This is a genomic window from Kitasatospora humi, assembly GCF_020907985.1.
GTDB lineage: Bacteria > Actinomycetota > Actinomycetes > Streptomycetales > Streptomycetaceae > Kitasatospora > Kitasatospora humi.
Genome location: NZ_JAJJPA010000007.1, coordinates 57,672 through 171,788, shown reverse-complemented (window position 1 = coordinate 171,788; position 114,117 = coordinate 57,672). Strand labels below are relative to the sequence as shown.

Genomic DNA, 114,117 nt, shown 5'->3' with positions numbered 1-114,117 from the left:
ACCCGAGCAGCATCGGACCGTCGATCAGCGTGAGCGGCTTGTCCTCGGCCCAGCGGTGCGAACCCGGGCCGAAGCCCGAAGTGGTCACCAGGATCCCGCGGTTGGCGCCGTTGCGGCGCATCGTCGCGTCCAAGTCCCGGACCGCCGCCGGCGGTACGGTGTGGCGGTAGCGCTTGACCTGGATGACGATCCGACCGCCGGTGACCGGGTCCGGATCCTCGGCCAGGACGTCAACGCCTTCATCGCCGCTGCGGGTCGTGGTCTGGGCCCGCAGTCCCCTGGCACGGAAGAGTTCCGCGATCAGGTGCTCGAACTCGATCGGATCCATCTCATGGAGGTCCGGGTCCTCGTCGCCGGCCCGGGCCGATCCGACCTCCTCGGCAGTGCGGAACGCGCGGACCGCCTCCCACTTGTCCGGCCGGCCGGCGAGTCGCCCGTCCAGTGCCTCCTTCAGGCAGCTGATCGCATCCACCCTGGCCAAGTCGACCTCCAGGAAGCGGCTGCGATCGGCCGTCACCGACACCATGGTGCGTCGCTCCCGCAGGCCGGTGGCGGGACTGAGGCTCTCCACGTACCCGTTGAAGACCACCGAGGCGACCGATTCCTGCCGGTCCGCCCGGAAGACCTCGGCGATCAGGCGCAACGCGCACTGGGCGAGCACCGATCGGTGGATGGAGCGGCGCTCGGTCGCGGTCCTCGCCACCTCGGTCTCGCGATCGCCGGCCTTCACGTAGCGCACCCGGGCGGCCGCCGGTACCACGTCGAAGCCGGGGAGCTGCCAGTCGATCACCAACTGCTGGGCGGCACCGTCCCAGGCAACCGTCCCGTCGTTGGGGAAGTCGTCCGGCCAGTCCGTCCGCCAGCGCAGTGCCGCCTCGAAGAACTCGGCCACCGCGCTGGGCGATCCGGCCTGCAAGCCGGCGGCCACCGCGGTTGCCCACTCGGCGCGCTGGGCGGCCTGGCGCTGCTCTTCAGCGGCCCAGGCATCGAACTCGGCACGGTAGCGGGCCAGTTGCCGCAGCCGCTGCTGCTCGGCCGCCTGCGCTGCCTGCCAGTCGTGCTGGTAGCGGGCGTTGGCGTCCGCGGCCTGGGCGTCATGGTGGCGCCGGGCGGTCGGGTTCAGGGCCTGCATGCCGACCAGCGGCGGCACCCGGTAACCGGCCGGGTCCGGCACGGGGATCGGGCGGGCGAGCTCACCCGGATCGAACGGAGGCAACTGGGCCGGCCGCCGCAGGGCGGCCAGCTGCAGCGGCCGGCCGGCCAGGCCGGTGCGCAACACGGCCTGCAGCTCCGCGACCCGCTGCTCCAGCCTGCCGGTCCGGGCGGCAGCGTCGGCCTCCCGTGCCTCCTGGTAGGCCCGCAGCGCCGCGCGGTCCTGCTGGGCGGCGGCGCGCTGTGCGGCCCGCTGGTCCCGCTCGTACTGGAGTTGAGCCGCCCGGGCGGCACGCTGCTGTGCCTCGTACTGCCGTTGCCGCTGTCGCTGCGCTTCAGCCAGCATCCCAACCAGCCCGGAGCTACGACGCCTTGCCACTCTCGGTCCTCTCCCACAACGACAGGTGGTCAGTCTGACACGGATGTGTCGTCCCGATGAATGGAAGAGGCCGCAGCGGCATGACGGTTGGCCGGCTGCCGGAGCGGGTGGCGCACAACTCCCCGGTCCTGCCCCTGCCGTCGCGCTCCCGCACCGCTCTCGAAGACGTCGCACAGCGGGACGGGCACGCCCGTCCGGGCCGTCAGGCCGTCGTCCCGGAGCCGCCGAACCGGCTGAGGGGCGGCCGCCATGGCGTCCGGCAGGCGGCTGAGCGAGGTGCCGGTGTCCCGGCGGACGGCCAACTCCCCCAGGGCCACCGGGTCCAGAGCGGGTGATGGTACCGGATCCGCCGAACCGGATGCCGTCAGCGTGGGCGGAGCATGGCGGTGAGCCTGGGCGAGTCCGGTGAGGGCTGCTGGCTGTTGACGGCCTGGTAGCCCCAGGACTCGTACAGGGCCCGGACCTTGCCGTCCCCAGCGAGCGGATTGACCATCAGGGTGACGCGACCTTCGGTGCGGTGGGCGAGCAGTTCGTCGTGGATGCGGCGGGCGGTACCAGTACCGCGCCAGGGGATGCGGACGCCGATCTCCTTGATGACCAGCACGGGGGTGTCGGTGAAGCCGTCGGGCAGCGGTTCGGCCATGCGCTTCCAGTAGCGGTCGTCGGCGTCGGCGGTGTTGCCGTAGGCGTAGCCGATCGGGACGTCGCCGTCGTAGCCGAGGACGAGTTCGAAGCCGGGCTCCTCGGAATGCCGGTCAAGGCGCTCGGCGAACGCCTCGACGCGGTAGTTGGCCAGGTGCAGCAGCGGCGCCCGAACGTCCGCGTAGACGTCCAGCAGTCCCTGGCGGGCGTCCGGGGTCAGCTCGGTGTGGTGGCGGAGTTCGATGGTCACGTGCTGATCCTCCAGGTCTCGTGTGAGTATTCGGCCCAGGTGCGGGCGGGGCCGCTTCCGGCAGCGCGGTCGGTGAGCTTGATACCGAACGCGGTCAGCATGCCGGTGACTCGGGGGTGTGTGGAGACCTCAGCGGGGACCGACATGGCCGTGGCGACCGCGGGCTCAAGGGCGCCTTGGCGGAGCTGGGCATGTGCGAGGCGGGCGGTGGTGATGGCGGAGGCGCGCTGCATGGCGCCCCGGCGAAGCGCCGTGCTGCGATGGGCGTGGGCTTCGGCTTCTTCCCAGCTGCCGGCAGACAGGTAGCCGGCCAGGGCCAGGGAGTCGAGTTCGGCCTGGTCGTAGAAGGCTGTTATCCACAGCGGACGGGAGGCGCTGGGGTCAGCTCGGTCGAGGGCCTCCTGCGCGTGCCCGAGGGAGCGTCGCACCGCATTGGTGTCTCCGGTCAGGCCGTGGATGGCCGCATGGCGGGCATGCCCCAGGGAGGCGAACAGCGGGTCGCGGCGGGCGATGGGCAGGTTGCGGGCCACGTCGTTGGCGGCGAGCGCGTCGCCGGGCCGACCGAGATGACGGTAAAGGCTGCCGGCGTGGGACCAGATCCGAAACTGGATGGAGGAGTCGCCAGACATCGCGGCCAGGGAGGCGGCCTTCTGGTGGTGTTGGAGAGCGGCCTCGAAGCGACGACCGTCGATGGCGGCCCACATCGCGCTCGACATGAAGGAGGCCGCGGTGGCGTACAGCTGGGCCCTGATCCGCTGGGTGGCGATGCCGCTCTCCTGGAGGGCGAGGGCTTCGTCGGCGAGCTGGCCGGCGCGGGATTCGATGCTGAGCCGGCCACCGTGGCGGTGGTCACTGGCGACGACCTCGGCGAAGCGGGTCTGCAACTGCCGGATATCGGTGATCCCGATCCGGCGCGGTCCGGCTGCCACGGTGCTGGTGAGCGCAGCCACCGCCGTACCTCCGGCAGCCGCTATGAAGTCGCGTCGCATCACGTCTTCCTCCGTTGTACTTCGGGTCCGCCTGGTAGGGACGAAGCCCAGTTCCTCGGGCGTGCAGTCGAATACTGCCGTGAGCGCGAGGCGACTCTTCGCTGGCGGCCAACGGGTCTGACCAGCAAGCCAGTTGTGCACCGTGCGCTCTGACACCGTGCCGAGCTTCCCCGTGAGGATCTTGACCTCGGCGTTCACTTCGCGAGCTAACTCTGCCTTCGTCATCCGACGTTCGGCCATCCGGAGGCGGAGAGCGACGTTGGCCACCATGCGATCAACGTAGCCGGGATGTGACGCGGCGTGCAGGGGATCGGGTAATGAGGCAGTCAAGTTTTCCGGTTGAGCGAGGACCAGAGCAGCTCCTACTTTGCCTCGCCGTCAGTTAGCTGACGGTCGTTCACTGGTTACGCGACGCCGTCCTCCTTCGGGAACGGCATCTGGCGCCAGGCCCATCCTGCGTTCCGGGCCTGGCGCCGACCAACCCTGAACCGCACTCCAACCAGGAGTTCCACCATGGCGTTCACTGCTGGCATTCCCTCGGGAGCCGTGACCGCGGCCACCAGCGGCACCGAGTCGGTCGGCCTGGACCTGCCTTACCGGGCCGAGTCCGTGTCGGCCGCCCGTCGACTCGTGCGCGTCCAGCTGGCCGCTTGGGGTCTGGATTACCTGGTCGAGGACGCCCAGGTAATCGTCTCGGAGCTGGCGACCAACGCGGCCAAGACCGGGTGCCGGATGCAGATGCGGGTCGAGATCGAGCGGCTCGCCGAGACGGCAGTCCAGATCCGTGTCACCGACGGCTGCCGCGTCCTGCCGGTCATGGTCAAGGCCGACGGGCAGGACGAGGGTGGCCGGGGCATCGCCCTGGTCCACCACCTCACCCATGGCCGTTGGGGCGCCGACCAGTTGCCGGACGGCAAGACCGTCCACGCTGAACTGGGAGCCGTAGCACGGATGCCCAGCACTGCGGCCCCGAACGTGACCTGTTCGGCGACGCCATGAAGGCCCTGGTGGTGTCCGTTGGTCTGCGCGGCTACCTGGTCAAGCACCAGCCACCCCAGTACCAGCCGCTCACCGCGGCCAGCGCGCCGGACACCAACCCGAGCACCGAATCCCTCTGACCGAGCGAGGAGCCAGCACGATGCAGACCCTGGCCCGCTACCGGCGCCGCATCGCCCGCCGCCCGAACACGGTGGTAGTGCAGCCCGACGGCTTCTGCAACCTCAAGTGCACCTACTGCTACCTGCCCGACCGCGGCCGGCGCACACAGATGCCGGTGACGGTCGCCGAGGCGGTGGCCCACTCGATCGCCGAGTTCGCCGACACCACGACCACCTCGCCCGTTGAGGTCCTGTGGCACGCGGGCGAGCCGCTGGCCGTCGGGCGACAGAAGCTGGCCGAGTTGCTGGCCCCCTTCGAGCCGCTGCGGCAGGCCGGCTTGGTCGAGCACTCGGTGCAGACCAACGCGGTACTGATCAACCCGGCCTGGTGCGACTTCCTGACCGAGTACGGGTTCCGGACCGGGGTGAGCATCGACGGCCCGGCCGCCCTCAACCGCCAGCGTGTCGACTGGGCCGGACGCCCTGCCTTCGACCGGATCATGAAGGGCATCGGCCAACTGCGAGAGCACGAGGTCCGGTTCTCCGCGATCGCGGTCGTCAACGTCGAGAGCATCAGCGACCCGGAGGGGCTGCTGGACTTCATGGCCGACCTGGGCTGCCACAGCGTCGGGCTGAACATGGAGGAGACCGAGGGCGTCAACACCGACCGGGCGGTCCCCAGCGTCGAACAAGCTCGCGAGTTCTGGCGCCGCACCCTCTCCTGGTCGAGGCGGCACCGCGAGCTGACCGTCCGTGAGGTCGATCGGCTCGGCGGCTACCTGCGAGCCGCCGGCACGACGGGCCTGGCCGTGTGGGACAACGCCCTGATCGACCCGATCCCCACCGTCTCCGCCACGGGGGACGTGGTCCTGCTCTCGCCCGAGCTCGCGGGCGTCAGCGACCCGGCATACAACGACTTCCGGGCCGGCAACGTCCTGGAGCTGACCATCGGCTCCATGCTGGACCGCGCGCACCACCTGCGGTACGTGCGCGAGTTCCTGAGCGGCCTGGACGAGTGCGAGGCCCGGTGCGAGTTCTTCGGCTTCTGCCGGGGAGCCCAGGCCGGCAATCGCTACTTCGAGAACGGGCGCCTGGACACCACCGAAACCAACTACTGCCGCGTGTCCAGGCAGGCCCTCGTCACCGCACTGTCCGATACCGTCCGAGAGGAGCAAGCAGCATGACCATCCTCGAACTGCTGGCCGCCACCGATTCCCCCGTGGTTGCCGACCTGACGTCCAGTCACCCGATCACGGTCGCCAAGTTCGACAACCGGCCGACCTGGGACAACGTCGGCTCGTCGTTCGACAACCGGCCGACCTGGGACAACAAGACCAGCAAGTAGCACCACCTGAGCACCCGGGCCCGCACCGCGCGGTGCGGGCCCGGCCCGACAGAGCGGAGCCCTACCCGTGGACAGCATCACCTTCGGCCGCGTCACCGTCATTCTGCCCACCCTGGACGAGCCCGGCCTCTACCTGTCCAACGTCACCTCGCTGGACTCCGCCCGGGGCATCGTCCAGGACTTCCAGTACGGCGACGCCGACCTGCGAGACCTGGATCTGGCCGACACCAGCCTCATCACCGGCCGCGTCAGCAGGCTGCGGGCCGACCGCGTCCAATTCGACAAGGTCCGCCTGGACTCCGTCGAGTTCGACACCTGCGACCTGGCCACCACCCGCATCGCCGACAGCAAGCTGTCCCGCGTCGTCTTCCGCAACTGCAAGATCATGGGTGCCAGCCTCACCGGCGTGGCCCTGGACAACGTGCTCTTCGAGAACTGCAAGCTCGACTACGCGAGCTTCGAGCAGGTCCGGGTCACCGGGCCGGTCGCCTTCTCCAAGTGCGTGCTCACCGAGGCGTCGTTCGCTGGCTGCGACCTGAGCGGGGTAGTCGTCGACGCGTGCACGCTGCGGCTGGCCGAGTTCAGTCGTGGCAAGTACCAGGGCTTGGACCTGCGTGGCAACGACCTGACCTCGCTACGGGGCGTCGCCCACCTCGCCAAGGTGGTCATCGACCGAGCCCAACAGTCCGAGCTCGCCGAAGCCATGATCGCCGAGCTGGACGTGACCTTCGGCGACACCCTGAACGAGCGCCGGTGACCCGAACCGGGAGGAGCCCGGATTGAACCTCGCCATTGCCCACACCGACCCAGCCGCCCTCATCGCCCAGTGCGAGACCACTGGGGTCCGCATCGCCGCCGGTGAGGCGGAGTACGAACCAGGGGCCGTCCTTCCGGCCGGCCCCTGGTGGCCACTGACCACCGACCTGGCCGCGCGGCTCAAGCCCACCGCTCAGACCACCGACGACACGCTAGTGGAGCTGGTCAAGCTCCCCGACGGCCCGGCGCCCGCGAGCCTGTCCGCCCTGGCCGATCCGCTCGGAGACCCGGACGCCGTCCACCTCGGCCAGGCCGCCAGCCCCGCCAAGGCCCTGACTACCACTCCCAACTACCAGGACGGTCGCCGCATCGGACTGCATGTCGACAACTGGGACCGCCTGGACTACGGGTCCAAGCACACCGGTCGACGGCGCCTGTGCTTCAACCTCGGCCCCGGCACCCGCTACCTCCTGCTCGCCGACCGCGACATCCGCACCATCTGCCGCGCCCTGTACCGCGACCCTGCCGGCCGCTACCCGCACACCGACGATCTGCGGGCCTACGTTGCCGGTCGGCAGCCGCTGCGGGTCTTCCGCATCCGGCTGGCCCCAGGTGAGGGCTACATCGCCCCTACTGAGCTGTTGCCCCACGATGGCTCGACCGAGGACCAACCCGAGCCGTCCACCGCAGTGTTCTGGCTCGGCCATTGGCCACGCGGCATCCTCCCCGCTGTGGTCTGATCTCCGGTGCATGGAGCCAGGTCGAAAGCGGGGGTCGTTGGCTCGTGGCTTTTTGGTGAGGCACCAAGCCAGCTGTGAGCGGACGTCACCCCGGTGACCAAGGACGGCGAGCCCACTTGGATGGGCTGCTGATGACCTTCTCAGCCTTGGGCCGCCAGGGCGTCCAGCAGGCGGGTGAGCGAGGTGCCCAGGCCCCAGCGGGTGGTCAGTTCCTCCAGGGCCATCGGGTCCAGCGGCTCGGTGGGGAGGGCGGGGTCGAAGGCGGGGAGCGGCACGTCCGTGGCGACCCGGACCACCTTCGGGGCGACGTCGAGGTAGGCGCCCGCTTCGATGAGGTTCTTGCGGCGGCCCGGCGTGAGCTTGGCCCGCGGGTCGGTGGCGGCGGCCCGGATGGCGGCCAAGTCGCCGAAGTCGGCGATGAGTTGGGCGGCCGTCTTCTCGCCGATGCCCTTCACGCCGGGCAGGCCGTCGCTCGGGTCGCCGCGCAGGGCGGCCAGGTCGGCGTACTGCGCACCGGTGACGCCGTACTTCTCGCGCAGCAGCTCATCGGTGGTGACCTGCGGGGAGCCGACGCCCTTGAGGGGGTAGAGCACCTGGACGCCACGGGCGTCGTCGACCAGCTGGAACAAGTCGCGGTCGCCGGTGACGATCTGGACCGGACCGGCGGCGCGGGTGGCCAGGGTGCCGATCACGTCGTCGGCCTCGTAACCGGGGACGCCGATGCGGGCGATGCCCAGGGCGTCCAGCACCTGCTCGATGACCGGCACCTGCGGGGCGAGGGTGTCCGGCACCTCCTCCTCACCCGGCTCGCCCTCGGGGGCCACCCGGTGGGTCTTGTAGCTGGGGATCAGGTCCACTCGCCACTGCGGGCGCCAGTCGGCGTCCATGCAGGCGACCAGCTGGTCGGGTCGGTGGTCATGGACCAGCCGGGCGATGAAGTCGAGCAGCCCCCGGACGGCGTTCACCGGGATGCCGTCCGGGGACTTCATGGACTCGGGCACACCGAAGTACGCCCGGAAGTAGAGGCTGGCGGAGTCGAGGAGCATCAGGCGCGGTGCGGTCACGCCCCGATTATCCCGCCCACCGCTGTCACTCGGGCAGCCGCACCGCCGCGCCGGTCACCCGCACCCGCGGGTCGCCGGAGCGCAGTTCGACCCGCAGCTCGCCGGGGCTGCCCATGTCCTCGCCCTGGTGGAGGGTGAGTTCGGCCTGCTCGGGCACCCGGCCCAGCTCCCGCAGGTAGGCACCGAAGGCGGCCGCTGCGGCGCCGGTGGCCGGGTCCTCGAAGACGCCGCCGACCGGGAACGGATTCCGCACGTGCCAGACGGTGGCCGAGGCGGACCAGACCAGCTGCAGGGTGATCAGCTGATGGGCCGTCATGAACGCGGTCAGCCGTTCGACGTCGTAGTCCAGCTCGGCCAGCCGCTCCCGGGTGGCGGCGGCGAGCACCAGGTGCCGGGCGCCGGCGTAAGCGATCCGGGGCGGCAGCGTGGCGTCCAGCTCGTCGGCCGACCACCGCAGGGCGGCCAGCGCCTCCGCCAGCTCGGCCGGGGCCAGCTCGGCGGTGTGCGGCTCGACGCTGGTCAGGGTGGCCCGCAGCACACCGTCCGGGCCCGCGGTGACCGTCACCGGCACGGTGCCCGCGTTGGTCTCGAAGACCAGCTCGCCCGGCCCGGACCGCTCGGCCACCGCGACCGCTGCGGCGATCGTCGCGTGCCCGCAGAACGGCACCTCCATGGCCGGGGCGAAGTACCGCACCCGGTAGCGCCGACTGCCCAGGTCGACCAGGAAGGCGGTCTCGGAGTAGCCGAGCTCGGCGGCGATCCCGAGCATCTGCTGATCCGTCAGCTCCTCGGCCTCGGGAACCACGCCGGCCTTGTTGCCGCCGGCCGGATCGGTGGTGAACGCGGCGTAGCGCAGGGTTTCGATCATGGTTGGTGAGCTTAGCCGCAGGGAGGACGGCCGCCCAGGGCTCCGTGCGGGGTGGGTGTTCGGCCGGTCGGTGGCCGGACGACCGGGGCGGCCGTCGGGCCTCAGTGGGGGTGGGGGCCGCTGCGGTGGACGGGGCCGTGGGAATCGGCGCAGTGGTCGGCGACGGCGCCGGAGGTCGCGCCGGCGTCGGTGATCTGGAGCAGTGCCTGGGCGTCGTCCTCGCCGATGTGGTCCACCTGGAGGGTGGCGTGGGTGATCGCGTACTCGTCGCGCAGGCGGCGCTGGAGGTCGCGGCGGACCGCGTGGCAGTCGCCGCCGGGGGCCACCAGGATGTGCGCCGACAGGGCGGGCTGGCCGGAGGTGATCTCCCAGACGTGCAGGTCGTGGATCTCCTCCACCTGCTCGTCCTCCACCAGCCGGTCGGCCAGCGCGTTCGGGTCCACCCCGGCGGGGGCGGCCTCCAGGAAGATCCGCGCGGAGTCCCGGACCAGCCCGATCCCGGCCCGCAGCATCAGCAGCACCACGATCAGCGAGGCGATCGCGTCGGCCCGGACGAAGGAGGTGGTCAGCACGATCAGACCGGCCACCGCGGTCGCGATGAACGCGTAGAGGTCGGTCAGCACGTGCTGGAACGCGCCCTCCACATTGAGCGAGCTGCGGTTGGCCTTGGACATGAACCAGGCGGCGAACAGGTTGACCACGATCCCGACCAGCGCCGTCCCCAGCACCAGCGCGCCGCGCACCGGCGGCGGGTTGACCAGCCGCTGGACGGACTCGAAGCCCAGCCAGAGCGAGAGCATCAGCAGGGCGACGCCGTTGGCCTGGGCGGAGAGGATCTCGGCGCGCTTGAGCCCGTAGGTGTAGCCGCCGCGGGCCGGCCGGGCGGCCAGCCGCATGGCGACCAGCGCCAGCACGATCGAGGCGGCGTCGGTGAGCATGTGCGCCGCGTCCGAGATCAGGGCCAGCGAGTGGGCGGCGAAGCCGATCAGCACCTCGGCGGCCATGAAGGCCACGATCAGGGCGAGCGCGCTGGTCAGCCAGCGGCGGTCGGCGTCGGCCGCGACGCCGTGCGAGTGCCCGTGGCCGCCGTGCCCGTGGCCGCCGTGTCCATGGCTGGGCCCGTGGTCGTCATGCCCATGGTCGTGCGCGGCATGGTCGTGGTCGAGGTGGCCGGCCATCGCGTCGTCTCCTGAAACGCCGGGGGTGGTCGAGGACGGGTGCCCTGCACGAAGTGAACCCCAGATCGGAGGGAGATCCAAAGGCTGCATTGGTGACCGTTGTCGTTCCGGGTTCGCCTGGGACGGACAGCGGCGCAGGGGGCGCCCGACAGGTGCTCTCACCGTAATCTCATACGAATCGAACGGATTGTGCCGCTCAGTTGATTTCGCGCTTATCCGTCGGCCCATACATTTTCTGGTGTGAGCGACGCGAAGATTCCTGCCGGGTGGTACCCGGACCCCAAGGACACCACCACCACACCCCGGCCCGAGCGCTGGTGGGACGGCACCGGCTGGACCACCACCACCCGCCCCGGCCCGGGCGCGCCCCACCCGGCCCAGGACCCGGACGGCGAGCCGACCACCGTGCTGGAGGGCACGGTGCCGGCGGACGACGGCACGGTGCGCTACCCCGAACCGCCGACCGGCTTCGCCGACGGCACGGACCACCCGGGCGCCGGCGCCGACCACCTGTCCGGCTACCCGGACGCCCCCAAGAAGCCCTCGCTGCTGAGCCGGATCGGCCGCAGGACACTGGTCGCGGCGGCCGTCGCCGGGGTGCTCGGACTGGCGATCGGCTCCGGGGCGACCTACCTCGCGGTGGGCCACCACAACCACGACCGCCGGCAGGCGGCCGCCCCCGCCCCGCAGAACACCTACCCGGGCCCGGGGCACCACCGCGGTCCGGGCAACGGCGGCGGAACCGGCGGTGGCCAGGGCAATGGCAACGGGAACGGCAACGGCAACGGCCAGGGCGGCGGTCGGGGGAACGGCAACGGCCCGGGCGGTGGCGGCATCCCCGGCCTCCCCGGCATTCCCGGCCTCGGCGGTGGCCTGCCCGGGCTGGGCGACGGCACCCAGGCGATCGACATGGCCGACGGCATCTCGCTGCCCATCCCCAGCGGCTGGCAGGGCGGCACCGCGAAGGACGGCACGGCCTCGCTGTACATCGGCCAGTACCAGTGCCCCGGCAGCAGCGCCAACAGCAGCACGTCCTGCACGCTCGGCGGGGTCAACACCGCCCAGGTCGACGGCACCGACCCCAAGGCCGCGGCGACGCAGGACATCCAGAAGGTCGCCGCGCAGTCCTACGGCCCGAACATCAAGGGCCACCAGGAGCTGAAGTCCGAGCCGGTCACCGTCGCCGGTCGCAGCGGCTACCTGATCCGCTGGCAGGTCGACGCCCAGCAGGGCAACAACGGCACCGTCCAGGACGTGGTCTTCCCGACCGCCGACGGCAAGCACCTGGTCGCCGTCCAGTTCGGCTTCGACATCGCCGACAAGGCCCCGGCGGTGTCGACCATGGACACCATCGTCAGCGGGATCAAGGACTTCAGCGGCTCCGGTGCCGGCTCCTTGGGCGGTGCCACCGGAGGCAGCAACACCTGATCGGCAGCGGCAGTCGACGCGCCATCAGGTGAACTGACGTCACGTCAACTGCAGCCATCGCCACCAGTGTTACAGGAAGGTCCGCCCCTCGCCCCGGTAGGTCGGCACCGTGGCCACCACCCGGTCGCCCTCCACCAGGTGCAGCTCGGCGAACCGCTCGCACAGCTCCCCGGCCTTCGCGTGCCGGAACCAGACCCGGTCGCCGATCAGCAGGTCGTCGGCGGCCGGGCCGAGCAGCGGCGTCTGCACCTCGCCGGCGCCTTCCTGGGGGTCGTAGCGCAGGCCGGCCGGCAGGTACGGCTCCGGCAGCCGGTCCCGGCCGGCCGCCCCCGAGGCCGGATAGCCGCCGCCCAGCACCGTGACCACCCCGACCCCCGGCCGGCGCACCACCGGCTGGGCGAACAGCGCGGCCGGCCGGCCCCGGAACGAGCGGTAGTTGTCGAACAGCCGCGGCACGTAGAGCCCGGAGCCCGCCGCGATCTCGGTGACCGCCGCCTCCGCCGCCGTCCGCTGCACGCTCCCGGTGCCACCGCCGTTGACGAACTCCAGCTCCGCCACCCGCCGCACCGCGCGCACCACCGCGGCCCGCCGGTCGGCCAGCTCGGCACCGGCCCTGGCCTGCATCAGCCGCACCAGCCGCGACCGCACCGGCCGGCCCGCGACCTGGTCGCCCACGCCCGCGATGTGGCCCTCGTAGGCCATCAGGCCCACCAGGGTGAAGCCCGGTCGGCGGTGCACCAGCTCGGCGAGCGCCGCGACCTGCTCGGGGGAGTGCAGCGGCGAGCGGCGGGCGCCCACCCGCAGCCGGCCGCCGAGCAGCCGCAGCGAGGTGTCCAGCTCCAGGCAGACCCGCACCCGCTCGCTGCCGGTCCGGGCCGCGTCGATCAGCTGCAGCTGCGCCGGGTCGTCCACCAACACGGTGATCCGGGCGGCCAGTTCGGGGTCACCGGTGAGCTCGGCGAAGCCGGCGCGGTCGGTGGAAGGGTAGGCCAGCAGCACATCGGTGACGCCGCCGCGGGCCAGCCAGATCGACTCCGGCAGCGTGAAGCTCATCACCCCGGCGAAGCCGTCCATCGCCAGCACCCGGTCCAGCAGCGCCCGGCAGCGCACCGACTTGCTGGCCACCCGGATCGGCTTGCCGCCGGCCCGGCGGACCAGGTCGGCGGCGTTGGCGTCGAAGGCGGCCAGGTCGACGATGGCCAGCGGCGCTTCCAGGTGCGCGGTGGCACGGTCGTAGCGCGCCCGGTCCGCCGCGGGCGAGGTCACCGGCGGAGCCGCCGGAGAAGTGGTCAACTGGGCCATGGGCGCAGGGTTTCACAGCCGGACGGCCGTGACCAGACCTCAGCCCACCACGGCCGCCCGGACGCACAGGACGTCGGGCAGGTGCGAGGCGAGCAGGTGCCAGCTGTCGCCCTCGTCGGCACTGGCGTACAACTCGCCGTTGCGGTTGCCGAAGTACACCCCGGCCGGGTCGGCGTCGTCGCAGCGCAGCGCGTCGCGCAGCACCACGCCGTAGTGGTCGTCGTCCGGCAGGCCCTGGGCGAGCGGGTGCCAGTCGCCCCCGCCGTCCTCGGTGCGGTAGATCCGGCAGCGCCTGCCCGGCGGCATCCGCATGAAGTCGGCCTCCAGTGGGGCCAGGTAGGCGGTGCCGGCCCGGCGCGGGTGGGCGGCGACGGCGAAGCCGAACACCGCCGGCAGACCGCTCTCCACGGGCCGCCAGGTGGCTCCCGCGTCGTCGCTGCGGAACACCCCGCCGTGGTTCTGCAGCAGCAGCTTGTCCGGGTCGGTCGGATCCGCGGCGATCTTGTGCACGCACTGCCCGAACTCCGGGTACTCCTCGGGCATGAAGCTCACCCTGATCCCGGTGTTGGACGGCGCCCAGCCGGCCCCGCCGTCGGTGGAGCGGTAGACGCCACCGGCGGAGACCGCCACGGTCAGCGCGTCCGGGTCCCGGGGGTCGGTCAGGATGGTGTGCAGGCCCTGCCCGCCGAAGCCGGCGCCCCACTGCTCGCGCTGCGGGTGCTGCCAGAGCGGCTCCACCAGGCTGAAGGTCTCGCCGTGGTCGGTGGAGCGGAACAGCGCGGCCGGCTCCGTCCCGGCGTAGACCACGCCCGGCGCCTCCGGGCCGGCCGGCTGCAGCTGCCAGAGCCGCACCAGCGAGGCGCCGGTGTGCTCGGGGAACTTCACCGCCGGCCGCTCCGGCTCGTTCCAGCTGGCGCCGAGGTCGTCGGAGCGCCACACCGACGGGCCCCAGTGGTTGCTGTCGGCGCCGACCAGCACCCTGGTCCGGCCGTCGCGCCGGTCGATGCCGATCGCGTAGATCGCGTTCATCGGGAAGTGCGGCCCGGTGAAGGCCCAGTCCCGGCGGCCGTAACTGCGGCCCAGGAAGAGGCCCTTCTGGGTGCCCACCGCGAGCAGTACCTCGGTCATGCCCACCACTGTGCTCCGACCGCCCGTGACCAGCGGCTAGGCTCGCCGGGTGGACAGTGGGAACGAGCTCAAGAACATCCCGGACCCGGGCTTCTCGGGGGACGCCGGCGGTGCCGACCCGGCGCTGGCCGCCGCCCTGGCCGCCTTCGCCGCCGACCCGGCCACCGAGCCGGCGCTGCTGGCCGTGCTGCGCGCGGCCCGGCTGATGGTGCCGATCGTGGCGCTGCTCGGCGAGGTCGAGGTGGACGAGCACGGGCACAAGCACGAGAAGACCAGCGACATGGCGGTGCCGGTGATCCAGGCGGCGGACGGCCGCCGGGCGCTGCCCGCCTTCACCTCGCTGGCCACCATGGCCGCCTGGCGCGCGGACGCCCGCCCGGCGCCGGTGGCGGCGCCGCAGGCCGCGCTGACCGCCTACTCGGAGCAGGCCGACACCCTGCTGATCGACCCGGCCGGCCCGGTGACCTACCTGCTCACCGGCGCCCGGCTGCGCGCCGTGGCCGAGAACCGCGACTGGTTGCCGCCGGTCGAGGACCCGGACGTGCGCACCGCGCTCACCGCGCTGCTGGCCGCCGAGCCGGACGTGCTGGGGGCCCAGCTGCGCCCGGGCAGCGAGACCGACGTGGTGCTGGCGCTGGCGCTGGCGGACGGGGCGCCGGTGGCGGAGGTGGCGCAGCGACTGGCCGGCGCGCTGGCGGCCGACCCGGTGCTGCGGGTCCGGCTGGCCCGCGGCCTCGACCTGGCGCTGCTCCCCCCGGCGGCCGCGGGGAGCGGGTTCTACCAGCGCGCCTGAACGAACCCCGGCGCGCCCGGTCCGGCCCCGGCGCCGCCGAGGTGCCCCGGACCCGCCAGGGCGGCCCCGGACCTCCAGGGCGCCCGTCAGGGCCTCAGGAGTAGACCGGCCCGGTGAACTTCTCGCCCGGCCCGGCGCCCGGGGCGTCCGGCACCAGCGAGGCCTCCCGGAACGCCAGCTGCAGCGAGCGCAGCCCGTCCCGCAGCGGTGCCGCGTGGAAGTTGCTGATCTCCGGCGCACCGGCGGTGACCAGCCCGGCCAGCGCGGTGATCAGCTTGCGGGCCTCGTCGAGGTCCTTGTCCTTGTCGCCGCCCTCGGCCAGCCCGCACTTCACGGCCGCCGCACTCATCAGGTGCACCGCGACGGTGGTGATCACCTCGACGGCCGGCACCTCCGCGATGTCGCGGGTCAGGTCGTCGAACTCGGGCTCGCTGCTCACACCAGGCTCATTCCATCAGGTTGTATCGGTACTCCTGGAGGGTACAAGGGCGCGCCGGCGACAATCCGCCCCGCCATCGTGTACAGTTCTTAGCGACCGGCCTGGCGCTTCACCGTGCCCGGCCAGCAAGTGGAGGCTCCACTCCGGCAGTCCGCGAGGGCAGCCCGACAGTCTCCCACCCGATCGACCTGGCGGTCGACGGGTCCGGTCCGCGACCGCGGCCAGTGATGGCCGAGTGTCGCCAGTGGTGTCCTGGTCGGATGCCCCGGTTGTGTGGAGCCCTGCTTGCTATCGAGCGGGGCTTTTTTCGTGCCGCGGTGCCACGCAGTACCGCAGCACGCATGAAGCTCCGCCCAGTGGTCGAAGTCCACTACGTGCGACCGCCCCTTGACGGCCGCATCGCAGAAGGTGCAACCGAGGAGGCCCCATCAGCACCGAGCCCCGCATCAACGACCGGATTCGCGTCCCCGAGGTGCGACTCGTCGGTCCCAGCGGCGAGCAGGTCGGCATCGTGCCGCTTGCCAAGGCGCTGGAGCTCGCGCAGGAGTACGACCTCGACCTGGTCGAGGTCGCGGCGACCGCCCGGCCGCCGGTGTGCAAGCTCATGGACTACGGCAAGTTCAAGTACGAGTCGGCCATGAAGGCCCGTGAGGCGCGCAAGAACCAGGCGCACACGGTCATCAAGGAGATGAAGCTCCGGCCGAAGATCGACCCGCACGACTATGACACCAAGAAGGGTCACGTCGTCCGGTTCCTCAAGCAGGGCGACAAGGTCAAGATCACGATCATGTTCCGCGGTCGTGAGCAGTCCCGCCCCGAGCTGGGCTTCCGACTGCTGCAGCGGCTCGCCAACGACGTCCAGGACCTGGGTTTCGTGGAGAGCTCGGCCAAGCAGGACGGCCGTAACATGATCATGGTTCTTGGCCCGCACAAGAAGAAGACCGAGGCGATGGCCGAGGCCCGTGCGGCGCAGGACGCCCGCAAGGCCGAGCGCCAGGGCCGCGCCAGCGGACCGGCCGCCACCTCCGAGGACGACGCCGCCGCTGCCGAGACCACCGAAGCGGACGCGACCCAGGACCAGGCGGAGGCCGGCGCTGACGCCGCCGCCGCCGAGCAGGCCGCCGAGGTCGCCCAGGACGCCTGAGCCCCCAGGGGCTCCGGCCGGTCTTGAGTGATCCGGCCACCGCGGTACCGGGGCTCCCGCCCCGGTGACCGGAGAACACCCAGCGCTTGGGCCCGTGTGCTTCGCCACACGGGCCCGGGCGGACCGACGAGGAGATACGGCGACATGCCGAAGCAGAAGACGCACAGTGGCGCGAGCAAGCGCTTCAAGATCACGGGCTCTGGCAAGGTGCTGCGCGAGCGCGCCGGCAAGCGCCACCTCCTGGAGCACAAGCCCTCCACGCTGACCCGCCGTCTGACCGGCACCGCCGAGATGGCTCCCGCGGACGCCAAGAAGATCAAGAAGCTTCTCGGCAAGTGATCGCCCGCCGCGGCCTGACGGCTGCGGAGTCCGGCAGATCCTTCCCGACCGACACGAAGACGGACCACGTGAAGTAGTCCGTGGTCCAACCCAAGGAGTAATGAAGTGGCACGCGTCAAGCGGGCAGTGAACGCCCACAAGAAGCGCCGGGTCATCCTGGAGCGCGCCAGCGGCTACCGTGGCCAGCGCTCGCGCCTGTACCGCAAGGCCAAGGAGCAGGTCACCCACTCGCTCGTTTACAACTACAACGACCGCAAGAAGCGCAAGGGCGACTTCCGTCAGCTCTGGATCCAGCGCATCAACGCGGCCGCTCGTGCCAACGGCATGACCTACAACCGCTTCGTGCAGGGCCTGAAGGCCGCCAGCATCGAGATCGACCGCAAGATGCTGGCCGAGCTGGCCGTCAACGACCCGAACGCGTTCGCCGCGCTCGTCGAGGCCGCCCAGAAGGCGCTGCCGACCGACGTGAACGCGCCGAAGGTCGCCGCCGACGCCGCCTGATCGTCGTCGTAGCTCAGCAGACCCGCAGGCTCCCCGGGAGCCTGCGGGTCTGCTCGTTGACGGGTCCGTCCCGTTCCGACCGGGTCCTGAAGAACCCGTTCCGACCGGGTCCTGAAGAAAGCGAACCATGGCCAGCACCGACACCCCCCTGCTCAGCTCGCTCCGCTCGCCCCGGGTGATCGCCGCCCGCAAGTTGGCCCGGCGGGCCGGCCGCGGCAAGGAGCGCCGCTTCCTCGCCGAGGGACCGCAGGCGGTGCGCGAGGCGGTGGCGTACGGAGCCGTCGTCGAGGTCTACGTCACCCTGGAGGCCGCCGAGCGGCACGCCGAGATCGTCGGGGCGGCCCGGGACGCCGGCCTGCCGGTGCTGACCGCCACCGACGAGGTGATCGCCGACATCTGCGACACGGTCACCCCGCAGGGCATGGTGGCGCTCTGCCGGTTCCTCGACACGCCGTTCGAGGAGGTGCTGCGCAGCCGGCCCAAGCTGGTCGCGGTGCTGGCCAACGTGCGCGACCCCGGCAACGCCGGCACCGTGCTGCGCACCGCCGACGCGGCCGGAGCCGACGCCGTGGTGCTCACCGACGCCTCAGTGGACCTCTACAACCCCAAGGCGGTGCGCGCCTCCGTCGGCAGCCTGTTCCACCTGCCGGTGGCCGTCGGGGTGCCGGTCGAGCAGGTGGTGGCCCGGTTGAAGGAGACCGGGGTGCGGGTGCTGGCCGCCGACGGCGCGGGGGAGCGCGACCTGGACCAGGAGCTGGACGAGGGCAGCCTGGGCGCCCCGACCGCCTGGATCTTCGGCAACGAGGCCTGGGGCCTGCCGGAGCAGACCCGCGCACTGGCCGACGAGGTGGTGCGCGTCCCCATCCACGGGCACGCCGAGAGCCTGAACCTCGCCACCGCCGCCGCCGTGTGCCTCTACGCCTCCGCTCGCGCACAGCGTTCGCCCGCAGGGTGTCGCGAGTCGGCCACCGAGCGCTAGGGTCGTGCCAGGCGGGGGCCCGGGCCCTCTCTGATGCATCAGGCCGCACGTCCGGCTCGATCCATGAGAGGGGGCCGCTATGTGCGCGAGTCGTGTGGGATCGGGAGGACGCCCATGAGCGGCGGCGAGGGTCGGCCCATGGCCGCCGGGGCAGCGGTGTCCGGCCCCGGACTCGAAGACCTGCGGCCGGACGACCTGCCGGACGGCCTGGTGATCGCCGACCGGGACGGCCGGGTGGTCTGCTTCAACGCCGCCGCGGCCCGCCTCACCGGCATCAGCCCGCGCGCCGCCCTCGGCCGCCCGCTGGAGGAGGCCCTGCCGCTGGAGGACCTGGACGGCCGCCGCTGGTGGCAACTGACCGATCCGTACGGCGGGTTGGCGATCCGCAGCCGGCAGCCGGAGCGCAACCTGCTGCTGCCCGGCTCCAACCGCGAGGTGCTGGTCTCGGCCCGGTACGTCCGCGACCACGCCCAGGGGCCGGTCCGCCGGCTGGTGGTCACGCTGCGCGGCACCGAGGCCCGGCAGCGCACCGAGCGGGCCCACGCCGAGTTGATCGCCACCGTGGCGCACGAGCTGCGCTCCCCGCTGACCAGCGTCAAGGGCTTCACGGCCACCCTGCTCAACAAGTGGGAGCGCTTCACCGACGGCCAGAAGCGGGTGATGCTGGAGACGGTGAACGCGGACGCCGACCGGGTCACCCGCCTGATCGCCGAGCTGCTGGACATCTCCCGGATCGACGCCGGGCGGCTGGAGGTCCGCAAGCAGGTGGTCGACCTGGCCGCGGCGGTGCGCCGGCAGGTGGCGGGCAAGGTGGCCGCCGGCTTCCCGGCCGAACGCTTCGACATCCGGCTCGGCGACGACCTGCCGCAGCAGTGGGCCGACCCGGACAAGGTCGACCAGGTGCTGGCCAACCTGCTGGAAAACGCGGTGCGGCACGGCGAGGGAACTGTCACCATCGAGGTGGCGCGGGCCAAGGAGATCGTGGAGCCGGCCAGTTGGGAGCACCCGGGCACGGCGCCGCGGGTCGTGGAGGGAACGGCGGTCACGGTGAGCGACGAGGGCGGTGGCATTCCGGAGGAGGCGATGCCGCGCGTCTTCACCCGCTTCTGGCGCGGTTCCAAGCGCGGCGGGACCGGCCTGGGGCTCTACATCGTCAAGGGCATCGTCGAGGCGCACGGCGGCACCATCCGGATCGACCGGGGGCCCGGCGGCGGTGCCCGGTTCCGATTCATCCTGCCCGCCGGGGTGCCCGAGTTCATGGTCTGACACCGACCGGTTCCGGGGCCCGGCGGGCCGTCCCAGCAAAGGGCAACCACCGGGCGCGACTACACTCGACCTGGTGTAACGCCACCAAGACGAGCAGGAGCACGGGAAAACATCGAGATGTCGGCACCCAACAAGTCCTACGACCCGGTGGAGGTCGAGGCATTGAAGCCCGAAGAGGTCGAGCGCGCCCGTGACGAGGCGATCGCCGCCTTCGCCGCCGCCGGCAGCCTGGAGGAGCTGAAGCAGGCCAAGGTCGCGCACACCGGCGACCGTTCCCCGCTCTCGCTCGCCAACCGCGAGATCGGCGCGCTGCCGCCGCACGCCAAGGCCGCCGCCGGCAAGCTGATCGGCCAGGCCCGCGGCGCGGTCAACAAGGCGCTGGCGCAGCGTCAGGCCGAGCTGGAGGCCGAGCGCGATGCCCGGGTGCTGGTCGAGGAGGCGGTGGACGTCACGCTGCCGTACGACCGGACGCCGCGCGGTGCCCGCCACCCGCTGACCACGCTGGCCGAGCGGATCGAGGACACCTTCGTCGCGATGGGCTACTCGATCGCCGAGGGCCCCGAGGTCGAGGCCGAGTGGCTCAACTTCGACGCGCTCAACCTCGGCCCGGACCACCCGGCCCGCTCCATGCAGGACACCTTCTTCGTGGCCGCCGCCGACGGCTCGGCCGACTCCGGCATGGTGCTGCGCACCCAGACCTCGCCGGTGCAGATCCGCACCATGCTGGCCAAGGAACCGCCGCTGTACGCGGTCTGCCCGGGCCGGGTCTACCGCACCGACGAGCTGGACGCCACCCACACCCCGGTGTTCCGCCAGGTCGAGGGCATCGCGGTGGACGAGGGCCTCACCTTCGCCGACCTCAAGGGCACCATCGAGCTGCTGGTCTCCAAGCTGATCGGCGACGAGCTGCCGCTGCGCTGGCGGCCCTCGTACTTCCCGTTCACCGAGCCGAGCGCCGAGGTCGACCTGCTCTGCTTCGTCTGCCGCGGCGCCAGCGTGGGCAACCCCGACCGTCCGTGCCGCACCTGCTCCTCCGAGGGCTGGATCGAGCTCGGCGGCTGCGGCGTGGTCAACCCGCGGGTGCTGGTGGCCTCCGGAGTCGACCCGGAGCGCTACAGCGGGTTCGCGTTCGGCCTGGGCCTGGAGCGGATCCTGATGAACCGTCACAACGTCGCCGACATGCGCGACATGGTCGAGGGTGACGTCCGTTTCACTCTCCCGTTCGGGGTGGAGATCTGATGCGCGTCCCGCTTTCCTGGCTGCGCGAGTACGTCGACCTGCCGGCGACGGTCACCGGTCGCGAGGTCGCGGAGAAGCTGATCCAGGCCGGCCTGGAGGTCGAGACCGTCGAGCAGCTCGGCGCCGACCTCAAGGGCCCGCTGGTGGTCGGCGAGGTGCTCTCGATCGAGGAGCTGACCGGCTTCAAGAAGCCGATCCGCTACTGCACGGTCAACGTCGGCGACGCCAACGGCACCGGCGCGCCGCAGGAGATCGTCTGCGGCGCGCGGAACTTCGCGGTCGGCGACAAGGTGGTCGTGGTGCTGCCCGGCGCCGTGCTGCCCGGCCCGTTCCCGATCTCGGCCCGGCAGACCTACGGCCGCACCTCGGCCGGCATGATCTGCTCGGCCCGCGAGCTCGGCATGGGCGACGACCACGACGGCATCATCGTGCTGCCGGCGCACTACGAGCCCGGCACCGACGCGATCGAGCTGCTGCAGCTGGTCGACGAGGTGCTGGACATCGCCGTCACCCCCGACCGCGGCTACTGCCTGTCGGTGCGCGGCGTGGCCCGCGAGACCGCCACCGCCTTCGGGCTGCCGCTGGCCGACCCGGCGCTGCTGGACACGCCGCCGGCCAACTCCTACGGCCACCTGGTCAAGGTCGCCGACCCGGCCGGCTGCGACCGCTTCGTGGCCCGCACCGTGACCGGCATCGACCCGGCCGCCCAGTCGCCGATCTGGCTGCAGCGCCGCCTGCAGAAGATGCACATCCGGCCGATCTCGCTGGCCGTCGACATCACCAACTACGTGATGCTGGAGATCGGTCAGCCGCTGCACGCCTACGACCGGGGCCGCGTCCAGGGCGCGATCACGGTCCGCCGCGCGGCCGCCGGCGAGACCCTGACCACGCTGGACGGGGTCAAGCGCGAGCTGTCCGAAGAGGACCTGCTGATCTGCGACGAGTCGGGGCCGATCGGCCTGGCCGGCGTGATGGGCGGGGCCTCGACCGAGATCCTCGACCCGGTGACCGACCCGGAGACCGGCCAGGTCACCGGCACCACCGAGGTGATCATCGAGGCGGCGCGCTTCGACCCGGTCGCCATCGCCCGCACCGCCAAGCGGCACAAGCTGCCCTCCGAGGCCTCCAAGCGCTTCGAGCGCGGGGTCGACCCGGAGGCGTCCCGGGCCGCCGCGCAGCGCGCCGTCGACCTGCTGGTGCTGATCGCCGGCGGCACCGCCGAGGCCGGGGTCACCGACATCGCCGCCCCGCACCCCGTGCGCACCATCACCATCGCGGCCGACCTGCCGGACCGGGTCGCCGGCACGGCGTACGGCCGGGAGACGGTCACCCGCCGGCTGCAGGAGGTCGGCTGCACGGTGATCGGGGCCGACCTGCTGGAGGTCACCCCGCCGACCTGGCGCCCCGACCTGACCGACCCCAACGACCTGGCCGAGGAGGTCATCCGGCTGGAGGGCTACGACAACGTGCCCGCCCGGATGCCCCAGGTGCCGCCGGGCCAGGGCCTGACGGCCGCCCAGCGGATGCACCGCCGGATCGGTGTGGCGCTGGCCGGGGCCGGCTACGTCGAGATCAACGCCTACCCGTTCATCGGCGACGCCGCCTTCGACGACCTGGGTCTGGCGGCCGACGACGTCCGCCGCCGCACCGTCAAGCTGGTCAACCCGCTCAACGACGAGGAGCCGGCGCTGCGCACCACGCTGCTGCCGGGCCTGCTCGGGGCGCTGCGCCGCAACATCGGCCGCGGCAACACCGATCTGGCGATCTTCGAGACCGGGCTGGTCTTCCTGCCCGACGCGGAGCCGAAGGTGGCGCCGCGCCCGGCCGTCGACCGGCGGCCGACCGACGCCGAGCTGGCCGCACTGGACGCCGCGCTCCCCGAGCAGCCGCGCCACGTCGCGGTGGCGCTGGCCGGGGAGCGGCTGCCCTCCGGCTGGTGGGGCAAGGGCAGCCAGGCCGGCTGGGCGGACGCCGTGGAGGCGGCCCGGGTGGTGGCGCGTGCGGCCGGCGTGGAGCTGGCGGTGCGGCAGGGCCAGAACGACCCCTGGCACCCCGGGCGCTGCGCGGAGCTGCTGGTGGCGGGCACCGACCGGGTCGTCGGGTACGCCGGCGAGCTGCACCCGCGGGTGGTCAAGGCGCTGCACCTGCCCGAGCGCACCTCGGTGATGGAGCTGAGCGTCGACCTGCTGACCGCCGACGGCGAGCAGCGGGTGGAGGGCCCGACGGTCTCCACCTTCCCGGTGGCCACCCAGGACGTCGCGCTGATCGTGGACAACAAGGTCCCCGCCGCCGAGGTGGAGGCCGCGCTGCGCGACGGTGCGGGCGAACTGCTGGAGGCGATCCGGCTGTTCGACGTCTTCACCGGCGAGCAGGTGGGCGAGGGCAAGAAGTCGCTGGCCTACGCGCTGCGGTTCCGGGCCACCGACCGCACGCTGACCGCCGACGAGGCCTCCGCCGCCCGCGAGGCCGCCGTCGCCACCGCCGCCGAGCGGACCGGCGCGGTGCTGCGCGGGGCGTAACCGCCGCGGACACCACTGGGCCCCGGCCGTTAGAACCCAAGCTTGGGTCGGCCGGGGCCCAGTGCGTTCCCATCCGGTCGGGAACGCGCTACGCGGTCAGGAACGCGATGGCCGCCGGGAGCAGGGCCGGCGACTGCAGCACGTCGTAGTGGGTGGTGCCCGGCAGCACGGCGAGCTGTCCGGCCGGGCGGTCCGCCGCGTCCCAGCCGGCGTCCCGCAGGCCGCCGCCGAGCAGCCGCCAGAACTCGACCATGTGCGCCGGACTGATGGAGTCGGCGTCGGCGAAGGCCAGCAGGGTGGGGGTGTCGAGGGCGGCCACCTCGGAGGACCAGTCGTACTCCTGCGTCAGCAGGTCGCCCATCTTGGTGTGCAGCAGCGGCCAGTCCTCCGGGCGGGGCGCGACGGCGGCGTAGGTCCGGTAGAGCGGGGAGGGCTTGGTGGCCTCGGCCGAGCCGGGGCCCATCTGCCCCATCGCGGCCAGGATCTCCGGGTACCAGCCGGATCGGGCGAACGGGATGGAGACCACCACCAGGCGCCGGACCATTTCCGGGTACTGGATCGCGGTGCGCAGCGCCGTGGAGCCGCCGAACGAGTAGCCCATCAGATCGGTCTGCCCCAGGCCGAGGTGCTTGATCAGGGCGGCGACGTCGTCGGCCAGCAGTTCGTAGCGGATCGGCCGGTCGACGTCCGCGGTGCGGCCGTGGCCCTGCAGGTCGACCGCGATCACCCGGCGGTGCTCGGCCAGCGCCGGGATCAGCGGCGCGACCATGTCGGTGGAGCCGAGGCCGCCGTGCAGCAGCACCAGCGGCTCGCCCGAGCCCTGCTCGGTGTAGTGGAGGTTGACTCCGTTGACCTCGGCGTAGCTCATGTGGGGGTCCTCTCCGGGCGTGTGATCAGCTCTTCCGGGAGAGTAGACGGACGGCGGCGACCGGACTCATCGGTCGCCGCCGTTCTTCTCAGAGGTTTTCCCTCTCAGAGGTTCTTCGAGTCAGTCCAGGACGGCCCGCTCGGCCGGCGTCGCCCGGCGCGGCCGCGCCGCCGGGGCGGGCGCGTGCCCGCCGCGGGCGACGGCCAGGAAGGTCAGCGCCGCGCAGACCGGGTAGCTCCAGGAGAGCGCCACCAGGTACCAGGGCGGCGCGGCGCCCGGGGCCAGGTGGGAGGCGGCCTTGCCGGCGGCCGGGACCACCCAGCTGCCGGCCGCCACCAGCCAGGCGGCGACTGCCAGTCGCCCGGCCCGGCCGCGCCGGAGCGGGCCGTGCGCCAGGCAGATCAGGGTGGGCAGGAACCAGACGTAGTGGTGGCTCCAGGAGATCGGGCCGAGCAGCAGCCCGAGCAACTGGACGGTGACCACCATGGCGAGGGTCTCGCCGCGCCGGCCGGCGGCCCGCAGCGCCAGCAGGCCACCGGCCAGCGCGCCGAGCGCCAGCACGCAGTAGAGCGCGGACAGCCCGCCGTCGTGGCCCAGGGTGCGGGCCACGGCACCGCGCAGCGACTGGTTCTCGAACGAGGCCACCTGGCCGACCCGGCTGGTGTCGTAGAGCTCGTGGAACCAGTAGCGGTGGGAGTCGCCGGGGTCGACCGCCCAGGCCAGGCCGACGGTGGCGAAGAAGACCAGCGCCGACCAGAGGGCGGCCCGCCACCTGCGGGCCGCCAGGAAGTACAGCCCGGTGACGGCCGGTACCAGCTTCAGCCCGGCGGCGACGCCGACGCCGGCACCGGCCGCGAGCGATGAGCGGCGGGTCAGTCCGAGCAGCACGATCGCCGCCAGGATCAGGTCGATCTGCCCCAGGCCCAGGCTGTGCCGCACCGGCTCCAGCCAGAGGGCCAGCGCCGTCCAGAGCATCGCGGGCCGGGCCGGGGCCGGATGGCCGAGCAGCCGGAACGAGCAGTGCACCACCAGCCACAGCGCGCCCAGCGACAGCAGGTGCCAGGCGCCCGCCGCGACCGGCCAGGGCAGCGCGGCCAGCGGCAGGAAGACCGCCGCCGCGAACGGCGGATAGGTGAACGGCAGCGGCTGGGCGTGCGGGTCCGAGCGGTGCAGCACGAAGTCGTACAGCGTGCCGTGCAGCACGCCGGGGGAGCCCTGGTAGTAGACCTTGAGGTCGAACATGTCGGTGGCCAGCACCGTGATCACCAGGTGCGCCGCCAGTGAGACGGCGAGCACCCAGCCCGCTCGGCGCGGCAGCGCCACCCGGAACGCCGAGAGCCGCCCTTGCGGCGTGGACATCAGCACACTCGGCCTTCCCCGATCTGTTCTGTTCGGGTACCACAGTACCGACCGGGTCGGGCCCGCCCGGCGGGCGAGCCCGGGAGGGGGCGGTCCGTCAGGCCGTGGCGGTGTAGTCGTAGAAGCCGCGACCGGACTTGCGGCCGAGCAGACCGGCGTCGACCATCCGGGAGAGCAGCGGGGGAGCGGCGTACAGCGGCTCCTTGTACTCCGCGTACATGCTGTCGGCGATCGACGCGATGGTGTCCAGGCCGATCAGGTCGCACAGCCGCAGCGGACCCATCGGGTGGGCGCAGCCCGCCTCCATGCCCTTGTCGATGTCGGCGGCGGTGGCCACACCCGACTCGAACATCCGGACGGCCGAGAGCAGGTACGGCACCAGCAGCGCGTTGACCACGAAGCCGGCCCGGTCGCGGGCCCGGATCGGCTCCTTGCCGAGCGCCTCGACGGCGAAGGTCTCGATCCGGGTGGTGGTCTCGGCGGAGGTGGTCAGGGTGGGGATCACCTCGACCAGGCGCTGCACCGGTGCCGGGTTGAAGAAGTGCAGACCGATCACCTGCTCGGGGCGGGTGGTGGCGGCGGCCAGCTTCACGATCGGGATCGAGGAGGTGTTGGAGGCCAGCACCGCGTCCCGGCGGGTGACCACCTGGTCCAGGGTCTGGAAGATCTTGACCTTGATCTCCTCGATCTCGGCGACCGCCTCGACCACCAGGTCGCGGTCGGCGAAGTCGGCCAGCTCGGTGGTGAAGGTGATCCGGCCCAGCGCCTCGTCCCGCTGCTCGGCGGTGAGCTTGCCGCGCTTGACGGCGGTCTCCAGCGAGTTGCTCACCCGGGCCCGGCCGAACTCCAGCGCCTCGGCGCCGGCCTCCGAGACCAGCACGTCCAGCCCGGAGCGGGCGAAGACCTCCGCGATGCCCGACCCCATCAGGCCGCAGCCGACCACCCCAACGCGCGCGATGTCGCTCACTCAACTTGCCTTTCCGGAATCCGGACGGGCGGGATCGCCGCCCGGCCGGCTCGACCGTTGTCGCTCGACCGTACTACCTGGCACGCCCCGGTGGGGCCGGTGCCCCGGGCAAATGGCCATTACGCCGTTCGAATGACGCCCATTCGAATGATCGAGGCTGCCCCGCCCGTGTGGTCCGGTACCGGGGTCCGGCCCGGCCCCGCATGCTGTCCGGGTGAACCGCGCCGAACGGTCGGCGACCGGCAGGGCGCGTGGAGGGAGCGGCGATGCGCAGCGGCACGTTGGAGGGCCAGGTGGCCCTCGTCACCGGCGCCGGGCGGGGCATCGGACGGGAGATCGCGCTCGGCCTGGCCGCCGAGGGCATGGCCGTGGGGCTGGTCGGCCGGACCCTGGAGACCCTCACCGGGACGCTCAGGGCCTGCGCCGGGGAGGGCGCCCGGGGGATCGCGGTGACCGCCGACGTGACCAGACTCGGGGCGGTGCGCGAGGCGGTGCGCAGCGTCGAGCGGGACCTCGGGCCGATCGACCTGCTGGTCAACAACGCCGGGCAGGTGGACAAGGCCGAGGTGCCGATCTGGGAGGTCGACGCGGCGCAGTGGTGGCAGGTGATCGAGGTCAACCTGCGCGGGCCGTTCAACCTGCTGCGCTGCGTGCTGCCCGGCATGGTGGCGCGCGGCCGCGGCAGGGTCCTCAACCTCAACTCCGGCTTCGCGGTGCGCCCCGACGGCCACTACACCGCCTACGCCACCTCCAAGGGCGCGCTGCTCCAGCTCTCCGACAACATCGCCGACTCGCTGGCCGCCCACCACGTGGTGGTGCTGGACGTCAGCCCGGGCGCGGTGGCCACCGACATGACGGCCGGCATGCCGATGTTCGCCGACCGGACGGAGTGGAACAGCATCCCCTACATGGTGGCGGTCGCCGTGGATGCCGCCCGCGGGCGCTTCGACGCGCTCCACGGGCGGTTCATCCACGCCGGCCGCGACGACCTGGAGCTGCTGGTGGAGCGGGCCGAGCGGATCCGCACCCTGGACGCCCGCACGCTGCGGCTGCGCCGGTACGGCGACGACGATCCGCTGGCCTGATCCGCCGGCTCGGCCGAGGCCGGCTCAGCCGGCGGCCGGCTCCGCGCCCAGGAAGACGAAGGCGGCCAGCGCGGGCTGGTCGCCGCGGTTGTGCCAGGCGTGCCGGGAGCCGCGCTGCACCGCGCAGCTGCCGGGCGTCAGCCTGGTCTCGGTGCCGTCCTCCAGTTCGAGCCAGAGCTCGCCCTGGAGCACCACCACCAGGTCGACGGTGTCGGTGGCGTGCCGGCCGGCCGCGTCGGGGGTGATCGCCGCCAGCATGCCGGGGAAGGTCTGCTCGACCTCGGCGAACAGCTCCGCCTGGTCGCCTTCCGGGGCCGCCGCGGCGCCGTCCGGCGGCCAGCTGACCACCACGAAGCGGAAGTCGCCCGGCTTGGCCGGGAAGTACGGCTCGAAGCTCGCCGCCTCGGAGCCGGTGCCGACCGTCGGCGTGCCGTCGGCGCCCCACACCCGGAAGAACTCGTAGCCGGGCATCGCCCGCAGGACCACCGGTTCGACCGGGCCCCGCGCGTCCACCACCGACGAGCCGTCGGCCCGGCGGCCGGCGACGAACCGCTGTATCTCCATGGGTCCTCCTCCTGAGGGTTCGGTCAGTCGGCCAAGTGGTGCAGCCGGGCCGGCAGCAGGGCCGCCACGGCGGCGACGGCCAGCAGCAGGGCGAGCGCGGAGACCAGCATGGACAGGTGCATGCCGGCGATGAAGCCCGAGCCGCCGGCGGCCAGGGCGCCGAACACCGCGACCCCGATCGCACCGCCGATCTGCCGGGCGGAGTTGAGGATGCCCGAGGCCAGGCCGGCCCGCTCGTGCTCCACCGACTCCAGCATCGCGGTGGTCAGCGGCGGCACCGCGAGCCCACCACCGATGCCCAGCGGCACCAGCAGCACCAGCACCAGCGCGATCGCGGTGTGCCGGCCGACCACCAGCAGCGCCAGCAGGCCGGCGGCCTGGATCAGCACGCCGATGATCAGCGGCAGCCGCGGCCCGAACCGGTTGGTCAGCCGCCCGGCCGTCACGTTGACCACCGTGGTGAAGGCGGTCATCGGCACGAACATCAGGCCGGCGCTCAACGGTGAGGCCCCGCGCAGCTGTTGGAAGTACAGCGTGAGCACGAAGACGAAGCCGTAGTAGCTGAAGTTCAGCGCGAAGCCGGTGCAGGTGCAGAGTGCCACCGCACGGTGGCGGAACAGGCTGAGCGGCACCGCCGGACGTTCCTGGCGGCTCTCGATCACCACGAACGCCACCGCGCAGACCGCGAAGACCAGCAGCGCGAGCAGCGTGCCGGGCGCGGTCCAGCCGTGCGCGCCACCGTTGATCACCGCGAAGACCAGCCCGGCCAGGCCGGCCACGGCGGTCGACTGGCCGCCGAGGTCCAGCGAGGCGGTGCCGGGCCGCGACCTGGGCGCCTTGACCAGGCCGGCCAGCGCCGCGATCCCGACCGGCAGGTTGATGAAGAAGATCCACCGCCAACCCAGCCCGTCGGTCAGCGCGCCGCCCACCACCGGCCCGGCGGCCACCGCGACACCGCCGCCGGCGGTCCACAGCGCGATGCCGCGGGCCCGGCCCGCCGGGTCGCCGTAGGCCTGCCGGACCAGCGAGAGCGAGGCCGGCAGCATCACGGCCGCCGCCGCGCCCTGCACCGCCCGGGCGGCGATCAGGACGCCCAGGTTCGGTGCGAAGCCGCAGACCGCGGACATGACGGTGAACATGGCCAGGCCCCAACCGAACGCCCGGGAGGCGCCGATCCGGTCGGCCACGGACCCGGCCGAGAGCAGGAGGGCTGCGAAGACCAGGGTGTACGCGTCCACCACCCACTGCAGTCCGGAGACCTGATTGCCCCACTGCCGGCCGATGGCCGGTAGCGCCACGTTGACCACCGTGGTGTCGAGCGTGGTGATGAAGAACCCCAGGCAGGCGACCGCGACCACCAGCGGGCCGGTGGCGCCGGCCTGGGTGGCGGCGGGGGACGCTCCCGCCCGGGTGTCCTGTCGGGTTCCTGGTTCTGTGGTCCGGTCCATGATGCCCCTTCAGCGGCCGGGGCCGCTGCTCGCGGTGGTTCGTCGGTGCTCCGCGCTAGCCCTGTGGCCGCGCGGCGGTCATGGGCGCGAAGGCCTCCAGGGCCTTCGTGACCCGGGTGCGGGCGGCCTCGGGCGTGACGTCCGGGCCGACGATCGCGGGATCGAAGTTGAAGTCGAGGAAGATCTCGGTGGCGCCCGCCTCCCAGCAGCGGTGCAGGTCCTCGGTCACCTGCTCGAACGAGCCCCGGAACAGCTCGCGTTCGCCGTCCGGGCGCAGCGCCTGCTGGTCGGTGTCGAGGAACGTGGTGGCGCGCACCACCACCCGGAAGGCCTGCGGATCGCGGCCGGCCTTCTCGGCGGCGGCCCGTACCCCGCGGGTGGCCGAGACGATGTCGCTCAGGGTCACGAAGCCCGGGCTGACCCAGCCCTGGGCCAGTCGCCCGGCCCGGGCGAAGGCCTCCGGGGTCGAGCCGCCGAGCAGCAGCGGGAAGGTCTGCTGGTCCGGCCGCGGTCGCACCAGGGTGCGCGGCAGCTCGGTGAACTCGCCCTTGAACTCGGCGATTTCGCCCTCCCACATGCGCCGCATGACCTCGGCGTACTCCAGCATGCGAGCCACCCGGCGGGCCATCGGCACCCCGGCGGCGGTGAACTCCTCCTGGGACCAGCCCTGGGCGAGACCGACGTCGAGCCGCCCGCCGGAGATCCGGTCCAGCTGGATCAGCTGCTTGGCCAGCATCGCGGGCGCGGTGAACGGCGCGTTGATCACCGAGAAGCCCAGCCGCACCCGGTCGGTCACGGCGGCGACCTGGGCCAGCGTGGTGACCGGCTCCGCCACGCCGTGGTTGAAGGCCGGCTCGAACTCGGAGGTCCACTCGGCGTCGTCGGTGGAGAGCGGGAAGAGCAGTCGGCTGAAGGTCCACAGTGAGTGGTAGCCGAGGCCCTCCGCCAGCTGGGCGATCCCCTTCTGGTTGCCGGGAGTCGCCCAGGCACCCGAGAGCGGCACGCCGACCCCGAGCAGAGCCGTCTGACCAGTCGTCATCGGGATTCCCCCTCGCCGCCCGCGAACCGCATTTCCGCCGGCACCTGCTCGGCGTAGGCATAGGTGTCGTAGAGCTCGCGAAGCACCGTGATCCTGCCGTCCACCACCTGGAACATGCCGTAGTAGTGGTTGGTGTAGTCGGCGCCGTTCGGCAGGATCATCTTGCTCAGGTACTCGACCAGCGCCCACTGCGGGTCGGCGAAGGCCTCGCTGCGGACGATCGGGAGGTCGATCGCCCGCATGGCGGCCGCGACCCCGGTGTAGAGGGCGCGGACCTGGTCGCCGACCAGCCGGGTCGGGGCGCCGGGCGGGGCGAGCGGCATGTCCATCACCACGTCGTCGGCCAGGCAGGCGAAGGCGGTTTCCAGGTCCCGGGCCGAGATCGCGTTCAGGAACCGGCGGGCCACCTGCTGGGCCTCGTCGCCGGGCCGGGCCGCCACCGCCGGGTCGCCGCTGCGCCAGACCACGGTGTCGGTGATGCCGGCGATCCGCCAGCCGGCGCCGGTGCGGCGCAGCTCGAAGCGGTAGTGCCCGGAGGTCTCCACCCGCGGATCCCGGTCGACGGCCGAACCGACCAGCTGGAGCCGGTACTTGGCGGTGCAGACGGCGGTCCCGTCGGCGCCGGGCACCACCAGGTGGTCGGTGATCTGGCGGTGGACCGACCGCGCCCGGGCGACCTGGGCGGACCAGCCGTCCACCAACTGCCGCCGCGGCACGGTGAACTGCTCGCCCGGCGATCCGGCGATCACCTCGTCGGCGAACAACTCGGTCAGCGCCGACCAATTCTGCTGGTCGAACAACCATCCGAAGCTCGTACACAACTCGATGATGTCGTTCCGGTCGAGTGAATGCTGTGAACTCTGTGCCACGTGCTGCTCCCTTCGGGAGTCCGCCGGTGGGGCGGGCGCCAGGTGCGGTTGGGCCAGGGCCGGTCGTGCAGCGGAGAACCGTGCGGGTCGAGGCAAACAGCCCGCGCCTGACACAGTCAAGTTCTTGGTCAAATCAGATCGGGAGAAATCTGGTTACCGGGTCCAACTATGCAAGATAACCCAATACTTGGTCACCTTGACGAGTTGTCAAAAATTTTGTCTATGCTTGGCTTGGACGAGCCGGCTGCGGTGCTTCCCCGGGCTGCCCGGCCGCCGATTCCGCACTCTCCGGAGGGAGACAAACGTGTCCAGCCTCGTCCGCCCTGAGAAGGTCACCTTCACCAGTGGTGGTACCAAGCTCGTGGGCAACCTCTACCGTCCGACCTCGGCCGCCGCCGGGCCCGCACCGGCCGTCGTCGTCACCGGCACCTGGACCTCGGTCAAGGAGCAGATGGCCGCCCGCTACGCCGCGGGGCTGGCTGCCGCCGGCTACACCGCACTGGCCTTCGACTTCTCCGGCTCCGGCGAGTCCGACGGCACGCCGCGCGACTGGGAGAACCCGGCCGGCAAGGTCGCGGAGATCGCCGTCGCCGCCGACCACCTGCGCTCGCTGCCCGGCGTGGACGCCGACCGGATCGGCGGGCTGGGCGTCTGCGCGGGCGCCGGCTACACCGCGGTGGCCGCCGCGCGCGGCGCCGGCTTCCGCTCGCTGGCCATGATCGCGCCCTGGCTGCACGACGCCGAGGTGCTGGCGGGCCTCTACGGCGGCTCGGACGTGGTCGACGGGCTGATCGCACGCGGCGAGGCGGCGGCCCGGAAGTACCGCGAGACCGGCGAGGTGGACTACGTGCCGACCGCCAGCACGGACGACGAGCGGTCGCCCATGTACGGCAGCTTCGACTACTACCTGGACAGCAGCCGGGGAGCCGTTCCGCAGTGGCCCAACCGGTTCGCCGTCATGGGCTGGGCGGACTGGCTGACCTTCGACCCGATCGCGGTGGCCCCCGAGGTGGCCGTCCCCACCGTGCTGGTGCACAGCCGCGAGGCCGCGATCCCGGAGGGCGTGGACCGCTTCCACGCCGCCCTGACCGCACCGAACGAGCTGCACTGGCTGACCGGTGGCCAGTTCGACTTCTACGACAACGAGCCGACCGTGACCGCCGCCCTCGACCTGGCGGCGGCGCACTTCGGCCGCACCCTCTGACAGCCGCTCCCCAGTCCGGCCGGCGGCCGGTCAGCTGCACAGCTGGCTGGCCGTCACCGCGCTCAGGCCGCGCTGGCGCAGTTCGTCCAGCACCGCGGGCAGCGCGTCCACCGTGCCCTTGTGCCCCATGTGCAGCGCCACCACCGAGCCCGGCTTGATCCCGTTCAGGATCCGCCGCTGCACCGCCTCCGCACCCGGGTCCGCGTAGTCCATCGGGTCCAGGTCGTAGGAGAGGCAGTGGTCGTAACCCGCCTTCTTGGCCTGCTTCTTGACCAGCGGGGTGGCGAACTGGGCGGCGGAGGGGCGGAACCAGCGGCCGATCGAGCCGGTGAGCGCCTTCAGCCGGTCCGCGCAGCCGCTGATCTCGGCGTACACCTGGTCCGGACCGAGGGTGGCCAGGTCCAGGTGGTTCTGGGTGTGGTTGCCCAGCTCATGGCCGCCGTCCAGGATGCGCCGGGCCAGCTGCGGCTGCGCGTCCAGCCAGCTGCCGACCACCAGCACGGTCAGCCGCGCGCCGCGCTGCTCGGCGGCCGACAGCAGTGCCGTGGCCAGCGCCGGGTCACCCTGGCCGTGGAAGGTGAGCGCCACCTGCTGGCGGTCGCGCGGCCCCGAGACCACCTCCTGCGGGGTGCCCGGGGAGAGGTCGGGCAGGTCGGTGGCGATCGGCGAGGCGGCGCCCGGCGGTGACGGATCGGACGTCGCGTGCGGCATCCGGTTCGGATCGAGCGGCGAGCCGTGGCCCGCCCGCGACCCGCCACCGTGCGGCCCGCCGGCGCCGGTGGCGGCCTCCTGGCCGCAGCCGGTCAGCAGCTCGCCGGCCGCGGTCAGGGCGGCCAGTCGGGCGGTGGTGCGCAGGATCCTGCGGCGGTCGACTGTCATCGGCAACCAGCATAAATACGTCGGAATCGGACAGCGATCCGAACACTGGCGGCCGGTCAGTTCCCGGTGCCCTCGAGGTCGCCGTCGGACTCGATCCGGAAGACGCCGTAGCCGAAGCCGTCCGCCCTGATCAGGCCGTCCGTCACTGCCGCGCCGCGCACCACCAGCCCGGTGGCCGGGCCCACCGCCTCGGCCGGCACCAGCTCCACCGGCTCCCGGCGCGGATTGACCACGACCAGGTGATGGCGCCCGCGCCGGTAGACGAACGGATAGCCCTCGTGCAGCACCGTCACGCTGCCGCCGGTGCCCAGCTCGGGCGTGTCGCGGCGCAGCCGGATCAGCCGGCGGACCTGCTGGAGCAACGAGTCGGGATCGGTGCGCTGGGCGGCGGCGTCGGGCCGGGCCGGGTCCGGGTCGACCGGCAGGTAGAGCGCGGCCGGATCGGCGCTGGAGAACCCGGCGTTCGGCGCGGCGTCCCACTGCATCGGGGTGCGCGAGCCCTGCCGGGCCTCGGTGCCGCACTGGCTGCCCTCCTTCTCCGGCAGTCCTGGCACGTAGCGCATGCCGATCTCGTCGCCGTAGTAGATCACCGGCAGGCTGGGCCAGCTGAGCACGAAGGCGAACGCGCAGCCGACCTGCTCCCGGGTGCGCGGGCCGCAGACCAACCGGGAGAAGTCGTGGTTGGCCGTGGGCAGCGCGACCAGGCCGCGCCCGTCGATGGCCTGGTCGGCCTGCTGCCAGGCGGCCAGGAACTCGGCCATCGAGCCGCCGCCCGCCGGATCGAAGTAGCAGGGCCGGCCGTCCGCCCAACTGCCTTGACTGCCCGTGCCGTTGTCCCACAGCGAGCGCAGGCCGCGGCCGGTGAAGTGCAGGAAGAAGTCCGCGTGGAAGCCGGCCGGGACGGACCGGGCCGGATCGCCCCACTCGGCGATCAGTACCCGGTCGGGGTAGTGCCCGTCCAACCAGTCGCGCAGCTCGCGCCAGAGCCGGGCGGTCTCCACGTGCGCCGGGTCGTCCTTGACCAGGGACGAGGCCATGTCGACCCGGAAGCCGGCCACGCCGAGCTCGAACCAGTGCGCCATGACCTCCCGCAGTGCCGCCCGGTTGGCCCGCGGCCCCGGGGCGTCCACCGGGCTGCGCCAGGGCTCGGCCGGGTCGGGGCGGGCGTGGCCGAAGTTGAGCGCGGGCTGGATCGGGTAGAAGTTCGCCAGGTAGAAGCCGCCCCGGAGGCCCTGGTTGGGGATCCAGGAGCGCACCGGGGCGGTGACCCGGTCCGACCAGATGTAGCGGTCGTCCGCCGGGTCGTGGGCGGCCCGCTGGAACCACGGGTGGCGGTGCGAGGTGTGGCCGGCCACCAGGTCGAGCAGCACCCGGATGCCGCGCTCCCGGGCGGCCGCCACCAGGGCCGCCAGGTCGGCGTTGCTGCCGTAGCGCGGATCGACGGTCAGGTAGTCGGTCACGTCGTAGCCCGCGTCGCCGAACTCGGAGGCGAAGCACGGGCTCAGCCAGACCGCGGTGATCCCGAGGTCGGCGAGGTGGTCGAGCCGGGCGGTCAGGCCGGGCAGGTCGCCGATCCCGTCTCCGTCGGAGTCGGCGAAGGACTGCGGATAGATCTGGTAGAGCACGGCCTCGGCGAACCAGTCGGGCACGGACACGGGGGCGGTCATCGCACGGCCTCCAGGAGCGGGCGGACGGCTATGGACCGATGATGCGCCGGTTCCCCGGTCGGCGGGGCCGGTTCGGCGAACTGCCGGGGACTCTCAGGTCTCGCGCAGGCCGGTCAGGTGGGCGAACACCACCACGTTGGCGGTGTAGTCGCCGTGCTGCCGGTCGTAGGCGCCGCCGCAGGTGATCAGGCGCAGCTCGGCGTCGGCGGTCTTGCCGTAGACCCGGTCGTCCGGGAAGGCGTCCTTGGGGAACACCTCCACGCTGTCCACCGTGAAGGTGGCGGTCACCTTGTCGTCCCTGTCGATGTCCACGGTGTTGCCGCGGGTGAGGCTGCTCAGGCCCCAGAAGACGGCGGGCGCGGTCTTGGTGTCGACATGGCCGAGCACGATCGCCGGGCCCTTGTTGCCCGGCACCGTGCCGCCCTGGTACCAGCCGACCAGGTTGGTGTCGTCCGGCGGTGGGGCGTTGAGCACCCCGTCCGGGCCCAGGTCGAGACCGGTGAACGGGGCGTTGACGCCGATCACCGGGATGGACAGCCGGACCGGCTTGGCGTCCGGCACCACGATCGCCGGGCTGGTCCGCCGGTCCGTGGCCGAGGCGCTCGGGCTGCCGGCGGCCTGCGCGGCGGCCTGCGGCAGCGGTGGCAGGGCCGGGCGCGGGTCCGCCGAGCGGTGGATCATCAGCAGGCCGAGCAGGCAGGACAGCAGGGCGGCGAACAGCGCGTTCCGGCGCCGACGGCTCAGCCTGTCGTTGAACGGAGCGGGGTCGCCGTCGGGCGGAACCAGTGAGCGCATGGCCGGACCTTTCTTGGCGTCGGGCGGGCGGGCGAGGTGCGGGCGCGGTGAGCGGGAGCGCCGCCGCGCGCCGGGCCCGAGGGGGACGGGTCGGGCCGGCGCGCGGGGCGGGTGGTCCGACCGGGGGAGAGGGCCGGTCGGACCACATTGCGGGTTTGCTACTGGGCGCCCGCCGACTTGCGGCGGCGCAGCGCGAGGGCGCCGACGGCCAGGCCGCCGGTCAGCAGCGCGGCGCCGGTCGCCAGGCTGTGGTCATCCGCCAGCGCGCCGAAGCCACCACCGGTGTGCACACCGCCGTGCGGGCGCTCCTGGTTGCCGTAGCGCTGGTCGTCCAGCTTCTGGTCGGTGATCCGCTGGTCGTCCAGCTTCTGGTTGGTGACCTTCTGGTCGTCCAGCTTCTGGCCGGTGAGCTTCTGGTCCATGAGCTTCTGGTCGTCGACCTTCGTGTTGTCGGTCGTCGTGAACCCGGTGCTCGGGGCGCCCGAGACCAGGGCACCCGAGCTCGGAGCGCCCGAGACCAGGGCCCCGGCGCTCGGGGCGCCCGAGACCAGGGCCCCGGCGCTCGGCGCCTCCGAGACCAGGGCCCCGGCGCTCGGGGCCTCCGAGGCCAGGGCGCCCGTGCTCGGGGCGCCCGAGACCAGGGCCCCGGCGCTGGGGGCCTCCGAGGCCAGGGCGCCCGAGCTCGGGGCACCCGAGACCAGGGCCCCCGGGGTCGGGTGCTCGACGCCGGCGCCGCCGGGCGTGGTGTCGGCGAAGGCGATGGCAGCCGGGGCCAGGCTCAGCGCGGCAGCGGTGAGGCCGGCGAGGGCGAGGTGCTGTACACGACGCATGTGTTGATTTCCCTTTCCAGCGCGCACGCGGACGGGCCGACAGTCGGTCGGCCGGGGGACATCCGCAGGCTCTGCTCCACCGTCAGCCGCCGAGCGGAGGGCTGCCACTACATGGCGTACGAACGTGTGACGCTGCGCCCATCCGGGCGTACTGTCCGTCACCTTCCGTGAGCGCGGCCGGCCCGGCGGGTGCATCCTGGAGAGGTACCAGTGGAGGTGACGGCGATGACGAAGACGCTGGTCGGATGGCACATCGAGGTGGAGTTCATGGAGGAGGCCCCGCACACCGCGGCGGCGGTCCTGCTCAGGCTGCCGGACGGACGGGAGCTGCGGGCGCGCGGCGACACCAGCCGGCACCCCTCCGACCCGGAGCAGTTGCGGGTCGGTGAGGAGGTCGCGGCGGCCAGAGCGCTGCAGGAGCTGGCGAAGCAGCTGCTGGACAAGGCCCACACCGAGATCGACGAACTCGGGAAGGTGCCCAGCTATCCGCTGTGACCGCCGGTGACCCGAACCGGCGCGCGGCCCGGTCCCAGGACCGGGCCGCAGCCGTGTCCGGGTCCGGTCCGGCGGACCTGACGAACCGCCAGGGCTGACGGGTCAACAGGGAGGGCCCTGGGTACGGTCCCCGGGCGTGAGACATCACCGGTCATCCTCGATGGCGATCATCGCCACCCTGCTGTTCGCTTTCGCCGCCGCGCTGCTCGGCCCGGTCGGCACCGCCTGGGCGGGCTCCGTGCAGAACGGGGCCAGCCAGCCCGTCTACTCCTACGCCGACGCCGTCCGGGAGAGCGTCTGGGTCGACACCGGGACCCAGGTCGACGGCACACCCGTCCGGGTCGCCGCCGACATCATCCGCCCCCGGGAGCCGGCCGCCCACGGCCGCCGAATACCAGTGATCATGGACGCCAGCCCCTACTACTCCTGCTGCGGGCGCGGCAACGAGAGCCAGGTCAAGACCTACGACGCCAACGGCGAGCCGGTGCAGTTCCCGCTCTACTACGACAACTACTTCGTGCCGCGCGGCTATGCGGTGGTGCTGGTCGACCTGGCCGGCACCAACCGGTCCGACGGCTGCGAGGACGTCGGCGGGCCGCTCGAGGTGGCCGGCGCCAAGTCGGTCATCGACTGGCTGGGCGGCCGTGCCGTCGCACACAGTTCACGCACCGGCGGCACCGAGGTCAAGGCCTCCTGGGCGAACGGCTCGGTCGGGATGATCGGCAAGTCGTGGGACGGCACCATCGCCAACGGCGTGGCCGCCACCGGCGTCGACGGCCTGAAGACCATCGTGCCGATCTCCGCGATCAGCTCCTGGTACGACTACTACCGCTCGCAGGGCGCACCGCTCTACCCGGGCACCCCCGCAGACCTGGCGAGTTACGTCGAGGACCCGGCCACCACCGCCAACTGCGCCACCACACAAGCCCAGTTGGCCGCCGGCGCGCCCTACAGCGGCGACTGGACCCCGTTCTGGCAGCAGCGTGACTACGTGGCCGGCGCGGACAAGGTGAAGGCCAGCGTCTTCGTGGTGCACGGCCTGCAGGACCTCAATGTCCGGACCGTGCAGTTCGGGCAGTGGTGGGACGCACTGGCAGCCCGCGGGGTGCCGCGCAAGATCTGGCTCTCCCAGACCGGACACGTCGACCCGTTCGACTACCGGCGCTCGGCCTGGGTGGACACCCTGCACCGCTGGTTCGACCACTACCTGATGGGCGTGGACAACGGCATCGACCGCGAGCCGATGGCGGACGTCGAGCGTGCCCCCGACCAGTGGTCCACCGACGCCAAGTGGCCCGCGCCCGGCACCCGGTTGACCACCGTGCACCTGAACCCCGGTGTGCTGGGCGGCAGTTCGTCCAACGCTGGGACGGTCGGTTTCACCGACGACCCGAGCCGCGACGAGAACGCCTGGGCCGCCGACGTCGACCGCGACACCCCCGACAAGACCGTCTTCAGCACCGGAGTGCTCGACCACGACGTGCGGCTGTCCGGCAGCGGCGACCTGACCCTCACGGTGAGCTCCAGCACCACCAGCGCCCACCTGAGCGCGGTGCTGGTGGACGTCGGGCCGGCCGTGATCCGCGACTACCTGGGCTCGGGCGAGGGGATCACCACGCTGACCAGCCGGTCCTGCTGGGGCGAGGGAACCCCGGGCGACACCGGCTGCTTCCTGGACACCGCCGCCGACACCTCGCAGGTCGGCGCCACCGTCTTCAGCCGCGGCTGGATCGACCTCGGGCACCACGCCTCGCTCGACCAGGGACAGCCGCTCACCCCCGGTGCGCCGTACCGGATGACCGTGCACCTGTCGGCGGCCGACCACGTGGTGCCGGCCGGCCACCGGCTGGCGCTGATCGTGGCCGGCACCGACAACGGCCTGATCGACCCGCCGGACACCAAGCCGACGCTCACCGTCGACCTCAGCCACTGCGAGCTGCGGCTGCCGCTGGTCGGCGGGACCAGGGCACTGCCGGCCGGTCAGCCCAGGGCGGCGGCGAGCCGGCCGGCGCCGCTCTCCGTGCTGACCGGACGCCAATCCGACGACCTGCGCTGACGGACCGCCGGGTGGGAGCGGCCTCGACCGGCCGCTCCCACCCGACCGTCACGGCGCCAACTGCTCACCGGTCGCCACCCGGCGCACCGTGATCGCCTCCATCGGGCAGAGCTCGGCGGCCTCCACCACCTCGTCCAGCGCGTCGGTGCGCTCCCGCAGCGGGCGGGCCCGGCCGTCGCTGAGGGCCAGGTCGTCGGGGGCGCTGGCCGCGCAGAGGCCGGTGCCCGCGCAGCGCGTCCGGTCCACGGACACCGTCAGACCGCCGTGCTCCCCCGGCCCGGCGAACCCGGCGCTCACCACGTGGCCGGCAGGGTCTGCGGGCTGCGGGTGAGCAGGCCCCGGCGCCACTCGATCTCCGCGACCGGCACGGTCAGCCGCAGCCCCGGCAGCCGGCGGGCCAGCCGGTGCAGGGCCAGCTCCAGCTCCATCCGGGCCAGCCAGGCGCCCAGGCAGTGGTGCGGGCCGGCGCCGAACGTCAGGTGCGGCGTGCCCACCGGGTCGAACAGCCCGCCCTGCCAGTCGGCCGGGTAGACCTCCGGGTCGTGGTTGGCGGCGAAGTGGTCCGCGGCCACCACGGAGCCCGCCGGGACCAGCACGCCGCCGATCTCCACGTCCTCCTTGGCCCGGCGCAGCAGCCCGGGCAGCACCTCGTTCTCGCCGAGCGGCACGCTGCGCAGCAGCTGCTCGGCTGCCGCGGCGGCCTCCTCCTCGCTGCCGGCCAGCCGCTCCCAGGCGTCCCGGCCGTCGGTGAGCAGGTAGACCAGGGCGTTGCCGAGCGAGGTCATGGTGGTCTCGTGGCCGGCCACCACCAGCCCGATGACCAGGCGCACGATCTGCTGCTCCGTCACCTCGCCGTCCTCGTCGGCGGCCAGCACCAGCGAGCTGACCAGGTCGTCGCCGGGTTCGGCGCGGCGCTTGGCCACCAGGGCGGTGCCGAAGGCGAGGAAGTCGACGATCGCCTCCCGCACCTGCTCCGGGGTGTGGGCGGAGGTGGAGAGCGCGTGGTCGCTCCAGTAGGCCAGCCGCTTGAGGTCCAGGGTGTCCAGGCCCATCAGCCGGCTGATCACGGCGACCGGCAGCGGGCGGGCGAAGGCGGTGATCAGGTCGGCCGGCCGGGCGGCGTCGCTCAGCCGGCTCACCAGGTCCTCCACCACCGAGGCGACCCAGGGCCGCCAGCGGGCGATGGCGCGGGGGGTGAAGGCGCGCTGCACGGTGCGGCGCAGCCGCTGGTGCTCCTGGCCGTCCAGGTTGAGCAGCCCGTCCGGGTCGTCCAGCAGGTTGGGGTACGGGGTGAGCGGGGGTGCGTCGGCGGCGTAGAGCGGGGCCCGGCCCAGGCGCGGATCGGTGAGCACCTGGCGCACGTCGGCGTGGCGGCGGACCAGGTAGACCGGGGTGCCGGTGAGCAGGGTGGTCAGCTCGGGCGGGCCGGGCCGCGCCGCCTGGCGGCAGTGCAGGGGGATGAGGGCTTCGGTGGGTGCGGCGTCGCTTGGATCGAGGGACACGGTTCCTCCGAGGGTAGGCCTGGCTACTGACGGTAGACGGCTTGTCACTACTCAACCAGGGGGCGTTATCAGCCAGTTGAGGGGCGCGTGGCACCGCGCCGGGCTCCGGTTTGCCGGTGTTCCCGGGGCGGGCGCATCGTGGAGGAAGGGTCAGGAGGTGCCTGCGGTGGACGAGGCGGTGATTCGCACGGCCGGACTGACCAAGACCTATCCCAAGTCCGAGGTCCCGGCCGTGGACGGCCTGGACCTCCAGGTGCGCCATGGCGAGCTGTTCGGCCTGCTCGGCCCCAACGGTGCCGGCAAGACCACCACGGTGGGCATGCTCACCACCCGGGTGGTGCCGACCGCCGGACAGGCCTGGATCGGCGGCATCGACGTGGTCGCCCGGTCCACCCTGGTCAAGCAGGTGATCGCGGTGGTCTCGCAGCAGAACACCCTGGACCGCTCGCTGACCGTGCGGGAGAACCTGTTCTTCCACGGGCTGCTGTTCGGCTACTCGCGCCGTGCGGCCCGCCGGACCGCCGACGACCTGCTGGACCGCTTCCACCTCGCCCGCTGGGCCGACGCCTCGGTCCGGGCGCTCTCCGGCGGGATGGCCCAGCGGTTGATGGTGGCCCGGGCGATCTACCACCGCCCCGCGGTGCTCTTCATGGACGAGCCGACGGCCGGCCTCGACCCGCAGAGCCGGCTGGCCCTCTGGGAGATCCTCGCCGGCCTGATCGCCGAGGGCCAGACCATCCTGCTGACCACCCACAACATGGAGGAGGCCGACCAGCTCTGCGACCGGGTGGCGATCATCGACCATGGCCGGATCCTGGCGCTGGACACCCCCACCGCGCTCAAGCAGGCGGTGGACGCGGACACCGTGGTGACCGTGCAGGCACCCGGGGACCCCGCCGAGCTGGCCCGGCTGCTGGCCCGCGAGCTCGACGGGGTCACCAGCACCAGACTGCTGCCCGGCGGGGTGGAGCTCCAGGTCACGGTGGGCAGCGGCGTCCGGCTGCTGCCACGGGTGCTGAACGCGGCCGAGGGCGGCGGCTTCCAGGTGGCCGACCTCTCGGTGGCCGAGCCGACCCTGGAGACCGTCTTCATCAGCCTGACCGGAAAGGAACTGCGGGACTGATGGCCGTCGACACGATGATCACGGTGACCCCGGCGCGGTCGGTGGCGGCCGCCTCCCGTGCGGCGCTGAGTGCGCTGATCCAGCGCGACCTGCGGGTGCTGTTCAAGAGCTTCGGCGAGTTCGCCGGGCGGACCCTGATGCAGCCGCTGCTGCTGGTCTTCGTCTTCCTGTACGTCTTCCCGACCATCGGGCAGGGCGTGGGCAGCGGCGGCGGCCGGGCCGGGGAGTCGAACTTCGCGACCGTGCTGGTGCCCGGGGTGGTCGCGATCACCATCATGTTCCAGGGCATCCAGTCGGTGGCGATCCAGCTCTCCCAGGAGTTCGGCTACACCCGGGAGATCGAGGACCGGGTGCAGGCGCCCTGCCCGCTGTGGCTGGTGGCGGTCTCCCGGGTGCTCTCCGGGGCCGCCCAGGGCATGATCTCGGCGGTGCTGGTCTTCCCGATCGCCGCGGTGGTGCACGCGCCCGGGGTGCACGCCGAGCTGTCGGTGCACTGGTGGGTGGTGGTCACCCTGATCCCGCTGGCCTGCCTGGCGATGACCTCGCTCGGGCTGGTGCTCGGCACCAGTTTCGAACCGCGCAACATCGGGCTGATGTTCGGCTTCGTGGTGCTGCCGCTGGTCTTCCTGGGCGGCACCTACTACCAGTGGACCAAGCTCTCCGCCGTCGAGGTCGGCGGCTTCCACTGGCTGCAGATCCTGGTGCTGGTCAACCCGCTGATCTACATCGCCGAAGGCATGCGGGCCGGGCTCACCGACACCCAGCACATGCACCTGTACATCGTCTACCCGGTGCTGACCGCCTTCTGCGTGCTCTTCCTCAGCCTCGGACTGCGGAACTTCCGCCGCCGGGTGCTCTCCTGAGGCTCGCGCCCGCCAGGCTCGCGCGGACCGTGTCGCGCAGTGCCGCGGTCAGGTCGCCGTCGCCGGTCGGCTCCAGGAAGAGCTCCCGGGTGAGCAGCCCGGCGAGCCGCGCGGGCGCCAAGCCACCCTCCCGGCCGGTCAGTCGATGGGTGATCCCGACCGCCCGCAAGACGGCGCCGAGCACGGCGGGCGGCAGCCGCGGAACCGCCGGAGCGGTGGGCCGACCGGCCGCGGCGGCCAGCTCCAGCACCAGCTGACGCCACGTCAGGTTGCCGTCGGCGATGGGAAGATCATCCCCGGAGCCGCTCTCCAAGGCGTCGACGGTGGCGCGGGCCACGGTGCCCACGGTGGTGACCGCGGTGCCGCCGGGCGGGACCGGCAGCGGGGCGCCGGAACGCAGCCAGGGGACCAGCGGGGCCAGCAGCGGGGGCCGGCCGGGCGTGGCGCCGAAGACGAACGGGATCTCCAGCACCGCCACCGGCAGTCCCGGTCCGGCCGCCGCCCGGGCCCGCGCCGCCTGCGCCACCCGGCTGGCGATGTACGGATGCCGGTCGGCCAACCGCAGTTCGGGCCATCGGCGGTGGAACGCGGTGAAGTAGGAGCCGTGCAGCACCGCGCGCTCCACCCCGACCCGGCGGGCGGCGGCCAGCAGCCGCCGCACCGGCGCCACGTTGTGCGCGTCGAAGTGGGCGGCGGCCGGCCGGCGCGGGGTGCTGCGGTCGTCGGCGCCCGCGGCGAACACCACGCCCTGGTGGCCGTCCAGGAGGGCGGCCCACTCGTCCTCGGTGAGCCGGCCGGCGTCACCGGTCAGCCGGCCGGGTCGCGGCCCGCTCCCGAGCGGCGACGGTGTGCGGGAGAGCACCGACACCGCATGGCCCCGGGAGGCCGACTCGGCCACCACGTGGTGGCCGAGGAACCCCGTACCGCCGATCACCAGTACCCGCATGCGGGTGAGGCTACTGGGCGCCGAACCGCTCGCGCCAGGCCGCCAGGTCCTCGTCGGTGATCTTGGCGAAGAGCACCGGCGGGACGGTGAACGCGGTGCCGGCCGGCACGAAGTCCAGCGCGGCGGCCTGCTCCTGGTCGACCCAGGTGGGCTCGGCAGCGTCATCGGTGGCGAACACCGCGCGCATCGCGGCGGCGGTGGCCGGGATGAACGGGGCCGACAGCACACCGTAGAGGTGGATCAGCTGCATCGCCGTGCGCAGGGTCAGCGCGGCGCCCTCCGGGTTGGTCTTGATCTCCAGCCAGGGGGCCTTGGACTCCAGGTACACGTTGCCGGCGCTCCACAGCGCGCGCAGCGCCTGGGCGGCCTTGCGGAACTGCAGGGTGTCCAGGTGGCCCTGGTACTCGGCGAGCAGGCCGGCGACCTCGGCGCCCAGCGCCCGCTCGGCCTCGCCCGGGGCGTCCCCGGCCGGCACGGTGTCGCCGAACCGCTTGAGCGAGAACGAGAGCACCCGGTTGACGAAGTTGCCCAGGGTGTCGGCCAGGTCCTTGTTGACCGTGGCGGCGAACATCTCCCAGCTGAAGCTGGTGTCGTCCGACTCCGGCGCGTTGGCCATCAGGTAGTAGCGCCAGTAGTCGGCAGGCAGCAGCTCCAAGGCGGCGTCGGTGAAGATGCCGCGCTGCTGGCTGGTGGAGAACTTGCCGCCGTAGTAGTTCAGCCAGTTGAAGGCCTTGACGAAGTCGACCTTCTTCCACGGCGCCCGGGTGCCGAGCTGGGTGGCCGGGAACATCACCGTGTGGAACGGCACGTTGTCCTTGGCCATGAACTCGGTGTAGCGCACCTCGGTGGCCTCGTACCACCAGGACTTCCAGTCCCGGTTGGCCGGGTCGGCGTCCGACCACTCCTTGGTGGCGCCGATGTACTCGATCGGGGCGTCGAACCAGACGTAGAAGACCTTGCCCTGGGCGGCCAGCTCGGGCCAGACGTCGGCCGGGACCGGCACGCCCCAGTCCAGGTCACGGGTGATCGCCCGGTCGTTGAGGCCCTCGGTCAGCCACTTGCGGGCGATCGAGGAGGCCAGCGTCGGCCAGTCCTTGCCGTGCTCGTCGATCCAGGCCTCGACCTCGCCGGCCAGCTTGGACTGCAGCAGGAAGAGGTGGGTGGTCTCGCGGACCTCCAGCTCGGTGGAGCCGCTGACCGCCGAGCGCGGGTTGATCAGGTCGGTCGGGTCGAGCAGGCGGGTGCAGTTCTCGCACTGGTCGCCGCGGGCCTTGTCGTAGCCGCAGTGCGGGCAGGTGCCCTCGATGTAGCGGTCCGGCAGGAACCGGCCGTCGGCGATCGAGTAGACCTGGCGGATCGAGCGCTCCTCGATGAAGCCGTTGGCCTTCAGCTCGCGGGCGAACTCCTGGGTGATCTCGCGGTTCTGCTGCGAGGAGGAGCGGCCGAAGTAGTCGAAGGAGAGCGCGAAGCCGTCGTAGATCGCCTTCTGCGCGTCGTGCTGCTCGGCGCAGAACTCCTGGACCGACTGGCCGGCGGCCTTGGCGGCGAGCTCCGCCGGGGTGCCGTGCTCGTCGGTGGCGCAGATGTAGAGCACCTCGTGGCCGCGCTGGCGCAGGTAGCGGGAGTAGACGTCCGCCGGGAGCATGGACCCGACCATGTTCCCCAGGTGCTTGATCCCGTTGATGTAGGGAAGCGCGCTGGTGATCAGGTGTCGAGCCATCCGGGGAAGCTCCTTCATCTAGGTCGCGCCACCCGGCTCGTGCGCGGGCCGGGCGGGGCGGTCGGCGGCCATCGCCGAGGATGCAGCCATTCTATCGGCCGAGAGGTGGGCGTCCGTACCGGCTGGTCAGGGGCCGCACGGGCGGTACGGCCGGGGAGGTCCGGGGCGGCTCGGGGGGAACGGCCGGCAGCCCCCGGCTGGTGGGGCCGGGGGCTGCGGGTGCGGCTGATGGCGGGTCAGGGCTGGGGGACGTTGGGGGGAGTCGAGCCGACCCAGCTGTAGATGTACTTCGTCTGGCCGTCCTTGAAGGAGGAGTACGGGGCCGGGTTGACGTCCATGCACTGGTTGGCGTCGTCGGCCGCGTTCTGCGACTGGGCGGTGGTGGGCATGGCGGTCGGCACCGGCGCCTGCGGGGCGCCGGCGCCGCCACCGGAGCCGCCCGCCGCGCCGAAGGTGTCGCCGCTGCTCCAGTCCGTGCCGACCCGCAGGGTCACCGAGGTGCCCGACTCACCGGCCTGCTCGAGCGCCGAGTCCGGCAGGCCGAGCGCGGCGGCGACGGTCTTGGCCGAGTCCGCCTTGTTCGCCGGGTAGAGCAGCTTGGTGGGCGCGTTGGCGACCTTGGTGCCGTCGGCGGAGGCGTGCGTGAAGCCCTGCTGGACCAGCGCGTCGGTGACCGCCTTGGCACGGCCGGTGACGCCGCTGGAGTTCTGCACGTCGACATGGATGGTCGACTTGTCGACCGTCACCGAGGGCGCGGCCGGGGCGCTGCTGCTCGGCGCGGCCTGGGAGGGCGCGGCCGGGCTCGGGGAGCTGTTGGACGACGGCGGCGCGTTCGTGTCGAGCGGCACGTCGTTGACGATCATCTGGAACAGCTTCTGGGAGTCCGCGGTGGTCTCCACCAGGTCGCTTCCGGTCCTCGGGTCATGGACGTAGGTCCATGGCATGGTGACCGTGGTGATCCGGTTGGTGGGGACCTTGTTGAGCTCCAGCGCCAGGTTGGCCAGCGCGTTCACGCTGCCGAGGCCGTTGTCCACGGTGAGCGCCTTGGTCGCGGCCTGGGCCAGGTCGTTGAGCTTGAGCGGATTGGCGAGCGTGCCGGCCGACTTGAACTGGCGGATCATCGAGTTGATGTAGAGGTGCTGGGCCTGGGCGCGGCCGATGTCGGTGCCGTCGCCGAAGGCGTGCCGGGTGCGCAGCCACTCCAGGGCCTGCTCGCCCTTGACGGCATGGGTGCCGGCCGGGAGGACCAGGTGGGAGCCGATGTCGTGCAGGACGCCGTTCTGGATCTGCTGCTGGTCGTCCTTGACGTTCTGCTTGACGCACACGTTCACACCGCCGATGGCGTCGGCCATGCTCACCACACCGGCGAAGTCGACCATCATGTAGTGGTCGATGTGGATGTGGGTGAGCATCTCCCAGGTGTTCACCACGCAACCGGGGTCGCCGATGTTGAGGCTGTCGGTGATGATCGTGTGGCGGGCGGGGATGGGCGTCTTGCCGCTCTTGTCCTTGCAGGCCGGGATGCTCACCTGGGTGTCGCGCGGGATGCTCATGATCGACGCGTTGCTGCGGTCCGCCGAGAGGTGGACCAGCATCTCCACGTCCGCGTGCGGGGCGCTGTCGTCGCAGGCGCCACCGAGCTGGCAGTCCTGGGCGTTGTTGCGGCCGTCGGAGCCCAGCATCAGGATGTTCAGCGGCTTGCGGCCCTGTGCGTCGGCCTTGGAGTCCGGGGCCAGCGCGGCGCCGCCGTTGTTCAGGTCGCCCTTCTTGATGTTGGAGTTGAGCTCCTGGATGTAGAGGTAACCGCCGCCGGCCGAGACCAGCATGGTGATGCCGAGACCGTAGGCGGTGTACTTCAGTGCCCGCTTGCGCCTGGCCGCCTTGGTCAGCGGGGCCTTGCGGCTGCGGGCCCGGCCACCGGCCGCCGCGCCGTCGGCACCGTCGTTGCCCGCGGTCCGACGGCCGCGTCCGCCCTTCGAGGTCTGCTGGGCAGCACGGCGCGCAGCGGCGCGGCCGCCCTCCGCCGAGCCACCGCCGGTCGGTTGACCATCGGTCGAGCGGTTACCGTCAAGCGTCATAGGTGTCCACCAAGCGGGCTTTGCCAGGTCCTCCCTGGACTCTTGGCGGGAGACTATATCAATTCGAAATCATAGGTTTATGTGAGGATCCTGGACTTATGGGAACCCTGTGAAGGCTGTGCGCATCGATTGTTTACTCGCCGGTATCCCGGTCGTGCGCAAGGGTGTTGGGGCATCCGGCAGCGGGGGCGGGCGGCGCTTCGGGCCGTCCCACCGTCGGGTTCACGGCGGCTGCCCGACCATCGCCGAGCCGGCCGAACCGCGCGGCCGGCTCGCGCGGGACCGTCCTGTCTATTGGGGAACCGCTCGGGCGGCGTCCCCGGGCGGCGTGATCAGCTCCAGGACCCGGGCCCAGCAGGCCTGGTCGGCCGCGACCAGCAGGCCGGTGCGGTCGTCGTCGGGGCGGTAGCCGGTGCCGTCGAGGCGCTGGACCACGGCGCCGGCCTCGGTGACGAGCAGGGCGCCCGGGGCGTGGTCCCAGGGGAGGGTGCGCTGGTAGCGCAGGAAGTCCACCTCGCCGGTGAGCAGGCGCGGGTAGTCGACGCCGGCCGCCTTGGTGCCGCTCTCCAGCGCGGCGAAGCGTGACCGGACGGTCTCGACGTACTCCCGGACCACCGGATCCAGGTACTTGGTCAGCGCCGCGCCGCGGATGCGCTCGGGCTCGGCGGGCGCCGGCTCGCGGTGCAGCCGCACGCCCGAGCTCCAGGCGCCGCCGCCGAGCTCGGCGGTGAACTCCCGGCCGAGTGCGGGCTGCACGATCCAGCAGGCCACCGTGCGGCCCTCGCGCACCAGCGCCACCTGCACCGCGTACTCGGGGCGGCCCTCCACGAAGTTGGCGGTGCCGTCCAGCGGATCGACCACCCAGGCAGCCGGGGCTTCGCGCAGCGCCCGCAGCAACCCGGGGTCGGCGGCCGTCGCCTCCTCGCCCACCACGGGCGCGTCCAGCAGTTCGCGCAGCCGCCTGCTGATCAGCTGCTCGGCCTCCCGGTCGGCCACGGTGACCAGCTCGCCGGGGGACTTCTCGGTGATCTCGCCGGCGGCCAGTGCCTGAAAGCGCGGCAGGATCGCGGTGGCGGCGGCCTCGTGCAGGATTTCGGTCACTTTGTCCATGTACATGGCAGATCACATTAGCGTCGTCAACGCCGGCCGTCGCCCCAACGGGTGACCCGCGGTGGACGAAGGGCTGTACTTCTTTGAAACGGCCGCCCGCGGCACGGGGTTCACCGCACGGTCGCACCCGCGGGTGCACCGCACTGCGTCACATCAGGTCACGGCTTGGCCAGGAACTCCTTGATCAGCCGGTTGAGTTCCGGCGCCTGCTGATAGGGCATGCCGTGGTGGGAGACCCCGGGAACCAGCACCGCCTCCACATCGGGCAGCAGCCGGGCGGCGGCGGCCTGCACGGCGCGGGCGTCGTGGCAGCGGCTCTCGGCGGCCGGCAGCACCAGGGTGGGCGTCCGGCAGTCGGCCAGCCGCGCCGCGTCGGGCCGGGGCGGGACCACGGGCTTGGTGCGGGGGAACTCGGCGGCCCGGCCGTAGAGTTCGAGCCAGTCCGGGTCGAGTCGACGGCCGCCGGTCTCCCAGCTGAGGAACCGCTGGGCGCGGGCGGCGCTGGGCCGCGCCAGCATCGGCAGTGCGTGCAGCAGATAGCCCATCCGGTACCCGGCGAAGACCAGGGTGGGGTCGAGCAGCGCCATCCGCCGCACCCGCCGCGGTCGGCTCAGTGCGTAACTCATCGCGATGCTGGCGCCGTAGGAGTGCGCGAGCAGATCGGGAGCGGTCAGCGACAGGCCGTCGAGCACGCCGTCCAGCCAGGCGTGCAGGTCGTCCACCGTGCGCGGCGGCCGCTGTCCGGGCCGGCTGAGCCCGGCCTCGCCGATCCGGTCCACCGCGTAGAGCCGCCGGGTGCGGCCCAGTTCGGCGGCGTTGGCGAACCAGACCGCCGAGGTGGTGCTGCCGCTGTGCTGGAGGACCAGCGGTTCGCCGTCGCGCGGCCCGCAGGCGGTGACCACGGTGGTGCCGAACTCCGAGGTCAGTTCGATCCGTTCGACCGGAAGACCCCAGCGTTCCAGCACGGCTTCCTGGGCCGACTGGCATCGGCGCTGCTGATCGGTCATGGTGTAGCCCCCTTGAGGGAGATATGTTGCTGGGCAAGTATCTCGCTGAGCGAGAGAATAGCCCCTGGGTCGTCAGCAGTGGGAGATGGGTCGGAAGATGGATCAGCGGATGGGTCGGATACCGAACGCCGGGCCGGAGTTCGCGGTGGTGCACCTGCTGCGCGCGGTGACCGTGGAACTCGACCTGCTGGGCGGGGAGTTCGCGCAGCGCAACGGCCTGCACCCGACCGATCTGCGGGCCCTGATCTGCCTGTTGGACGCGGCCCGTTCCGGCACCCCGGCCACCCCCGGCCGGCTCGGCGCCCAGCTGAAACTGAACTCGGCGGGCACCACCGCGCTGCTGGACCGGCTGGAGCGGCTCGGCCTGGTCCGCCGCACCCGGGACGACAAGGACCGGCGGCGGGTGCTGCTGGTGGTTCAGGAGCAGGCCGTCGTGCTCGGAGAGACCTTCTTCGGTCCGCTGATCGGGGCCCTGGTGGGCATGCTGCGGGACTACGCGCCGGAAGAGGTGGCGGTGGTGCAGCGGTTCCTGGGCGGGGTGGCGGAGTTGGTGGCGCAGCGGCGCCAGGACGGTTAGCCGCTAGGCTGCGGTGCGGAGCGCCAGGAGCGGAGGCGGTGGATGGCCGAGTACGAGTACCGGCTGCGCCCGATCGGCCGGGTGGAGTCGCGGATCACCGAGCGGGCCGGTGCGCCCAGGCAGGGCGACGAGGGGGCGCCGCCCGCCTGGCTGGTCTTCGAACCCGAAGTGGAGCGCGGCCTGCGGGAGTTGACGGTCGGCGCGGAGCTTCTGGTGCTCACCTGGCTGCACCGCGCACGGCGCGATGTGCTCGCCGTGCGGCCGCGCGGGGAGGCCGGCCGCCCGGAGACGGGGGTGTTCGCCACCCGGTCCCCGGACCGGCCCAACCCGATCGGGTTGCACCGGGTGACCGTACTGGCGGTGGACGGCCTGCGGGTGCGGGTGAGTGATCTGGAGGCGCTGGACGGCACTCCGGTGCTGGACCTCAAACCGGTGCTGACCGGGGAGCGGTAGCACCGGTCGCAGCGGTCAGGCCACCTCGGTCTCCAGGGCCAGCAGTTCCGCGACGGTCTGCCGGCGCCGGATCAGCCGGCTCTGCCCGCCGTCCACCAGGACCTCGGGCAGCAGCGGGCGGGAGTTGTAGTTGGAGGACATGCTCGCCCCGTACGCCCCGGTGTCGTGGAAGACCGCCAGGTCGCCGATCTCGGCCCGGGGCAGCGGGATCGGCTCCACGTCGCCGCCCTCCGCCTGGGTGAAGACGTCGCCCGACTCGCACAGCGGCCCGGCGAGCACGGTGTCCCGCAGCGCCTCGGTGCGCGCCTCGCCGGCCGGCGTGAGCACCGAGACCCGGTGGCTGCTGCCGTACATGGCGGGCCGCATCAGGTCGTTGAAGCCGGCGTCGACCAGCAGGAAGTGGTTGCTGCCGACCGGCTTCTGCGCCCGCACCTCGCTGACCAGCGCTCCGGCGCCGGCCACCAGGAACCGGCCCGGTTCGATCTCCAGCCGCACCGGATGGCCGAGTTCGCGCACCAGTTCCTGGCGGGCCGCGTCCCAGAGTCGGAAGTAGCGCTCGGTGTCCACCTCCGGTTGGCCGGGGTGGTAGGGCACCGAGAGGCCGCCGCCGGCCGAGATCGCCCGCACGTCCCGGTCGCTGAGCCGCACCTGCTTGACCATGGTCTCGCAGACCGCCTCCAGGTGGCCGTAGTCCACCCCGGAGCCGATGTGCATGTGCAGGCCGATCAGGTCGAGCCGGTAGTGGTCGACCAACTCCAGGCTCTGCCGCAGGTGTTCGTGCCAGATGCCGTGCTTGCTCTGCTCGCCGCCGGTGTTGGTCTTGCGGCTGTGACCGTGCCCGAAGCCGGGGTTGATCCGCAGCCAGACCGGGTGCCCGGGGGAGAGCGCGCCGAGCTGCTCCAGCATCTGCGGGGAGCCGGCGTTGACCGGCAGGCCCAGCTCCACCACCCGGCGCAGGGTGGCCCGGTCCAGCACGTCGGCGGTGAGGACCACCGGTTCGTTCGGGCCGTGCACCTGGTAGCCGGCGGTGAGGGCACGCTCGATCTCACCCAGTGAGACGGCGTCGACCAGCACGCCCTCGGCCCGCATCAGGCGCAGGATGTGGGTGTTGGAGCAGGCCTTCTGGGCGAACCGGATGACGTCGAAGCTGCGCAGCCGGGCGATCTGGGCGCGGATCCGGTCGGCGTCGTAGACCCAGGCCGGGGTGCCGTACTGCTCGGCGACCCGGGCGAGTCGCGGTCCGCTCAGCGGGTCTGTGGGCTCGGCGGTCGCGGGGTGCGGCGCGGTCGTCACTGGTGGGTCCTCGGGGCAGGTCGGGGGCGGCGGGGGTGCCCAGCGCCGATCCTGCGCGATCGAGTGGCGGGTGCGCTCGGCTGTCCACTTCCTGGACGGTACTCGGGGCCCGTGGCGGTGGTGAAATCGCGCGCGGGGCCCGCGATCGCGGTGTTTCGGCCCGGGCGGCGCAGCGGCGGAACATGTCCGTGTGCGGCCCGGGGTGCGGTGGACGAATGCCAGTCGGGCGCGGCAAGGCCGGGAGAAAATTTTTCGCCGCCGGTCGCGGCCACCGGTGCCGCGCGGCGACTTCACGTACCGTGCCGACCAATTCCGACATGCCCCCGTCAAAACACCGCGCACCCAAAGCCCGCTCCGCTGCGGTGCCGGAATTCAGGGATACAACAGATTTATTCCGTGAATGGCCGCCGGAATCCGGAATCCGCCCCGTGACCTGCGGCTTCGCTGGTGGACAATCGCGCGGAAATGGCCAGCCCGACAGACTGGCCCGCGTCCAGTCTATCTTGTCGGGCTGTCAGTCGGCGTTCAACCATCCAGTCTTGACGGTTGAACGCCGGCCCCCCGGCGCAAGGTGATGTTTCAACTTCACGAGCTCGGGATGACGGTGCGTCAACGGCGCCCTTCGCAGGCGCTACGCGGCTTCGTCACAGTCGAGTTCGACAACCGGTGAAGTGTCGGCAAGACGGTCGACACTGTGTCAGCTCGCTTGTAGCTTGTGGGTCGAATTCGCGGGGACTCCACGGCGGCGACCCGGTCCGGCCTCCGGATCCAGGGGATGCGGGAGTCCAGGAAGGAAAGAAATGATCACCGGTACCGAGGTGGCGGCGCGGCCACTTCTTCTCCTGGTCGCGACGGGCATGCGGTCCTACCGCGAGTACCTGCTCCGATCGATCAGCACGGAGTTCCGGATACACCTGTTCCACACCGTGGAACCCACTTGGGAGCAGGAGTACCTGAGCGGCTGGACGGTGGTCCCCGACACCTATGACGGCCCGGCGATGGCCGCCGCCGCCGCCGAGCTGCACCGGGAGCAGCCCTTCGACGGGGTGCTCTGCTGGGACGAGGCCCGGATCCACGCGGCCTCGCACATCGCCGAGGCGCTCAAGCTGCCGAACGGCGACCCGGCCGTGATCTGGCGGATGCGCGACAAGGGACAGACCCGCCGGGCGCTGGACGCCGCCGGCCTGCCGCAGCCCGCCTCGATCCCCGTGACCACCGAGCAGGAGGCGCTGGACGCCGCCGCCCGGATCGGTTACCCGGTGATCCTCAAGCCGCGCGGCTACGGCGCCAGCGTCGGCGTGATCCGGGTGGACGGCCCGGAGCAGCTCAGCGAGGGCTTCGCCTTCACCCGTGTGGCCACCCTGCCCGACCCGGTCGTCTTCGACACCGCGGAGCCCTACCTGGTCGAGGAGTGCGTGATCGGCGAGGAGATCAGCGTCGACTCGGTGGTGCAGGGCGGCAAGGCCACCGCGCTGTTCATCGGCCGCAAGGTGGTCGGCTATCCGCCCTACGCCGAGGAGATCGGCCACCGGGTCGACGCCGCGGACCCGCTGCTCGCCGACTCCGGCTTCGCCGAGCTGCTCACCGCGATCCACGCCGCGCTCGGCTTCACCGACGGCTGGACGCACTGCGAGTTCATGCTCACCGCCGACGGCCCCAAGCTGATCGAGGCCAACGGCCGGCTCGGCGGCGACCTGATCCCCTACCTCGGCCGGCTGGCCACCGGGATCGACCCCGGCCTGGCCGCCGCCCGGGCGGCCTGCGGCCTGGCCCCGGAGGTCACCGCGACCCGCTCGCAGACCACCGCGATCCGGTTCTTCTACGTGGCCGAGGACGACACCACCATCGGCGCCATCCGGTTCGACGAGGAGCGGCTGCCGGCCGAGATCGACCGGGCGGTGGCCATCGCCGCTCCCGGCGCGGTCGTCTCGCCGCCGCCGAAGGGCACCCTGGTGGGCCGGGTGGCCTACGCCACCGTCGCCGCCGACTCGCAGCAGGCCTGCGACCGGGCACTGGACGCGGCCGGCGCCGCACTCGTCGTCACCCCGGCCTGAGCGGGGCCCACCGATGGAAAGACCTGCCGAACGATGAGCAAGAAGGCGAAACCCGCAGGACCCGGGCCGTGGAGCACCTTCGCGCAGTCACCGATCGCGGTGAAGGCGATCCTGGCCGGCGTGGTGATCAGCCGACTGGGGGCGTTCCTCAGCATCTTCCTGGTGCTCTACCTGACCTCCCGCGGCTACTCGGCCGACCAGGCCACCCTGGCACTCGGCGGCTACGGCGCCGGTGCGGTGCTCGGCATCTTGGTCGGCGGCGCGCTGGCCAACGCGCTGGGCGCGCGCAACGCCACCGTGCTGAGCATGACCGGCTCGGCGCTGCTGCTGGTGCTGGTCTACTACGTCAACAGCTTCCCGCTGATCGTCGCCTCGGTGGTGCTGGTCGGCCTCTTCCAGAGCATCTACCGACCCGCCTCCTCGGCGCTGCTGTCCGAACTCACACCGCCCGACCGGCAGGTGATGATCTTCGGGATCTGGCGGCTGGGCCTCAACCTGGGCACCACCCTCTGCCCGCAGCTCGGCTTCGCGCTGTTCCGCCTCGGCGGGCACGGCTACGCGATCCTGTTCTGGGGCGAGGCGGTGGTGGCGCTGGCGTACGGCGTGATGGCCTTCGCCACCCTGCCGCGCAAGCTGAAGCAGCAGCCCGCCGAGCCCGCGGCGGCCGAGGCCAAGGCGCCCAAGGAGAGCTACCTGCAGGTGCTCAAGGACACCCGCTACGTGTTCTACCTGCTGGCCACCCTGGTGAACGCGATCATCTACACCCAGTACCTCTCGACCCTGCCGCTGGACGTCACCCGCTCGCACGTGGACGTCTTCTGGTACAGCCTCGCGGTCTCGGCCAACAGCATCATCGTGATCCTCTTCGAGCTGCCGCTGACCAAGGTCACCCAGAAGTGGCCGCTCCGGATCAGCGTGAGCTGCGCCTTCGTCCTGGTCGGGCTCGGCGAGGCCTGCTACGGGCTGCCGTTGGGCGCGGCGGTGATCCTGATCGGCACCCTGATCTGGACGTTGGGTGAAATCCTGGGTGGCCCCACCCTCTTCGCCTACCCGGGCATGATCGCCCCCGAGCGGCTGAAGGCCCGCTACATCAGCAGCTTCCAGGTGATGTTCAACGCCGGCACCGCGATCGGACCGGTGATCGGCGGGATGCTCTTCCAGCGGCTGCACCACGGCGTCTGGCCGGTGGTGGGGCTGTTCGCGGTCATCTCGACCGTCCTCGGGGCGCTCGGCATGAGGCCGGTCCAGCCCTCGGCCGGTGCCCGGCAGCCGGCGGCCGAGGCCGAGCCGGTCGCCGAGGGCGTCTGACGACCCGCGACCGCGGCGGGTCCTTCCTTTCCAGCGCGGCTCCGGCGGCGCCTTGCGGCCACCCCGCACGGTGCGGCCGCCGACGAGCCGGCGCCGATGCGTACAACTCCGGGCTCCGCGCACATGGCGCCCGGTGACGGTTCTGGGACAACAGCTGCCCGGGGGGCACGGATGAGAACTGTGGAGCAGATACCGATCGAGGCAGTGTTGCCGGGCGACTCGCCCCGCTTCCAAGGGGTGGACGAGGAGCACGTGCGGCGGCTCGCCGAGACCGATGCCGAACTGCCACCGATCCTGGTGCACCGGGCCACCATGCGGGTGATCGACGGCGCGCACCGGCTGCGCGCCGCGCAGAGCAGGGGTGCGGACGTGATCACCGTCGAGTTCTTCGAGGGTTCCGAGGCCGAGGCCTTCATCCTGGGCGTGCAGGCCAATGTGGCCCACGGCCTGCCGCTGTCGCTGGCCGAGCGCAAGGCGGCCGCCCGCCGCATCGTCGAACTCCAGCCCGAATTGGCGGACCGGGCGGTGGCCCGGGCCACCGGGCTGGCGGCCAGCACGGTCGGGGTGATCCGGCGGCAGGCGGCGGGCGACGGCGCGCGCAGCGGCACCCGGCTGGGCCGCGACGGGCGGCTGCGGCCGGTGGACGGCGGCGAGGGGCGGCGGCGCGCGGTCGCGGTGATCCGGGACAGCCCGGACGCCTCGCTGCGGGAGATCGCCCAGGCCGCCGGGGTGTCGCTGGGCACCGCACACGACATCCGGGCCCGGCTCGACCGCGGGGAGGACCCGCTGTGCCGGCCCGAACCGCAGCCGGCCGCGCCGACCGCCGAACTGGCGGCGATGCGCCGGATCGCCAGCGAGCCGGCCACCGCCCGGCAGACCAGGCCCGAGCCGTTCGCCGGACTGGAGAGCCTGCGGCGCGACCCGTCGCTGCGCTTCACCGACCACGGGCGGGCCCTGTTGGTCTGGCTGCACCGGCGGCTGGTGGTGGTCGGCGAGGCGGAGAGCGAGTTGGACAACATCCCGCCGCACCTGCTGTCCGTGGTCGCCGAGCTGGCCCAGGAGTGCTCCGACATCTGGCACAACCTCTCGCTCGAACTCCAGTACCGTGCACGGCAGATCGGCTGATCCGATGGAACTGCGCGACGACCTCGGCATCGCGGTGATCGGCGGCGGCCTGGCCGGCGCGGTGCTCGCCTGGCGGCTGACCCGGATGGGACACCCGGTCACCGTGCTGACCGGCGGTGCCACCGTCACCCGGGACGCCACGGCGGTCTCCGGCGGTCTGCTGCGGGCCTTCGAGACCGATCCGGTGACGGCCAGGGCGGCCGCGCTCAGCCTCGCCGAACTGCGCGCCGACGCCGGACTGCGGGAGCTGGCCGGCTACCGGGAGTTCGGCTCCAGCTATCTGCTGCCGTCCGGCAGCACCGCGGCAAGGATCCGCCCGGTGCTCGACCTGGTCGATGAACTACTGCCGGGCGCAGCTGAGTTGGTGGACGCCACCGAACTGAAGACGTTCCGCGGGCTGCCGTCCGACACCTTGGCGGTGGTCGAACCGGCCGCCGGCTGCCTGTCGCCGGCCAGGCTGCGGACCGGACTGCTGGCGGCCGTCGAGGCGGCGGGCGGCACCGTCCGCGCCGAGACGGTGACGGCGCTCGCGCCCGACGGCGAGCTGCGCACGGTGGCGGGCGGCGCCGAGCGGTACCGTGCGGTGGTGGTCGCCGCCGGGCCGTGGACGCCGCGGCTGCTGCGGAGTTGGCGGCTGCCCGACCAGGGCCTGCGCGCCAAGCAGATCCAGTACACCATCGGTACCACCGACCGACTCCCGCCCGGGATGGGCGCGTTCGTGGATGAGACCAGTGGCCTCTACGGCCGCCCGGACGGCCCGCACCGGATGCTGCTCGGACTGCCCACCGACCGCTGGGACGTGGACCCGGCCGCCCTCACCCCGCTGCCCGAGCTGGCCGCCCAGGTGGCGGCGTGCGCGGCCGAGCGGCTGGGACTGGCCGACTGGCCCGGGCCGGACGCCAGGACGGCCACCGCGGCCGACTGCTGGGCCGCGCCGGGCGGCACCGGCGGGCTGCTGCTGCGCCGACTGCCGGCGGATGCGCCGCTGTTCACCTTCACCGGCGGTACCGGCGGCGCGGCCAAGACCGTGCTCGCCAACTCCCGGGATGCCGCGGCCGCGCTCGTCGAGGCCTGCCCGCCTTCCTGAGCTTTGTCCGACATATGTCAACTCGCCCTGAAAATCGTTCAGTTGAACGCCTTGTCCGGGATATGCCGAGCTGACAGCATTTCAGCCAGATCACCCGCCACCCGCCCGCGGCAGCGCTGCCCGGGGTGGCTCCCACACTTCGAAAAGGGGATGGCCTTGGCACGCCAGGACGTTGAACTGCTCGCCATCGGCGCCGGGCCGGCGAACCTCGCCCTGGCAGTGGCGCTGGAGGAGCTGGCTCCGGCGGACCTCGCCGAGCAGACCGTGATCGCCGAGCAGTACGACTCGGTGGTGTGGCAGCGCGGCATGCTGCTGCCCTGGACGCAGAGCCAGGTGTCCTTCCTGAAGGACCTGGTGACGCTGCGCAACCCGACCAGCCGGTTCTCGTTCGTCAACTACCTGCACAGCGTCGGGCGGTTGGACGAGTTCATCAACCTGGGCACCTTCACGCCCTACCGGCAGGAGATCTCCGGCTATCTGCAGTGGGTCGCCGACACGCTCGACAAGGTGCGGATCGACTACGACCGCCGGGCGGTCTCGATCGCCCCGCAGCACGGCGTCGGCGGCCGGCTGGAGGGCTGGCTGACCGGCTTCGCCGACGGCAGCGAGATCCGCTCCCGCGACCTGGTGATCGGCGCCGGGCGGGATCCGCGGATCCCCGCCGAGTTCGCCGCCCTGCCCGCCGACCGGCTGATCCACAGCGCCGACTACTCGGCTCGGATCGCCGCCCTGGACCCGGCCGGCAAGCACCGCTTCGTGGTCGTCGGCGGCGCCCAGAGCGCGGCCGAGCTGCTCTGGGCGGTGCACCAGGGGTTCCCGGCCGCCGCGACCACCATGGTGATGCGCTCCATCGGTCTGAAGAACTACGAGTCCAGCAAGTTCACCAACGAGATCTACTACAGCTCGTTCATCGACCAGTTCTTCCAGGCCACCGGCCCGGCCCGGGAGCAGCTGCTGCGGGAGATGCACCTGAGCAACTACGCCGGCCTGGCCCCGGCGATGCTGGACACCCTCTACCGGCAGCGCTACCTGGAGCGGCTCAGCGGCGACGAGCGGCTGAAGCTGATCACCATGACCGACATCACCGCCACCCGCTTCCAGGACGACGAGCTGGTGCTCACCCTGACCGACCGGCTGACCGGCACCAGCACCGAACTGGCCGCCGACTACGTGCTGCTGGGCACCGGCTTCGACAGCCGGATGCCGTCCCTGGTGCGCGGCCTGGCCGACCGGCTGGGCCTGGCGGAGACCGCCGTCGACCGCAACTACCGGCTGTGCGTGCCCGGCAACGAGGACGGCCCGTCGGTCTACCTGCAGGGCGTCAACGAGGCCACCCACGGCATCTCCGACTCGCTGCTCAGCGTGCTGGCCGTGCGTTCCAGCGAGATCGTCGGTGACCTGGTCCAGCACCGGGCGCGCACCGGTGTGCTCGCCGACGTCGCCTGAGCCCTTCTTCCGATCCGAAAGCAGACCCGCCATGACCATGGAAATCCGCCCGCTGAACCGCGACGGGCTGACCTTCGAGTACGACCTCTACACCCAGCGCCTGGTGCCCTGGCCGCTGCTGAACGCGCCGTTCGAGGGCTGCTGGTCGATCGTCGAGCCCGGCACCTCCTCGCGCCCGCACGAGCACCACGAGTACGAGATCTGGATCGCCGCCAAGGGCGAGGGCGAGATCGAGGCCGACGGGGTGCGCCGCCCGTTCAAGGCCGGCGACGTCGTGCACTTCACGCCGCACACCGAGCACTTCGCCCTCAATCCCAAGGACGCCGAGGGCAACCTGGAGTTCTACTCGATCTGGTGGGACACCGAGCTGGCCGTCGCCTTCCTGGACCGGCACCAGGCGGGCGCCCAGTGAGCGACGGCGCAGTGAACCAGCCGAGAATCCTGATCGCGGCCACCCCGACGCCCAACGGCGACCTGCACGTGGGCCACCTGGCCGGTCCCTACCTGGTCGGCGACATCTACGCCCGCTACCTGCGGGCCACCGGCGCCCCGGTCACCTGGACCACCATCACCGACGACAGCCAGACCTACGTGGTGGCCAGCGCCGCCCGCAAGGGCACCACCCCGGCCCGGCTGGCCGCCGACTCGACCGCCGCCATCGAGCGCACGCTGCGCGGTGTGGCCATCGAACTCACCAGCAGCAGCGAGCAGTTGCTGCCCCCGGTGGACGCCCGGTGCCGCGAGGCGGTGACCGAGTTCGTCACCGCGCTGCACGCCGCCGGCCGGCTGCGGGAGCGCACCGTGCGACTGCCGTACGCCGAGCACTCCGGGCTCCACCTCTACGACGGCCTGCTCACCGGCGGTTGCCCGGCCTGCGGGGCCGGCAGCAACGGCGGCGCCTGCGAGGACTGCGGCACGCCGAACAACTACGACGAACTGCGCGATCCGCGCTGCACGCTGGACCCGCAGGAGCCGGTGTCGGTCCGCGAGGAGCGGATCCTGGTGCTGCCGATGGAGGAGTACCGCGCCGAGTTGGAGGCGTACTTCGCCGAGGTCACGCCGCGCTGGCGGCCGCACCCCAAGCAGCTGATCGAGCAGCTGCTGTCGCGGCCGCTGCCGGACGTCCCGGTCACCGTGCCGGGCCGCTGGGGAGTGCCGGCACCGTTCCCCGAGACGCCGGGGCAGATCGTCTACCCGTGGGTGGAGGCGATGGCCGCCTCGATGTACGCCACCTGGTGGGCCAACGGCCAGGACCCGGCGCTGCCCTACGACCACTACTGGCGGGCCGAGCAGGGCGCCGAGCTGGTCCTGCTGCACGGCTTCGACAACACCTACCACTGGGGTCTGCTGGACCTGGTGCTGCTGCTGGCGCACGGCGACCGCTACATCCGGCCCAGCGTCAACGTGGTCAACGAGTTCTACGAGCTGGAGCACGCCAAGTTCTCGACCAGCCGTGGCCACCTGATCCGCGGCACCGAGCTGATCGAGGAGGGCGTGCCGCGCGACGTGCTGCGCTTCTACCTGGCGCTCACGCTGCCCGAGCAGGCCCGCACCAACTTCACCCGGGCCGAACTCGCGCTCCTGACGGACCGTCAACTGATCGCACCCTGGCGCGAGCTGGGCGACGCACTGGACGCCGCGCTGGCCGGTCACGACGGCGCTCCGCTGCCGGTCTCCCCGGCGGCCCAGGGCCGGGTGGCCGCGCTCGCCGCCGATCTGCGCGGCTGCTTCGAGCCGTCCGGGTTCAGCGTGGCACGGGCTGCCGCGCGGCTGGCCGAGCACCTGGCCGAGCTGCGCGAGCAGGCTGCCGCGGGCACCGGGCCCGGTGATCTGCTGGCCGGGGCGCGGGCGCTGCTCGCCTGGTCCGCGCCGATCCTGGTGGACACCGCCGAGGCGGCCCGGGCGGCCGGCATCGACCTCGCCCTGGACGCCGGTCCGGTCCCCGACAAGATCACCCCGTTCCGGCTGCCCGGGCTGCCGTCGAACCCGCTTGCCGCAACGTCAGCCGAAGCGCCGGTCGAAGCGCCGGTCGAAACGTCAGTCGAGTCGCCAGTTGAGGAGAAGGACGGCCGCTCATGAAGCTGCTCGCCATCGAGAGCTCCCAGAACAAGGAGTACTACAAGTCGCGCTACCAGCAGGTGGTCGACCTGGGCGTGGACCTCTACGTCCTCAACGGTGAAGGTGAGCCGGAGTTCTGGCCGGCCGACCGGTACCGGATCGCGGGCAGCCGCGAGGCCGCCAAGCTGGCCGAGCTGGCCGAGGACTGGCACCGCACCGAGCGGTTCGACGGCGTGATCACCTTCAACGAGGCCGGCGTGATCGCCGCCGCCGTGGTCGCCGACGCGCTCGGCCTGCCCAGCATCGGGCTGGAGGCCGCCAAGGCCAGCCGCAACAAGTACCTGATGCGGCAGGCGCACGAGCGCGGCCGGGCGGCCCACCCGCAGTTCCGCTACGTCACCTCCGCGGCGGAGGCGCTGGCCGCGGCGGGCGACTTCGGCTACCCGGTGATCATCAAGCCGACCCTCGGCGCGGCCAGCAACTTCGTCTTCAAGGCCGACGACGCCGAGGAGTTGGCGCAGCGCTACCAGCAGGCCCGCGAGGGCCTGGCCGGCATGTACTGGTCGCACGCCGAGGTGGCCGGGCTGGACCTCGGCCCGGACGGGCTGCTGGTGGAGTCCTTCCTGGACGGCCGGGAGTTCCTGATCGAGGCGCTGGCCTGGGACGACGAGGTCTACCTGGGATCGGTGGTCGACCGGATCACCCTGGAGGGCGCCACCTTCGACGACGACGTGCACCACGCCCCGACCGAGCTCACCGAGGAGCAGATCGCCGACGTGCACACCGTGGTCAAGGCCGGCCTGCACGCCCAGGGCCTGCGCCGCAGCGTCGCCCACGCCGAGGTCCGGTTCCACCAGGGCAAGCCCTACCTGCTGGAGATCGCCGCCCGGGTGGGCGGCGGCGGCCTGGACGAGGTCGCCCGGCTGACCGCCGGCTACGACCCGATCAAGGCCGTGGTCGACGTGGCCCGCGGCGTCAAGCCCGAGGTGCGGCACTACCGGCCGACCGGCACCCACATCACCGCGATGTGCCTGATCAGCGAGGAGAACGGCACCATTCGGGAGATCGAGGTGCCCGAGGAGGTCAGCTCCTCCGACCAGGTCTTCCTGCTGAAGCTGACCGCCCGCCCCGGTGACACCAACCTCCGCCCGCCGCACGGCAATTCGATCGTCGGTTTCCTCGGTACCACCGGCACGTCGTACCGGGAGGCGATGGACACCATGACCGACTTCGCCGACCGGATCAAGGTCACGGTGGAGCCGAAGTGACCGACCGGGCACCAGTGACCCTCAACACCGAAGGCGCCGGGTCGAAGCCCGCCGTCAACTACGACGGCCGCCGGTTCCGGCCGGTCAGCGACGACCCCGAGGAAGCCGGCCGCTCGGCGCTCTACCGCCAGCAGGGCGACCTGCTCTGGGGCGAGTTCAGCGGCGGCGACACCCGCCGGGGCGTGCTCAACGGCGTCTGCCGGCCGGACGGCAGCCTGGAGTTCGCCTACTCCATGGTCAAGGCCGACGGCCAGGTCGTCATCGGCCGCTGCCAGTCCGAGCCGACCACCCTCCCGGACGGCCGGATCCGGCTGCACGAGGTGTGGGAACGCTACGGCGCACACGCCGCCAGCGGCGTCTCCTACCTGGAGGAAGTGCCGTTCCCTCGGCAGCGGACCGGTGACGCGGGCCCGTCCGGGTCCGATGCCTGAGCTGATCGAGGCCGTCCAGCAGGCGGTGGCGGCCGGCCGGGTGCCGGCCGCCGACGTCCGGCTGGCGCTCGCCCAGAGCACCGATCCCGAGCTGCTCGCCGCCGCCGGACGGGCCCTGCGCGAGCTGCGCGACCCGGGCGGTGAGCTGCGCCCGGTCCGGCTGCTGGTGCTGGCCGGCTGCCCGGCAGGACCGTTCCCGGCCCTGCTGCGGGCCGTGCTGGTGGCGGCCGGCGCCCGGCCCGAGCCGGCCCAGCCGGCCGCCCGCGGGTTCGACACCGCGCTCGCCGACGCCGGCGCCGAGCTGGTGGTGGGCCTGCTCGACGAGCGCTTCTTCCTGCCGGACCGGTTCGACCTGACCGACCCGGGCCCGCTCGGCCCGCACCTGGACGACCGGCTGGACCGGTTGACCGGCCTCGCCGAGGCCGCCCTGGCCCGCGGCACCGGCACCCTGGTGCTGCACACCGTTCCGCTGCCCCGGCGGGTGCGGGACACCGTGCTCGGCCTGCGGGCCCGTGGCCGGCTCACCCGCCACTGGCACCGGCTGAACGCCGGACTGCTCGACCTGGCGGAGGCCGACGGCCGGATCGAGGTGATCGACCTGGCCGGACTGCTGGCCACCGCGCCCGCCGCGGCCCGGGCCGGCGCCACCGGCTGGACCGACGCGGCACTGCTGCTGCTCGCCCAGGAGGTCCGCAGGGTTGCCCAGACCAGGCTCGGCCTGTCCCGCCGGCTGCTCGCGCTGGGCCCGGACGCCCCTCACTGGCAGCCGGAACTCGGCCATTGCGTACGGCGGTTGGCCGATCAGGGGATCCGCCTGGTGCCCACCGACCACCACACGCCCGATCCGGTGGAACGGGTGCTCAGCGAGCGCCCCGAAGTCCTGATCAACGCCGCCGCGTTCTCCCGGCGAGTCGTCAACTGGTCGCCCAAGGCCGGGAACCTGCGACGCACGGCGGAGTCCCTGGGCCTGGGAGCCGACGCGGTGGTCTTCCTGACCGAGTCGGACTTCGAACGCGGCCATGTCGCCGCCGAGTTGCCCGAGGTGGCGGTGGTCGACAGCGGCGGCGACCCGAACCGGCTGGTCGACGCGCTGCTCGGCCACGGCTGGTTCGACGTCCGCTGACTCCCTGACTCGCCACCGCCCGGCCTCCTCACCGCTCAGCCCGGGATCGCCCGGTCTCCACTTTCGACCGTAAGGAACACCGTCATGCCCGTCACCGAGGTCATCGGCCCGCAGACCCAGTCGCCGTCCGCACCGCTGCGGACTGCCCGGCCGCGCCGGCTGCTGATGTGCAGACCGAGCCACTACGACGTGTACTACTCGATCAACCCCTGGATGGAGCCCGAGAAGCCGGTCGACACCGGTCTGGCGGTGCTGCAGTGGGAGCGGCTGCGCGAGCTGTACCAGTCGCTGGGCCACACCGTGGAGGTGATCGACCCGCTGCCCGGCCTGCCCGACATGGTCTTCGCCGCCAATGGCGCCACCGTGGTGGACGGCAAGGTGCTGGGCGCCCGGTTCCGGCACATGGAGCGCACCGCCGAGGGCCCCGGCTACCTCGCCTGGTTCCAGCGCAACGGCTACCAGGACGTGCTGTGGCCGGAGTTCATCAACGAGGGCGAGGGCGACTACCTGCCGGTCGGCCGCCGCATCCTGGCCGGCACCGGCTTCCGCACCGACCAGCGCTCGCACTACGAGGCGCAGGAGTTCTTCGGCCTGCCGGTCACCAGCCTGACCCTGGTCAACCCCCGCCACTACCACCTGGACACCGCGCTCTCGGTGCTCTCCGAGACCGAGATCATGTACTGGCCCGAGGCGTTCACCCCGGGCAGCCAGGCCGTGCTGCGCGAGCTCTACCCGAACGCGGTCCTGGCGTCCGAGCAGGACGCCGCCGTCTTCGGCCTCAACGCCTTCAGCGACGGCTACAACGTGCTGCTCCCGCAGGCCGCCTCCGGCCTGATCGAACAGCTCAAGGCGCGCGGCTTCAACCCGATCGGGGTCGACCTCTCCGAACTGCTGCTGGCCGGCGGCAGCGTCAAGTGCTGCACGCTCGAACTGCGCGACCGCAACTCCTGAGAGGGGAACCGACGATGTTCGACCGTGTGAACCTCACGGAGGAGTACCTCAGGCGGGTCAAGGCCTCCGGCGCCACGGCCCGTGAGCTGATCGGGCGGATGCCCGAGTCCAAGCAGCTGGCCACCTTCTACGGCAACGACTTCCTCTCCCGCCCGCTCTTCCTCGGCCACCAGGAGAAGGTGCGCCTGGAGCACGACCTGCGGGTCTGGCACGACGCGGTCGACAGCCTGCCGCAGAGGCTCTTCGGCGGCGACCCGGGGGCCTTCGCCCGTGCCGTCGGGATGACCGAGGCGCAGGTCTCGGCGGTGCTGAAGGGCCGCGGCGAGCGGATGACCCGGCAGTCCCGGGCCGACCTCTACTGCACCGAGGACGGCGAGTTCAAGATGCTGGAGTGCAACCTGGGCAGCGCGCTGGGCGGCCTGGACAACGGCGACATGGCCGCCGTCCTGCTGGAGCACCCGCTGCTCGCCGACTTCGCCGCCGAACACCGGCTGGGCTACGTGGACACCACCGAGATGCAGGTGACCAACACCCTGGTGGAGTCCGGTTACGCCCGCACCGACAAGCCGGTGGTGGCGCTGGCCGACTGGCCCAGCAGCTACGAGACCCTGGAGGCGTACAACCGGCTGCTCTGCGAGCGCTGGGGCCAGTACGGCCTCGAGGCCTACCCCTGCCACATCGGCGAACTGGAGGTCCGCGACCGACGGGTCTGGCTGGACGGCCGCCCGATCGACCTGATCGTGCGCTGCTTCATGATCGAGGACATCCTGGAGTCGCCCGAGGCGCCGGCCCTGATGAACCCGGTGCTGGACGCCGTCGAGGCCGGCTGGGTGCGGATCTTCACCCCGATGGACACCGAGGCCTTCACCAGCAAGGGCGCGCTCGCCATGCTCTCCGACGAGCGCAACCGCGAGCTGTTCTCAGCCACGGAGCTGGAGAGCCTGGACCGGCTGCTGCCGTGGACCCGGATGGTGCGCGACGACAAGGTGACCCTGGAGGACGGCTCCCGGGTCGACCTGCTCCGCTACGCCCTGGACCACCGCGAGTCGCTGGCCCTCAAGCCGACCCTGTCGCACGGCGGCCGCGGGGTGCTGCTGGGCTGGGACGAGCAGGTCACCGCCGCGCAGTGGGAACAGGAGGTGCGCTCGGCGCTGGACGGCCCGTTCCTGCTGCAGCGCCGGGTGGACCCGGCCATCGAGTACTTCCTGGACGCCCAGGGGGAGTGGACGCCGTGGCTGGTGTCCTGGGGGGTGTTCAACGGGGTGGACGGCTTCGGCGGGGCGCTGGCCCGGGCGGTGCCGCAGTCCTCGGGCGTCGGCGTCATCAACGTCAGCAGCGGGGCGCTGGCCTCCTCGCTGCTCTACGAGCTGCCGCCGGAGGAGTGATCCGTCGGTGGGGGCGCTGCCCGGGAGTCAGTCGAGTGCGTCGTGCGCCGCCAGCACCATCAGGTAGCTGCGGTGCACGGCGTCGCGGTCGGCCGGTTCGCCGACCGACTCGGTGTTCAGACGGTCGATCATCGCGGCCTGGTCGAGCAGCACCGCACGCTGCTCGGCGGTCACGGTGGCGCGCATGATCTCGGCCAGCGCGTCCAGTTGGCGGATCAGGACGGCCGGCATGCCGGCCGCGGCCTGCCGGATCTTCTCGAAGGATCGCTGCACCAGCCGTTCGTAGCGCACCGGTTGGGCGATCACCCGGATCCGTCCGTCGCCGTCCCGGTGCACCGGGTTGGGCCGCCACTGGACGGCGATCCGGCACAGCCCCTCGCCCAGCCAGTCGATGCAGGTGAGCGCGGTGAAGGTGTCGTTGACCGCGGTGGAGAGGGCCCGGATGGCGATCTCCACCAACTGGTCGACGGCGAAGGCGATGTCCTGGGCCAGGGTGCGGGAGGGTCCGGTGAGGTGCGCCCGGGCGAACCGGTGGGCCACCGCCGGGGCGGCCTCGGCCGGCCAGACGGTGGCCAGCTGGTGCCCTTGCACCAGGAAGTGCCCGGGGCGGTGGTCCAGTCGGATGACCGCGTCCAGCTCCTGGGCGATCCGCACCAGGCTGCGGTGCCGGACGAACTGCAGGTAGCCGCTGGCCGACGCAGGGACCGGGGCGCCGGCCGCGTCCAGCCGGGCGTTGAGCTCCTCCGCCGGCGGCCCGCGGGTCACCGACCCGGCCCACTCCGGCTCCCCGGCCCCCGCCTCGATCGCCTGGGAGAGCTCCGCCGCGATCTGGGCGATCACATGGGGCAGCTGGATGGAGACCGCGATGTGGTGGATGAAGTAGATCAGCACCGCCAGGTCGGCCACCACCAGCATCATGCAGACCGTGATCGACAGGTGCGGCACGAAGTCGCCGTGCGAGGCCGGCCCGATCGAGATCAGGGCCAGCATCGCGTAGACGAAGGTGCCCACGAAGGTGCCCAGGGTCAGCTGGGTGGTGCGGTCCCGGATGAAGACGCGCAGCATCCGCGGCCCGAACTGGGTCGACGCCAGCGTGAGCGTCACGATCATGATCGAGAAGACCACGCCCACCACGGTGATCAGGGCGGCGGCGATGGCGGCCAGGATCTGCCGGGCCGCGTCGGCGGTGCCGCTGATCACCCAGGGCGGCAGGGTCAGCGAACCCCGGTAGGCGGCGCGGTCCAGCCACCAGGTGACGAGGAACAGCCCGGCGGCGAAGACCACCTCCAGGATCGGCACCAGCCACAGGTTGGTCCGCAGCGCCTCCCGCCGCCACTGCGACTCCAGGTGCACCCGGCTGATCATCCCTCCAGCGTAGGCAGCCGCCAGGATCGGCGCAGGGTCAGCCGCAGTCGGTGGGGGAGCCGGGCAGCCCGGCGGTGTCCAGGGCGGCGGTCAGCCGGTTGATCCGGTCGCGCAGGTCGGCCACCGCGGCCATGTCCAGGCCGGTGGCGGCCGCGACCCGGCGGGGCAGCTCGGCGGCCTGCTCGCGCAGCGCGGCCCCGGCGGCGGTGGGCCGCACGGTGACCGAGCGCTCGTCCGCGGCGCTGCGCTCCCGGCGCACCAGCCCGTTCCCCTCCAGCCGCTTCAGCAGCGGCGACAGCGTGCCGGAGTCCAGCCGCAGCCGCTCGCCGATCTGCTTGACGCCCAGCTCGCCGTGCTCCCAGAGCACCAGCATCACCAGGTACTGCGGGTAGGTCAGGCCGAGTTCCTGGAGCGCGTCGCGGTAGACCGCGTTGAACGCGCGGGAGGCGGCGTGCAGGGCGAAGCAGATCTGGTTGTCCAGGCGCAGCCAGCTGTCGTCCACCAGGTCCTCGGTCATGCCGCCAGCATACCAATGCGGGCCATCTAGTTGCGCACAACTGAATTGTGTGATGCCATTCTGTGGCACGAAGACCGAAGGAACGACTCGACCAGACTCGTCTCGATGAAGAAGGACGGTTATCCCATGACCGCGCTGTACACCGCCGTCGCCACCGCCACCCACGGCCGCGAGGGTCGCGCCGTCAGCTCGGACGGCCTGCTGGACGTCCAGCTGGCGCTGCCCGTCGCGCTCGGCGGCAACGGCCAGGGCACCAACCCCGAGCAGCTGTTCGCCGCCGGCTACGCGGCCTGCTTCGCCAGCGCCCTCGGCCTGGTCGGCCGGGAGGCCAAGGTGGACACCTCGGAGGCCGCCGTCACCGCGGAGGTCGGCATCGGCAAGGACGAGACCGGCTTCGGCCTGTCGGTCGTGCTGCGCGTGGAGCTGCCCGACGCCATCGACCAGGCCACCGGGCGCGCCCTGGTGGAGCAGGCGCACCAGGTCTGCCCGTACTCCAAGGCGACCCGCGGCAACATCGCGGTGGAGCTGGTCATCGAGTGACCGCCTCGACCCGATGGTCAGTCGGGCACCGGTCCTGACGGGAAGTCAGGTACCGTCGAACGCGAACCGCCCGGGCGCGGGAGCTGTGCTCGTGCCCGGGCGGTCCGGTGCTCACCGTTGCTCGGTGCTCACCGTCGTCGCGGTGTCCGCTCAGGGCTTGCGGGCCACCGCCGCCGCGGCCAGCCGCAGCACCGGGTTGCCGCTCAGCATCGCGGTGTCGGCGTCGGGGCGCCACTCGGAGACGGTGACCACGCCGGGGTCGACCAGCTCCAGGCCCTCCAGGAACGCCGCCACCTGCTCCAGGGAGCGGAACTGGGCCCGCCCGACGCCCTGGCGCAGCACCGCCTCGGCGGCCGCCGCCTCCGGGTCGTCCCCGGCGGCCAGCAGGTGGTGCACGAAGACATAGCTGCCGGACGGCAGTGCGTCCACCAACTCCCGCAGCAGGCGCGCCGGTTCCTCCTCGTCCAGCACGTAGTGCAGGATCCCGCAGAGCAGCAGGCCGACCGGCTGCTCGAAGTCGATGTGCCCGCGCAGCCCCGGATCGGCCAACAACCCACCCGGCTTGCGCAGATCACCCTCGACCACGATGGTCCGCTGGTTGTCGGCCAGCAGTGCCCGCGCGTGCGACAGCACGACCGGGTCGTTGTCGACGTACACCACCCGGGCCTCGGGAGCCACCGACTGCGCGATCCGGTGCACGTTGTCGGCGGTCGGCAGGCCCGAGCCGATGTCCACCAGCTGCCGCAGACCCGCCTCGGCCACCAGGTGCCGCACCACCCGCCGCAGCACCGCCCGCTGCGCCCGCACCCCGAGGTGCACCTCGGGCAGCGTCTCCTCGATCCGCCGGCCCAGTTCCCGGTCCGCGGGGAAGTTGTCCTTGCCACCGAGCAGGTAGTCGTAGACGCGCGCGATGTTCGGGGCGGTGGCCTCGACGCTCGGGGGCTGCCAGGTGGCGGGGGTCTGCTGCTCGGGCACGTCGCTCTCCGTTCCGTCCGGTTCGCCGCGCGCGTGCGAGGTCTCGACGCGCGGTCCAGGCGCGGAAATGATCTCCGATCAGACGGCCGCTGGCAACGGCGGGTTGCGCAGCCGCCGCACGGAGCACGGGCAGCGGTGGCGAGCGGGCGGGGCGCATCAGGCGCGACGCTACCGGCCCCACCGGCCCTGGCCCGACCGGGTGGCTCGGACCAGCCAGGCCGTCGCGGCCAGGCAGAGCGCCGACACCGCGCCCAGCACCACCGGAACGGCCCGGATCCCCGACCACTCGATCGCCTTGCCGAGCGCCGGGCCGGCCGCCACCCCGCCCACCATCGAGGCGGCGATGACCAGCGCCCCGGCCCGCTGCGCCTGGGGCGCCGCCCGGTTTAGCCAGGGCAGGCCGGTCGGGAAGATCGGGGCGATGAACAGGCCCACCCCGGCATAGGCGTAGGGGGCGACCGGTCGCACGGTGGCCAGCAGCAGGCAGACCGTCATCCCGGCGCAGGACACCGCGATGATCGCCGGCGCCGAGAACCGCAGCGCCAGCGGGGCGACCAGGAACCGGCCCAGCGTCAGCATCAACCAGTAGACCGAGGTGGCGGTGGCCGCGAGGCCCGTCGCGTAGCCGATGGTCTCCAGGTGCGTCGGCTCCCAGCCGCCCACGCCCGCCTCGACGCCCACGTGCAGCACGTAGAGCAGCACGAACACGGCCAGCACCGCGGCGAGGCTGCGGTTGCGGACGTCCACCGGGCCCGGTGCCTCGGCGGCCCGCGCGGTGTCGCCGACTCCGCGCAGGCAGAGCGCCAGCGGCAGGCAGGCCACCGCGAAGGCCAGGAAGACCGCCGGATAGCGGTGCGCCCCCACCACGCCCACCAACGCCGGGCCCAGGATCGCGCCGATCCCGAAGTGCGCGTTGAGGACGTTGAGCATCGCCGTGGAGCGCTGCCCGAAGCCGACCGCGAACAGCCGGTTGAGACCGTAGTCGATCCCGCCGAAGCCCAAGCCGGCCAGCAGCGCGGCGCCCAGTGCGGGCGGCCAGGACGGCGCCAGCGCGAACCCCGTCGCGCCCAGCGCCATCAGCAGGTGGGAGGCGGCCAGCACCCGGCGGTTGCTGACCCGGCCGTACACCCGGTCGAACAGCAGCACTCCGGCCACCCCGCCCACGAAGTGCGCGCTCAGCGCCAGCCCGGCGGCTGCCGGGGTGAGCGCGAACTTCGACCGCAGGCCGGGGATGGCCGGTCCGTAGAACGCCTGCAGCGCACCGATCAGCACGAAGGCGGCACACGAGGCCACCACCGCGGTGCGGTTGAAGACGCGGGTGTCGTCGGCCGGCCGCCGCTCCACAGCCACTGTTTCGGTCATGCGCTCTCCAGATGGCGGCCCACGATCTCATGGGCGAAGGACATGATGGTTCCCTGCGGACTGATGCCCGAGGCGCCCGGCAGCACGCTCGCGTCACACAGGTGGAGATTTGCCAGGCCGTGCGGCCGGCCGTGGTCGTCGCAGACGCCGCCGCGCTCCGGCAGCGCCATCCGACAGCTCGCCATGCCGTGCACCGAGACCAACTCCCAGTCACCGGGCTTGACTTCACTGCAGAACCGGTCCACGTCGGCCGCGCTGCGCAGGGCCGGCGCCGAACTGCTCGGCGGCAGCAGCTCGATGGCCCCCGCCGCGAACAGCAGCCTTGCCGTACGGCGGAACGCCAGGCGCAGCGCGTGGTGGTCGGCCCGGGTGAGGCCGTGCCTCAGCACCGGCGTGCCGCCCACCGACCCGACCAGCGCGGCCGACCCCTGCATCCGCACCTGGGTGGTGTACATCCCCAGGTGATCCCACTGCGCCAGCAGCGAGTTGACGATCCCCGGGCCGCGCCCGGCCAGCGCGGCGCCCAGCCCGCCCCGGGTCAGGTTGGAGGGCATCATCAGCAGGCCCAGGTCGGAGAACTCCTGCACCTGGGCGGTGAACATGGTGCCCCGGTCGGCCGCCACCGGCTGCCGGAACCGGGCCACCGTCCGCAGGTTGAGGTGCAGCGCCAGCCGCCGGCCCGCCGTACCGCGGTGGATCCCGCTGCGCCGCAGCAGCACCGGTGTGCCGATCGGGCCGGCCGCCAGGAAGACGGTGCGCGGCCGGTAGCGCACGGTCCGCCCGTCCGCGTCGGTGGCCTCCACGGCGACCACGCGGCCGTCGGTGTGGATGAACCGCCGCACCCGCACGCCCGCCTCGATCACCGCGCCGGCGGCCTCGGCGCGCGGCAGGTAGCTGAGCGCCATGCTCTGCTTGGCACCGCTCGGGCAGCCCGTGGCGCACCGGTTGCGGTGCCGGCAGCCGGTCACCACGCGCTGCGGGTGCTGCCAGCGCCAGCCCAGCCGCTCGGCGGCACCGGCCAGCAGTCGGGAGTCCGCATTGCCCTCGCCGTGCTCCTGGACGATCATGCCGAGCCGCCGGCTGATCCCGGCGAAGTGCGGCGCCAGGGCGGCCTGCCGGTAGCCGCCGTAGCCGGTCCAGGCCGCCCAGCGGTCCAGCAGCGCGGCCGACGGCTCCCAGAGCAGGCCGCCGTTGACCACCGTGGTGCCGCCCACACAACTCGCCTCGCCGTAGGCGATGGCGGGGGTGCCGAAGATCGCGGTGGCACCCGCGTTGCGGTAGAGCCGGCGCATCGAGTCGGCCGGTGCGGTGGCGGCCAACTCGGCGGTGGAGACCCGCGGTCCCTCCTCCAGCACGGTCACCGAGCGCCCCGCGCAGGCCAGTTCCAGCGCGGCGACGGAGCCGCCGGCACCCGAGCCGACCACCAGGGCGTCGCACTCGATCGCGGTCCTCACCGGGCGCCTCCGAGGGCGACCGGGACCGGCCGGGCGGTGGGCACCGCGCCGTCGAGCGCGCCGTACAGCGCCAGCGCGGTGGTGACCCGCAGCACCTCGGCCCAGCCGGGCAGCCGGCGCAGCCTGGCCATCGTCCGCTTGGTGGTCAACTCGTCAGCGCTCTTCACACTTTGGCGCGCGACCAGGCGGAAGGCCAACGGGAAGAGCCGTAACGCGGCGACCACCGCCCAGCGGTAGCCGGCCGGCATCCGGGCCAGGCTCAGGGCCGTGTGCCGCACCGCCCGGTCGCCGGCCGCGCTGGGCCGCAGCGCCTCGAACTCGGCCGCCCAGCAGGCGGGCAGCCCCGAACCGCGCAGGGTGTCGCAGAGCCGGCTCATCCGGCCACCTTCTCCCGCACCAGGCCGGACAGCAGCCGGACCGGCCCCTGGTCCAGCACTTCGTCCAGCGCGTTCAGGAAGAGCTCCGCCTCGTCCGCACCGGCCACCAGCGGCGGCGAGACGATCAGGGCGATCAGCCGGTTGGAGCCGAAGAAGGTGAGGATCCCGTGGTCCCGGTAGAGGGCCGCGATCACCGCACCGGTGAGCAGCTTGGCGAGCGCCTGCGGATCCCTGGCGGCGCTCGACGGCAGCATCGAGCGCAGGGCGTTCGGCATCTTGGGGCCCGGGTTGAGGAACACGCCGTGCAGCGCGCCGCGTCCCTGGACACCGTGCACCAGCTTGGGGTGCCGGGCCGCGAGCTTCGCCAGCCCGGTGCCGAGCAGTTCGCCCAACTCCCGCGCCCGGCCCGGAAAGTCCTCCTCCACCGCGACGGCGACCGCCTCCAGTGCGGTGGCCGTCTCCTCACCGAATCCGTAGTAGGTGGTGCTGTGCAGGGTCGCGTCCGACAGGTTGTCGTAGGCGGCCCGGAAGACCGGCTCCCGGGCGATGTAGCCGGAGATCGAGGATTTGCCGCCGCCGAACGACTTGGAGGTGGTCACGATGTCCGGCACCAGTCCCGGGTGGTGCATGAAGTGGAAGAACGCGCCGGTCTTGCCCCAGCCCGTGTACACCTCGTCGAAGATCAGCACGATGTCGCGTTCGGTGCAGATCCGGCGCACCTCGCGCAGGAAGTCAGGCGAGCACTCCCGCAGGCTGGAGGCGCTGAACGGCTCCAGCACCACGGCGTACACGTCGCTCTCGCCGGCGGCGGTGGTGTGCCGGTCCAGCGCCAGCAGGAACGACGCCAGGTCGTCGTAGGCGAAGCTGTCGGTGCCGGGGATCTGCGGGTACCGGAAGTGCAGTTCGGGCGAGGCGGTCAGGCTGGCCGCGCCCAGCAGCTTGCCGTGGAAGGCGATGTCGCTGTGCAGCACGGTGCCGCGGTGCCCCTGGTGGTACTTGTAGGCCAGCTTGACCGCGCCCTCCACCGCCTCGGCGCCGGAGTTGGGGAAGTAGCTGACGGTCAGGTCGCCCGGCAGCAGCGCGGCCAGATTGTGGCCCAGCGCCGCCACGTAGGGCGAGAGGTAGTTCTTGTGCACCTCCATCCGGCGGGACTCCTGGAACCGCTGCCGGGCCCGCAGGATCCGTGGATGGTTGTGGCCGTGGCTGAGCACCCCGACGCCGCCGGTGAAGTCCAGGATCCGCCGTCCGTCGCGCAGATGGATCCAGCAGCCCTCCGCGTGGTCCACCAGGTCGCGGCCGAAGCCGAAGGAGCCGATCAGCGAGACCTGGCTGCGGCTGACGTGGCGCCGATAGAGCTCGTGGACCTGGTCGATGGTCAGCTGCTCCGCCTGCTCGACGGTGATTAGTTGACCAGCAGTCAATTCAGCAGCAGTGAGCTGATGTCGGCGGTCCGGTCGGTCAGGGCCGACCAGCGGCCCGCCGGTCGACTGCCCTGCCTGGTCGAGGGTGATCAGCTGGTCGCTGGTCGGCTCAGTCAAGGGAACTCCCGGTGGCGAGGGGCTGCTGGGTCAGGGCGCGACGGCGGTCGGCGATCAGCCGGCCGGCCCGGCGGCCGTCCCGGACGGCGTAGTTGATGCCACGGTCCTCGGGGAACACCTGTGCCATGCCGGCCAGGTAGAGACCGCCGACCGCCGACTCCACGGCGGGCATGGCCCGGGTGTAGTCCGGGGTGATCACGGGCTGGGCGTACTCGGCCCGCCAGACGTGGTAGCGCTCCACCCAGGAGCGGTCGAACCGGGGGAACATCCGCTGGATGTGCGGCAGGCTGTACTCGAAGACCTCGTCGTCGGTCATGGTGTACAGCGCCGCGTCGGTCGGCAGGTACTTGGAGAGGTAGACGATGTGCCGACCGCCGTAGCGCTGCGGCTGGTCGAGGTTGGTGTGCTCGATCACGCCGACGTAGGGGAAGGTCGGGTCGTTCACGTTGAGCCAGTAGGTGTCGGAGAGCCGGCGGTGGTTCTCCAGCACCAGGCAGACGTTGCCCAGGTAGTCCACCCCCCGCCAGCGGCGCAGCAGTTCGGGCAGCGCCGGGTGGCCGTGCGCGTCCGGCTGGTCGAGCAGCTCGGCGGCGGCCTGCGGGGCGCAGGTCAGCAGCACCTGCCGGGCCGGGTGGAACGTGCCGCCCGCGGTCACGCCCCGCACCCTGCCGTCCTCCAGGCGCACCGCCTCGACGGTCTGCCCGGTGCGGAACTCCACGCCCAGCGCCTCCAGATGGCTCCGGTACGCGTCCAGCAGGGCCGCGCAGCCGCCCTTGAGGTAGTAGAGCGTTTCCTTGCCGGCCTTGGTCCGGCTGCCGCCGCGCAGATGGAGCTTGGTCCACATCCAGGTGGCGCCCACCTGGTCGGCGTACTTGCCGAACTTGCCTTCCAGCAGCGGGCGCCAGACCACCTCGTAGACCCGCCGGCCGCCCAGTGCGACCAACCAGTCCTCGGCGGTCCTGGACTCCAACTGACGCCAGTGCTTCACCCGTTGGGCGCGCAGCGCCATGAGGCCGAGGCGGATCCGGTCGGACATCGCGAGCGGGGCGAAGCGCAGTACGTCGAGGGGGGAGGAGAGGCGGTAGACGGAGTTGGCGTAGTAGACGCCGGTGCGGGTCTCGTGCGCCTCCAGCAGCCTCGAGATGCCCAGGCGCGAGCAGAGCTCCAGCATCTCGTGGTCGGAGGAGAACCAGTGGTGGTAGAAGCGGTCCAGCTGGTGGCCGCCGGCCTCGAAGGTGCCGGCCAGGCCGCCGATCTCCGGTTCGGCCTCGATGATCCGGCAGCTCAGGCCCTGGCCGGCCAGCTCCAGCGCGGCGGACAGTCCGGTGAACCCGGCGCCGACGATGACCACGTCGACGGGCGTTTCGGCGTTCACCGCTTCATTGCTCAACGGCGTGTTCAAAGGACGACCCTCTCGACGGCGGGCAGCGGGCTCACGGCCCGGTCGAACCGTTCTTCGATGACGTATCCGGGGCGGTCCTGCACCTGCCGGAACACGGTGTGCAGGTACTCGCCGAGGATGCCGATGGCCAGTGCCTGGGCGCCGAACTCGGCGGGGCGCAGCAGCAGTCGGGCGTCGCGGCGGATCGCGGCCGCGGTCAGTCCGCCGGCCAGCGCCGCGGCCCCGAGGCCGGTCGACAGCCGCAGCGGCGCGACCGATCCGGACAGCAGTCCGCGGCGGGAGAGCGCGAGCATCCGGCGCAGGGTGTACTTGGTCTCGCCGGCCACCCGCGGGGCGCGGTCGTACTCGATGCTGGTCTCCGCGAAGCCGAACCAGCTGACCGCACCGCGCAGGTAGAGGTCCTTGTCGCGGATCCGGCTCAAGCGGCTCACCACTTGACGGTCCATCAGGCGGAAGTCGCCGGTGTCCACGGCGGCCGGCTGATCGGCGACCGCGTTGAGCAGGCGGTAATAGGCGTACGCGGTGGCCTTCTTGAAGACCGTCTCGCCGTCGCGGCGGCGGCGCCGGGCGGAGACCACCGACCATCCCTCGCGCCAGCGGGCGGCCAGCTCGGGAATCAGCTCGGGGGGATCCTGCAGATCGGCGTCGATCACCACCACGGCGTCGCCGACGGCCTCGCGCAAACCGGCCAGACAGGCGGCCTGGTGGCCGAAGTTGCGAGTGAAGCGCACGGTCCGGACGCTCGGATCGCGACGGGCCAGCGAGACCAGCAGGTCCCAGGTGCCGTCCGTGCTGCCGTCGTCCACGTAGATCTGTTCGCAGGTGTAGCCGGTCATGCCGCGCAGGGTCGCGGCGAGTCGGGCGTGGGTCTGGTGCAGGACCCCGGCCTCGTTGAAGCAGGGGATGACGATGCTGAGCGTCGGCGGTCTGTCGTCGAAGACGCGCGTCTTCGGCACGGCTCACCTCTCAGTGGGATCGGTGGGCGGTGACGGCCGCCCCGCGTCTCACCGCACGCCGCCCGGGGCAGCGGCCGGCTCCGCGCGGCGAGCGCGGTGACGGGCCGAAGGCCGGGGCGGTGCGGTGTGCGGGAGAGGGGGAGGGCGTCCTGAGGTACGGACGGTCGGGTCTGCTGGGTGCGACCGACCGGGTCACGGCGGACTTCGTCGTCCGCCGCCGTTGGCCGAGATACGAGGAAGATCTGAACGCCTCTGTACAATTTCACATTGCTCATGTGTGCGTCAATGTTGGATTTTTAGCGACGGGATCCGGTCGTCAAGCGTCGGTTTTCGGTACCAGCGAGCGCTCTTCGCTTGACCGGCGGCCCGTCGGGCTGCTGCGTGAGCTGCTGCTTGTGCGCCATCGGGTCCGCGCGAAACGGCCTCGGGTGCTGGTGGGGCTCGGCAGCGAGCGGCTTGCCCGTCAGTTCGGAACTGTTGGCAAATGTTCTCGCGCGCGTCAGATGGCGCGCGGACCCAGTGGCGGGTCGGGCTGCTGCCGGTGCCGGTCAGGGGTCATGCTCGGCACCGGCAGCAGCCGTGCGCCCTGACCGACCCTCAGCGGTCGGGCGCCGCTCCGCGGATGTGCGAGGTCGGCCGCCCGGGATGGGCGGCCATCGCGACCTCGCCGCCGCGGAAGCTTGCGGACGTCGCCGGTGCCCCGTCGGCGGCGCAGGCGGCGGGCGGGGCGGGCGAGTCCGGTCGGAGTGCCGAATGGCGATCGGCGCTCCGCGGCAGTGCCGGCCGGTCCGCAGCCAGTGCGGGCCGGCCGGCGCTTGAATCCGTCATAACCGAACAGATTCAAACGCAACACAACATATGACATCGTGCCGGACCGTCGCCGTCAAGCACCCCGTCGGCAACCGAGACCAGCTCGTGATCTTCACGACTCCCCACGCGTCCGGGAATGGCGGCCGCCTGATCGCCGAACCACGGGGCAGGATGGTGACGCGCCATCGGGACAGCGCACGCCGGGGCTTCGGCGCGTTGGCGGGCCTGCCACCGGACCGCCCCGACCACAGGAGATGCGCCTTGGACGTCACCCCGCCCAGCCGCGCCGCCGACGACGCCGCCCAGGGACCCGAGGCGGACGAGGCCGCCCGCTCAGCCGAACGGCGCCGCTGGAAGGCACTGGGGGTCTGCCTGCTGGTCGGGTTCATGAGCCTGCTGGACGTCTCCATCGTCAACGTCGCGCTGCCCTCGATCGAGCGAGGGCTCGGAGCCAGCGAGGCCGACCTGTCCTGGGTGCTCTCCGGCTACGCGCTGACCTTCGGGCTGATGCTGATCCCGGCCGGGGTGCTCGGCGACCTGTGGGGGCGGCGCACCGCCTTCCTGGTCGGCCTGGTGCTGTTCGCGGTGGCGTCCGCCGCCTGCGGGCTGGCTCCCACCGCGATGGCGCTGGTCGCCTCCCGGCTGGTCCAGGGCATGGCCAGCGGGCTGCTCGGGCCGCAGATCTCCGGGCTGATCCAGGAGATGTTCAGCGGCCCCGCCCGAGCCCGCGCCTTCGGCTACTTCGGCACCACGGTCGGGCTGGCCACCGCCGTCGGACCGCTCTCCGGCGGCCTGCTGATCAGCCTGGCGGGCAGTCAGGACGGCTGGCGCTGGGTGTTCTTCGTCAACCTACCGATCAGCGTGGTCGCCTTCGTCCTGGCCCTACGGCTGATCCCCGTCAGTACCGGCGGCGCGCTCGCCGGGACCGGCCGCCGCCGGGTCGACCTGGTGGGCGTGGCGCTGCTGGCCGCCGGGCTGCTGGCGATCCTGCTGCCGCTGGTGCAGGAGCAGCAGTGGAGGGGCCCGGCGAAGTGGTCGCTGATCCCGCTCGGCATCCTGCTGCTGGCCGGCTTCGTCGGATGGGAGCGGCGCTGCCCGCTGCCGCTGGTGGACCTCTCCCTCTTCGCCATCCGCGGCTACCGCTACGGCGTGCTGCTCGGCCTGCTGTACTTCGCCGGATTCACCCCGATCTTCTTCACCTTCACCCTCTTCCTGCAGCGAGGCCTCGGCTACAGCGCCCTCCAGGCCGGCGCGGCCATCACCCCGTTCGCGGTGGGGTCGGGCGTGGCGGCGACGGTCGGCGGCCGACTGGTCAGCCGGCACGGCCGACGGCTGATCATCGTGGGCCTGGCCACCGTGGTCACCGGCACCCTGCTGACCGCGCTCGCCGTCCACGAGGTGCCCGGGCAGTCCGCCGCCCTCGCCACCGCCGTGCCGCTGGCGCTCGCGGGCACCGGCTCCGGCCTGACCATCTCGCCGAACGTGACCCTCGCCCTGGCCCAGGTCCCGGTAGCCCGCGCGGGCACCGCCGGCGGGGTCCTGCAAACCGCCCAACGCCTCGGCACCGCCATCGGCGTCGCCAGCCTCGGCGCCGTCTTCTTCGCCCACCTCGCGCGGGACGGCAACTGGGCGGGCGCCTTCCAACTCGGCGTCCTGGTCGCCGCCGCCTTCGAAACCTGCGCCCTGCTGTGCGCGCTGGCCGACGCCCGCCTACCCTGAGCTCCCTCGGGCTCCCTTGGGCCCGCTTGGGCTCCCTTGGGCCCTCATGGGCTCCCTTGGGCCCCCGCTACCGGCCGACCGACCCGTCCGCCTGCTCCCGCAGGATGTCGGCGTGCCCCGCGTGCCGCGCGGTCTCCTCGATCATGTGCACCAGGATCCACCGCATCGACCGCGGCACCCCCTGCTTCCCGGTCGCCCTCGCCGCCACCTGCCCCAGGTCCGCACACCGCGCGATCACCTCGTTCGACCGCGCCACCGCGGCCCGGTACCCCGCGACCACCGACTCCTCGGTGTCCCCCTCGCCCAACTCCATCCCGAAGTCCGGCACTTCCACCTCGGCGCCGTCAAACACCCACTCGAACCAGTACATCTCGGCCTCGGTCAAATGCTTGACCAGCCCCAGCAGATTCGTCCCCGACGGCACCCCCGGCACCCGCGCGAGGTCCCCCGCCAGCCCCTGCGCCTTGGCGACGACCGCCTCACGCAGGTAGTCGAGGAAGGCCAGCAGCGTGGCCCGCTCGTCGGAGTCCACGGTCGGCGGCTTCGCGTCGACGTCGGCGGGGCGGTTCTCGGTGCGCAGTTGATCATCAGTCACGAGGGCACCCTAGGCGCGCGGGGGGCGAGCGCGCCACACAGACGCATCGCCGCATCCCCGAAGGGGAACCCGCTCTACAGAATCCCCTTCCAGGCCCAGGGGCGTGGCCCACAGCGTCCTCGGAGGCAGTCGACCCGGAGTTGGGCCTCGCGCTCCCAGCTGGAGTTCCTGGCGGCGTGTTGGGCGGCGTAGGCGGTGATCCGGAGCTCGCGTATGGCGGCGAGCACGGGGTAGCCGTCCCAGGTGGTGACGTCGTACCCATACGTCCCGCAGAAGGTCTCGTAGTCAGCCGGTGACACGGCCCCGGTCGTCCGGCAGCGGACCGCGGTCGACACGAGGTCCCATTCGGGCGGGCCGACGGAAACCCGTTCGAGGTCCATGACCAGCGGGCCCTCGGTGTGCTGACGATGTTTCCGGGCCACGCATCGCCGTGGATGAAGCACTCGGATCGATCGCTCCTGAGTCCGTCACTCCACTGCTGGACGAGTTGATCGTGGAGATCGGTCAGCCATTGACGGTCGCTGGATGCGATGGTGACGGCGGCGGCAATCCGATCCCTGATTCGAACGAACGGGTCGAATCGGCCAATGTCGAAGTGGTCAGGGCAAGGGAGGGAATGGAGGGTCCGCAGGACGGCAGCAACGTCGGAGACCGTGCCGTGCTGGTGGCTTGGCACCTCGACCCAGAAGGTGACCGGCCGACCGGCCACGACGACCGGCTGGTCCACCGTGGTCGGAGCCACGGCAGGGACTCCGTGCTCTGCGAGCCAGCGCGCGACCTGTACCTCCCGGACTGCTGCAGCCTCCTGCCCCGGCCTCGCGATGCGCACGATGATCCCCGACGGCAGCCACCACGTCTCGTTCTCAGCGAGCCGGCGCGGCTCGGCACCGCGCGCATCGAAGCCGGCGGCCGAGCACGCTTCCCGCAAGACATCGAGTGACGACGCCGGTCCTGGTGCTGTCATACCTGGACCGTAGCTCTGATCTTGTGGCACAGATCAAGGGCCCCGGGAGCTGTTCGGACGCGCTCCGCGTACCTCCCGAGCTCTTTAAGATCCGCTGCTGCACGCCGAGATGTCAGCTTTCCCGAGAGTGCCACAGCGCGGTGTCCGAGCGCGATGCCTTCGGCGGGATCCCCGGTGGCGATGACGAGGGATGCCAGCTTCGTTGAGGAGATCGCCCGCGAGCGCGTGTACTGGTCACTGTGACCGCGGACAGCTGCGGTGAACCGTCTGATGGCTTGCGCGGCGTCGTGCCCCTCGACTTCGACCGCGAGGTCGAACAGCGCATGGGCGGTGTCGCCGTTGTGCTGGGCCTCGTCGTAGTAACTCATCCACGTTGGATCGTTCCCGGGCTGCCGGCGCGAGAACGCGTCGTCGGCAGCGCCCACCGCGGCCAGGGCCTCCCGGACATTGCGGAGCTTCCCCCATGCGCGGGCCCTGGCTGTGTGGAGCATCGCCTGCTCCGTCGGGGTCAGGCGGTCCGAACGCACCAAGCCCTTCTCGGCGTAGGTCAGACCGTTGTCCGCCTGACCGGTCCAAACCGCCTGGCGCGCGAGAAGGGAGTAGCCCTTGGCGCGCAGATGCCAGTGGAGCCCCTCCTCGGCGCACTCCACCGCGATCCTGAAGGCGGTCTCGGCCGACCCGTGTTCGAGGATGTCGAACTGGCAGGCGCCGGCAACCAGTCCGAGACGGGCGATGGCCGCGAGGAACTTCGGCCGCAGCGACTCCGGGCACTCTACGGAGAGCAAGCCGACGGCCCACCGCATGGCGTTGGAGGCCACTTGGCCGACCATGCCGCCACTGCCGTAGGAGTTGTCCCATCGCTGGAGGCTGTCGGCAATCTCGCTCAGCTGACTGATCTCGCCAGGGCCGATTCGCGGGGGAAGCGGTAGAGCTGTCGTGGGGGTGAGAAGTCCTATGAGGTTCAAGGGGGCAAGGGCAGCAAGTCCGCTGATGGCGAGAACGGCACGACGTTGCATGGGGTCACTTCCGGCTGGCAGTGGTGCAGTTCCCTCCAGGATGCGTCGTTCGAGTGCTTGTCCGGTTCGTGTTGCCTGTCCGCAGCGTGATTTATCCGCATCAGCCCGCCGATTGTCCGCATCGAACACCATCGCCCACGCGCGCTGAAAGAGTCCTCCGGTCCCGAGGACAGCGTCAAGCCGCGGCGGCAGGTCCTCCGGACACCGGTACTCGTCCTTGCCGCCCCGGCAACCGCACCGCTGCCGAGGCCGCCGCTGACCACTGGCTCACCCTCAACGCAGGAGAGGGCCTCGCCGCCTTCACCACCCGCCTCGCCCTGACCGCACTCGACGCCAACGGCCTCGATACGCCCGCAGCGCAAATCATCGCGCACTGCCTGGCAATCCGAACGAGTGAGTCCGGCGACGGCTACGCCCTGCGCGACCTCCTCGCCCACCCGGGCGTTCGCGGCCACCTCGCACCGCAGCAGACCGCAGCCCTCGAACACGCCCTCGCCGCCTGCGCACTGCACTCCGGCGCCCTCCCCATCGCCAGCCGCGACCAGTTGGAGGATGCGCTCGCTCTCGCCAGGACGGTGCTCGAAGACTCCCCGCTCAGCAAGGCCAGCAGCGTCGGCCTCTCGTCAGGGTCCACAGTCGGCGGCTTGGCGCCGGCATTGGCGGGGCGGGACGCGGTGCGCAGCTGATCTTCAGTCACGGGCGCACCCCAGGCGCGCGGGGGCGAGCGCGTCATACTGCCCGGTTGACAAGTGCCGCGTCCGTGCAGGACCGCCTAGCGATCAGCGTTTGCCGTCGCTCGGAGCTGTGCGTCTACCTTCGGAGCCTCCTGCAGGTGGCTGAGGGACACCTTGTCAATGTCTCTGCCGCAGGGGGCTGAGGCTTGGTCCCGTTCCTAGGTCGGCGGCGTGGAATCGACGTCGGCGGAGCGGTGCCAGGATGCGGTTGATCTCCAGTCATGGGTGCAGGAGTGACCCGCACTTGTCACGGCACTGATCTAAAGTCACCTGGTATGACGATCAGTTCTGATGCCATCACGCCCGGCGACATACGTACCCGGGCGCAGATCCAGAAGGTGTACGGGGGGAGCGGTCAGGGAGGCATCTGCCCCGCGATCGAGGAGCGGAGCGTCAACCTCTACTCGGACCCAAGCGTGGGGGAGAAGCTCGGGTACTACGACGGCTGGTTGGCCGAAGAGGACGAGCTGGGCCCGGTGTTCGAGTACACCGGCCACGGGAAGGTCGGTGACCAGACCTTCGAGGGGCAGGCAGGTAACGGCAATCGGGCGATACTTCAGCACGCTGAGCAAGACCGTGTTCTGAGGGTGTTCACCCGAGTCGGAGAGGTGTCGCCGGGCGGAGCGAAGACCCACCGGTACCTCGGGCCGTTCAGCCTGGACAGTCAGCAGCCGTACGTCTGGCGCAGGGTGCATGGCGAAACCGGTCGCGATCGTCAAGTGATCGTCTTCCGCCTGAGGCCCGACGGTGAAGTGCAGCGTTCCCCGGAGGACGTGGTCCCGGCAGCGAAGAAGACCTTCGCGGAGCTGGTGCCACCGCAAACCGTCACCGTGGCCATGCTCCACTCGGCTCCGGCGACGAGCGGTGCCCTGTCCACCCCGAAGCCCCGGGGCAACAAGGGCCAGGGCGCTCGGAAGTCAGCTGCGCATGAGGAAACCAGCGGTACGTTCGTCATGCCGGAAGAGTTCAGCACCCGGATGAGTCTGCGCTCCGCCACCGCCACCACCATCGCGGTGCGCCGCGAGGCAGAGCTGACCCAGCAGTACAAGGAGTACCTGGAATCCATCGGTCACCAGACCGGTGCCTTCCAGATTAAGGTCAAAGGCTTGACCTCCACGCTGCGCGCCGACCTCTATGACGCGACGGCCCACGTGCTGTACGAGGTCAAGGGATCCAGCTCGCGGGAAGACGTGCGGATGGCGATCGGACAACTCTACGACTACGGGCGCTACATCAACATGCCGGAACACGATGGCGAACCCGAGTTGGCCATACTGCTGCCGGCTGCGCCCGACTTGGATCTCTATCCGCTGCTGAAGCGCTGTGGGGTCGGGATTGTCTATCGCTCGGCTAACGGTGACTTCATAAGCGGAGGCGCTACCGACCTCAGTTGATGGTTCCCGTGCCGCGATGCCGCTGGGCGGGTTTCCCTGGCAGCATCGCGGCAGTTGCCGGGCGTGAGCCTGAGCTCAGAACCTCCACTGCTTGGAAGGCCTCCCCAGTGGTGTCGCGGCAGCGTAGGGCACCAGGTCGAGCGGGTGCATCCACGCGTCCGAGAAGTGGATGTTCAGGTGGAGCGCCAGTGGTAGCAGGATGTCCTGATCCGGTATGGCGTCGATCTGCATGAGCGACGCCCCGGGCACGGGAGACCGGTAGAGAGCCCCGCTCTTCGGATCCGCCCACTGTAGGTAACCCTTGCCGAGAACCCAGACGCTGTCTGGCCATTCAATCGGGTCACGGCCATGGCACCAGTCCATTAGATGGCCCGCGAGTGTCTCCAGCTTGATGCTGTCGAAGGCAACAACGAACCCCGAGGTGGGAAAGTACTCGTAGGTCCGCCCGTGCGCCGTGGTGGTTCGTGGGATGAGACCCCGGATCGGCCGGTAGGCAGACTTCTGGAGCCTCCGTGCTTTGCTGATCTTCTCGCACGAATCCCTGAGCTGGTCCCCGTCTAGCTTGGTTTTCACCTCAACAACGCCGTAGACGCACTCATTGGGGATCATTCGGTATCCATTGAGCGTGGTCAACGGGGGAGTGTCGCGGTCGATGAGCACGATGTCGCATTGTGGGGAGACATCGCCGGTTACGGCCAGGATCTCGGCATCGTGTATCGCCTCCACGTGAGACGGCAGGTAGCCAGCCAGGAAGCTATGGGTGAGGGCCTCACGCGAGGTCCCAGCACCGCCGTGGTGCTTGAAGGCCTTGGATTGCTCGAAGTCGGCATGCATCTTCTTGGCCACCGAGCTGAGGATCTTACCGAGTTTCTCCTGGGTCATGCGAGGATCTTAGGGCGCCCTCGAACCGCCAAGCGGAGAGTGGCCAAGCAGTCCGATTCTTAGGTGAGTTGAGCAATCTTGGGGCTATCTGGTGGTCTCGGTGTACTTAGAGGACGAGGGGGACGTTGACCGATACGCCGAAGCGTTCGCCCATCTGAGGGCCCGTGCACCACGGCTGACGTCGGGGGAGTGACCCCCGGTTCAGTCGGCCGCAGGGGCGGGGAGCTGTTCCAGGGTGGAGGCGAGGTCCAGCTGTCGGGCGGTGTGGGCCAGGGCGCGGGCGATCACCGAGCCGGGCTCGCGGGCGCTGATGACCAGTCCGATCGGCATCGAGCGGGTGGGCTCGACCAGCGGCACCGCCCGCATGCCGTGCGGCACACCGAACACGTGCAGCCAGGCATAGGGCACGATGCTGGCCCAGCGGCCGGTCCTGACCTGGGCGAACAGCGCCGCCACCGAGTCCGTCTCGACCCTCGGCGCCGGCCGCAGCCCGGCCTCGGCGAAGACCTCGTCGATCACCCGCCGCCCCTGCATCGAGGGCGCCAGCAGGCAGAGCGGCAGCCGGGACGCCTCGGCCCAGGTCGCGGTCGGTCGGTCGGCCGGCCAGGTCGTCGGCGGTGCTGGTCAGCAGCACGTGCCGCTCCTGGTAGAGCGGGACGGTGTGGAACCCGTCCCCGAGTTCGTCGGTGAGGTAGGTGACCCCGGCGTCGAGTTCGAAGGAGCGCAACCGGCGTTCCATGTCCGTCGAGCGCAGATCGGTCAGCAGCTCGACGGTGGCCAGCGGATGCGCCGCGCAGAACGGGCTGGTGAGCAGCGCGACGGCGCCGGAGGCGGTCGGCACCGAGCCGATCCGCAGCCGTCCGGTGAGGCCGGTGCGCAGGGCGCCGACCTCGTCGCGCAGGGCGTCCCGGTCGGCCAGGATCCGCTGGGCCCGCAGCACGATCCGTTCGCCCTCGGGGGTGAGGCCCTGGTAGCTGCGGCCGCGCCGCACCAGCGGCACGTCCAGCTCCTCCTCCAGCTTGCGGATCGCCTCCGAGAGCGCCGGCTGGGAGACCGAGCAGGACTGGGCGGCGCGCGCGAAGTGGCGCTCCCGGGCCAGTGCCACCAGGTACTCGAGTTGACGGAACAGCATCCCGGTCAGCCCACCGGCACGGGTTGCAGCCGCTCGGTGCCCGTGTAGACGTTCATCGAGGTGCCGCGGAGGAAGCCGACCAGGGTCAGCCCGCTCTCCGCCGCCAGGTCGGCGGCCAGCGAGGACGGCGCGGAGACCGCCGCCAGCATCGGGACGCCCGCCATCACCGCCTTCTGCACCAGCTCGAAGGAGGCCCGGCCGCTCACCATCAGGATGGTGCCGCGCAGTGGCAGCAGGCCCTCCCGCAGGGCGTGGCCGACGACCTTGTCCACCGCGTTGTGCCGGCCGACGTCCTCGCGCAGCGCGAGCAGCTCGCCGTCGGCGCTGAACAGGCCGGCAGCGTGCAGGCCCCCGGTGCTCTCGAAAACCCGCTGGGCCGCCCGCAGCCGGTCGGGCAGGGCCGACAGCACCTCGGGGGTGGTGCGCAGCGGGTCTTCGGCGACGGTCCAGGCCGCGGTGGTGCGCACCGCGTCCAGGCTGGCCTTGCCGCACAGGCCGCACGACGAGGTGGTGTAGAAGTTGCGCTCCAGCGACGCGTCGGGAGCGGCGACGCCCGGGGCCAGGGCGACGTCCACCACGTTGTAGGTGTTGCCGCCGTCCGCCGTGGCACCGGCGCAGTAGCGGATCCCCGCGACCTGGTCGGCGCTGTGCAGCACGCCCTCGCTGACCAGGAACCCGACGGCGAGGTCGAAGTCGTCTCCCGGGGTGCGCATGGTGACGGTCAGCGGACGGCCGCCGACCCGGATCTCCATCGGCTCCTCGGCGGCGAGGGTGTCGGGCCGCTCGGAGTACGCGCCGTCCCTGAAGCGCAGCACCCGCCGTCGCGCGGTCACTCGGCCCATCGTTCGCTCCTCGGTTCGGTTGTACGGGTGTGCCGTCGCTGTGAAGCCTAAGGTGCCGCGAAGCCCGTGGCGCCGTGGAGACCGTGGCACCCCGCGAAGTCCATGGCGCTGTGGAGGTGGTGGCCCCACGGTGTCCACGGCTCAGGCGGCCGGTGCCGGCTCCAGGCGGATCACGATGCTCTTGGAGGTCGGGCAGTTGCTGACGTCGGCGGTGCTGTCCAGCGGGACCAGCACATTGGTCTCCGGGTAGTACGCGGCGGCCGAGCCGCGGCTCGCGGGATAGGCGACCACGGTGAAGCCCTCCGCGCGCCGCTCGACGCCGTCGTGCCACACGCTCACCAGGTCCACCACCGTGCGGTCGGCGATGCCGAGCTCCGCCAGGTCGTCCGGGTTGACCATGACGACGCGCCGGGCGTTGTGGATGCCGCGGTAGCGGTCGTCGAGTGCGTAGGGAACGGTGTTCCACTGGTCGTGCGAGCGCAGGCTCTGCAGCAGCAGGTGGCCGGCGGGTACCAGCGGCATCTGGAAGGCGTTGCGGGTGAACACGGCCTTGCCGCTGGGCGTGGGGAAGCTGGCGTGGTTCACCGGGTTCGGCAGGTGGAAGCCGCCGGGTCGGCGGACCCGCTCGTTGAAGTCCTCGAAGCCGGGCACGACCCGGGCGATCCGGTCGCGGACGGTGTCGTAGTCCGCCTCGAACTCCTCCCACGGGACGGCCGGTTGCTCGCCCAAGGTGAGGCGGGCCAGCCGGGCGACGATCGCCACCTCGCTGAGCAGCCGTGGGGAGGCCGGCGGCAACGTGCCGCGGGAGGCGTGCACATCGCTCATCGAGTCCTCGGCGGTGATGAACTGCTCGCCGCTCGCCTGCACATCGCGGTCGCTGCGGCCCAACGTCGGCAGGATCAGCGCGGTTTCGCCGCAGACCGTGTGCGAGCGGTTGAGCTTGGTCGAAATGTGCGCCGTCAGACGGAAGTTGGGCATCGCCCGCTCGGTCACGGCGCTGTCCGGCGTGGCCCGCACGAAGTTGCCCGCGACGCCGACGAACACCCTGGCATCGCCGTCCAGCATCGCCTGGATGCCCCGCACCGCGTCATACCCGTGGTGCGACGGCGGCGTGAAGCCGAACTCGCGGCCCAGGGCGTCGAGGAAGGGCTGCGGCATCTGCTCCCAGACGCCCATGGTGCGGTCGCCCTGCACATTGCTGTGACCGCGCACCGGGCAGACGCCGGCACCCGGCTCGCCGATGTTGCCGCGCAGCATCAGGAAGTTGGCGATCTCCCGGACGGTCGCCACGCCGTGCTTGTGCTGGGTGATGCCCATCGCCCAGCAGACGATGGCGCTCCGGCTGGCCAGCACCCGCTGGTGCACCTGCTCGATCTCGGCCCGGCTCAACCCGGTGGCGGCGCGGATGTCGGCCCACGGCACGCGGGACAATCGACGGCGACGACGACCCGTGAACCGAGGAGAGCCGATGCCCGAGCTCGAGTTCGACGCGCTCGTCCTGGCCGGCGGCGCCGCCGCGCGGCTGGGTGGGGTGGACAAGCCGGGCCTGACGGTCGGCGGTCGCAGCATGCTCGACCGGGTGCTGGACGCCTGCGCCGACGCCCGCACCACCGTCGTGGTGGGTCCCGAGCGAGAGGCCGGGCGAGAGGCCGGGCGAGGTGCGGCCGGAGCGGGCGAGGGGGGAGGCGGCGAGGTCGGAGGGGGCGTGGCGGGAAGGGGCGCGGTCGCCTGGACCCGCGAGCAGCCCCCGGGCGGGGGGCCGGTCGCGGCGGTCGCCGCCGGGCTGCCCCTGGTGACCGCCGAGCGGGTGCTGCTGCTCGCCGCAGACCTACCGTTCCTCGACCGCCGTACCCTGCACCGCCTGCTGGCGGCACTGGACGATGCCGAGGCCGCGATGCTGGTCGACGCCACCGGCCGGGACCAGCCGCTCGCCGCCGCCTACCGCACCGCTCCGCTGCGCGCCTCGCTCGCCGCCCTGGGCGAGCCCGCCGGCCGCCCGCTGCGCCGCCTGGTCGCCCCGCTGCACACCGCCCGGCTGGCCGACCCCGACGCGGCGGCCTACGACTGCGATACCTGGGAGGAACTGGCTCACGCCCGGGAACGCGAGCAGGCGGCATCCGAGGAGCGGTGACGCCGAGGACGGATGACGCCCGACGACGGATGACGCCCGACGTCCGACGACGCCCGACGCCCGAGGACGGATGACGCCCGGTGGCCGGCGGCGCCAGGCGGTTGGCGACCCCGGCTCCCGACGAGGCTTCAGGCCTGCTCCCGTCCCTGGCCGATCGACACCACCGTGGCGCTCATCCGCCCGCCGGGCGTTTCGTACTCCACCGTCTCCCCGGCCCGGCGGCCCAGCAGCGCGAGCCCGAGCGGGCTGTCGTCGGTGACCAGCGACTCGTCCAGCTCGTTGGCGACCTCACTGATCTCGAAGGTCTCGGTGGCGCCGTCCGCGAACCGCAGGGTGACCGTGCTGCCCACACCGACCGTGTCCGTCCGGGGGCTCCCGGCCACCACGCCCTCGGTCAGCCGCGCCTCGATCTCGCGGATCCGGCGGTCCAGCCGCGCCACATCCGAGACCCGTTGCAGCTCGTCGGCGTCGTCGGCCCGATCGCCCACACCGTCCTTGTCCCGCAGCGTCGCGGCCACCGCCGCGCGTTCGGCGCGTACCTCGGCCAGCTCCGCTTCGAGCGCTCGGCGGCCTTCGGGGCTGACCGGCGCGGGTCCGGTGGATCCAGTGGTCACTTCTGGCTCCCGTGGTGTCGGCGGGACGGTCGGACGACGTTCCACGAAATCGGATGACAGGTCTACAAAACGGGTCATGATGGAGCATATCGCCCCGGTGGCGTCATGGCGCCCGGGACGGGTGGTGCGCGTCGGCGCCGTCCAGCACGCTGAGTTGGTAGCCACCACGCCGCGACCAGGCACGACGAAGGGTGAGACCCCGATGGAGACGACCCCCGAGCCCGGCCCCCCGCACGACGCCGAGGCGATCGCCACCCGGATCGCCGACCGCCGGGCGCAGCTCGGCCTCAGCGCGGACGAGTTGGCGCGCGATGCGGGAATGTCGCCCCACTACCTGGACAACCTGCTGACGTTCGGGCCGGCGTTCGACTCGGCCGGCTTCCTGCGGATCGCGGGGGCGCTCGGGCTGTCGTACGGCGAACTCCTCGAGGGGCGCGCCGAGTCGCCGCCCGGGCAGGCGGCCCCGGCGCCGCGTCCGGCGCTCTTCCGGCTCACCGAGGAGGAGTGCTGGGACCGGCTGGGCACCCACGGCGTGGGCCGGATCGCGCTGCCCACCCACCCGGGCCCGTCCGTGTTCCCGGTGAACTACGCGGTCGACCGGAGGGCGATCGTCTACCGGACCGACCCCCGGGCGGCCGCCGCGGTCCAGGGGGGTGCGGAGGTGTCCTTCCAGGCCGACCGCATCGACGAGCAGCGCAGTCAGGGCTGGAGTGTGCTGCTGATGGGTACCGCCGAACGAGTGACAGATCCGGACGAGGTGTCGCGGCTGCAGGCCGAGGTCCGCGTGAAGCCGTGGGCCGGCGGCGAGCGGCCGCTGTGGATCCGCGTCCGACCCGGCACGGTCACCGGTCGGCGCATCACCAGCCTGCCGGGCGCCGCCTGACCGGCCTGGGGGTGCCCGCCCGATCAGCTTGCGGGCGCCCACCCGACCGGCCGCCCCCCTTGGCGGACCGGGGTCGCTCCCTGCTGGCGGGCCGGAGCGCGCGGGCGCAGCGTGGAGTGTGTCCGCCCGACGAGACGAGGTGAACCGGAATGACCGAAGCGGAGACGGCACCGAGAGTGGTGGTGGGGATCGACGGCTCGCTCTCCTCGCGGGCCGCGCTGCGCTGGGCGGTGCGCTACGCCGAGCGGGTCGGCGGCACGGTCGACGCGGTCGGCGCGATCGAGGTCCCGATGGACTACGGCTGGGGCGCTCCGGCCGTCGACACCCGGCTGGACGAGGAGCTCGCCCGCCGGAACTTCGACGCCGAGCTGGCGGAGACCGTCGGCGGGCAGCCACCGGTGCCGGTGCAGCGGGTGCTGGTCCGGGGCAACCCGGCCGACGTGCTGATCTCGGCGGCGGAGGGGGCGGACGTGCTGGTGGTCGGGAACCGGGGCCGCGGCGCTTTCGCCCGCGCCGTCCTGGGCTCGGTCAGCCAGCGCTGCGCCAGTCATGCGGCGTGCCCCGTGGTCATCGTCCGTCCGGACCAGGTGGGCTGAGCGGTCAGCCCCGGTCAGCCCCTGACAGCCCCTGACAGTGTCGGCCCCGGGTGTCGACGGCCGGTCAGCCCCGGAAGAGCGCCACCTTGAGCGCTCCGGTGCCGCCGGCGTCGCTCTCGGCGTCGCTGCCGGCGGCGCCGCTGAAGACGTCATAGGCGTCCGGCATCTCGTCCAGCCCGAACCGGTGGGTGACCAGACCGGTGACCGGCAACCGGTCGGCGGCCAGCAGGCCGAGCAGCAGGGGCGTGCTGCTGGTGTCCACCAAGCCGGTGGTGATGGTGACGTTCTTGATCCACAACTCTTCCAGGTGGAGCGTCACCGGCTTGCCGTGAACGCCGACGTTGGCGACCCGGCCGCCGGGGCGGACCACCTGGGTGCAGAGCTCGAAGGTGGCGGGGACGCCGACCGCTTCGATGGCGGTGTCGACGCCGAGCCCGTCGGTGGTCAGCGCGCGGATCGCGGGACCGTCCGCGGCGGTGGCCTTCAGCACCACGTCCGCGCCGAGCCGCTCGGCCGCCGCCAACCGGTTGTCCGCCAGGTCGACGGCGATGATCACACCCGGGCTGTAGAGGCGGGCGGTGATGATCGCGGCCAGGCCGATCGGGCCGGCACCGACGATCGCCACCGTGTCGCCGGGCGCGACGCGGCCGTTGCGGACTCCCACCTCGAACGAGGTGGGGAGGATGTCCGCCAGCAGTAGTGCGTGCTCGTCGGTGACCGTCGCGGGCAGCCTGTGCAGCGAGGTGTCGGCGAACGGGGTGCGGACGAACTCCGCCTGGGTGCCGTCGATCAGATGGCCCAGGATCCAGCCGCCCCCGCCGGTGCACTGGCCGTAGCTGCCGGCCCGGCAGTAGCCGCAGCGGCCGCAGGCGGAGATGCAGGAGACCAGCACCCGGTCGCCCGCCTTGACGGTGCGTACCCCCGGGCCGGTCTCGACCACCGTGCCGACCGCCTCGTGGCCGAGGATCCGCCCCTCGGTGACCTCGGGGACGTCCCCCTTGAGGATGTGCAGGTCGGTGCCGCAGATGGTGACCGCGTCGACGCGCACGATCGCGTCCTCGGGATCGCGCAGTACCGGATCGGGGACCTCGCCCCAGACCCGGTGTCCAGGGCCGTGGTAGGTCAGTGCCTTCATGATCGAGTCACTTCCGTCGGAATCCCGTTCGGACTTCCCTCGACTCCAGCCTCCGCCGACCCACCGCCGCCCGCACTCCGCGCGCCACGCACCCATCGCACTGGTGGTCCGCGGCGGCCGACCTCCTGCCATCGCTGCACTCCTCCGGCGGTCGGGGCCCTTCGCCGCTCCTCCGGCGGTCGGGGCCTCGCCGCACGGCCCTGGTCTCGACCGAGCGCACCGCCGGGCGAGGTGCGCACGGCGGCCGAGCCGGTCCGTGATCCGAACAATTCGGTGGTTGTCGGCGGCCTTTGAGAAGGTGGCATCCCATCAGGACCTCCGGCGAAAGACCGGGGCAGCCGACGTAGGAGCCGTCATGGACAACGCCGCCGACCAACTGGCCCGGTTCCTCCCGGGAGCCCCCGCCGGGCAGCCGAAGGACTGGGCGGCCGTTGCGGACCGGTTGGGAACCCAACTTCCCCGCGACTACAAGGAATTCATCGAGCTGCGCGGCGGCGGCCACGTCGACGGCTACCTGTACGTGCTGGAACCGGACAGCGCCAACGAACACTACGACCTGGTCCACGAGGCCGAGGTGCGAAGCGAGGCGTTCGACTACCTCTGGAGCAGTTCGGAGAAGAAGCCCGCCGTGCTGGATGAGCCCGGCGCCCGCTTCATCCCATGGGCGTCGACCGACAACGGCGAGTTCCTGTACTGGCTGGTCAGGCCCGGGCAGCACCCTGACGACTGGACCATCGTGATCAATGAGGCCCGCGGCGACTGGTACGAGTACCTCGACATGGGTTTCGCCCGGTTCCTGCTCTCCGCGCTCACCGGAGAAATCCGGTCCGAGATCCTCAGCGACCACCACTTCCCGAGCACTCCCCACACCTTCCAGCCTTTCAGCGGGTGGGAGTGAGACATCCGAGTTCCGCCGTCAGCGACAGGGGCGCCCGGGTTCCGCGCGGGGCCGGCGGTGGCGAACCGCTGAACGCCGAAATGCCCGGAGCGGGTCTCCACTCCGGGCATTTCGTACCGGTGGGCCTAACAGGACTTGAACCTGTGGCCTCTTCCTTATCAGGGAAGCGCTCTAACCGTCTGAGCTATAGGCCCTTGCCGTGCGGAAAACGTTAACCGACCGACCACGGATCTCACAAATGCGCGGGCTCCGGGGCCGGGCCCTTCGAAGAGGCACGGGCGATCGCCGTGCGACGGAACCGCCCGGGGACTCCCGGTCACCTCGGCGGCGTGTCGACGGCGGTCGCGCGGGGTGGCCAGCTGTCCGGGGCGAGCACGCCGGTGGCGTACGCACGGGCCACCAGGGCGGTGCGGTTGGGGACGCGCCAGCGGCGGGTCAGGCGCGTCAGGTGGTAGTTGACGCCGTCGACGGTGAGGCCGACCTCCTTGGCGGTCTGCGCCGTGGTGGCGCCACGGGCCGCCGCGGCGAGGATGCGGGCCTCGATCCGGCTGACCCGCTGCGCCACCCGCCCGGCCGACCGGGCGGGCGGTGCGGCGGCCGAAGCGCCCGGGGTGCGCAGCCACAGCAGCAGCTTGGGGCCGTCGTCCGGCAGGTCGCTGACCGGCTCGATGGTCAGTTCGCCCCGGCGCTCGGTGCCGTCGTGGGCGGTGAACAGCACCTCGATCGGGTACTGGGAGCGACGGTGCAACCGGAGCGCTTCCAAGACCGGCCGCAGCGCTCCGCTGCCCTGTGGCCGAAGCAGCTCCAGGATCTTCCGTCCGCGCAGACGCCCTGGCAGTTGGCCGAGTTCGGCGCCCATCGCCCGGTTGACGACATGGATGCGGCCGACCGTGTCGCACACCGCTACCGGCAGCGGCAGGTGGTCGAACAGCTGCAGGAACCGGTTGCGCCAGAGGATCGCGAGTTCACGCGGGTCCTCCGGGAGCGCTTCCGCCGGCAGCTCGGGCAGCTCGTGCCGCCCGTTCCGCCCGTACTGCCCGCGCCGCTCGGGCAGCTCGTGCCGCCCACGCCGCTCGTGCAGTTCTCGCAGTTCTCGCAGTTCGTGCGGCTCGGGTAGCTCGTCCACGTCGGGATCCATACCGGCACTCCGATCCTGTGGCGCAAGCCACATCTGACGCCGTGACGGCAAGGACATCCTCGCTGCCGACACTACAGAATCATGTAGTCGAGCAGGCCGCCAAGCCTCCTCGGGAAGCCCACAGTGGAGATCGGCCGCCGGCGGATCCACTCGTCCGCTCGTGCGGCACTGGTGACTCCAACTGCCGATCTCCTACTGCGGAAGGCGACCCGCGCCATGACCGAGACCATGCCACCCCCGCACGCCGTCAGCACCGATGGCCCGATCCCCGTGGTGGACCTCTCCCAGGCCCGCCCGGCCGCCGCGCCGACGCTGCGCACCATGGAGCTGGCCCGGCAGTACGGACCGGCCTTCGTGCAGCGCATGCACGGGAACGACCTCCTGGTGGTCAGCGACCTGGAGCTGGCCACCGAGCTGGCGGACGAGCGGCGGTTCACCAAGGCCGTCGGGCCGGGCCTGCAGAACGTCCGGGAGTTCACCGGGGACGGCCTGTTCACCGCGTACAACCACGAGCCCAACTGGCGCAAGGCCCACGACATCCTGATGCCGGCCTTCGCACTCGGCTCGATGCGCACCTACCACCCGGTGATGCTGCGGGTCGCCCGCCGCCTGATCGACTCCTGGGACCGCCGGGCGGCCACCGGTGAACCCGTGGACGTGCCGGGCGACATGACCCGGATGACCCTGGACACCATCGGACTGGCCGGATTCGGCTTCGACTTCGGCTCGTTCGAGAGCGCTGAACCGCACCCCTTCGTCGATGCCATGGTGCGCTGCCTGGAATGGGCGATGACCAGGATCACCCGGGTCCCCGGCGTCGACTACTCCGAGCGGGACGAGGCCTTCCGGGTCGACGCCGATCACCTCGCCTCGGTGATCGACGAGGTGATCGCCGCCCGCACCAAGGGCGAGGCACAGGACGGGGCCGAGGACCTGCTGGGGCTCATGCTCCAGGCCGCCCACCCGGTCGACGGCACCACGCTGGACGCCGAGAACATCCGCAACCAGGTGATCACCTTCCTGATCGCCGGCCACGAGACCACCTCCGGCATGCTCGCCTTCGCCCTGTACCACCTGGTCAAGCACCCGACCGCGCTCCGGCTGCTCCAGCAGGAGGTGGACGGGCTGTGGGGCGAGCAGGCCGACCCGGAGCCGTCGTACCAGGACGTCGCCCGCCTGCGCCACACCCGCCAGGTGCTCCTCGAGTCGCTGCGGCTGTGGCCGACCGCTCCGACGTTCTTCCGTGAGGCCCGCGAGGACACCCTGCTCGGCGGCCGGATCCCACTGCGCGCCGGCCGGTCCGTGATGGTGCTGGTCCCGATGCTGCACCGCGACCCGGTCTGGGGGGACAACCCCGAGCTGTTCGACCCCGCCAGGTTCGACCCGGAGGCCGAGGCGGCCCGCTCGCTACACGCCTTCAAGCCCTTCGGAACCGGCGAACGCGCTTGCATCGGACGGCAGTTCGCCCTCCACGAGGCCACCATGCTGCTCGCCATGCTGGTCCACCGCTACCGGCTGATCGACCACACCGGCTACCAGTTGGCGATCAAGCAGACCCTCACCATCAAGCCCGACGGCTTCGCCCTCACGCTGGCCCGGCGCACTCCCGTGGCACGTCCCGCCGCAGCCGTCCGGGCGCAACCGACCGACGGCGGGCTGCCCGCCCGGGTCCGCCAGGGCACCGGAGTGCTGCTCCTGCACGGCTCCAACTACGGTGCCTGTCGCGAGTTCACCCGGCAACTCGCCGACGCGGCGGCCGAGATCGGCTGCGACACCGTCGTCGCCCCGCTCGACGCGCACGCCGGTGCGCTCCCCGCCGACCGGACCGTGGTGATCACCGCGGCTTCGTACAACGGCCAACCCACCGACGACGCCGCCGCCTTCGTCGAGTGGCTGGAGAGCGCGGCCGAGGGCGCCGCGGACGGCGTGGGCTACGCGGTGCTCGGCGTCGGCGACCGCAACTGGGCCGCCACCTACCAGCGCGTCCCCACCCTGATCGACGACCGGCTGGCCGCCCTCGGCGGCACCCGGCTGCTGGAGCGGGCCGAGGCGGACGCCTCCACAGACCTGGCGAGCACGGTGAAATCGTTCACCGCCGCGCTGCGCACCGCCCTGCTGGAGCGCCACGGCGACCCGGACAGCACCGCCGCCGCCCTGCCCGAACCGGACGGGTACCAGGTCACCGAGCTCACCGGCGGCCCGCTGGACGCGCTGGCGGCCCGGCACGGGATGACGGCGATGACCGTCACCGACGTCGACACCCTCACCGACCCGGCCTACCCGAGGGTCAAGCGCCTGGTCCGGCTGGCGCTGCCGGACGGCGCGACCTACCGCACCGCCGACCACCTCACCGTGCTCCCCGCCAACGACCCCGCCCTGGTCGAACGCGCCGTCCGGGCGCTGGGCGCCGACCCGGACACCGTGCTCAGCATCACCGCTCCCCGCCGCAGCGGCCTGGCCGTCGACCGGCCGCTGACCGTACGGGAGTTGCTCACCCACCACGTCGAGCTGCAGGACCGTCCGACCGCCGGCCAGCCGGCCGTGCTGGCCGAGCTCAACCCCTGCCCGCCCGAGCGGGCCGCGCTGCGGGCCGTCGCCGCCGACGACCCCCGGACGCTGCTCGACCTCATCGAGGACCATCCGGCCCTGCGCGAGGCGCTGACCTGGCCCGTCCTGCTGGAACTGCTGCCCCCGATCCGGCCGCGCCACTACTCGGTGTCGTCATCGCCGGCGGACGACCCGCGCCGGATCGACCTGATGGTCTCGCTGCTCCAAGGCCCCGCCCGGTCGGGCCGGGGCACCTACCGGGGCACCGGCTCCGGCCACCTCGCACGCGTCCGGCCCGGTGACAGCGTGCTCGCCCGGATCCAGCCGTGCCGCGACGCCTTCCGGATCGGCCACCGCACCCCGGTGATCATGATCGCCGCCGGCACCGGCCTGGCCCCGTTCCGCGGTGCCATCGCCGACCGCCGCGCCCTGCTCGCCGGCGGCGCCCAACTGGCCCCGGCGCTGTGCTACTTCGGCTGCGACCGCCCGGACGCCGACTACCTGCACGCCGACGAGCTGCGGACCGCCGAACTCGCCGGGGCGGTCTCGATGCGTCCGGTGTTCAGCGAAGCCCCGGTGGACGGGCTGCGCTTCGTGCAGCAGCGGATCGCGGCCGAGGGGGAGGAGGTGTGGCAGCTGCTGCAGGCCGGGGCCGAGGTCTACGTCTGCGGGGACGGCGCACGGATGGCCCCCGGTGTGCGCGACGCCTTCCAGGCCCTCTACCTGGACCACACGCCTGACGCCGACGAGGCCGGCGCCTGGAAGTGGCTCCAGGAGCTGGTCAAGCACGGCAGGTACGTCGAGGACGTCTACGCCGGATGACCACTGCCCCTCGCCGGCGGTGGGGCCGGCCCGGCCGATCGGGACGCACACCGGGCCGGCGCCGTACGCACGGCGGTGACGACTGGTGGTGAGGCGCACGTGAGGACGGCGCGCGGCATCGCAATGGTGCGGGCCGGTCGGCCGCACCGGGTTCGCTCGGTGCCCCGTGCTGTCCGCACCCTCACGCAGCCAGGCCCGGCAGCACCTCGGCCGCCGGTAGCCGGGACAGTGCCCAGCCGGGGAGGATCAGCTTGCCGCGACGCCGCCCGCTGCCGACGAGGACGTACGGCGCGGCGGCCACCGCCTCGTCGATCAGCAGCGGCCAACTGCTCGGCAGGCCGACCGGTGTGATGCCGCCGTACTCCATGCCGGTCAGCTCGACCGCGGTGTCCATGGGGGCGAACGACGCCTTGCGCGCCCCCAGGTGCGTGCGGACGGCCTTGTTCACATCCACGCGGGTGCTGGCGAGGGCGAGGCACCCGGCCAGCGTGACGTCCCCGCCGCGCCTGGCCGCGACCACCACGCAGTTCGCGGAAACCTCCGGCGGAACGTCGTAGACCTCGCAGAACACGGTGGTGTCCGCCTTGCCGGGATCGGTGTCCACGTACAGCACGGACTCGGCCGCCTCCCGCGCCGCCCAGTGCGTCAGAGCATCAGCCACTGGGCCGACGAGCTGCTCGCGGACCTCCAGCGCCGTGCTGATGGCCGTGAAGTTCCCGAAAGGAAGGTGCCGGTGCTCGCTCGTGGGGCGGACTGTAGCGCAGAGCACCGCTCCCCGCCGCGAGACCGGAAGACGCCGGCTGCCTGTGGTGCGTACCCCGGTCGCCCTCGAAGTCGACCGTCACGGCGCGCACTTGACCTGGCGCTGGGAGCCTCGGCCCGTCGGAAAAAGACCATGAGCACCGGTGAACCGGCTGCCATCCCCGTCCGTCATGCAGCAGTGGCCGGTCGCCGAAGGCGGTGGCCGGGGCCGCGAGCACGAGGACTGGGACATTGACGAACCCTGCGGACGAGCGCCGGGTGGCGCGGGCGCTGCATGCCCGACATGCCGGCGCCGTGCACCCGCACGCCCTGGCCACGGCCGGTGGGGATCGGGCGCGGGCGGCGGAACTGCTAAGACTGGCGCTGCTGGCGGTCGTCCGACGGCCGGTCGTGGCGCCGGACCGTGAGGTCCGTGAGCGGCTGGCGGCCGAGGTCAGCCGACTGGCGGCCCCGGCCGGCGGCATGCGGCGCAGGTTGCTGCCGCCATGGCGTCAGCCCGCGTCAACCCCGGCCCCGGCCTCGACCCCGGCCCCGGCCTCGACCCCGGCCCCGGCCTCGACCCCGGCCCCGGCCCCGGCCCGGGCCCCGGCCTCGACCCCGGCCCCGGCCTCGACCCCGGCCCCGGCCTCGACCCCGGCCCCGGCCCCGGCCCGGGCCCCGGCTCCGGCCCCGGCCTCGGCCGCGCCGCCGGGGCCGTCCGGGGCGAGTGGCGTGCTGCCGGCGCCGTCGTGCGCGGACTCCGCCGGCCGGTCGGCCATCGCCGAGGCCCTGGGCGCGTTGCCAGTGGAGCAGCGGGAGGCGATCACGGAGTCGTTCCTCAAGGGCCGGACCGTCCATCAGGCCGCCGACTTGCTCGGTCTGCCCCCGCAGGCGGTGAAGTCCCGCGTCTTCTACGGGCTCCACCGCCTCGCGCTCGCCCTCGAAGAACTCGAAGAACAGGAGTCGGCGTGAACCGGAGTGCCGCCTGCGCCGAGCTCGGCGCGTACGTGCTGGGCGGACTGGACGAGGCGGAGCGGGACCGGTTCGAGGAGCACCTGCTGACCTGCGACTACTGCCTGGGCGAGGCCGACTCCTTCCAGAAAGTGCGGGATCTGCTGCTCCCGCTGGTCGGGCAGCCGGTGGAACCGGTCGAGCCCCCGGTCGGCTACGTCGATGTGCCAACGCCGGGCGAAGCACCGCCCGTTGTCCCTGACGACTCCCTGCCCGACGAGGCTGTGCTCACCGAGGGGGTGCCCAACGAGGGGATGCCCGACGAGGGGGTGCCCGACGAGGGCGTGCGCACCGAGGAAGCGCTCACCGAGGATGTGCTCACCGAGCTGCTCGCCGACCTCGCCCGTGAGCGGCACCGCCGCACCTGGCGGGTCGCCGCGGCCCTCACCGCCGGCGCCGCGCTGCTCCTCGCACTGCCGTTCGTCACCTTGTGCCTGGGAGGGGGGAGCGTGGTCGGCCCGCCCGCCGCGGGCCCGACCCCGAGTCCCGCCGTGATGCTGATGATGACCGGCGAGCAGCACCGGGCCGCCGACCCGGTCACCCGGGTCTCGGGGGCGGTGGCGTTGGAGGACAAGGCCTGGGGGACCCACGTGGCGCTCCGGCTGAGCGGGATCGGCGGTCCGCTCACCTGCTCGCTGGTGGCGGTGTCGAAGGGCGGCCGGCGGGAGACGGTGACCAACTGGTCCGTACCGCCAGTCGGTTACGGCACTCCGGGCCACCCGGACGACCTGGTGGTGCACGGTGGCACCTCGTTGTCCCACGGACAGCTCGACCACTTCGAGGTGCGGACGGCGGACGGGCGGGAGCTGCTGTCGATCCCCGTCTGACGACGCGAGCCGCGACGAAGGGGCTGCCCGCACCGCGCGGGCAGCCCCTTCGAGGCGTTGTCGAGCCGCGGTGGCAGCGCACCGGCGGGCACGCCTCAGGCGCCGGCTCCGCGCAATTCGGGCAACCGGCCCGCGCGGCAGCGTTCGGTGGCGGAAAGGCGGGTCACGGCCGTTGCTACCGAGCGGAAACGGTGTGGGTATCCGCATGGCAAACGACATGGGAAACGGTGTCGGCAAGGGCGCGGGAATCCGCGCCCGGCTTTGACGAGCGCGCCGGCCGCCCGGTTCACCAGTCGGTCCCGTGATCCACCTCACGCGGTCGTTTCCGGAGCCGACTGAGAATTCCGCCGCCGAGGTCCGTAACGGATCCCGAACGGTCGCGAACAGCACGCGGCCCGCTGAACTGTGGGGAATGGCAGATGATTCGAACCCGGGTGGCGTTGACCGCAGCCGTACTGGCGGCCGGCATGGCGGCCTTGACGGGCTGTTCGGGAGACGGGACGGCGTCGAAGCCCGGCGCCGCCGCGACGACGACCACGGCACCAGTGGACTACCAGCCCGGCACCGCGAAGGAGCACAACGCCCCTGGCGGCACCGGCGACTTCGCGACCGGCCCGGCGGGCAACCCGGCCGCGCTGAAGTGGGTGCAGCTCAGTGCGGGCGCCTCCGGGGCGCTCAACCCGGTGGTCCACAACGGCGCGGGCTTCACGCTCTACCGGTTCGACAAGGACTCGGCGAACCCGTCGAAGTCCGCTTGCGTCGGCGCCTGCGCCGCGGCCTGGCCGCCGGTGCTGGTCCAGCCGGGCGCCCGGATCTTCCTGGACGGCGTGGCCAGGTCCGACGTCGGCGTGGTCAGGCGCGACGACGGCAACTGGCAGGTCACGCTCGGCGGTTGGCCGTTGTACCGGTACGGAAAGGACACCGCGCCCGGCCAGACCGGCGGCCAGGGCGCGGGTGGCACTTGGTTCGCCGTCACGCCGGAGGGCGGCAAGGCCGGCGAGAGCCGGCAGGGCACCGACGCGGACACCGGTATGGAGTACCGCAACGGCACCGCGACGCAGAACGGCGCGCCGCCCAACACCGGTGACCTCTACACCGGTCCGCGCAACTCGCCGGAGGCGATGAAGTGGGTGCAGCTGACCGCCGGTTCGGCCGGCGGGCTGACCCCGGTCGTGCACGACGGCGCGGGCTTCACGCTGTACCGGTTCGACAAGGACTCGGCGAAGCCGTCCAAGTCGGTCTGCGACGGCGCCTGCGCGACCACCTGGCCGCCGGTGCTGGTGCAGCCCGGTTCGCGGATCTTCGTCGACGGCGTGCCGACCTCCCAGGTCGGGGTGGTGACCCGCTCGGACGGCAGCCGCCAGGTCACCATCGGCGGCTGGCCGGTCTACCGGTTCAGCAAGGACACCGCGCCGGGCCAGGTCAACGGTGAGGGCGTGGGCGGCACCTGGTTCGCGGTGTCGCCGCACGGAGCGAAGGTCCTGCCGGCGGACGGCGGCAGCGCGGCGCCGTCGGGGTCGGCGTCGGGGTCGGCGTCCGGTTCGGCATCGCCGGGCGCCGCCCCGGCGAGCACGGGTGCGGGTGCGGGCACGGCCGCGGGCGGCAGCACGAGCGCGTCGCCCAGCGGTTCCAGCGGCGTCCCCTCGCCCACCACCGCCGCCTCCACCGCCGCCGCCGCCCCGGTCGTGCTCGGCAATGGCGTGGTCACGCTGGACACCGGCGTCAACTTCACCGAACCCCACGGCTCGGAGAACATCGCCGGTCCCGGGTGCCAGAACGTCTCGATCCCCGATTCGGCCTCCTCGCTGGACCTCAGCGGCGGCCCGGTCAAGATCTGGACCGGCCGCGACTGCACCGGCACCTCGGCCGTGGTGACCGCCCGCATCGCCGACCTCGGCACCATCGGGTTCGACAAGAAGATCGAGTCGATCCGGTTCGGCGGCTGAACCGAGCCCGCCCAGCACAACTCGGTCCGCGCGGCGGGTGGTTGACTCCGCCGGTCCCGTTCCCAGGCGCTCGTCGCCGGTGAGGGGGCGCGATGCCGCGCCGACGTCGGCCGGCTGACCCGCCGCCGGGGCCACGTACGCTTGCCGCGGCAAGACGGGTTCCCTGGGGAAGGTGACGTGGCGGCGCGCGAGGAAGTGCTGTTCGGGCGGGACGAGGAGATCGCGCGGCTGTCGGAGCTGCTCGACGGGGCGGAGCGGGGTTTCGGGGCGGCCGTCCTGATCGAGGGCGAGGGCGGGATCGGCAAGACCTCGCTGACCCGGGCGCTGGAGGCCAGGGCCCGGGCCGCCGGGTTCACGGTGCTGCGCGGCACCTGCGACGAGGCGGCCGGCGGGCTGCCGCTGTCGCCGGTGCTCGATGCGCTGGGGGTGCACCGGCGCGGTGCGGACGCGGACGCGGACGCCGAGCGGGCGGAGATCCGGCGGTTGCTGCGGGTCGGTGCCGGGGCGCGGCAGGACGCGGTACCGGCGCTGGTCGAGCGGCTGCTGGGCCTGGCGGAGCGGACGTGCACCGAGCGGCCACTGCTGCTGAGCCTGGACGACCTGCAGTGGGTGGACGACGCCTCGGCGCTCTGGTGGCAGCGACTGGCGCGGTACGCCGACCAGTTGCCGCTGCTGCTGGTCGGCGCCATGCGGCTGCGCGGTGCGTCGGCCGCGGCGGACGCGCTGCGGCGCGGCCGGCTGCGACAGCGCGGACCGGTGGTGCGGCTGGCGGCGCTGGACGGGCCGGCGCTGACCGGGTTCGCCGCCCACGCCCTGGGGGCGGTGCCCGGCCCGCGACTGACCCGGCTGCTGTTGGACACCGGGGGCAATCCGCTGCACGCCGCGGAGTTCCTGGCCCACGTCACCCGCGAGGAGCTGCTGCGCCCGGCCGGCGACGGCCGCCCCGGGCTCGACCTGGCGGCCGACCTCCAGGGCCCCACGCTGACCGGCGCGGTGCGCAACCGGATCCGCCATCTGCCCTCCGAGCAGCGCGAGTTCCTGCAGACGCTGAGCGTGCTGGGGCCGGACTGCGGCACCGAGGAGGCACTGGCGGTCGTGGACGGCGAGGCGCGCGACGTGGCGCGGCTGCTCGCCGACGCGGTGACCGCCGGCCTGCTGGCGGACGACGGCGCCACGACGGCCTTCCGCAACCCCCTGCTCCAGCAGGCGCTCTACGAGCTGATCCCGGGGGCGCTGCGGCCGTCGCTGCACGCCCGGGCGGCCCAGCGCCTGCAGGAAGCGGGCCTGCCGCTCGACGGGGTGCTGCGCCAGCTCGCGAAGGCCGCCGCGGCCGGCGAGGTCCGCGGCTGGGCGCCGCAGGGGAGTTGGGCCCTGGGCTGGCTCACGGAGCACACCGAGACCCTGGTCAACCGTGCTCCCGCCATCGCCGTCGAGCTGCTGTCACCGCTGCTCACCGCGGACCGCACCGGAGCGCCGGCCGCCGCCGTCCACCTGGCGCTGATCACCGCCCTGCAGCGGCTGCAACGCCACGACGAGGCGGCCGAGTCGTGCCGTCGCCTGCTGGCCGACAGCGCCGATCCCGCGGCGATCGGCGAAGCGAGCTACCGGCTGACCGTCCACCTGCAGCGCAGCGGCCGGTTCACCGAGGTCGTCGAGCTCGCCGAGCAGGTCGTCGCCAGGGGCGACGTGCCGCCCGAGTGGGTCGCCGCCATCTGGGCCACCGTGGCCACCTCCGAGGACAACCTGGGCGACAAGGAGGCGGCGCACCGCCACGCCGACCGGGCCATCGAGCTGGGCACGGCCTGCGGCGCCTGGTTCGCGGTGGGGCTGGCCTGCTGGTTCAAGTCCCAGTTCCTGATCAGCGAGGACCCGGCCGCCGCACTCCGGGCGGCCGGCCAGGCCGTCGACGCGCTTCGCCGCGACCCCTCGCTGCGCTTCATGCTGGCCATCGCCCAGGGCGGCACGCTGCTCCCGCTGCACCAGCTCGACCGGTGCGGCGAGACCGAGGACGCCGTCGAGTCGCTGCTCGCGACCATCGGGCAGCTCGGCGGCGCCACCCCGCACGCGACCACCTTGGACCTCTTCGAACTCCGGTTCCGGCAGGGGCGTTGGGACGAGGCGACGGCCGAGGTCGAGCACCTCGTCGAGGAGGACCCGGCGGAGAACTGGTCGCTCTACCTCCTCCAGGGGATGCTCGCCGTCATCGCCGCGTACCGCGGGGACGAGGAGCGGCTGCGGTTCCACCTCGACAAGTGCGCGGGCATGCCGGGCGGCGAGTACGACGTCCACGCCGGGCAGTGGCAGCGACTGGCCCGGGCCGTGGCGGCCGACCGCGCGGGCCGGCCGGCCGAGGCCGTGGCCGCCCTGCTGGAGCACTTCGACCCGGCCCGGGTCAACGACCAGGACGCCCGCTTCCGCTGGCTGCCCCAGCTGGTCCGGTGCGCGCTGGCCGCCGGCGACCGCGCCACCGCCCGCCGAGCGGCCGGGATCTGCCGCACCGAGGCTGAGCGCGCCGCCGTGCCGTACTGGCGGCAGAGCGCCGCGCACTGCGCGGCGCTGCTCGCCGGCGACGCGGCCGCGCTGCACGAGGTGGCGGCCTACTACCAGCACACCGACCGGCCGTTGGAGAGCGCCCAGGCGCTGCACGACGCCGTGCTCGCGCACCGCGCCGCCGGTGAGCACCGCAAGGCCGAGGCCGCCGCCGACCAGGCGCTGGCCGGGTACCGGCGGCTCGGCGTGGTCAGCAGCCTGTCGGCGGCACTCGACGGCCCGCAGCGGGGCTGGGACGCCCTCACCGCCACCGAGCGGCGCATCGCCCTGCTGGCGGCCCGGCCGCTGTCCAACCCGCAGATCGCCGCCGAGCTCAACCTGCCGCGCCGCACCGTGCAGACCCACGTCTCCCGGATCCTGGCCAAACTCCAACTGCGCTCCCGGGTGGAGATCCCCCACCACGTGCCCGACCCCGCGGCGGCCTGAGCGGGGACGCCACCCGGTCAACCGGCCGGGGGAGCGGCCCGGTGAGCCTGGCGGGCCAGCTCCTTGGCGATGGCGACCCGCGATTCGGCGCCGAGCTTGCCGAGCACGCGCGAGACGTGCGTCTGGACCGTCCGGGGGGAGACGGCCAGCCTGGCCGCGATCTCCGGGTTGGACAGCCCCCGGCCCACCAACTGGGCCACCGTCAGCTCGGCCGGCGTCAGCGCCGCCCAGCCGCTGGGCGGTCGGTCGCCGCCGGCCGGGCGGTGCGCCGAGGTCTCGACGCCGGCCGAGCGCAGCCGCGCCTCGGCCCGGCGGGCCTCCGCAGCGGCGCCCGACTCCCGGTAGCGGGCCAGCGCCTCGGTGAGCGCCGCGCGCGCCGCCGCGGCGTTGCCGCGCTCCGCCCGCACGGCGGCCAAGTCCTCCAGCACCCAGGCCGACTGCGTCCGGCGGCCGACCGCACGGAAGTACTCGGCCGCCGCGACCAGCCCGACCTCGTCCGCGTGCGTCAGCGCCTCGCACCAGCCGAGCACCTGGAGCCGGTTCGGCAGCGGTTCCACCCGCACCGCCTCGCGGGCCAACGCGACGAAGCGCTCGGCCGTTTCGGCGTGGCCGGTCGCCAGCGCGAGCCGCACCGCCCGCGGCACCCACAGCAGCCGGTAGGCGTACCCGCCGACGTACCGCCCGGTCAGCACGGTCTCCAGGGACCGCAGGGCGCGCAGCGGGTCCCCCTCGCGCTCGGCCGCCAGCGCCTCCGCGGCGGCCAGCATGACGGCCTGCCAGCCGACCGCCCGGGAGCCGGCCAGTCGGCGGGCCTGCGCCAGCTGGGCGGCCGCCTCCCGCGGCTCGCCGCAGACGGCCAGCCGCACCGCCTGGGCGCAGTGGGCGGTGAGCATCGGCTGGGGCTCCTCGGGGCGGCACAGCTCGGCCAAGTCGGCGGCGGCACCCGTCCAGTCGCCGTCCCGCACCTGGCGGACGAAACCGGCGACGGCCGCCCAGCGCGGATCGCGCGAGTCCGACCGGCCGGCCCACTCCTCGGCCTCCGCCTGGGCCTGGTCTGCCTCGGTGGATCTGTCGAACTCGCCCAACAGGTCGGCGAGTTCGGCCAGCACGACGGCGCGCAGGCCGGGCCTGCCGTCGCCTGGTCCGGCCAGCCGGTCACGGGCGTCCGCCAGCAGCTCCAGTGCCCGGCCGCTGTCACCGTCCGCGCGGGCCAGCACCGCTCGGCACAGGGTCAGCAGCGCCCGGGACCACGGGTCGGCCGTGACCTCGGCAGCGTCCCGACCCGCCGCCGGCCAGGGCCCGGGCCGGTCACCGACGGTGAGCAGGGAGAAGGCCAGTGCCGCGCCGAGCCGGGCCCGCAGCACCGGCGGCACGCCCGGCCGGGCGAGCTGCTCCCGGCACACCCGGGCGGCCTCGGTGTGCCCGCCGGCCAGGTGGAGGCCGCGGACGAAGTCCCAGGCCACGGCGGCGGTCAGGGCCGGATCGGTCGCGGTGGCGAGGATCTGCCGGGCCAGCTCCATCGCCTCGCGGTAGCGGCGGGTGCGCAGCATGGCACGGGCCAGTACCGCCCGGAGCCCGACCGCCCGGTCGTCGGCGCGACCGTGTTCCAGCGCGGTTCGCAGCAGCGGCACGGCCGTCTCCGGTGCCCGCTCGACCAGCAGGGCGGCCTGGTCGTGCAGCCAGCTCGCGGCCCAGTCGTCCAGCTGCGGGCCGGACTCGGCGAGCAGCCGGGCGACCTGCGCCACGTCCGCGCCCACCCCGGCCAGCCGCCGCGCGGCATCGCGCCGCAGCACCCTGCGCAGGACCGCGGGGATGCTGTCGACGACACCCCGCCAGAACACCGGGTGGCGGAACTCCAGCCCGGTCTCCCGGGAGACCAGCAGTCCGGCCGAGACCGCCTCCTCGACCGCCGTGAGCAGCGAGGTCGCCGAGCGGCCGGACACCGCGGCGACGTCGGCGAGTTCCGCGCGACGGCCGAGCAGGGCCGCCGTCCGCAGCAGGTCGGCGGCGTCCTCCGACAGCTCGACCAGCCGTAGCCGGGCGACCTCGGTGAACGCTATCGCCGCGGTGCCGTCGGCGACGTCGACCTCCCGCCCGGTGCGGTGCAACGCTCCGGCGTGCTCGAGGGCGTCGAGCAGGTCCAGCAGGAAGCGGGGGTTGCCGCCGGCCTCGGGCACCAGCCGGCGCAGCCCCGCACCCGGAGCCGCGCCGAGGTGCCGCCGGGCGAGTTCGACGGCCTCGTCCGGCGGCAGCGGCCGCAGCTCGACCAGGTCGCCGCGCTCCGCGGCGGTGCCGACCAGCCGGGCCACGGGCTGCGCCCACGTGCCGCCGCGCAGGCCGCCGAGCAGGACCAGGGGCAGCTCGGCGGCGAGCCGGTCCAGCCGCTGCCACAGCGCCACCGACGCCTCGTCCAGCCACTGCGCGTCGTCGATCAGCACCACCAACGGCCCCCGGGCGCACTGCTCCGTCACGACCTCCAGCAGCACACCGCTGGTCGCCGTGACCGAGACACCCCCGCCGCCCGCCCTGGCGAGGTCGGCCAGCTCCGGGTCGGAGCGGTAGAGCGGGAGCCCGTCGGCGGTGCGGCACTCCAGGAACGGCAGCAGCGGCAGCCGCCGACCGAGCTCGTCGGCGGCCCCGCGCCAGACCTGCGCCCCCGCGTCCACCGCCTCGGGCAGGCAGCACTCCAGCAGGCTGGTCACCCCGGCACCGGCCTCGCCCGACACGAAGAGCGAACCGCCCCGCCCGCGCAGCCCGGCCGCCAGGCGTTCGCGCAGCCGGGCGGTCTGCGTGGCGCGCCCGACCAGGCGCGCGGGGCCGGCCGCCGCACGGGCGTGCCGCTCCGCCATCCGATCCGCTCCTCACCCGCTGCCGGCCTGCCACTCCCGCGGCGGCAACGGCAGGTCGCCACCGCAGGCCGGTCGCGCTGCCGGCTGCCGACCGCTGATCAGCCCCCATTCTCCATGATCCGCAAGCGGCGGTCGGCCCAGGCCGTGGGGGCCGCCTCCGGCCAGGCCCAAGTGCTCGCGCCCGTGGCCGGGCTCAGGTCGTGGGCGGGAGCGGGAACCAGCGCAGCGCCTCGAAGCCGGCGGGCAGCCCGTTCGGCCCGCCGGGCGCCGCCGCCCGGAGCCCCCCGAGCGGCGCCCGGGCCTCGGGTCGCCGCCCCGCGAGCAGCGCCCGCGCCTCGGCGAGGTGGCCGCGGAGCGCATCCTCCCCCAGGGGCGGACGGCGGGCCGGCCGGCCGAGCGGGTCGGGCCCGTCGAAGCGCAGGTCGGTCAGTCGCAGCGGTGGATCGCCGGCGGCCGCCCGGTGGCGCCAGCGGCCGGTGCGGGGGCAGAAGCGGTAGTCGGGCAGCAGGCGGTGGCCCTCGGCGGCGATCAGGTCGACCGCGTCGACGACGTAGTCCCGGACCGTGTCCGACATGAAGTACGGGAAGCTGACCCGGGTCCAGCCGGGCTTGAGGCCGTCGAAGCCGTGCTCGACGATCTGCTCGCGGAAGGCCTCCGAACGCTTGGGGCCGATGCCCAGCAGCCGGTGGCCGTAAGGGCCGGCGCACGAGCAGCCGCCGCGGGCCTGGATGCCGAAGAGGTCGTTGAGCAGCGCCACCACGTAGTTGTGGTGCAGGAACTGCTCCTCGTGGCGGATCAGGAACGAGACCACGGGCAGGCGCGGCACGTCGACGTTGCCCAGCACCACGATGTCGGGGTTGTCCCGCCAGCGGGCGAGCGCCGCCCGCCAGGCCCGTTCCTCCCGGGTGTGGATGAGTTCGGTGCCGACCGCCTCCTTGAGGGCGAAGACCAGCCCGGCGCGGATCGACTCCACGATCGCCGGGGTGCCGCTCTCCTCGCGGGCCACCGGATCGTCGAGGTAGCGGTGGTCGGCGGGGCTCACGTAGGAGACGGTGCCGCCGCCCGGCGCGGTCGGCACCGCGTTGCGGATCAGCTGGCGCCGCACCACCAGGACGCCCGGGGTCTGCGGGCCGCCGACGAACTTGTGCGGGGAGAGGAACACGGCGTCCTTGTGGTCGCCGCGCCCGGGCGCCGACCCACCGACGCGGATCGGCAGGTAGGGGCCGGCGGTCGCGAAGTCCCAGACGGACAGCGCGCCGTGGGCGTGCAACAGGTGGGCGATGGCGTCCGTGTCGGAGCGGATGCCGGTGACGTTGGACGCGGCCGAGAAGCTGCCGATCTTCAACGGCCGGCCGGCGTGGCGGACGAGCCGGGCCCGCAGGTCGGCCAGGTCGATGCGGCCGTCGGCGTCCTCGCGGATCACCACCACATCGGCGGCCGACTCCCGCCAGGGCAGCTCGTTCGAGTGGTGCTCGTACGGGCCCACGAAGACCACCGGCCGCCGCTCGGCCGGCACCTCGGCCGAGGACGCGGGGCCGGCCAGGCCGAGCAGGGCCACCAGCCGGTTGACGGCGGCGGTGCTGCCGGAGCCGCAGAACAGCACCAGGTGGTCGTCGGTGCCGCCGACCGCCCGGTGGATCAGTGCGCGGGCGTCCTCCCGCAGCCGGTTGGTCTGCAGGCCGGTGGCGGAGCTCTCGGTGTGCGTGTTGGCGTAGTGGGGGAGGACCGCCTCCCGGACGTGGTCCTCGATGAAGTCGAGCGACCGGCCGGAGGCGGTGTAGTCGGCGTACGTCGTCCGCCGGGGGCCGTAGGGCCCGTTCAGCACCTCGCCGTCGCCGATCAGGCCGGCGCGGACGCGGTCGAGGAGGGCCGGGCCCGACCCGACGGGCGGGGCGGGGCGCGGCACCGTGGTGGAGGCGGTTCTCATCTGCTGCCTTCGCGTGTTCAGCCCGTGGGGGCGGTGGCGGGGGCCGGTTCCGGGCCGCCGGCGTCCGCTGCCGCCGGGCTGCCGGCGTCGGGCTGGTGGTCGCCGGTGTCCGCTGCCGCCGGGCTGCCGGCGTCGGGCTGGTGGTCGCTGGGGCCGGTCCCGTCACCGACCTCCGCCCGGTAGTCGGCGGGCCGGGTCTCGTCGGCGCCCTGGGGCGCGCGCAGCGCGCGGAGCAGCACGGTGAGCGCGGTGGCGGTGACCAGGTTGAGCACGAAGGCGGTCAGGCCGATGTAGCCGGTGCGGCCGATCAGCGGGATCAGCGCGGTGCTGCCACCGAAGTGCTTGGTGGCGGGGCTTGCGATGCCGTACGCCTGCCAGCTGCCGTAGGCCATGCCGACGGCCCAACCGCCCAGCAGCGCCCAGCGGTGGAACCAGCGGGTGAAGAGACCGGCGCCGATGGTCGGCACGGTCTGCAGGATCCACAGTCCGCCGAGCAGCTGCAGGTTGATCGCGAGCTGCTGGTCGGTGCCGAGGACGAAGACCAGCGCGCCGAACTTGACCAGCAGCGAGACGTACTTGGCGACCTTCGTCTCCTGCTCGGCGGTGGCGCCGGGCCGGACGAACTCCTTGTAGACGTTGCGGGTGAAGAGGTTGGCCGCGCCGATGGACATGATCGCGGCCGGGACCAGCGCGCCGATGCCGATCGCCGCGAAGGCGACGCCGGCGAACCAGCCGGGGAACAGGTCGGCGAACAGCTGCGGCACCGCGAGCTGTGCGTTGTAGCCCTTGACGCCCTTGCCGACGCCGTCGGTCACGGCCATGAAGCCGAGCAGCGCGAGCAGCCCGAGGAGGAGCGAGTAGGCGGGCAGCAGCGCCATGTTGCGCCGGACGGTCCGGCGCGACTTCGCGGCGAGCACGCCGGTGACGGTGTGCGGGTACATGAACAGGGCCAGGGCCGAGCCGAGCGCCAGCGTGGCGTACGCCCACTGGGCCGACGACCCGGGGACGAGCGAGCCGACCGGCTGGTGGGTGGCGGGGCTGACGGCCCGGTACTTGGCGGCGGCGGTGTCGAAGATGTGGTGGTAGCCGCCCAGCCGCATGGGCAGGTAGACGACCGCCACCAGGACGACCAGGTACACCAGGGTGTCCTTGACGAACGCGATCAGGGCGGGCGCGCGCAGGCCGGAGGAGTAGGTGTAGGCGGCCAGCACGGCGAAGGCCAGCAGCAGCGGCAGGTCCTTGACCAGCGGCGAGGCGCCGGGGCCGCCGCCGAGGCCCATGACGTTCAGCACCGCCTCCAGGCCCACCAGTTGGAGCGCGATGTACGGCATGGTGGCGAGGATGCCGGTGAGCGCGACCGCCAGTCCCAGCGCCCGGGAGCCGTAGCGGCCGCGGACGAAGTCGGCCGGGGTGACGTAGCCGTGCACCCGGGCCACCGACCACAGCCGCGGCAGCAGCAGGAAGACCAGCGGGTAGACCATGGCGGCGTAGGGCACCGACCAGAAGCCGGCCGCCCCGGTGGCGAACACGGCGGCGGGCACCGCGACGAAGGTGTAGGCGGTGTAGGCGTCACCGCCGAGCAGGAACCAGGTCACCCAGGTGCCGAACGAGCGGCCGCCCAGGCCCCATTCGTCCAGGTGGCGGGTGTTGGCGGCCCGGCGCCAGCGGGCGGCCAGGAAGCCCAGGACGGTGACCAGCGCGAGCAGCAGCAGGAACACCGTGAGCGCGGGCGCGTTCACCTTGGCGGCGAGCGGCGTCATCGGGCGTCACCGCCGCGGTGCGCCGCGCGGCGCTTCTCGTCCCGGCTCAGCAGCAAGTACGCGGACCAGGTGAACAGCGCCGACAGCGGCACCCACAGCAGCTGGTACCAGTAGAAGAACGGCATTCCGCCGAGCTCCGGCGTACTGCGGCTGTACGAGGGGACCGAGAGCAGGGCGACCACGGGCACGGCCAGGCAGATGCCCGCCAGGACCCGTTCCGCGGTCACGGCCGCGCGAGTGGACGGGACACCGGTCCCGCCGACCTCGCGGTCTTGTTCGAGCATGTCTTTCGTCGACCTCTCATGAGCTGGGCGGAGCGTCGGATCGGGACGCACCGCACGGGATTGGGCCCGCCGGCCCCTTGGCGCGAGAGGGGCCGGCGGGTGCTGGGTCGGCCTGGTCCGGCCTCCCTGGCCGCCTTGACGGACGGCACGCAGGCCGGGTTCAGAATTCCTTGATCTCCTTCCCGACCCCGTCCCGGACCTCTCCGGTCCCGCTCCCGCGGCAGGTGTCCGCAGCCCGGTCAGCCCCCCCCGCAGCCCGATCAGGCCGATCAGCCCGCCCCCAGCAGCCCGAGCCGCCCGTTCGGTGGCGGATCGGCGCGGCCGCCCGGCGGGCGCCCGCGCCGAGCATCCGCCGGCTGGCGCAAAGGCGCAGGTCAGCGCTGGTGTGGCAGGCAGTCTGCGGTGCCCGGCCCGGCACATCGAGCCCGCCGGTCGACCGTTCGCCCCCCGCTCCGGCCGCAGTGAGCGGCCGCCCGCGGGCCGGGGACCGCCGGGGCGGCCGGAACACGAGCGGCAGTTGGCGGATGCCCGCGCGCACGGCCCGACGCGAGCCTCGGACCGAGCGCCCCACCTGGGGCCGTCAGCACCTGTTCGAAGGACCACCATGACCGAGCTCGCCCCGGACGCCACCCGTCAGGCCCGGGCCGCCGCCGCGCCGCGGATGGCCGCCGCCGACTTCACCCGGCTGCTCACCACGCACCACCAGGCCGTGCACGGCTACCTCGCCAAGCGGACCTTCGGTGACCCCCAGCTGGCCGAGGACCTCACCCAGGAGACCTTCGTCCGCGCCTGGCACCACCCGGAGATCCTCGCCGCCGAGCGCGGCACGCCGCTGCCCTGGCTCTACCGGGTGGCCCGGAACCTGCTCATCGACCACCTGCGGGCGCGCAGCAGCCGCCCCGCCGAGGTGGGCGCACCGGACTTCACGCTCTTCGCCGGCGAGTCCGAGCTCGGCAACGACATCGACCGCCTGCTCAACAGCTGGTCCGTCCGCCAGGCGCTGTCCTCGCTCAGCGACGCGCACCGGGCGGTGCTCACCGAGGTCTACTTCAACCACCGCTCGCTCGCCGAGACCGCCGCGCTGCTCGGGGTGCCCGAAGGAACGGTCAAGTCCCGCTGCTTCTACGCGGTTCGAGCGCTGCGGCTGGCACTGAGCGAGCACGGCCTGCTGCCTTGACGGCCGGCGCGCCGGGCGCGGGCCGCCCGCGCGCCGGGCACTGGGCGCGGGCCGTGCGCCGCCCGTGCGGGACCCGCGCCGCCGACCCCGTGCCCGTGCGGCGCACCCGCGGTGCGCAGGGGCGCGGCGGCGGCGATCGGTCGACGCGGCTCCGACGCCTGCTCCACCAGGGCGGACGGGCACCCGCACCGGGCGGTCGTCAGCCCGGGGAATCGGCGGCGCCCGAACGGCAGCAGGGCTTCGTAGTTGCCCATGCCCTGGTGTTAGAAATGACGCATGGTCGAATTCACCGACCGTATCCGGGCCGTGGCCAAGCAGTCGCCGACCGCGAAGAGGCTTCATCGGAAGAAGTCCCGCAGCGTGGCCGGACAGATGTTCGTGCTGCAGGTCGTGGTCGTGCTGCTGCTCGTCCTCGGAGCGATCCTGGCGCTGGTCCTCGAGGAGCGGCACACCAGTGACACGGAGGCGCGCAACCGGTCGGTGGCCGTCGCGGAGTCGTTCGCGCATTCGCCCGGGATCATCGCCGCGCTGCAGTCCCCGAACCCGTCGGCGATCCTGCAGCCGCTGACGGAGGCGGCGCGCGGACCGGCCGGCGTCGACTTCATCGTCATCATGAACACCCAGGGGATCCGCTACACGCACCCCCTGCCGCAAGAGATCGGCAAGCCGTTCGTCGGAACGATCGGCCCCTCACTGCAGGGCCGCGTCTAC

Annotated in this window: 100 protein-coding genes, 1 tRNA gene and 3 pseudogenes (2 of these 104 running past the window's edge); 49 read left to right on the top strand and 55 right to left on the bottom strand. The window is 72.6% G+C overall.

Going from position 1 to position 114,117, the window contains the following annotated elements:
* The 3 genes from LN042_RS10210 to LN042_RS10200 all read right to left on the bottom strand — a co-directional run.
* Positions 1-1,498, bottom strand: the 5' portion of a protein-coding gene (locus LN042_RS10210; RefSeq protein ID WP_230050646.1) for a restriction endonuclease. Its footprint begins 593 nt before the window's first position; only the first 1,498 of its 2,091 coding nucleotides appear in the window; its start codon is at positions 1,496-1,498; the stop codon falls past the left edge of the window.
* Between the two features lie 397 nt (positions 1,499-1,895).
* On the bottom strand, positions 1,896-2,423 hold the full coding sequence (locus tag LN042_RS10205; RefSeq protein ID WP_372495705.1) for a GNAT family N-acetyltransferase: 528 nt from the start codon (positions 2,421-2,423) through the stop codon (positions 1,896-1,898).
* Positions 2,420-3,682: a helix-turn-helix domain-containing protein gene (locus LN042_RS10200; RefSeq protein WP_230050644.1), complete on the bottom strand. Its 1,263-nt coding sequence runs from the start codon at positions 3,680-3,682 to the stop codon at positions 2,420-2,422. The genes LN042_RS10205 and LN042_RS10200 overlap by 4 nt, the downstream gene beginning before the upstream one ends.
* A 243-nt stretch (positions 3,683-3,925) precedes the next feature.
* Between LN042_RS10200 and LN042_RS10195 the strand changes: the two genes are divergently transcribed.
* The 5 genes from LN042_RS10195 to LN042_RS10175 all read left to right on the top strand — a co-directional run bounded on the left by LN042_RS10195 (position 3,926) and on the right by LN042_RS10175 (position 7,350).
* Positions 3,926-4,411: an ATP-binding protein gene (locus LN042_RS10195; RefSeq protein ID WP_230050642.1), complete on the top strand. Its 486-nt coding sequence runs from the start codon at positions 3,926-3,928 to the stop codon at positions 4,409-4,411.
* Between the two features lie 139 nt (positions 4,412-4,550).
* Positions 4,551-5,693, top strand: coding sequence for a cyclophane-forming radical SAM peptide maturase AmcB (amcB, locus tag LN042_RS10190; RefSeq protein WP_230050640.1), 1,143 nt, complete (start codon positions 4,551-4,553; stop codon positions 5,691-5,693).
* Positions 5,690-5,854, top strand: coding sequence for a multiple cyclophane-containing RiPP AmcA (gene amcA, locus LN042_RS10185; protein WP_230050638.1), 165 nt, complete (start codon positions 5,690-5,692; stop codon positions 5,852-5,854). The genes amcB and amcA overlap by 4 nt, the downstream gene beginning before the upstream one ends.
* Before the next feature lie 67 nt (positions 5,855-5,921).
* Positions 5,922-6,611 carry a pentapeptide repeat-containing protein gene (locus tag LN042_RS37660; protein ID WP_230050636.1) on the top strand — a complete coding sequence of 230 codons (690 nt, stop codon included), beginning with the start codon at positions 5,922-5,924 and terminating at the stop codon, positions 6,609-6,611.
* A 22-nt stretch (positions 6,612-6,633) separates the two neighbouring features.
* Positions 6,634-7,350: a hypothetical protein gene (locus LN042_RS10175; protein ID WP_230050634.1), complete on the top strand. Its 717-nt coding sequence runs from the start codon at positions 6,634-6,636 to the stop codon at positions 7,348-7,350.
* Between the two features lie 140 nt (positions 7,351-7,490).
* Here LN042_RS10175 and LN042_RS10170 read toward each other — a convergent pair whose 3' ends face one another.
* From LN042_RS10170 to LN042_RS10160, 3 genes are all read right to left on the bottom strand, one after another.
* On the bottom strand, positions 7,491-8,396 hold the full coding sequence (locus tag LN042_RS10170) for a 5'-3' exonuclease (protein ID WP_230050799.1): 906 nt from the start codon (positions 8,394-8,396) through the stop codon (positions 7,491-7,493).
* A gap of 43 nt (positions 8,397-8,439) precedes the next feature.
* The gene (locus LN042_RS10165) at positions 8,440-9,282 is read right to left on the bottom strand and encodes a PhzF family phenazine biosynthesis protein (protein WP_230050632.1); all 843 of its coding nucleotides are present in this window, start codon (positions 9,280-9,282) and stop codon (positions 8,440-8,442) included.
* 101 nt (positions 9,283-9,383) lie between these two features.
* A complete protein-coding gene (locus LN042_RS10160) occupies positions 9,384-10,460 on the bottom strand; it encodes a cation diffusion facilitator family transporter (RefSeq protein WP_230050630.1) in 1,077 nt (358 codons plus the stop codon).
* A gap of 240 nt (positions 10,461-10,700) precedes the next feature.
* On the opposite strand from LN042_RS10160, the gene LN042_RS10155 reads away from it, so the two are divergent.
* Positions 10,701-11,888 (top strand): DUF2510 domain-containing protein, encoded by a 1,188-nt coding sequence (locus LN042_RS10155; RefSeq protein ID WP_230050628.1) that lies wholly within the window; start codon positions 10,701-10,703, stop codon positions 11,886-11,888.
* 69 nt (positions 11,889-11,957) lie between these two features.
* Here LN042_RS10155 and LN042_RS10150 read toward each other — a convergent pair whose 3' ends face one another.
* Positions 11,958-13,154, bottom strand: a complete 1,197-nt coding sequence (locus tag LN042_RS10150) for an amino acid deaminase/aldolase (protein ID WP_230050797.1) — start codon at positions 13,152-13,154, stop codon at positions 11,958-11,960.
* Positions 13,155-13,229: 75 nt separating this feature from the next.
* The gene (locus LN042_RS10145; RefSeq protein WP_230050626.1) at positions 13,230-14,318 is read right to left on the bottom strand and encodes a WD40/YVTN/BNR-like repeat-containing protein; all 1,089 of its coding nucleotides are present in this window, start codon (positions 14,316-14,318) and stop codon (positions 13,230-13,232) included.
* A 49-nt stretch (positions 14,319-14,367) separates the two neighbouring features.
* On the opposite strand from LN042_RS10145, the gene LN042_RS10140 reads away from it, so the two are divergent.
* Entirely contained in the window at positions 14,368-15,111 is a 744-nt protein-coding gene (locus tag LN042_RS10140; RefSeq protein WP_230050624.1) for an SseB family protein, read from the top strand.
* Between the two features lie 94 nt (positions 15,112-15,205).
* Here LN042_RS10140 and LN042_RS10135 read toward each other — a convergent pair whose 3' ends face one another.
* Positions 15,206-15,550 carry a DUF1844 domain-containing protein gene (locus tag LN042_RS10135; protein ID WP_230050622.1) on the bottom strand — a complete coding sequence of 115 codons (345 nt, stop codon included), beginning with the start codon at positions 15,548-15,550 and terminating at the stop codon, positions 15,206-15,208.
* A 427-nt stretch (positions 15,551-15,977) separates the two neighbouring features.
* Here LN042_RS10135 and infC point away from each other — a divergent pair, with 427 nt between their 5' ends.
* The 7 genes from infC (at position 15,978) to pheT (ending at position 23,537) form a co-directional block, all read left to right on the top strand.
* Positions 15,978-16,694 (top strand): translation initiation factor IF-3, encoded by a 717-nt coding sequence (gene infC, locus LN042_RS10130; protein WP_230050795.1) that lies wholly within the window; start codon positions 15,978-15,980, stop codon positions 16,692-16,694.
* Positions 16,695-16,838: 144 nt separating this feature from the next.
* Positions 16,839-17,033, top strand: a complete 195-nt coding sequence (rpmI, locus tag LN042_RS10125) for a 50S ribosomal protein L35 (RefSeq protein ID WP_101379385.1) — start codon at positions 16,839-16,841, stop codon at positions 17,031-17,033.
* A 105-nt stretch (positions 17,034-17,138) separates the two neighbouring features.
* Positions 17,139-17,534 carry a 50S ribosomal protein L20 gene (gene rplT, locus LN042_RS10120; RefSeq protein WP_145907004.1) on the top strand — a complete coding sequence of 132 codons (396 nt, stop codon included), beginning with the start codon at positions 17,139-17,141 and terminating at the stop codon, positions 17,532-17,534.
* Between the two features lie 127 nt (positions 17,535-17,661).
* Entirely contained in the window at positions 17,662-18,513 is an 852-nt protein-coding gene (locus LN042_RS10115) for a TrmH family RNA methyltransferase (protein ID WP_230050620.1), read from the top strand.
* A gap of 138 nt (positions 18,514-18,651) precedes the next feature.
* The gene (locus LN042_RS10110) at positions 18,652-19,779 is read left to right on the top strand and encodes a sensor histidine kinase (RefSeq protein ID WP_230050619.1); all 1,128 of its coding nucleotides are present in this window, start codon (positions 18,652-18,654) and stop codon (positions 19,777-19,779) included.
* Between the two features lie 117 nt (positions 19,780-19,896).
* The gene (gene pheS, locus LN042_RS10105; RefSeq protein ID WP_230050617.1) at positions 19,897-21,018 is read left to right on the top strand and encodes a phenylalanine--tRNA ligase subunit alpha; all 1,122 of its coding nucleotides are present in this window, start codon (positions 19,897-19,899) and stop codon (positions 21,016-21,018) included.
* Entirely contained in the window at positions 21,018-23,537 is a 2,520-nt protein-coding gene (gene pheT / locus LN042_RS10100; protein ID WP_230050615.1) for a phenylalanine--tRNA ligase subunit beta, read from the top strand. Before pheS ends, pheT begins: the two co-directional genes overlap by 1 nt.
* An 88-nt stretch (positions 23,538-23,625) precedes the next feature.
* On the opposite strand, the gene LN042_RS10095 is transcribed toward pheT, so the two are convergent.
* The 3 genes from LN042_RS10095 to LN042_RS10085 all read right to left on the bottom strand — a co-directional run bounded on the left by LN042_RS10095 (position 23,626) and on the right by LN042_RS10085 (position 26,731).
* On the bottom strand, positions 23,626-24,405 hold the full coding sequence (locus LN042_RS10095; RefSeq protein WP_230050613.1) for an alpha/beta fold hydrolase: 780 nt from the start codon (positions 24,403-24,405) through the stop codon (positions 23,626-23,628).
* A gap of 120 nt (positions 24,406-24,525) precedes the next feature.
* Positions 24,526-25,764 carry a glycosyltransferase 87 family protein gene (locus tag LN042_RS10090; protein ID WP_230050612.1) on the bottom strand — a complete coding sequence of 413 codons (1,239 nt, stop codon included), beginning with the start codon at positions 25,762-25,764 and terminating at the stop codon, positions 24,526-24,528.
* A gap of 97 nt (positions 25,765-25,861) precedes the next feature.
* Positions 25,862-26,731 carry a 3-hydroxybutyryl-CoA dehydrogenase gene (locus LN042_RS10085; protein WP_230050610.1) on the bottom strand — a complete coding sequence of 290 codons (870 nt, stop codon included), beginning with the start codon at positions 26,729-26,731 and terminating at the stop codon, positions 25,862-25,864.
* Between the two features lie 266 nt (positions 26,732-26,997).
* Between LN042_RS10085 and LN042_RS10080 the strand changes: the two genes are divergently transcribed.
* Positions 26,998-27,816: an SDR family NAD(P)-dependent oxidoreductase gene (locus LN042_RS10080; protein ID WP_230050608.1), complete on the top strand. Its 819-nt coding sequence runs from the start codon at positions 26,998-27,000 to the stop codon at positions 27,814-27,816.
* Positions 27,817-27,840: 24 nt separating this feature from the next.
* On the opposite strand, the gene LN042_RS10075 is transcribed toward LN042_RS10080, so the two are convergent.
* From LN042_RS10075 to LN042_RS10060, 4 genes are read right to left on the bottom strand one after another with little or no spacing between them, the layout of a single operon-like run.
* The gene (locus tag LN042_RS10075) at positions 27,841-28,380 is read right to left on the bottom strand and encodes a cupin domain-containing protein (RefSeq protein ID WP_230050606.1); all 540 of its coding nucleotides are present in this window, start codon (positions 28,378-28,380) and stop codon (positions 27,841-27,843) included.
* 23 nt (positions 28,381-28,403) lie between these two features.
* Positions 28,404-29,828 (bottom strand): MFS transporter, encoded by a 1,425-nt coding sequence (locus LN042_RS10070; protein ID WP_230050603.1) that lies wholly within the window; start codon positions 29,826-29,828, stop codon positions 28,404-28,406.
* Positions 29,829-29,883: 55 nt separating this feature from the next.
* Entirely contained in the window at positions 29,884-30,867 is a 984-nt protein-coding gene (locus LN042_RS10065; RefSeq protein WP_230050601.1) for an LLM class flavin-dependent oxidoreductase, read from the bottom strand.
* Positions 30,864-31,736: a nuclear transport factor 2 family protein gene (locus tag LN042_RS10060; RefSeq protein ID WP_230050600.1), complete on the bottom strand. Its 873-nt coding sequence runs from the start codon at positions 31,734-31,736 to the stop codon at positions 30,864-30,866. Before LN042_RS10060 ends, LN042_RS10065 begins: the two co-directional genes overlap by 4 nt.
* Before the next feature lie 304 nt (positions 31,737-32,040).
* On the opposite strand from LN042_RS10060, the gene LN042_RS10055 reads away from it, so the two are divergent.
* Positions 32,041-32,940, top strand: coding sequence for an alpha/beta hydrolase (locus tag LN042_RS10055; RefSeq protein WP_230050598.1), 900 nt, complete (start codon positions 32,041-32,043; stop codon positions 32,938-32,940).
* A 30-nt stretch (positions 32,941-32,970) separates the two neighbouring features.
* On the opposite strand, the gene LN042_RS10050 is transcribed toward LN042_RS10055, so the two are convergent.
* The 4 genes from LN042_RS10050 to LN042_RS10035 form a co-directional block, all read right to left on the bottom strand.
* Positions 32,971-33,819, bottom strand: a complete 849-nt coding sequence (locus LN042_RS10050) for a polysaccharide deacetylase family protein (RefSeq protein ID WP_230050588.1) — start codon at positions 33,817-33,819, stop codon at positions 32,971-32,973.
* A gap of 56 nt (positions 33,820-33,875) precedes the next feature.
* Positions 33,876-35,486, bottom strand: coding sequence for an alpha-amylase family glycosyl hydrolase (locus LN042_RS10045; RefSeq protein WP_230050586.1), 1,611 nt, complete (start codon positions 35,484-35,486; stop codon positions 33,876-33,878).
* A 93-nt stretch (positions 35,487-35,579) separates the two neighbouring features.
* On the bottom strand, positions 35,580-36,281 hold the full coding sequence (locus LN042_RS10040; protein WP_230050584.1) for a class F sortase: 702 nt from the start codon (positions 36,279-36,281) through the stop codon (positions 35,580-35,582).
* A 158-nt stretch (positions 36,282-36,439) separates the two neighbouring features.
* Positions 36,440-37,111 carry a hypothetical protein gene (locus LN042_RS10035; protein WP_230050582.1) on the bottom strand — a complete coding sequence of 224 codons (672 nt, stop codon included), beginning with the start codon at positions 37,109-37,111 and terminating at the stop codon, positions 36,440-36,442.
* Positions 37,112-37,336: 225 nt separating this feature from the next.
* On the opposite strand from LN042_RS10035, the gene LN042_RS10030 reads away from it, so the two are divergent.
* Together LN042_RS10030 and LN042_RS10025 are read left to right on the top strand one after the other, a co-directional pair.
* A complete protein-coding gene (locus tag LN042_RS10030; protein WP_230050580.1) occupies positions 37,337-37,606 on the top strand; it encodes a DUF1876 domain-containing protein in 270 nt (89 codons plus the stop codon).
* Positions 37,607-37,766: 160 nt separating this feature from the next.
* Positions 37,767-39,662, top strand: a complete 1,896-nt coding sequence (locus LN042_RS10025; RefSeq protein ID WP_230050793.1) for a Xaa-Pro dipeptidyl-peptidase — start codon at positions 37,767-37,769, stop codon at positions 39,660-39,662.
* Between the two features lie 48 nt (positions 39,663-39,710).
* Here the strand turns inward: LN042_RS10025 and LN042_RS10020 are convergent, their stop codons facing one another.
* Positions 39,711-39,962: a ferredoxin gene (locus LN042_RS10020; RefSeq protein ID WP_230050578.1), complete on the bottom strand. Its 252-nt coding sequence runs from the start codon at positions 39,960-39,962 to the stop codon at positions 39,711-39,713.
* Positions 39,956-41,164 carry a cytochrome P450 gene (locus LN042_RS10015; RefSeq protein ID WP_230050576.1) on the bottom strand — a complete coding sequence of 403 codons (1,209 nt, stop codon included), beginning with the start codon at positions 41,162-41,164 and terminating at the stop codon, positions 39,956-39,958. The genes LN042_RS10020 and LN042_RS10015 overlap by 7 nt, the downstream gene beginning before the upstream one ends.
* Before the next feature lie 157 nt (positions 41,165-41,321).
* Here LN042_RS10015 and LN042_RS10010 point away from each other — a divergent pair, with 157 nt between their 5' ends.
* Both LN042_RS10010 and LN042_RS10005 read left to right on the top strand, forming a co-directional pair.
* On the top strand, positions 41,322-42,287 hold the full coding sequence (locus tag LN042_RS10010; protein ID WP_230050574.1) for an ATP-binding cassette domain-containing protein: 966 nt from the start codon (positions 41,322-41,324) through the stop codon (positions 42,285-42,287).
* Positions 42,287-43,150, top strand: a complete 864-nt coding sequence (locus LN042_RS10005; protein ID WP_230050572.1) for an ABC transporter permease — start codon at positions 42,287-42,289, stop codon at positions 43,148-43,150. Before LN042_RS10010 ends, LN042_RS10005 begins: the two co-directional genes overlap by 1 nt.
* Here LN042_RS10005 and LN042_RS10000 read toward each other — a convergent pair.
* From LN042_RS10000 to LN042_RS09980, 5 genes are all read right to left on the bottom strand, one after another.
* Positions 43,107-44,096 (bottom strand): NAD-dependent epimerase/dehydratase family protein, encoded by a 990-nt coding sequence (locus LN042_RS10000; protein WP_230050569.1) that lies wholly within the window; start codon positions 44,094-44,096, stop codon positions 43,107-43,109. The genes LN042_RS10005 and LN042_RS10000 overlap by 44 nt on opposite strands.
* Positions 44,097-44,106: 10 nt before the next feature.
* Complete coding sequence (gene metG, locus LN042_RS09995) at positions 44,107-45,816, bottom strand: methionine--tRNA ligase (protein ID WP_230050567.1); 1,710 nt, start codon at positions 45,814-45,816, stop codon at positions 44,107-44,109.
* 236 nt (positions 45,817-46,052) lie between these two features.
* Complete coding sequence (locus LN042_RS09990; RefSeq protein ID WP_230050565.1) at positions 46,053-47,894, bottom strand: LCP family protein; 1,842 nt, start codon at positions 47,892-47,894, stop codon at positions 46,053-46,055.
* Positions 47,895-48,185: 291 nt separating this feature from the next.
* The gene (locus LN042_RS09985; RefSeq protein WP_230050792.1) at positions 48,186-49,004 is read right to left on the bottom strand and encodes an inositol monophosphatase family protein; all 819 of its coding nucleotides are present in this window, start codon (positions 49,002-49,004) and stop codon (positions 48,186-48,188) included.
* 158 nt (positions 49,005-49,162) lie between these two features.
* The gene (locus LN042_RS09980) at positions 49,163-50,011 is read right to left on the bottom strand and encodes an alpha/beta fold hydrolase (protein WP_230050563.1); all 849 of its coding nucleotides are present in this window, start codon (positions 50,009-50,011) and stop codon (positions 49,163-49,165) included.
* Between the two features lie 109 nt (positions 50,012-50,120).
* Between LN042_RS09980 and LN042_RS09975 the strand changes: the two genes are divergently transcribed.
* Entirely contained in the window at positions 50,121-50,588 is a 468-nt protein-coding gene (locus LN042_RS09975) for a MarR family transcriptional regulator (RefSeq protein ID WP_230050561.1), read from the top strand.
* A 42-nt stretch (positions 50,589-50,630) separates the two neighbouring features.
* Complete coding sequence (gene tsaA, locus LN042_RS09970) at positions 50,631-51,041, top strand: tRNA (N6-threonylcarbamoyladenosine(37)-N6)-methyltransferase TrmO (protein WP_230050559.1); 411 nt, start codon at positions 50,631-50,633, stop codon at positions 51,039-51,041.
* 15 nt (positions 51,042-51,056) lie between these two features.
* Here the strand turns inward: tsaA and lysA are convergent, their stop codons facing one another.
* Entirely contained in the window at positions 51,057-52,334 is a 1,278-nt protein-coding gene (gene lysA / locus LN042_RS09965) for a diaminopimelate decarboxylase (protein ID WP_230050557.1), read from the bottom strand.
* An 800-nt stretch (positions 52,335-53,134) separates the two neighbouring features.
* Here lysA and LN042_RS09960 point away from each other — a divergent pair.
* The 12 genes from LN042_RS09960 to LN042_RS09905 all read left to right on the top strand — a co-directional run bounded on the left by LN042_RS09960 (position 53,135) and on the right by LN042_RS09905 (position 66,570).
* On the top strand, positions 53,135-54,388 hold the full coding sequence (locus LN042_RS09960) for an ATP-grasp domain-containing protein (protein WP_230050555.1): 1,254 nt from the start codon (positions 53,135-53,137) through the stop codon (positions 54,386-54,388).
* Positions 54,389-54,421: 33 nt separating this feature from the next.
* The gene (locus tag LN042_RS09955; RefSeq protein ID WP_230050553.1) at positions 54,422-55,696 is read left to right on the top strand and encodes an MFS transporter; all 1,275 of its coding nucleotides are present in this window, start codon (positions 54,422-54,424) and stop codon (positions 55,694-55,696) included.
* Positions 55,697-55,792: 96 nt separating this feature from the next.
* Positions 55,793-56,821 (top strand): ParB N-terminal domain-containing protein, encoded by a 1,029-nt coding sequence (locus LN042_RS09950; protein ID WP_504871021.1) that lies wholly within the window; start codon positions 55,793-55,795, stop codon positions 56,819-56,821.
* Positions 56,822-56,825: 4 nt separating this feature from the next.
* Positions 56,826-57,908, top strand: a complete 1,083-nt coding sequence (locus LN042_RS09945; RefSeq protein ID WP_230050550.1) for an NAD(P)/FAD-dependent oxidoreductase — start codon at positions 56,826-56,828, stop codon at positions 57,906-57,908.
* Between the two features lie 150 nt (positions 57,909-58,058).
* On the top strand, positions 58,059-59,354 hold the full coding sequence (locus LN042_RS09940) for a lysine N(6)-hydroxylase/L-ornithine N(5)-oxygenase family protein (protein ID WP_308191787.1): 1,296 nt from the start codon (positions 58,059-58,061) through the stop codon (positions 59,352-59,354).
* 31 nt (positions 59,355-59,385) lie between these two features.
* Positions 59,386-59,766: a cupin domain-containing protein gene (locus LN042_RS09935; protein WP_308191786.1), complete on the top strand. Its 381-nt coding sequence runs from the start codon at positions 59,386-59,388 to the stop codon at positions 59,764-59,766.
* A gap of 11 nt (positions 59,767-59,777) precedes the next feature.
* Positions 59,778-61,433: a class I tRNA ligase family protein gene (locus tag LN042_RS09930; RefSeq protein ID WP_230050546.1), complete on the top strand. Its 1,656-nt coding sequence runs from the start codon at positions 59,778-59,780 to the stop codon at positions 61,431-61,433.
* Positions 61,430-62,680: an ATP-grasp domain-containing protein gene (locus LN042_RS09925; protein WP_230050544.1), complete on the top strand. Its 1,251-nt coding sequence runs from the start codon at positions 61,430-61,432 to the stop codon at positions 62,678-62,680. The genes LN042_RS09930 and LN042_RS09925 overlap by 4 nt, the downstream gene beginning before the upstream one ends.
* The gene (locus LN042_RS09920) at positions 62,677-63,111 is read left to right on the top strand and encodes an avidin-fold protein (RefSeq protein WP_230050542.1); all 435 of its coding nucleotides are present in this window, start codon (positions 62,677-62,679) and stop codon (positions 63,109-63,111) included. Before LN042_RS09925 ends, LN042_RS09920 begins: the two co-directional genes overlap by 4 nt.
* Positions 63,104-64,234, top strand: a complete 1,131-nt coding sequence (locus LN042_RS09915; RefSeq protein ID WP_230050540.1) for a hypothetical protein — start codon at positions 63,104-63,106, stop codon at positions 64,232-64,234. Before LN042_RS09920 ends, LN042_RS09915 begins: the two co-directional genes overlap by 8 nt.
* A gap of 84 nt (positions 64,235-64,318) precedes the next feature.
* Positions 64,319-65,185, top strand: a complete 867-nt coding sequence (gene ddaH, locus LN042_RS09910) for a dimethylargininase (protein WP_230050538.1) — start codon at positions 64,319-64,321, stop codon at positions 65,183-65,185.
* 14 nt (positions 65,186-65,199) lie between these two features.
* Positions 65,200-66,570: a hypothetical protein gene (locus LN042_RS09905; protein ID WP_230050536.1), complete on the top strand. Its 1,371-nt coding sequence runs from the start codon at positions 65,200-65,202 to the stop codon at positions 66,568-66,570.
* Positions 66,571-66,597: 27 nt separating this feature from the next.
* Here the strand turns inward: LN042_RS09905 and LN042_RS09900 are convergent, their stop codons facing one another.
* Positions 66,598-67,935: a DUF2254 domain-containing protein gene (locus tag LN042_RS09900; RefSeq protein WP_230050534.1), complete on the bottom strand. Its 1,338-nt coding sequence runs from the start codon at positions 67,933-67,935 to the stop codon at positions 66,598-66,600.
* A gap of 37 nt (positions 67,936-67,972) precedes the next feature.
* Positions 67,973-68,452, bottom strand: coding sequence for a MarR family winged helix-turn-helix transcriptional regulator (locus LN042_RS09895; protein WP_230050532.1), 480 nt, complete (start codon positions 68,450-68,452; stop codon positions 67,973-67,975).
* 126 nt (positions 68,453-68,578) lie between these two features.
* On the opposite strand from LN042_RS09895, the gene LN042_RS09890 reads away from it, so the two are divergent.
* Positions 68,579-68,992, top strand: a complete 414-nt coding sequence (locus tag LN042_RS09890; protein WP_230050788.1) for an organic hydroperoxide resistance protein — start codon at positions 68,579-68,581, stop codon at positions 68,990-68,992.
* Between the two features lie 150 nt (positions 68,993-69,142).
* Here LN042_RS09890 and LN042_RS09885 read toward each other — a convergent pair whose 3' ends face one another.
* The 7 genes from LN042_RS09885 to LN042_RS09855 all read right to left on the bottom strand — a co-directional run bounded on the left by LN042_RS09885 (position 69,143) and on the right by LN042_RS09855 (position 77,056).
* A complete protein-coding gene (locus tag LN042_RS09885) occupies positions 69,143-69,967 on the bottom strand; it encodes an SAM-dependent methyltransferase (protein WP_230050530.1) in 825 nt (274 codons plus the stop codon).
* 168 nt (positions 69,968-70,135) lie between these two features.
* On the bottom strand, positions 70,136-71,329 hold the full coding sequence (locus tag LN042_RS09880; RefSeq protein ID WP_230050528.1) for an MFS transporter: 1,194 nt from the start codon (positions 71,327-71,329) through the stop codon (positions 70,136-70,138).
* Positions 71,326-72,783, bottom strand: coding sequence for a GMC family oxidoreductase (locus LN042_RS09875; RefSeq protein ID WP_230050526.1), 1,458 nt, complete (start codon positions 72,781-72,783; stop codon positions 71,326-71,328). The genes LN042_RS09880 and LN042_RS09875 overlap by 4 nt, the downstream gene beginning before the upstream one ends.
* Positions 72,780-73,160 (bottom strand): hypothetical protein, encoded by a 381-nt coding sequence (locus LN042_RS09870; protein ID WP_230050525.1) that lies wholly within the window; start codon positions 73,158-73,160, stop codon positions 72,780-72,782. Before LN042_RS09870 ends, LN042_RS09875 begins: the two co-directional genes overlap by 4 nt.
* Positions 73,157-74,581: an aspartate aminotransferase family protein gene (locus LN042_RS09865; RefSeq protein ID WP_230050786.1), complete on the bottom strand. Its 1,425-nt coding sequence runs from the start codon at positions 74,579-74,581 to the stop codon at positions 73,157-73,159. Before LN042_RS09865 ends, LN042_RS09870 begins: the two co-directional genes overlap by 4 nt.
* 109 nt (positions 74,582-74,690) lie before the next feature.
* On the bottom strand, positions 74,691-76,073 hold the full coding sequence (locus LN042_RS09860; RefSeq protein WP_230050523.1) for an NAD(P)/FAD-dependent oxidoreductase: 1,383 nt from the start codon (positions 76,071-76,073) through the stop codon (positions 74,691-74,693).
* Between the two features lie 23 nt (positions 76,074-76,096).
* Complete coding sequence (locus LN042_RS09855; protein WP_230050521.1) at positions 76,097-77,056, bottom strand: glycosyltransferase family 2 protein; 960 nt, start codon at positions 77,054-77,056, stop codon at positions 76,097-76,099.
* 1,071 nt (positions 77,057-78,127) lie between these two features.
* Between LN042_RS09855 and LN042_RS09850 the strand changes: the two genes are divergently transcribed.
* On the top strand, positions 78,128-79,585 hold the full coding sequence (locus LN042_RS09850) for an MFS transporter (RefSeq protein WP_230050520.1): 1,458 nt from the start codon (positions 78,128-78,130) through the stop codon (positions 79,583-79,585).
* Between the two features lie 67 nt (positions 79,586-79,652).
* Here LN042_RS09850 and LN042_RS09845 read toward each other — a convergent pair whose 3' ends face one another.
* The 4 genes and pseudogenes from LN042_RS09845 to LN042_RS09830 form a co-directional block, all read right to left on the bottom strand.
* Positions 79,653-80,180 carry a DinB family protein gene (locus LN042_RS09845; protein ID WP_230050519.1) on the bottom strand — a complete coding sequence of 176 codons (528 nt, stop codon included), beginning with the start codon at positions 80,178-80,180 and terminating at the stop codon, positions 79,653-79,655.
* Between the two features lie 74 nt (positions 80,181-80,254).
* A complete protein-coding gene (locus tag LN042_RS37655) occupies positions 80,255-80,479 on the bottom strand; it encodes a hypothetical protein (protein WP_230050807.1) in 225 nt (74 codons plus the stop codon).
* Between the two features lie 158 nt (positions 80,480-80,637).
* Positions 80,638-81,144 (bottom strand): annotated as a pseudogene (locus tag LN042_RS37650) (phosphotransferase); the annotation flags it as partial.
* Entirely contained in the window at positions 81,141-82,292 is a 1,152-nt protein-coding gene (locus tag LN042_RS09830) for an NsdA family TPR-like regulatory protein (RefSeq protein ID WP_504871020.1), read from the bottom strand. The pseudogene LN042_RS37650 and the gene LN042_RS09830, both read right to left, overlap by 4 nt.
* Between LN042_RS09830 and LN042_RS09825 the strand changes: the two genes are divergently transcribed.
* A complete protein-coding gene (locus tag LN042_RS09825) occupies positions 82,214-82,846 on the top strand; it encodes a hypothetical protein (protein WP_230050516.1) in 633 nt (210 codons plus the stop codon). The genes LN042_RS09830 and LN042_RS09825 overlap by 79 nt on opposite strands.
* Positions 82,847-83,169: 323 nt before the next feature.
* A complete protein-coding gene (locus tag LN042_RS09820) occupies positions 83,170-84,288 on the top strand; it encodes an SRA domain-containing endonuclease (protein WP_230050514.1) in 1,119 nt (372 codons plus the stop codon).
* 75 nt (positions 84,289-84,363) lie between these two features.
* Here the strand turns inward: LN042_RS09820 and LN042_RS09815 are convergent, their stop codons facing one another.
* The 4 genes and pseudogenes from LN042_RS09815 to LN042_RS09800 all read right to left on the bottom strand — a co-directional run.
* Positions 84,364-85,170, bottom strand: coding sequence for a DUF6602 domain-containing protein (locus tag LN042_RS09815; RefSeq protein ID WP_230050512.1), 807 nt, complete (start codon positions 85,168-85,170; stop codon positions 84,364-84,366).
* A gap of 201 nt (positions 85,171-85,371) precedes the next feature.
* A pseudogene (locus LN042_RS09810) lies at positions 85,372-86,302 on the bottom strand (LysR family transcriptional regulator).
* Positions 86,303-86,307: 5 nt separating this feature from the next.
* Complete coding sequence (gene fdhD / locus LN042_RS09805; RefSeq protein WP_230050510.1) at positions 86,308-87,144, bottom strand: formate dehydrogenase accessory sulfurtransferase FdhD; 837 nt, start codon at positions 87,142-87,144, stop codon at positions 86,308-86,310.
* A gap of 141 nt (positions 87,145-87,285) precedes the next feature.
* Positions 87,286-88,560 (bottom strand): annotated as a pseudogene (locus LN042_RS09800) (molybdopterin dinucleotide binding domain-containing protein); the annotation flags it as partial.
* A gap of 52 nt (positions 88,561-88,612) precedes the next feature.
* On the opposite strand from LN042_RS09800, the gene mobA reads away from it, so the two are divergent.
* Complete coding sequence (gene mobA / locus LN042_RS09795) at positions 88,613-89,275, top strand: molybdenum cofactor guanylyltransferase (protein WP_308191785.1); 663 nt, start codon at positions 88,613-88,615, stop codon at positions 89,273-89,275.
* Positions 89,276-89,403: 128 nt separating this feature from the next.
* On the opposite strand, the gene LN042_RS09790 is transcribed toward mobA, so the two are convergent.
* The gene (locus tag LN042_RS09790; protein WP_230050509.1) at positions 89,404-89,889 is read right to left on the bottom strand and encodes a GreA/GreB family elongation factor; all 486 of its coding nucleotides are present in this window, start codon (positions 89,887-89,889) and stop codon (positions 89,404-89,406) included.
* 202 nt (positions 89,890-90,091) lie between these two features.
* On the opposite strand from LN042_RS09790, the gene LN042_RS09785 reads away from it, so the two are divergent.
* Together LN042_RS09785 and LN042_RS09780 are read left to right on the top strand one after the other, a co-directional pair.
* On the top strand, positions 90,092-90,772 hold the full coding sequence (locus LN042_RS09785) for a helix-turn-helix domain-containing protein (RefSeq protein WP_230050507.1): 681 nt from the start codon (positions 90,092-90,094) through the stop codon (positions 90,770-90,772).
* A gap of 149 nt (positions 90,773-90,921) precedes the next feature.
* Positions 90,922-91,368, top strand: a complete 447-nt coding sequence (locus tag LN042_RS09780; RefSeq protein ID WP_230050505.1) for a universal stress protein — start codon at positions 90,922-90,924, stop codon at positions 91,366-91,368.
* 64 nt (positions 91,369-91,432) lie between these two features.
* Here LN042_RS09780 and LN042_RS09775 read toward each other — a convergent pair whose 3' ends face one another.
* Positions 91,433-92,503, bottom strand: coding sequence for a zinc-dependent alcohol dehydrogenase family protein (locus LN042_RS09775; protein ID WP_230050503.1), 1,071 nt, complete (start codon positions 92,501-92,503; stop codon positions 91,433-91,435).
* A 355-nt stretch (positions 92,504-92,858) separates the two neighbouring features.
* Here LN042_RS09775 and LN042_RS09770 point away from each other — a divergent pair, with 355 nt between their 5' ends.
* Complete coding sequence (locus LN042_RS09770; protein WP_230050501.1) at positions 92,859-93,401, top strand: SMI1/KNR4 family protein; 543 nt, start codon at positions 92,859-92,861, stop codon at positions 93,399-93,401.
* A gap of 120 nt (positions 93,402-93,521) precedes the next feature.
* On the opposite strand, the gene LN042_RS09765 is transcribed toward LN042_RS09770, so the two are convergent.
* Both LN042_RS09765 and LN042_RS09760 read right to left on the bottom strand, forming a co-directional pair.
* A tRNA-Ile gene (locus tag LN042_RS09765) sits at positions 93,522-93,595 on the bottom strand.
* Positions 93,596-93,717: 122 nt separating this feature from the next.
* Positions 93,718-94,539: a PAS domain-containing protein gene (locus tag LN042_RS09760; protein WP_308191784.1), complete on the bottom strand. Its 822-nt coding sequence runs from the start codon at positions 94,537-94,539 to the stop codon at positions 93,718-93,720.
* Between the two features lie 216 nt (positions 94,540-94,755).
* On the opposite strand from LN042_RS09760, the gene LN042_RS09755 reads away from it, so the two are divergent.
* Positions 94,756-97,908 (top strand): bifunctional cytochrome P450/NADPH--P450 reductase, encoded by a 3,153-nt coding sequence (locus LN042_RS09755; protein WP_230050500.1) that lies wholly within the window; start codon positions 94,756-94,758, stop codon positions 97,906-97,908.
* A gap of 181 nt (positions 97,909-98,089) precedes the next feature.
* Here LN042_RS09755 and LN042_RS09750 read toward each other — a convergent pair whose 3' ends face one another.
* A complete protein-coding gene (locus tag LN042_RS09750) occupies positions 98,090-98,611 on the bottom strand; it encodes a YbaK/EbsC family protein (protein ID WP_230050783.1) in 522 nt (173 codons plus the stop codon).
* A gap of 550 nt (positions 98,612-99,161) precedes the next feature.
* Entirely contained in the window at positions 99,162-99,428 is a 267-nt protein-coding gene (locus LN042_RS09745; protein ID WP_230050498.1) for a hypothetical protein, read from the bottom strand.
* Positions 99,429-99,447: 19 nt separating this feature from the next.
* Between LN042_RS09745 and LN042_RS09740 the strand changes: the two genes are divergently transcribed.
* The 4 genes from LN042_RS09740 to LN042_RS09725 all read left to right on the top strand — a co-directional run bounded on the left by LN042_RS09740 (position 99,448) and on the right by LN042_RS09725 (position 105,409).
* A complete protein-coding gene (locus tag LN042_RS09740) occupies positions 99,448-99,621 on the top strand; it encodes a sigma factor-like helix-turn-helix DNA-binding protein (protein ID WP_249800845.1) in 174 nt (57 codons plus the stop codon).
* A complete protein-coding gene (locus tag LN042_RS09735; protein ID WP_230050495.1) occupies positions 99,618-100,487 on the top strand; it encodes an anti-sigma factor family protein in 870 nt (289 codons plus the stop codon). Before LN042_RS09740 ends, LN042_RS09735 begins: the two co-directional genes overlap by 4 nt.
* Before the next feature lie 419 nt (positions 100,488-100,906).
* On the top strand, positions 100,907-102,433 hold the full coding sequence (locus LN042_RS09730) for a hypothetical protein (protein ID WP_230050493.1): 1,527 nt from the start codon (positions 100,907-100,909) through the stop codon (positions 102,431-102,433).
* Between the two features lie 177 nt (positions 102,434-102,610).
* Positions 102,611-105,409 (top strand): ATP-binding protein, encoded by a 2,799-nt coding sequence (locus LN042_RS09725; RefSeq protein ID WP_230050491.1) that lies wholly within the window; start codon positions 102,611-102,613, stop codon positions 105,407-105,409.
* 17 nt (positions 105,410-105,426) lie between these two features.
* Here LN042_RS09725 and LN042_RS09720 read toward each other — a convergent pair whose 3' ends face one another.
* From LN042_RS09720 to LN042_RS09705, 4 genes are all read right to left on the bottom strand, one after another.
* Complete coding sequence (locus LN042_RS09720; protein ID WP_230050489.1) at positions 105,427-108,258, bottom strand: ATP-binding protein; 2,832 nt, start codon at positions 108,256-108,258, stop codon at positions 105,427-105,429.
* Between the two features lie 193 nt (positions 108,259-108,451).
* Positions 108,452-110,185, bottom strand: coding sequence for an aminotransferase class V-fold PLP-dependent enzyme (locus LN042_RS09715; RefSeq protein ID WP_230050487.1), 1,734 nt, complete (start codon positions 110,183-110,185; stop codon positions 108,452-108,454).
* Positions 110,186-110,202: 17 nt separating this feature from the next.
* Positions 110,203-111,945, bottom strand: coding sequence for a monocarboxylate uptake permease MctP (mctP, locus tag LN042_RS09710; protein ID WP_230050485.1), 1,743 nt, complete (start codon positions 111,943-111,945; stop codon positions 110,203-110,205).
* Positions 111,942-112,229, bottom strand: a complete 288-nt coding sequence (locus LN042_RS09705; RefSeq protein WP_230050483.1) for a DUF3311 domain-containing protein — start codon at positions 112,227-112,229, stop codon at positions 111,942-111,944. Before LN042_RS09705 ends, mctP begins: the two co-directional genes overlap by 4 nt.
* 604 nt (positions 112,230-112,833) lie before the next feature.
* Between LN042_RS09705 and LN042_RS09700 the strand changes: the two genes are divergently transcribed.
* Positions 112,834-113,406 carry a sigma-70 family RNA polymerase sigma factor gene (locus LN042_RS09700; RefSeq protein ID WP_230050481.1) on the top strand — a complete coding sequence of 191 codons (573 nt, stop codon included), beginning with the start codon at positions 112,834-112,836 and terminating at the stop codon, positions 113,404-113,406.
* A 372-nt stretch (positions 113,407-113,778) separates the two neighbouring features.
* A protein-coding gene (locus LN042_RS09695) for a SpoIIE family protein phosphatase (protein WP_230050780.1) crosses the window boundary here: on the top strand, positions 113,779-114,117 show its start. It continues 2,286 nt past the right edge of the window; the window shows 339 of its 2,625 coding nt (coding positions 1-339); the start codon lies at positions 113,779-113,781; the stop codon falls past the right edge of the window.

Bases quoted from the DNA above. Each gene is read 5' to 3' on its own strand.
- LN042_RS09705 (WP_230050483.1), bottom strand. From the start codon at position 112,229: ATGCTCGAACAAGACCGCGAGGTCGGCGGGACCGGTGTCCCGTCCACT.
- LN042_RS10090 (WP_230050612.1), bottom strand. From the start codon at position 25,764: ATGTCCACGCCGCAAGGGCGGCTCTCGGCGTTCCGGGTGGCGCTGCCG.
- LN042_RS09895 (WP_230050532.1), bottom strand. From the start codon at position 68,452: ATGACCGAGGACCTGGTGGACGACAGCTGGCTGCGCCTGGACAACCAG.
- pheT (WP_230050615.1), top strand. From the start codon at position 21,018: ATGCGCGTCCCGCTTTCCTGGCTGCGCGAGTACGTCGACCTGCCGGCG.
- LN042_RS10000 (WP_230050569.1), bottom strand. From the start codon at position 44,096: ATGCGGGTACTGGTGATCGGCGGTACGGGGTTCCTCGGCCACCACGTG.
- LN042_RS10160 (WP_230050630.1), bottom strand. From the start codon at position 10,460: ATGGCCGGCCACCTCGACCACGACCATGCCGCGCACGACCATGGGCAT.
- LN042_RS10145 (WP_230050626.1), bottom strand. From the start codon at position 14,318: ATGACCGAGGTACTGCTCGCGGTGGGCACCCAGAAGGGCCTCTTCCTG.
- LN042_RS09915 (WP_230050540.1), top strand. From the start codon at position 63,104: ATGCCTGAGCTGATCGAGGCCGTCCAGCAGGCGGTGGCGGCCGGCCGG.
- LN042_RS10070 (WP_230050603.1), bottom strand. From the start codon at position 29,828: ATGGACCGGACCACAGAACCAGGAACCCGACAGGACACCCGGGCGGGA.
- LN042_RS09815 (WP_230050512.1), bottom strand. From the start codon at position 85,170: ATGACCCAGGAGAAACTCGGTAAGATCCTCAGCTCGGTGGCCAAGAAG.
- LN042_RS10045 (WP_230050586.1), bottom strand. From the start codon at position 35,486: ATGACCGCCCCCGTGTCCGTGCCCGACTGGTTCGCCGAGGCCGTGCTC.
- LN042_RS10040 (WP_230050584.1), bottom strand. From the start codon at position 36,281: ATGCGCTCACTGGTTCCGCCCGACGGCGACCCCGCTCCGTTCAACGAC.
- LN042_RS09820 (WP_230050514.1), top strand. From the start codon at position 83,170: ATGACGATCAGTTCTGATGCCATCACGCCCGGCGACATACGTACCCGG.
- LN042_RS09715 (WP_230050487.1), bottom strand. From the start codon at position 110,185: ATGAGAACCGCCTCCACCACGGTGCCGCGCCCCGCCCCGCCCGTCGGG.
- LN042_RS09950 (WP_504871021.1), top strand. From the start codon at position 55,793: ATGCGTACAACTCCGGGCTCCGCGCACATGGCGCCCGGTGACGGTTCT.
- LN042_RS10005 (WP_230050572.1), top strand. From the start codon at position 42,287: ATGGCCGTCGACACGATGATCACGGTGACCCCGGCGCGGTCGGTGGCG.
- LN042_RS09940 (WP_308191787.1), top strand. From the start codon at position 58,059: ATGGCCTTGGCACGCCAGGACGTTGAACTGCTCGCCATCGGCGCCGGG.
- LN042_RS09980 (WP_230050563.1), bottom strand. From the start codon at position 50,011: ATGACCGATCAGCAGCGCCGATGCCAGTCGGCCCAGGAAGCCGTGCTG.
- LN042_RS09770 (WP_230050501.1), top strand. From the start codon at position 92,859: ATGGACAACGCCGCCGACCAACTGGCCCGGTTCCTCCCGGGAGCCCCC.
- amcA (WP_230050638.1), top strand. From the start codon at position 5,690: ATGACCATCCTCGAACTGCTGGCCGCCACCGATTCCCCCGTGGTTGCC.
- LN042_RS09880 (WP_230050528.1), bottom strand. From the start codon at position 71,329: ATGACCGAAACAGTGGCTGTGGAGCGGCGGCCGGCCGACGACACCCGC.
- LN042_RS10110 (WP_230050619.1), top strand. From the start codon at position 18,652: ATGGCCGCCGGGGCAGCGGTGTCCGGCCCCGGACTCGAAGACCTGCGG.
- LN042_RS10065 (WP_230050601.1), bottom strand. From the start codon at position 30,867: ATGACGACTGGTCAGACGGCTCTGCTCGGGGTCGGCGTGCCGCTCTCG.
- LN042_RS10080 (WP_230050608.1), top strand. From the start codon at position 26,998: ATGCGCAGCGGCACGTTGGAGGGCCAGGTGGCCCTCGTCACCGGCGCC.
- LN042_RS10115 (WP_230050620.1), top strand. From the start codon at position 17,662: ATGGCCAGCACCGACACCCCCCTGCTCAGCTCGCTCCGCTCGCCCCGG.
- LN042_RS10075 (WP_230050606.1), bottom strand. From the start codon at position 28,380: ATGGAGATACAGCGGTTCGTCGCCGGCCGCCGGGCCGACGGCTCGTCG.
- LN042_RS09925 (WP_230050544.1), top strand. From the start codon at position 61,430: ATGAAGCTGCTCGCCATCGAGAGCTCCCAGAACAAGGAGTACTACAAG.
- LN042_RS09905 (WP_230050536.1), top strand. From the start codon at position 65,200: ATGTTCGACCGTGTGAACCTCACGGAGGAGTACCTCAGGCGGGTCAAG.
- LN042_RS09900 (WP_230050534.1), bottom strand. From the start codon at position 67,935: ATGATCAGCCGGGTGCACCTGGAGTCGCAGTGGCGGCGGGAGGCGCTG.
- LN042_RS10030 (WP_230050580.1), top strand. From the start codon at position 37,337: ATGACGAAGACGCTGGTCGGATGGCACATCGAGGTGGAGTTCATGGAG.
- LN042_RS10050 (WP_230050588.1), bottom strand. From the start codon at position 33,819: ATGACAGTCGACCGCCGCAGGATCCTGCGCACCACCGCCCGACTGGCC.
- LN042_RS09870 (WP_230050525.1), bottom strand. From the start codon at position 73,160: ATGAGCCGGCTCTGCGACACCCTGCGCGGTTCGGGGCTGCCCGCCTGC.
- LN042_RS10170 (WP_230050799.1), bottom strand. From the start codon at position 8,396: ATGCTCCTCGACTCCGCCAGCCTCTACTTCCGGGCGTACTTCGGTGTG.
- LN042_RS09700 (WP_230050481.1), top strand. From the start codon at position 112,834: ATGACCGAGCTCGCCCCGGACGCCACCCGTCAGGCCCGGGCCGCCGCC.
- LN042_RS10195 (WP_230050642.1), top strand. From the start codon at position 3,926: ATGGCGTTCACTGCTGGCATTCCCTCGGGAGCCGTGACCGCGGCCACC.
- pheS (WP_230050617.1), top strand. From the start codon at position 19,897: ATGTCGGCACCCAACAAGTCCTACGACCCGGTGGAGGTCGAGGCATTG.
- tsaA (WP_230050559.1), top strand. From the start codon at position 50,631: ATGGCCGAGTACGAGTACCGGCTGCGCCCGATCGGCCGGGTGGAGTCG.
- LN042_RS09785 (WP_230050507.1), top strand. From the start codon at position 90,092: ATGGAGACGACCCCCGAGCCCGGCCCCCCGCACGACGCCGAGGCGATC.
- mctP (WP_230050485.1), bottom strand. From the start codon at position 111,945: ATGACGCCGCTCGCCGCCAAGGTGAACGCGCCCGCGCTCACGGTGTTC.
- LN042_RS09775 (WP_230050503.1), bottom strand. From the start codon at position 92,503: ATGAAGGCACTGACCTACCACGGCCCTGGACACCGGGTCTGGGGCGAG.
- ddaH (WP_230050538.1), top strand. From the start codon at position 64,319: ATGCCCGTCACCGAGGTCATCGGCCCGCAGACCCAGTCGCCGTCCGCA.
- mobA (WP_308191785.1), top strand. From the start codon at position 88,613: ATGCCCGAGCTCGAGTTCGACGCGCTCGTCCTGGCCGGCGGCGCCGCC.
- LN042_RS10165 (WP_230050632.1), bottom strand. From the start codon at position 9,282: ATGATCGAAACCCTGCGCTACGCCGCGTTCACCACCGATCCGGCCGGC.
- LN042_RS09990 (WP_230050565.1), bottom strand. From the start codon at position 47,894: ATGACGCTTGACGGTAACCGCTCGACCGATGGTCAACCGACCGGCGGT.
- LN042_RS09780 (WP_230050505.1), top strand. From the start codon at position 90,922: ATGACCGAAGCGGAGACGGCACCGAGAGTGGTGGTGGGGATCGACGGC.
- LN042_RS09755 (WP_230050500.1), top strand. From the start codon at position 94,756: ATGACCGAGACCATGCCACCCCCGCACGCCGTCAGCACCGATGGCCCG.
- LN042_RS10095 (WP_230050613.1), bottom strand. From the start codon at position 24,405: ATGAGCTACGCCGAGGTCAACGGAGTCAACCTCCACTACACCGAGCAG.
- LN042_RS09945 (WP_230050550.1), top strand. From the start codon at position 56,826: ATGGAACTGCGCGACGACCTCGGCATCGCGGTGATCGGCGGCGGCCTG.
- LN042_RS09720 (WP_230050489.1), bottom strand. From the start codon at position 108,258: ATGGCGGAGCGGCACGCCCGTGCGGCGGCCGGCCCCGCGCGCCTGGTC.
- LN042_RS10025 (WP_230050793.1), top strand. From the start codon at position 37,767: ATGGCGATCATCGCCACCCTGCTGTTCGCTTTCGCCGCCGCGCTGCTC.
- LN042_RS10035 (WP_230050582.1), bottom strand. From the start codon at position 37,111: ATGCGTCGTGTACAGCACCTCGCCCTCGCCGGCCTCACCGCTGCCGCG.
- rpmI (WP_101379385.1), top strand. From the start codon at position 16,839: ATGCCGAAGCAGAAGACGCACAGTGGCGCGAGCAAGCGCTTCAAGATC.
- LN042_RS09985 (WP_230050792.1), bottom strand. From the start codon at position 49,004: ATGGACAAAGTGACCGAAATCCTGCACGAGGCCGCCGCCACCGCGATC.
- LN042_RS09975 (WP_230050561.1), top strand. From the start codon at position 50,121: ATGGGTCGGATACCGAACGCCGGGCCGGAGTTCGCGGTGGTGCACCTG.
- fdhD (WP_230050510.1), bottom strand. From the start codon at position 87,144: ATGGGCCGAGTGACCGCGCGACGGCGGGTGCTGCGCTTCAGGGACGGC.
- LN042_RS09830 (WP_504871020.1), bottom strand. From the start codon at position 82,292: ATGGTGTTCGATGCGGACAATCGGCGGGCTGATGCGGATAAATCACGC.
- LN042_RS09955 (WP_230050553.1), top strand. From the start codon at position 54,422: ATGAGCAAGAAGGCGAAACCCGCAGGACCCGGGCCGTGGAGCACCTTC.
- LN042_RS10200 (WP_230050644.1), bottom strand. From the start codon at position 3,682: ATGGTGGCCAACGTCGCTCTCCGCCTCCGGATGGCCGAACGTCGGATG.
- LN042_RS09960 (WP_230050555.1), top strand. From the start codon at position 53,135: ATGATCACCGGTACCGAGGTGGCGGCGCGGCCACTTCTTCTCCTGGTC.
- LN042_RS09745 (WP_230050498.1), bottom strand. From the start codon at position 99,428: ATGGCCGACCGGCCGGCGGAGTCCGCGCACGACGGCGCCGGCAGCACG.
- LN042_RS09890 (WP_230050788.1), top strand. From the start codon at position 68,579: ATGACCGCGCTGTACACCGCCGTCGCCACCGCCACCCACGGCCGCGAG.
- LN042_RS09760 (WP_308191784.1), bottom strand. From the start codon at position 94,539: ATGGATCCCGACGTGGACGAGCTACCCGAGCCGCACGAACTGCGAGAA.
- LN042_RS09935 (WP_308191786.1), top strand. From the start codon at position 59,386: ATGACCATGGAAATCCGCCCGCTGAACCGCGACGGGCTGACCTTCGAG.
- amcB (WP_230050640.1), top strand. From the start codon at position 4,551: ATGCAGACCCTGGCCCGCTACCGGCGCCGCATCGCCCGCCGCCCGAAC.
- LN042_RS09730 (WP_230050493.1), top strand. From the start codon at position 100,907: ATGATTCGAACCCGGGTGGCGTTGACCGCAGCCGTACTGGCGGCCGGC.
- metG (WP_230050567.1), bottom strand. From the start codon at position 45,816: ATGGCTCGACACCTGATCACCAGCGCGCTTCCCTACATCAACGGGATC.